Here is a 115,343-nt window from a genome sequence, read left to right as displayed (position 1 = left end):
TTTGTCCCAAGCTGCATACCGAGATAGATAAATAAGATCGACCAAGGGATGGCAGCTAATCCTGTCAAGAGGACAAATTTCAAAAAAGGCATTTTGGCAATACCTGCTGGAATGGAGATGGCGTGGCGGACAACAGGAATAAAGCGCGCTGTAAACACCACACCGGTTCCATATCGGTCAAACCAGCGCTCTGCAGTTGCGATATGGTGTTCATGGATGAATAAGTATTTTCCGTACTTTGTTAAAAAAGGTCTTCCGCCATAAAGGCCGATCCAGTATATAAAACACTGTGCGAGCGTACCTCCGATGACGCCAGCGATAACAGCTCCAACAAAACCGATTGTTCCTGTTGACACCATATATCCGCCATAAGCAAGAACAATTTCGCTCGGAATGATTTCAATCATCAGACCTAGTGCTACACCAACATAACCAAGGCTTGTCAGCCAGGTTAAAATTTCATTGAACAAGGTTCCCATTCATTTCACTCTGCCTTTAAATACGAATTTTCTTCAAGCATCCTTATAAAAGCCTATGCTTGTTTTGCTTTTCTCATGAGTCTGCTTTCCGCTTACCTCTCACGGCTAAACCGAAAGACGCCTCATGAATGCCTGGCTTTTCCACCAATTCTGTGACGATAAACTCTCGTCTAGCAAACTTTATCATACCATATTTGCTTGTACCTAGACGATCTAATTGCTGAACACTTGTTATGTGAAGAACTATCATGATGTCAGTGGTCAAATCAGTAAAGAAAATAGGAATAGGCTGCATCCGTTTTTTTCAACAGATCATGATATAATTTGTTAGATGAAACGAACGGGTGGTGCACAAACATGTATTTAACAATCGCAGAAACAGCTGAATACTTAGAAGTAGCTGAAGCGTATATTGAGAAATTAATCCAGCAAAAAAAGATCCGCTATGTATTTGACGGCGAATCCTATCTGATTTATCAAGGACAGTTTCAAACGCATATGAAGCAGCTTGAACAATACAAAGAGCTCGTCCAAGAGATTTTAAATGAACCGATTCCTGAAGATCCAGATGTAAAGGACGAAGATTAGAGTATTGTCATCTTTTCAAATGAAACAATTTTTACTGCACGATGACTTTTATGGAGAGGACGGACAGGCTTTCCAATCAGAGGGTGATGTCATCGTCACCAAAGAAGACATTTTCGAATAATTTTTTACTCATTTATTGACTGACACCGGTTTGAACAATTTTCATATGGCATTTAATTTGTACATCCGCATCAGGATAGATTTCCTGCCATTTTTCTGGTGTCATTGCTTTGTCTTTTGATCGATACCTCAAACCCAGCCCAAGCGGATCTATGTTTTGCTTTTTAAAGGACTGAACAAGGTCTTGTCCTTGCTGAGCGACACGTTTTTCAACTTTTCTTTCAACATGGTCCAATATAGAAGGTTTATCAATTTTTTTGGACTTCATAAATTCTTTTAATTCACCTTTCAGCTTGATATCAATCGTGATATGAGGCTTTTTTGTTAGGTTTTTCGTTGGTTTGATCTGGTAAGACACATGTGATTTGATATTTTCAATGACGACATGGGTCTTTGCTTGATCATCCAATTGAAACTCGTAGATGCCATTTTTATGATTTTCAATCATCGCTTTAAATGTGAACGTTTCTTCTCCAGGGATATGACCCACCATTTTTTCTTGATCAAACAGAGCGACTCCTGTGACCTTGATGGCATTGCTTGTTTTTTTGATGTAAGGGAGGTAAGCATCGACCCCTTTTGCCAGCATCTGATTCATAAAAATATGCTGATTGGTCACAGGTTCATTGCCATTTCGCATATTTTGGGTTAACAGATCAGAGAGATACACGCCAATATTCAAGTTCGTTTGATTCATTTTTGTGTATAATAACTCTTCAACTTCTCCGCCTACAATCGCAAACACTTGGCGTGAACCAATGATAGGATCACGATAAATGTAATTCATTAAATCGATCATGCCGACTTCTTTTGCTAATTTTTCACTGATTAAAATAACGAGCACCTGGCCCATGACCACTGGAAAAGGTGATTTTTCTGACACGAGAAACTGAATATTACTAATGGTGTTTGACCTCGCACTTAATATTTGATAACTTCCTTGCTCTTCACTTTTAAAGACAGGGAAGACGAAGAAGCCCTTCATTTCGCCATCTTCTACTAAATCAAATCCTGCCGCCTGAGAGATATTTAATTCATCTAAAAGGCGAGGCTGTGCACAGCTAGTTAACAAAAGACTAAACAACATGAGACCCATGAGTATATAACGTTTCATGCTCGTTTTTTCACCCACCTTTTTTTCAGCATCAGCCCAATGACCATACAGACAATCAATCCATATATAAGAATGTATCCGCTATATTCCACCCATTGATTAAAGGCTTCAAAAGAGGTTGCCCCGGCAAAAAACGAAAACATGACCAAAATGAGGATGCTGAGACAGATTAAAGTGACGCGCTGACTCGTATGAAATACTTGTTTCGCCATTCGGCTCGCTGCCCATAATGGAATGGCGATATTTGGAATGATCAGAAGCAGCCAGAGGGACACTTCAATAAATTCAAAGCGCTGGATAAAGGGAAGTTTCACAATACTTGTTAACGTTAATGTCGGCCATTTTGTTAATTTGAGCTGAGCACTAGAGTAATACGCAATGGAGACGAGAAAGACAAGTAAATTTAAGCATGTCGTGAATAATGCCCCCATGTGGGCAAATTTTTGTGACGTCTGTGCTTGTTTAATAAAGGGATAATAGACAAGCAGCGTGCCAAAACCAAACATGGATAAGGAGGCATCTTTGACGCCCATTACCAGCTGCGAAAATGTATGATCAAACATCGGAAACATGAAGCGAATGTGACTATATTTCATGACATAAAAGCAAATAAACGTCATCCAATACGTCAGTACAATGCTAAAAAATGCCCATCCAGCAATGGTTCTAAAGCCGCCGGTATGAATGTAATACACAAGCAGCAGCAGTACAGACGCAAACAATAGACCAGGAATTTCTTTAAACAGCCATACATGGATCACATCCATATAGTGGACGAGAACGGTCAACGACAAAGAAGCAAAATATAAGATATAGAGTATGTTGAATAATTGCCCAATCCATTTGCCAAATACGTATTGCGTGATATCACCAAATTCATCCGAAGGGGCCTTTCTAAACATCAAGTACATCAGAAAGATCATCACATTGACGCTGATGCCAGAAATAAGAATGGCGATCCATCCATCATTATTCATAGAACGAACAAGGTTTGTTTGAAAGTTTAAAATGCCGACACCTACTTGATTGGCATTGATGAGAAAAAACACAAAAAAAGGGGAAACTTGAAATTTTTCTTTCACAGAAGAAGAACTCATGCTTTCACTTCCTTATTCATAAAAATCATTTTTCCCCTTACGGCCTTGCTTAGGCTTTTGCCGGTGAATCGTTTCATTTTGCGGGCGTAAATTTTCCGGTCTTTTATTCAAAAAGCGGAGCTGAGGACGAATCAAGCTACCCTTTAAATCCGTCAGACGCAGTGGAAAAATAGGCTCTAGATACGGCCTTCCAATAGACGTTAATTTCATTAAATGGGTGAGTAGGAAAGATCCCATCACGGCAATGCCTAATGCACCCCAAATCTGTGCTGCAAATAGAAATGGAAATCTCAGCAGCCGAATGGCACTGCCCATTTTGTAAATAGGGGTGACAAATGAGGCAAGAGCAGAAAGGGCGACAATAATGAGTAAAATATTACTTGTTAAGCCTGCTGCCACAGCAGCCTGTCCAATGACAATCCCGCCAACAATCCCGAGCGTCTGCCCGACTTTAGCTGGGAGCCTCGAACCTGCTTCTCTTAGTAATTCAATCGAAATCTCTAAAAATAGGGCCTCAATAATCGGAGGAAATGGAACAAGATAGCGCGAGGACACAATGGTTTCTAATAAATCCTTTGGGATCAGCTCATAATGAAAGGTTAAAACGGCTACATATAAAGGTGTCGCAAAAATGGAGAATATCACTGCAAATATGCGTAACAGCCGAAAGCAAGAAGCCGCCATCCACGACATATTGTAGTCTTCCATTGTGGAAAAATACTCAAGTAAAATAGTCGGGGCAAGCAAGACATGAGGCGATCCATCGACTAAGATGGCAATTTTCCCTTCTGTTAAACCTGACGACACGCGGTCGGGTCTTTCTGTATTTAAAAACAATGGAAAGATCGTATTGGATACATCATAAAGCATTTGAGCGAGGTAATTCGCATCTAAAATCTGATCATAATCAACGTCCTCAATGCGCTGGAGAACGGTTTCGATGTTTTGCGGGTTGGCGATTTCTTCAATATATAACACCGCTACTTTTGTTTGAGATAGCGTGCCAACTGTCTTTTCTGCCACTTTCAGGTTCGGCGTCGGCAGCCGCCGCCTGACCAAATTTAAATTGGTATCCAAAACCTCCACAAATGCTTCCTGGGCACTGATAATGCCAAATTCAATCTCGGGGGGCCCAACTTGTCTGCCTTTCTTTTCTTCAATCGGTATCAGAAGTGCTTTGCCCCAGTCCGTTTCGAGCCGAATGGCCATATTGCCCAGATGAAGGGCTTCTTCCACTTTTTGAAGATCGGTCGTGATGACAGACTGTTCAATGGGGATTCGTTCTTTCAGCTCCTCAAGAGTGGGGGTGAGGTGCAACTCTTTCATGCAGGGCAAAATTTGTTCATGGAGTAGATGACCATTAATTAAAGAACGAAAAAAAGAGATTCGATAAAGAAAACCTTCACTTCGTGACAATTCGTTTGTAAAATCAGAGGAACGTGACAATGCCTCAAATACTGAATTTGGGTCCTTTTGATGTTGTTTGTTTTTCTTCAGCACTTGAATCATCTCCTTCCGCGATTTGCCTCTATTATCCAACTAATTGTCTGAAGATATGCATGAAAAAAAGCGTTCAGCTTGATGAGCTAGACGCTTTTTTTCCATATTGAACGGCTTCTAATAAAAAATCTGCGAGATGGACGGCACGCATGCTGGGCGATTGTCCTGAACGTTTGATACCCGCTGCCATTTGCAAATGACAGCCTGGATTGGACGTGACAATGGCAGCCGCCGCTGTTTGACTAGCTTCTGTCATTTTATGATCTAAAATTTGCATCGACATCTTTGGTTGCAAAATATTATAAATTCCGGCGGATCCGCAGCAGCGGTCGGCATCCTTCATTTCTTTAAATGATACCCCGTGAATCGCCTTCATCAGCACCCTTGGCGCTTGCTCTACACCCATTCCATTTCGTAAGTGACAAGAGTCTTGATAGGTGATGATCTGCTCTGGCAAGGCAAGCGATGTACGCCGGTGAAACTTAAGCTCCACGAGAATATCTGATATATCCGTGATTTTATTTGAGAAGGCTTCACCTCGCTTTTGAAAAGCCGGATCATCCTTTAGCAAATGATCGTAATCACTTAAAAAGGCACCACATCCGCCCGCATTCATAACAATGGCATCTGCCTCTATCTCCTCAAATGCTTCAATATTCCGCCTTGCTAACTGTTTCGCTTGCTCTTTTTCTCCGCTATGGCCATGAAGTGCACCGCAGCACGTCTGAACAGGAGGGACGACAACGTCACAGCCGGCCAGCTGCAAAAGCTGGATGGTCGCTTCGTTTGTGCTGGAAAAAACGGTGTCCATTAAACAGCCAGTAAAAAAGGCCACACGCTTTCTTGCCGTGCCAATGGCTTTGTATTCTAACGCACGGCTTTTTTGTTGACGCGGCACCTTTGGAAGGGCCTGCTCCATCAGCTGTAAATGCGGCGGAAGCACCTTTAGCATGCCAGACTTGCGGGCGGCCGTTTGCAGACCAGAGGTTTGATAAAATCGCAGAAGTCCAGCCGCTTGACGCATTCGGCTTTGTGAAGGAAAGAGTCCTTTAAACACAACACGTCTCACAAATTTGACAGGAAGAGATTGTTTTTTGTGCTGCTGAAGGATGTCTCTCGCATCCTCAAGTAAACGTCCATATTTGACGCCGGAAGGGCAGACCGGTTCACATGCACGGCAGCCAAGACAAAGGTTCAGTGAATGTTCGACATCTTCATCCGGCTCAATCACGCCGTCTCTCACCGCCTTCATTAAAGCAATCCGGCCGCGGGGAGAGTGAGTTTCTTGTTGACCGGATTCAATATAAGTAGGACAGGAAGGGAGGCAGAAGCCGCAGCGCATGCAGTTGAGCAGCTCCTTTTCATCCATTTGCTGCTGAAAGTTTTGCTGAATCTCTGATTGTTTAGAGGAATTCATGAGACCACCACCCGCTTTCTTGCTGCTTTTCCAAACACCTTATCAGGATTCATAATATTTGCTGGATCTAGCGCTTGTTTGATTGCTTTCATTGCTGCGATTCCTTCTTTTTTGACCTTTAGCTCTAAATAGGGGGCTTTCATCAGACCCACGCCATGTTCACCCGTAATGGTGCCGCCAAGGGAGACTGCTTTTTCAAAAATGGCCTGAAAGGCTTCTTCGACCCGCTTCATTTCTTCTTCATTTCTTGCATCGGTTGCACAAGTAGGATGTAAATTCCCGTCACCTGCATGACCAAATGTACAGATTTTTACTTCGTACTCTCTCGCAATGTCTTCGATCGCCCGCACCATGTTAGCAATTTCAGACCGGGGGACTGTAGCATCTTCTAAAATCGTTGTGGGGCTTAAACGGGCGAGGGCAGATAAAGCGGCTCGTCTCGCTGTTAAAAGGGCACTTGCCTCTTCTTCAGAATGTGCGATATTTACTCCTTTTGCACCGTGCTGCTGACAGACCTTTGCGATGTTCTTTATATCACGGGAAACGGCCTCAGGGTTGCCGTCCTGTTCGATTAATAGCACCGCTTGAACGTCAGTCGGCAGGCCGATTTTGGCAAAGTCTTCGACGACTTTCAGTGTCGGCTGATCCATAAATTCTAATGTGGCGGGGATAATACGCTCTGCAATAATCGCCGAAACTGATGCGGCTGCTTCCTCTAGGCTTTCATATAAGCAAAGCATCGTTTGTTTGGTTTCTGGAAGCGGCAAAAGCTTCAGCGTGGCTTCTGTGACAATTCCGAGCGTTCCTTCTGATCCAACAAATAAACGGGTCATATCATACCCGGCCACGTCCTTAGCGAGCTTGCCGCCCGTTTTGATGATGTCACCGTTTGGCAGCACCACTTCAAGTCCAAGTACATAATCTCTCGTCACGCCATATTTTAACCCCCGGAGACCACCTGAATTTTCATTAATATTGCCGCCTAACGTGGAGATTTTCATTGAGCTTGGATCTGGTGGGTAGAAGAGACCTCTTGCCTCTACTTGGCGAATGAGTTCCTGTGTGATCAAACCAGGCTGGACCGTTGCGGTGAGGTTTTCTTCGTCTATTTCGATTAATTGGTTCATTCTTGTAAACAACATCACAAGTCCGCCTTGTGTAGGACAGGTTCCTGCACAAAGGTTCGTTCCTGATCCTCTTGGCACGATCGGCACCTTATATGAGGCGCAGAGCCGGACGATTTGCTGGATTTCCTCAGCCGCGTGCGGGCTCACGATGACATCCGGTAGATGCTGAAAATTAGGCGTTGCATCATAAGAGTAGGCAAGCCGATCGGCTTTACTGTCTTGTACATAGGGCGCACCGACAATCTTTTTTAATTGACTTAAAAATTCAGAATTTAACATGCGCATTCACTCCTACTGATTAGACATACCGTTTCTTTCAGTATAAAAAAAGAATCGCCTCATGCCTATGGACGATTCTACAAAATATTGGGCTGTTCGCCTCGTTTATTTGGATGATGATCTAATAGCATCAAGGCTAAATAAAAGAGCATCGCATCTTGCATGCGTTTTGGATCAAGTGCCGTTAAATCTTGGATACGTTTTAGTCTGTAATGCAGTGTATTGATATGTACGTGCATCGCTTCCGCGGTATACTTCAATGAGTAATCTGATGTCATGAGTACACGCAATGTTTTCACTAGTTCAGGGTAGGGGAGAAGTGGGGCGATCGTTCGATCAAGGAACACTTCTTTTGTTTCCTGACTCACTTCTTCTATAAAAAGTTCAAGTGTTAAATCCTCATCAAACACAATCGGTGTATCCACATGTGCCAATTTTAAGGCACGAAAGGCTTGATGAAAGGATTGCTTCATCATATGTCCAGCTGCAGGTTTTCCCGCACCTATCAAAACCTTTGATGTGGAACGTGAGGTGAGGGAAGCATGGATGTGAAAAAGACGCTGCTGCAAGGTATCACGTTCATCTGCTGTGGTTTGCAGCATGAGCAAAAAGCGGGCATGTCCCCAGCGGACGATCATTTCCTGACTTGTGAGATGCAGCATTTCCTTTACTTTTTTGTATTGATCCTGCTTCATAAATGATTCATCGTGACAATCAATGAGGACGACGACACGCTGCTTGTTGACATCAAGCTGAAGCCGCGCTGCTTTTTCAGTGAGATTGATTGCTGTCTCTGGCAGATGAAGCCAGTCGAACACAAACGCTTCAAGCTGCCGTTCATCGGTTTCCGTTTCTAGAAAAAATTCATGCTCTTGAATAAGCAGTTCGGTCATTTTTCGTAATATTTCGCCAAATGGAGAGACATGGACGGGATTTCCTGTCATCCCAATCACACCAATGACCTCTTGCTTAAAATAAATAGGCAGATTGATGCCGGCTTTGACCCCTTTCATTTGCTGCTCATCATTCTTTGTGAGGATTCGTTTTTGTCCTTCAAAGGATGTCAAATACGCCCCTTCATGAAATTGACCAATGCGCGCTGGATCTGTTGCCGCAATGATGGTGCCGTTTGTTTGTGCGATGATGATTTCCTCAGTCAGCACTTTTTTGACCTCGTCTACGATTTTTTCTGCCAGTGTCATTGTGAGCAAAACGTACCCCTCCGAGATGTTTCTTTTGACACTATCATACCATCATATGCTGAGTCATATCTTTCTTTTCATGAGTTATGCTAAAATAATAAACGCACATGAATGAGAAGAAAGGAGACATAGCCATGTCATTGCAAAATCGCTTACAAGATCTTTTGAAAGAAGGACAAGCGCTGACAGACTTTGAATATGACGAAGCGGCGCGCCACAATTGGCCTTTAGAAGGTGCAAGAATAAAGGAAGAGGCACGCTTTAGCGATGTATATATAGAGCGTGTAGACAAAGAATCCGAGGACATGATTCAAACAGAAGGCGCCTCATTTCTAAACACACCGCTTACATATGTAAAACAACATCAAAAAGAATTCATTTATATCGAATCAAAGTGGTTTGATGTGGTGAGAGTCGATGGATTAGCCATTGAATGGGACGAAGTGTTTCAAACGTATACCGTGTTATTCGGTTTAAAACGTCCTAAAAAAGACACAGGTATTTTAAAAGACATGCTGGCTTCATTAAATGGTGCGCAGCTTCAATTTAATGGGCAAGACGGCTTATTCGATGTGAATTTACAGCTTCTTGAACTTGAGGACATCCATGAAGATATGCCTTTTATTGAAGTCATCTCAGCCGTGTACCGTTTTTTATTCCGCATGATCATCCAGCTTGAAATGAATGAATCAAAAAACGGCTCAAATTCCTGAGCCGTTTTTTTGTGATCCATTTATTTACGTCTTCTCATTTGATGAAGGCGTGGCAAACCGTACATCATGATCTTTTCCATATTGAAGATAATCTTCATTTGGCTGTTTATTCGTCACGACGACATCAAGATCGTGTAAATCACAAAACGTGGTCAAAGCGTAGTGATCGAACTTACTATCATCAACTAATAAAAACGTTTTGGCACTTTTTTCAACAACTGTCTTTTTAATATCCGTTTCAAGCGGGGACGAATTCGTGACTCCGTGATCAATGGATAAACCAGTTGATGCGATAAAGGCTTTATTGACATTGTAAGCTTTCAAACGCTCTACACTTTGATAGCCAACGAAAGAATTCGTTTTTCTCTCAAGCATCCCGCCGGTGGAAAAGATAGTGAGATTTTCATAAGGCATCGCCTGTGTAATAAAATCTACATTATTGGTCACAACGGTCACCTGTTTCTCAGTCAAATAGGGAAGCATTTCAAGTGTTGTCGTACCAGAATCAACAAAAATCATATCCCCATTTTCCACAAAAGCAGCAGCCGTTTGTCCGATCAATTGCTTTTTACTGAGCTGGCGGGTCTTCCGCTCTTGATATACTACTAATGTTGAATGGTTCACAGCGACTCCGCCGTACACTTTCTTTAGTACGCCGGACTCGACCAATGCTTGTACATCTCGGCGTATCGTGTTTTTTGAGACGCCAAAATGCGCCACAAGCTCATCAAGTGAGGCAGATTCCCGGTCAAACACATACTCTTTGATTTGCTGAATCCGTTTTGTTTTGATCATGCTTCATATCTCCAATCCATCCGAATCTCCTTTTTCCATTATACCAAATGGCTTCTCTTTTCCCCATCTCAATAAAAGCGTATGATAGAGAAAAGAACGTAACGGAAAGGATTTTCACTTCTATGAATCAATCAAACAACCCATTTTCAAAGCTTGCGAATTTTAGAGAAGTAGGGGGACTTCAAACAACAGGTGAGATGGTGATCAGGCAGGGAATGATTTATCGATCCGCAGATCTATCGCGTCTCACAAAACAAGATATGTTGACGTTCTCAAAGCTTAGGATTCAAACCATTTGTGATCTCCGAACAAGCTCAGAACGCAAATCACATCCGCCAAAAATCAAGGAACACAACAAAATCGTTCATATCCCGATGCAGCCAGACAGTAAGATGCCAAGTAAGTGGACCATGTTTCGTATGCTGACAACTGAAGGGAAATCTCTCTCATTTACACCGATTATGAAAGATTTATATCAAAGTATGCTCACAGAGCGTAAAGAAGAGATTCAGCAGCTGTTCTCACTGCTTTCAGATAAGAGCAATTACCCGCTGATGCTTCACTGCACGAGCGGTAAGGACCGGACAGGCTTTTTATCTGCCCTTATTCAATTAGCAGCAGGTGTACCGATGCCGGCCGTTTTAAGTGAATATATGCGTTCCAATGAAGGTGTGAAAATGCTTGTCAGAAGGCAGCAGCGATTTGTCCGCATGATGAGTTTATACCGGGTGTCAAAAGAGCAAATTCAACCGCTTCTCGGTGTGCAGCAAGATTATCTGGAAGATGTGCTAAACGAGATGATGGCGACATACGGAAGTACAGAGCGATATTTAATCGAGGCTTGCGAAATACCTGAAGCTCAGCTCAAGGAAATGAAAAACATCCTGCTGACACCATCTGCTGGCATTCGATCTCAAAAAGCGGAATAAACTGAATATGAGGTGATGCAAAAAATGCTGAAAAAAATCAGTATGACGTGTCTAACACTAATTTTGATGTTTGTATTCTTATTGATTCCTTCTAGCAGTCTAGCTCGTCCAATGCCAAAAGGGAAGCTTGAAAGCACAAGAGAGATGCGCGCGGTATGGATCGCATCGGTTTATAACTTAGATTGGCCTTCAAAGAAAGGACTGCCTGTCAAAGAGCAGAAACAAGAGTTTATTCATTTGTTAGATGAGATCAAAGCGATGAATATGAATGCCGTGATCATGCAAATTAAACCGACAGCAGATGCCTTTTATCCTTCGGCATACGGCCCGTGGTCCGAATATTTAACCGGCACGCAAGGGAAAGATCCTGGGTATGACCCGCTTGAATTCATGATCGAAGAAGCTCATAAACGCGGGCTCGAATTTCACGCTTGGTTTAACCCGTATCGAATCACAATGAATCATACCGACCTCAGCCGTTTATCAGCCGATCACCCTGCAAAAAAACATCCAGATTGGACTATTGCTTATGGTAATCAGCTTTATTACAATCCAGGCATTCCTAAAGCTCAGGAGTTCATTGTCGGCAGCATAGAAGAAGTCGTGAAAAACTACGATATTGATGCAGTGCATATGGATGATTATTTTTACCCGAATAAAATAGCCGGTGTGCCGTTTCCAGATCAAGAAACGTATGAAACATATGGAAAAAAGGCATTCACGCATATAGAAGATTGGCGAAGAGATAATGTGAACCAATTGGTCAAGCAAATCAACAACACCGTGAAGAAAGTAAAGCCGTATGTGAAGTTTGGTATTAGCCCATTTGGAGTCTGGCGCAACATAAAGGATGATCCGACTGGTTCAAACACCACAGCAGGGATGACCAACTATGATGATTTGTATGCTGATACAAGAGAGTGGATTCAGCAGCACGATATCGATTATGTCACCCCGCAAATTTACTGGAGCATCGGCTTTCAGGCAGCCGCATACGATGTGCTAACAAAATGGTGGTCAAATGAAGTGAAGGGAGAGCCTGTTCACCTGTACATTGGTCAGGCGACGTATAAAATTAATCAAAACAGTGATCCTGCTTGGTCTGATCCAGAAGAATACTTTCGGCAGATTGAGCTGAACAGACAGTCACCTCTCGTACAGGGAAGCATGCACTTTAGCCTAAAGGATATCAATCGCAACCCTTTGAATGTCAAAAATCAATTGATAGAAGATGCTTACCGTAAACCGGCTCTCATTCCAGAAATGCCTTGGCTTCATCAGAAAGCGCCAAAAAAACCAATCATTCAATCTATTAAAAAGACAGCAGAGGGTGCGGCTTTACAGATCAAAAATGATCCACAATCTACCGCATCCTATTACGCGGTCTATCGCTTGACGACGAAAGGAACATATGAATTGCTGCAAACCGTTAGAAAAGAAGCCGGCACGCTGACATCTGTCAAAAATCTTTCAGTTCATCAGAATAAGAGTGATACTTACAAAGTAACGGCTCTCAATCGACTTCATCACGAAAGCAAGCCTTCTACAATAAAAGTGAGATAACGAAAAAGCATGAATGAGGATTTTCTTCGTTCATGCTTTTTTCTATTATTTTTGTTTTAATATTCTGAATTCAGCTAAGCTTGGCATGAAGCAGCCACTTGATTAATAAATATGATAGAAAAGAGCCAAAGGGGGAAACAAGATGGATTTTGAATTAACGAAAGAACAACAAATGATTCGGCAGATGGTCAAAGAATTCGCCAAGGAAGAAATTGCACCACTCACTCAAACCATTGATGAACAGGCTGTATTCCCGGTCCAAACTTTTCAAAAAATGGGGGAACTCGGCTTGATGGGCATCCCTTTTCCAGAGAAATACGGAGGCTCAGGAGGAGATACAATCTCATATGCGCTCGCTGTAGAAGAAATCGGAAAACAGTGTGCCAGTACAGGCCTTAGCTATGCCGCAGCCGTTTCCTTAGGCGCAAGCCCGCTTTATTACTTCGGTACAGAGGAGCAAAAGATGGATCACCTTGTCCCGCTGGCATCTGGAACAGCACTCGGTTCCTTCGGATTAACAGAGCCAAATGCAGGGTCAGATGCAAAAGGGACGAAAACAAAAGCGGTCAAAGACGGACAAGAGTATGTGATTAGCGGGGAGAAGTGCTGGATCACAAATGCCAATTTTGCCAGAACCATTATCGTCACAGCTGTCACGGATCATGATAAGCACGGCCGCCCGATCATCTCCGCCTTCATTGTAGAAAAAGGTCAAAAAGGGCTGTCCATTACAAATCCATACGACAAAATGGGAGTGCGCGGTTCAGATACGGCTGAAATCATTTTAGACAGCGTACGTGTACCAGCACATCATATATTAGGAGACCCAGCCAAAGGCTTCAAGCAATTTTTATATACATTAGACGGGGGACGCATATCAATTGCTGCCTTATCTGTTGGTATCGCGCAAGCTGCACTAGATGCTTCTCTCTCCTATGCAAAGGAAAGAAAGCAATTTGGGCAGACCCTCTCGTCCTTTCAAGCCATTCAATTTAAACTGGCAGATATGGCGATGCAAATAGAACTTGCTCGTCAAATGGTGTGGAAAGCCGCTTGGCTGAAAGATCATGGCAAGCCATTTACAAAAGAAGCTGCCTATGCCAAGCTTTTCGCTTCGGAAATGGCCACAAAAGCAAGTCTTGATGCTGTCCAAATTCACGGAGGAACAGGCTACATGAAAGAGTGCGGGGTAGAACGGCTTGTGAGAGATGCCAAGCTCATGGAAATCGGAGAAGGCACCTCTGAAATTCAGCGTCTAGTCATCGCGAGACAACTGCTATCATAACCCTTTTATGAAAACGCTTACCACTGATGGAGGAGGAAAATCATGATGTCGATTCATCCACAAACGATCGGCTCCCTATTAAAAGAGAAAAAGGAGCAGCACCCAGCACATGAAGCCATTGTGTATCCAGAACGTTCATTACGTTATTCATACGAAGCGTTTTTTAGAGAGGTCAAGGAAACAGGGAAAGGTCTTATGGCATTAGGGGTTCAAAAAGGGGATCATATCGCCATCATGGCACCTAATGTCCCTGAATGGCTCATGCTGCAATTCGCCTGCGCCTCCATTGGAGCCGTTCTTGTCACCGTGAATACGAACTTTCAATCACAAGAACTCGCTTACTTACTAAAGCACTCTGATAGCAGCATGCTGTTTATCGTTGACGGGTTTAAAGAGACATCATATGTCAGGATGCTTGAAAACCTCATTCCAGAGCTTCAAACAGCTCATCAAGACGAGATCACTTCATCATCATTTCCATATTTAAAAAGTGTTGTATATATTGGCGAGCACACGCCAAAGGGCATGCGCAGCTGGGACAGTATTCAAGCTGCTGCTAAAAGAATGGAGGATGATGCATGGGAGAAACGAATGGATGAGCTGGCGCCTGATGACGTTATTAATATGCAATATACCTCTGGCACAACCGGCTACCCAAAAGGCGTCATGCTCAGCCATACAAACATCGTCTGCAATGCCAGTCAGATCGCAGATTGCATGAAGCTCACCCATGAAGACCGCATGTGTATCCCCGTGCCGTTCTTTCATTGCTTTGGATCTGTTCTTGGCGTACTTGCTTGTCTCACAAAAGGAGGCACGATCATTCCAATTGAAACTTTCCACCCAGAGCGAGTCCTTCAAACAGTGGAACAAGAGAAGTGCACTGTTCTTCATGGCGTCCCGACAATGTTCATTGCAGAGCTTGATCATCCGAATTTCCACCAATACGATCTGTCCACATTACGAACAGGCATTATGGCAGGATCTCTTTGCCCATCCCATGTGATGAAAGCAGTCATTGAACAAATGGGACTGAAGGAGCTCACGATTGCCTACGGTCAAACCGAAAGCTCACCTGTCATTACCCAAACTAGAACGGATGATTCATTTGAAAGGCGGGTTCAAACAGTCGGTCGGGCACTTCCTCACATCGAAGTGAAAATCACTGCACCAGGTACGCCGGATGAAGTACCAAGAGGAGAACAAGGTGAGCTGTGTACAAGAGGCTACCATGTGATGAAAGGCTACTATAAAAATGAAGAGGCCACAAATGAAGTCATTGATGAGGACGGGTGGCTTCATACAGGAGATTTAGCAGAGATGGATGAGGACGGCTATGTGAAAATCACAGGACGGCTGAAAGATATGATCATTAGAGGCGGAGAGAATGTTTACCCAAAAGAGATTGAAGACGTTCTTTACACGCATCCAGCCATTCTTGATGCACAGGTCGTTGGTATTCCTGACGAGACCTATGGAGAGGAAGCCGCCGCATTCATTCGGCTCAAACAAGGTCACACGGTGACGATTGAGTCATTAACCAGCTATTGTCAGTCACAAATGGCTCGCTACAAAATTCCAAAATATTTTTTCATCACAGACGAGTATCCGATGACCGCATCAGGGAAGATTCAAAAGTTTCGTCTGAAAAAACAGGCGCTTGATCTAATAAAGGAGTGAGGGCAGCGATGTTCAAAAAAGTACTCATTGCGAATCGAGGCGAAATTGCTCGTAGAATTATTCGGACTTGTAAAAGGCTCGGGATCAACACCGTGGTTGTTTATTCAGAGGCAGATCAGCATGCGCTTCATGTGCAAGAAGCAGACAGCGCCTATCTGATTGGAGGAGCGAAAGTATCTGAAAGCTATTTAAACATGGAAGTGATCATCGAGGTTGCCAAGCAGACAAATACAGATGCCATCCATCCTGGATATGGCCTTTTATCAGAAAATGCGGGCTTTGCTGAACGCTGCCGCAGCGAAGGAATTATTTTTATTGGACCATCCGCACAGGTCATTCAGCGAATGGGGAATAAAATTGAAGCGAGAAAAATGATGGACCATGCGGGGATTCCCATTGTACCAGGCGTTTCAGCCCCGCTCCATGACGCAGAAGAAGGAGTCAGTAAAGCCCAGTCACTCGGTTATCCGATCATGCTCAAGGCATCAAGCGGAGGCGGGGGAATTGGCATGCAGCTTGTGCGAAATGACGAGGAGCTGCATAAAGCTTTTGAAGGAAATCAAAAAAGAGCGCAAAGTTTTTTCAACGACGGGACGCTTTATATGGAAAAGGTCATTGAAGACGCGCGGCACATTGAAATTCAAGTCCTTTTTGATTCCTTCGGCCATGGGGTTCACTTATTTGAGCGCGACTGTTCACTCCAAAGAAGACACCAGAAAATCATCGAAGAAGCACCTGCCGCCTGTCTCGATGAATCGGTGAGACAACAGATGGGACAGATGGCCGTCAAAGCAGCCAAAGCCATTGGCTATGAAAATGCAGGGACGATTGAATGTTTAGTCGATCAAAACCAACAATTTTATTTTCTAGAGATGAACACGAGATTACAAGTAGAGCACCCTGTCACAGAAGAAATTACAGGTATTGATCTTGTCGAGGAGCAGCTGAAAATCGCTGCATCAGAGCCGCTTTCCTTCATTCAGGAGGATATTCATCAAATTGGGCATGCCATCGAGGTCAGAATCTATGCGGAGGACCCCGTTACCTTTTATCCGTCACCAGGAACAATCACTCGGCTATTTATGCCAGAAGCTCCCTATATACGCCATGAATCAAGTGTGACAAGTGGGAGCGTCATTACCCCATATTACGATCCAATGATTGCGAAGATGATCGTTTACGGTGATACACGAAAACTTGCAATAGAACGATTAAAAAAGGCGTTACAAGCATATGAAATAGAAGGGATCAAAACCAACTTACCGCTTTTAAGGGAAATGGCTGGATCTTCTGCTTTCTTACATGGCAGCATCACAACCGATTTTCTCATGAAAAAAAGGGAGGGGAACCGTTCATGAAAATGGTCACGATACAAATGGCCGGAAACTTATGGAAGCTTCTTGTGAAACAAGGCGATGAAGTGCAAAAAGGGCAGGAGGTCGCTATCTTGGAATCAATGAAAATGGAGATTCCAATTGTTGCAGAAGAGGCTGGTGTCATCAGCAAAGTGTATAAGGCAGAGGGGGAATTTGTCGATGAAGGAGAGGTCCTTCTAGAGCTGACAGAATAGGAGTGAGCGAGATGGCATTACCAAAGCGTGTACTTATTAGAGAGGTCGGCCCGCGGGACGGACTGCAAAATGAATCCACTTGGCTGGACACAAGCGAGAAGCAAAGGTGGATTGAACTGCTCACAGCAGCCCGGCTCCCTTATATTGAAGTCACCTCATTTGTTCATCCTAAATGGGTCCCAGCCTTAAAAGACGCCAAAGAGTTAGCTCAATCCTTACACAAAAATGACAACATCACCTATGCAGCACTCATTCCTAATGAAAAAGGCTTGGCTCACTTTTTTGAAGCAAATCTTGACGCAGGCGCTATGTTTATCTCTTCGAGTGAAACACATAACAAAAAAAATATGAATCAATCCATCCACGAAACACTTCCTGTCATCAAACAAATGACAGCTGATTTAAAAGCAGCAGGAAAGATCACGCGCGCATATATTTCTACCGTGTTTGGCTGCCCTTATGAACATCAAGTGCCAATGGATCAAGTTCTGCGGTTAACGGATATTCTGCTCTCTTATGGCATTGATGAAATATCACTCGGCGACACCATTGGAGAAGCCCATCCGCTTCAAGTAGAAAGGCGATTAGACATTTTACTTGAACGTTTTCCTGCTGATAAAATCGCTCTACATTTTCACGATACGAAGGGGATGGGTCTTGCCAATATTTATACGGCATTAAAAGCGGGAATCACAACATTTGACTCCTCTAGCGGCGGGCTTGGCGGCTGCCCATATGCACCTGGCTCTAGCGGAAATGTCGCGACTGAAGATGTAGTGCATATGCTTCAAAAACTAGGAATTAAAACAAATATCGATTTTCCTGCATTGATAAAAGCGGCAGAATGGATCGAAACAAAAGTAGATCGAACCCTGCCTAGTCATTGTTTACGTGCTTTTCACTCTCATACTACTTCATAAAGGATGAATGTGACATGACATCATTGGTTAATTTTATGATACAAGATGAACGGATTGGGATCATGACCTTAAACAGGCCGGAACAAGCGAATTCCCTATCCGCTGCGATGCTTGAGGAGATCAATCAAATCATTCAAGAAATCAAACACGATGAAAGCATTTCCTGTCTGCTCATTACAGGAGCTGGTTCTAACGTCTTTTGCGCAGGAGCTGATTTAAAAGAGCGACGATTGATGACAGAAGAAGAAGCAAAAGCGGCGGTTCTGTCGATTCAGCAAACCTTTACAGAAATTGACTCCCTTCCTGTGCCTGTCATTGCCGTGATGAATGGACACGCACTCGGCGGAGGCCTTGAGCTCGCACTGGCTTGTGATCTCCGCATCGCACGAGCCGGAGCAAGATTCGGCCTGCCAGAAACTGGACTAGCCATCATACCAGGAGCCGGAGGAACCCAGCGGCTTCCGCGCCTGATTGGACTCGGTAAAGCAAAAGAACTGATTTTCACAGGTGGTTCATTACAAGCTGAAGAAGCCATTCAAATCGGGTTGATTGAGCACCTCTCTTTAGCAGATTCTCTTATGGATGACGCCATTTCTCTCGCAAAACAAATCGCCAAAAACGGTCCAATTGCTTTAAAAGAAGCGAAACAAGCGATTCAAATGAGCCTTGATCATGATTTACGTACAGGTCTGATGAAGGAATACGAAGCCTATGTACGGCTCATTGATACAGAAGATCGAATGGAGGGACTTCAAGCTTTCCAAGAAAAACGAACGCCTCATTACAGAGGCAACTAGCAAGAAAGGGGAATGGGCATGATCGAAGAATATGAAGTGAAAAAACAGCGGATTGTAAAAGGAGGAGCCGAACGATACCATCAAAAAAACAAAGAAAAAGGAAAATTGTTCGTCCGTGACCGGCTCCAGTTGTTATTAGATGAGGATTCTTTCATTGAGGATGCCATGTTTGCCGAGTGTAAAGATCAACATTTACCAGCAGATGGGGTTGTCACAGGGACGGGGCGGATGAATGGGCAAACGGTTTGCGTCATGGCGAATGACTCTACCGTCAAAGCTGGATCATGGGGCGTCAAAACGGTAGAAAAAATCATTAGAATCCAAGAAACAGCGGAAAAGCTCAACTGCCCGATGCTGTATTTAGTCGATTCTGCGGGTGCAAGAATCACCGATCAAATTGCCATGTTTCCAGGCAGAAGGGGCGCGGGGCGCATTTTTTATAACCAGGTGAAGCTGTCTGGACGTATCCCGCAAATTTGTTTACTATTTGGTCCTTCTGCAGCAGGAGGTGCTTACATTCCTGCTTTTTGTGACATCGTCGTTATGGTCGAAGGGAATGCCTCGATGTATTTAGGCTCTCCGAGAATGGCCGAAATGGTGATTGGAGAAAAAGTATCACTAGAAGAAATGGGCGGGGCAAACATGCATTGCAGCATATCAGGATGTGGTGATATTTTAGCCAAAACAGAGGAAGAAGCCATTCAAATCGCTCGCGACTATTTAACCTACATGCCTGCCAACTATACAGAGAAACCAAAACGGGCAGCCGCAAAAGCACCTCAGCCATCTGAGATGACCATCCAAGACCTTATCCCTAAGGGGCAGAATACCCCTTTTGATATGTATCAGCTCATTTATTTACTCATTGATGAAGGGTCATTTTTTGAAATCAAAAAACTGTTTGCCGCGGAGCTGATTACAGGCTTTGGCCGCATGAATGGTCAGCCTGTTGGTCTTATTGCCAACCAGCCTAGGGTGAAAGGCGGGGTGTTATTCCATGACTCAGCTGACAAAGCCGCCAAGTTTATTCAGCTATGTGACGCCTTTCATATCCCGCTCCTTTTTCTTGCGGATATACCGGGATTTATGATTGGAACAAAAGTGGAACAAGCTGGCATTATTAGACACGGGGCGAAAATGATCTCTGCTATGTCAGAGGCAACCGTTCCGAAAATATCGGTCATTGTGCGTAAAGCATACGGTGCAGGTTTATATGCAATGGCAGGGCCAGCGTTTGAACCAGACTGCTGTCTTGCTCTTCCATCAGCGCAAATTGCTGTCATGGGGCCAGAAGCGGCTGTGAATGCTGTCTATGCGAATAAAATTGCCGAGCTGCCTGCCGAAGAGAGAGCTGCATTTATACAAGAGAAACGTAAGGAATATCAGGAAGATATGAATATATATGAGCTTGCCTCTGAAATGATTGTCGATGGCGTCATCCCGTTTGACCACCTGCGAGCTGAGCTTTGTCATCGATTACAAGCCTATTCCTCAAAAGAGATGACATTTACAAGACGAAAACATCCGGTCTATCCGGTCTAAAGGGGGCATCCTTATGATGAACCTGAAACCAGCATGGGTACCGGAAGAGCAGAAGGTCAAACATACACGTCTTTACAAATGGATGCACTCACTTGGTTTCTCTACTTATGATGCATTCTACAAAGCTAGTATCGAGCGGACCGATTGGTTTTGGAGAGAAGCTGAAAAGGCGGTCGGCATCAAGTGGAAGATGCCGTATGAAGCCGCATTAGGTCAAAATTCATTCATGTGGCCGAAGTGGTATAAAGGCGGTCAACTAAACATAACCGAAACCGCCGTGGACAAATGGGCAGAGAACGAAGAGACCCAGCATCAGCCAGCCGTGATTTGGAGAAATGAAGTTGGGGCAGAGAGGAAATGGACGTATCTCGACCTTCAGGAAAAGGTTAATCGCCTCGCTGCTGGTTTTTTGAAGAATGGGCTTCAAAAAGGAGATGTAGCGGTCATTTATATGCCAATGCTTCCTGAAACGGTTGCCGTCATGCTAGCCTTTGCAAAAATTGGTGTCATCTTTAGCCCCGTCTTCTCCGGCTATGGAAGCGAGCCTCTTGCCGTGCGTATTCGTGCATCAGGTGCATCCATTGTCGTCACAGGCTCCGACATGACGCGACGCGGGAAGACGATCAATATGCGGGAATGTGCGGCAGATGCGATTCACAAAACAGACACTGTCAAAACCGTCATTGTACACACTCCCTCTCATACTGAATATGAAGGAGTTATCAGGCTAAACGATTTGTTAAAAGAAGATCCGTTAAGTGAAACGACCTATCTCACAAATGAAGAGCCTCTCATGATCTTATACACTTCTGGAACAACTGGTACGCCAAAAGGAGCTGTCCATACACACGCAGGCTTCCCTGTAAAAGCTGCTTTTGACGCCGGTCTTTGTATGGACGTTGCAAAAGGAGACCGTTTGTTTTGGCTCACAGACATGGGCTGGATGATGGGGCCATTTCTCGTCTTTGGCGGCTTGATCAATGGAGCTGCAATCGTTTTATATGACGGTGCACCCGATTATCCAGATGAACAGCACCTCTGGTCATTCATCCACAAGCAAAAAGTCACCCATTTTGGACTTTCACCTACTTTTGTTCGGTCTGCGATGCAGCAAAACCTTGCAGGTACAAAGCTGCCACATGTCAAAGCCATCATTTCTACAGGTGAGCCGTGGAATGAAGCACCATGGCAATGGCTTTTTGACAAAATCGGTCAAAAGCACATTCCGATCCTAAATTATTCAGGGGGAACAGAGGTCTCTGGCGGAATTGTAGGAAGTACGCTGCTTCGCCCAATTAAGCCAGTCCTTTTTAATGCGGCGATCTTAGGAATGGCGGCAGATGTGTATAATGAAGCAGGTCAGAGCGTCATAAATGAAGTAGGAGAACTTGTTTTGAAAAAGCCATGGGTCGGCATGACCTGTGGTTTTTGGAAAGATCCGGGGCGATATGAAGACACGTATTTCAGACGATTTGATGGGGTGTGGACACATGGTGATTGGGTGATGCAATCAGCGGATGGCACATTCCATATCACGGGCAGATCGGATGATGTCATTAATTCAGCAGGAAAACGTGTCGGCCCAGCAGAAATTGAATCCATTCTTGTCGGACATCCAGCCGTACACGAGGCAGCTGTAATTGGGGTAAAGGATGAGGTGAAAGGGGAGGCACTCGTGTGCTTCATCGTGACTAGCTCACAATCTTGTGACGAAGCAAAACTGATACGAGAGCTCAAAACACATGTTGGTTCACACGCGGGAAAAGCTCTCATGCCAAAGGAAATTCATCTCATTTCAACTTTACCGAAAACAAGAAACGGAAAAATCGTCCGGCGTTTATTAAAAGGAGCCTATGAACAGCAGCCTTCACTAGATCTTTCTTCTTTAGAAAACCCTCATGTGTACAAAAGCATTTGCGAATACTTGAAACGGAAACAGAATCCATAGAAAAAGACAGGAGAGTGTCCTGTCTTTTTCTATTGCACATGAAAATTCGTGCCATCTGTTGTTTCTTTGACAATCCCTGCCCGAACGACAAAATCACCGAAATGTTCTTGGTCTTCTCGTTCTTTTGCATAGCGAGGGAGCAGAGAACCAAGCTCGTTTAAAATGTCTTCCTCACCAACATTTTCACGGTACAGCTTACTTAATCTGCTGCCATCAAACGCAGCGCCAAGATACATGTTGTATTTGCCAGGTGATTTGCCGATAAAGCCAATTTCACCTAGCGCATGGCGGGCACATCCATTTGGACATCCAGTCATTCGAATCGTGATTTCTTTATCACTTAAGCCGTTTTCTTCGACAATCTCTTCAATTTTGTCAATCAAGCGTGGAAGGTAGCGTTCTGCTTCTGCCATCGCTAAGCCGCATGTTGGAAGAGAAACACAGGCCATTGAACTGCGGCGCAGTGCAGAGTGCTGCTGGCCAGCTGATAAACCGAACTCCTGAATGAGCTGCTCGATTTGTTTCTTTTTATGAGAAGTGACATTTCCAATGATCAAATTTTGATTCGCTGTTAAGCGGAAGTCACCTGTATGAATCTTTGCAATTTCCCGAATACCTGTCATCAGCGGGTAGTCATCGTAATCCGTGATGCGGCCGCCTTCTACAAACATCGTATAATGCCATCTGCCATTGATGCCTTTTACCCAGCCATAGCGGTCTCCGTTATGATCAAAGCGATAATCTCTTGCGTCTAAAAGGGCAAATCCTAGGCGGCGTTCCAGCTCTTCTTTTACATTCTCAAGACCAAGGCGGTCCACTGTATATTTAAAGCGGGCGTTTTTTCGCACCGAACGGTTTCCATAGTCACGCTGAATGGTAATCACTTGTTTCGCAATCTCTACAACTTGTTCCGGTGTACAAAAGCCAATCACTTTTGCAAGCTGAGGATAGGTCGCTGTATCACCATGAGTCATGCCCATTCCACCGCCAATTGCGACATTAAAGCCGATCAATTGCTCATTTTCGATGATCGCAATGAAGCCTAAATCCTGCGAAAAGACATCAATATCGTTAGCAGGAGGGACCGCCACACCAATTTTGAATTTTCTTGGCAAATAAAGCGGACCATACATCGGCTCAACCTCTGTATCAGGCGTTGCCGCAACCTTTTCCTCATCAAGCCAAATTTCATGATACGCTCTAGTTTGCGGAAGCAGGTCATCACTTAATTTTTTGGCCAGCTCGTATACATCATGGTGCACTTCTGATTGATAGGGGTTTGATGTACACATCACATTCCGGTTCACGTCGCCGCAAGCAGCAATTGTATCAAGCATAGTCGAATGGATGTCTTGAATGGTCTTTTTCATGTTCCATTTTAAAATACCGTGAAGCTGAAAGGTTTCACGAGTTGTCAGCTTTAACGTACCGTTTCCGTATTTGTGAGCAAGCTCATCCATCACAAGCCACTGCTTGGATGTGGCGATCCCGCCAGGCAGGCGTACGCGCAGCATAAATTGATAGGCTGGCTCAAGCTTTTGTTTTTGCCGTTCATTTCTGAGGTCTCGATCATCCTGTAAATAGCTGCCGTGATGCTTCATCAGGCGGTTGTCATCATCAGGAATTCCCGCTGAAATCGGATCAAGCATCACTTCTTTTAACGTACCCCGTAAATAATCACTTTTTTCTTTGATTTCCTCTACGTCGCTCGGAGGTCCATCCGGCGCTGTTAATGCTGTCTTCACCATGTAAGTAAAAGCTCCTTTCTTTCAAGCATCAAATCAATCAATATACGTCACGCTGATAGCGTTTTTGCTGCTGCAAATTGGCTAAATAGCTTTCTGCTTTCTCCTTGCTCATCGCACCTTCTTCTTGGATGATCGATAGAAGGGTACCATGAACATCATGCGCCATATGCTTTTCATCTCCGCAAACATATACATAGGCACCTTGCTCCAGCCATTCGAATAATTCTTTACTTTGTTTCTTCATTTGGTGCTGGACATATACCTTTTCCTCTGAATCTCTTGAAAAAGCCACGTCCATTTTCGTTAAGACACCATCTTTTAACCACTTTTGCCATTCAGTTTGATATAAGAAATCCGTCACAAAGTGCTGATCACCGAAGAATAGCCATGACTTTCCGTTTGCACCGATTTCTTCTCGTTCCTGCATAAACGAACGGAAAGGAGCGATACCTGTGCCTGGCCCCACCATAATGATCGGTGCATCAGGGTTTTCAGGAAGCTTAAAGTTTTGGTTGTGCTGGATATAAACAGGCAGTGTATCACCTGGCTCTAAGCGCTCCGCACATAAGATGGAGCAGACACCTTGGCGTTCTCTCCCGTGTGCATCATATCTCACAACACCTATTGTCAAATGAACTTCTTCTTCATTGGCTTTCAGGCTGCTTGCAATCGAATAAAGGCGTGCAGGGATTTTTCTTAAAATAGCGGTGAAATCTGCGGCTGTTCCTTCAAAAGGACCAAAATCGCGCGCAGCATCTACTAGATCTCTTCCTGCTATATACGCTTTTAACTTTTCTTCATTCCCTTCTTCTAAAAGGGCATGGAGGGCTTCACTTTTTGTAAAGTCCGCCATCTTTTGAAGAAGGGGTTTTGTTAATACTGTAATCTCAAAGTGCGAGGTGAGTGCTTCTTTCAAAAGAAGAGTGTCGCCATTTTTATGCACGGTTACGGCTTCCTCTGCATTCCATCCGCATGTCGTGAGCAGTTCATCAACAAGCGCAGGATCATTTGTTGGATAAATACCAAGGCTGTCACCCGGCTCATAAACAAGTCCTGATCCTTCAAGAGAGAGCTCCAAATGGCGGGTTTCTTTGTTAGAGCCGCGGCCATTTAGGTTGATATTTTCAAGAACTTCCGCATAAAAAGGATTCGTTCTTGAGTATTCAGCAGCTGCTGTTTGGTTGGTTGCTCCTGCTGATTCTTGCGGGAATGCTGCGGCTTCACCTTCGCTAAGTGCCGATGTCACCCCTTGAAGCCATTCAGAAAACGGCTCATCATAATCAAGGTCACAATCCACTCGGCCTATAAGACGCGTTCCGCCAAGTTCTTTGAGGCGCTCATCAAATTCTTTTCCAGTCTGACAGAAGAATTCGTAAGAGCTGTCGCCAAGCGAAAGAACAGAAAAGCTTAAATGATCGAGCTTTGGCGCACGTCTACCATGGACATATTCATGGAAAGAAAGGGCATTATCAGGCGGATCTCCCTCGCCATGTGTGCTGACGATCATCAGTAAATTGTGTATTTTTTTCAGATTATTTGGTTTAAAATCTGACATAGAAGAGAGCGTCACTTGAAAACCTTTCTCCTCGAGATGCTGCGCTGTCTTTTTCGCTAATCCTTCAGAATTGCCTGTTTGCGAGCCATAAAGTACGGTCACATCTTTACTGACAGGCTGCGCAGGGGCTGCGGCAGAAGGAGTAGGGGCCAGAGCGGCCGTTTCTGATCCGGCTAGAGCTGCCTGTGCTGATAAATAACCGGTAAGCCAAATTTTTTGTTGATCTGTTAAAGTCGGAAGCAGCTGATTGAGTAGCTCTGCCTGCTGCTGACTAAACGGACTGTTCAATACATGAAGTTGCAACGATATCCACCTCACAAGGAATATAAACATAGATTAATTCGATAGGAATTATATATATAGGTTCAATTTGAACTTTACCGAAAGTTTGCCATTAAGTAAAATATATAATATTGATTGTCATGATTAAGATTTCTAATACCTTTACAAGGTGAATGAACTTGAAGGTAAATCAGCTTAACTTATAAAGCACCTTAAGAAAAATAGGCGTTTTGTTCTGAGAATGCTAGCATGAAGAAGCTATCGTGAAGAATTGAAAAGGGGTGTATGAAAGTTGATGCAGCTAAAGTTTAAAAACATAAAATGTTTTCGGCTTGTCATCTTGATTTTTCTCATTTTATTAGTAGCGTGCAATTCTCCAAAGGACAATATAAAGGATTCATACAATAAGAATAAAACAACAACGCCTTTTTCAAAAAAAGGCATACTGCTGAGTAAAGAGGAGACTGGTTTACTTCTTATAAACAATAAAACTCCTCTAAAAAGCGATTATTCATTGAATACTCACCTTCTTATTGATAAGTATAAACATGATCTCATCATTATGGATTTATCGAAAGTTGATACTAAAGAGCTGTCACAGGGTCAAACGATTGAGGTTTGGTTTGATGAGTTACAAGAATCGTTTCCTCCTAAAGTAACGGTTGAAAAATATAACATCATTATGGATAAGTAGGGGAGCAGTTCTTAAAATCCACAAAAAGGAGAAAAACCTTAAGGCTTTTCTCCTTTCGTAAATTATGCCGTTGGAAGTCCCATCACAGCTTTCACTTCTAAATATTCCTCGATGCCGAAGTCTCCCCATTCTCTTCCGATACCAGATTGCTTAAAGCCGCCAAATGGGGCAAAGTAATCTGTTTCGGCATTGTTAATGGTGATTTGGCCAGCACGGATATGTTCAGCTACATATTTTAAAGTTTTTTCATCTTTTCCAACAACATACCCGGCAAGGCCATAAACCGTATCATTGGCGATGTCAAGGGCATGATCTAGGTCCTGATACGTAATCACACTCATGACCGGTCCGAAGATTTCTTCTTGCGCAATGGTCATATCATTTTTCACATTGGTGAAAATGGTATGCTTGGCGAAATATCCTTTATCGATTCCGTCCGGCTTTCCAGTTCCCCCTGCAAGCAGAGTAGCACCTTCATCAATTCCTTTTTCAATATAAGATTGCACGGTATCCCACTGCTTTTTAGAAACAAGCGGGCCTGTAGCGTGATCTTCTCTCGGATCACCAACTGTAAACTTCGGCAGGGCATTCAGCAGCGCTTTTTCAAACTTGTCTTTCATTGATTCTGGAATAAGCACACGCGTAGCTGCAGAACACACTTGACCTGTATTCATCGCAATCTGATGAATGGCAGTTTCTGCTGCCTCATCCACATCTGCATCATCTAAAACAATAAGAGGGGATTTCCCGCCAAGCTCAAGAGCCACTTTCTTCACATTGTCCGCCGCGTTTTCCATAATTTTTGAGCCGACGGCACCTGATCCAGTAAATGAAACAAAGTCAATATCAGGATGTGAGCTAATACCGTCACCAATAACGTCACCAGTTCCGTTTACTAAGTTGAAGACTCCTTTCGGTACGCCTGCTTCATCAATGATTTCTGCAAGAATCATCGCAGCAAAAGGTGTAATTTCCGCTGGCTTTAAGACAACTGGTGAGCCTGCCGCAATGGCACCCGCAATTTTAAGAGATGTTTGATTCGTTGGGAAGTTCCACGGTGTAATCAATCCGCTGACGCCAATCGCTTCTTTTATAATGGTATGTCCGCCGCGGTCCTCGGTAAATGTATAAGATTTAAGTGCTTCCGCTGCTTTAGAAAAATGTTCATAGCCCATTGTGTAATGAACTTCTTCTGATACTTTCAGCGGTGCACCGAGCTCTTGTGTCATCACTTCTACAAGTTCATCCTTGCGTTTTTCGTAGCCGCGCACAATGTTTTCCAGCATCTTCACGCGGTCATTTCGAGATGTTTTTGAGAAAGAAGGGAAGGCGGCACGAGCTGCTTTCACTGCCTTATCTAAATCTTCTTTTGTTCCTAAGCTAATAGTGCCAATGACTTCTTCTGTCGCAGGGTTGATGACCTCTGTCGTTTCGTTTCCTGTTGATGCAACCCATTCTCCGTTAATAAAATGTTTCTCTTGATTTCTCATTCTGACATGTCTCCTTTTTATATGTGATTCATTTAATATTCTGTTTTCAGCTGATATAAAACTGTACCCACTGTGAAAAATCTAAAACGAAGAAACTGCAAAAGAAAAAGTTTCTGATATAATACGCAAAGTGGGACATATGTCCTTTTCAATAGGTGAGCATGTATCATTTAATGGAACTAGACTGAAAAAAGAAGGAGCATTTGAACGAATGAAAGGTGTTATTTTCGCTTTATTAGGAGGCGCTTGCATTACACTGCAAGGCGTAGCCAACGCAAGAATCAGCCAGGATATCGGCACATGGCAGGCAGCAACTATCACGCAGCTAACCGGTTTTATCATCTCACTTGTCATTTTACTCATCGTACGAGACGGACACTTCAGGGAATATCGAAAGGTGCAGCCACTTTATTTAATAGGCGGCGCATTTGCAGCCATTATTATTTTTAATGAAGTCACCGCGATTCAAATGATCGGTGTCACACTTACCATCGCAGCGTTACTTATTGCACAGCTTGCTTTTACCTTTGCAATCGATGCAAAAGGATGGTTTGGTGTACAGAAGAAAAAAATGAAATGGCCTCATTATGCAGGAATTTTACTGATGGTCGCAGGCGTGATCATTTTAAAGCTATAAAGGAGAGCGTCAGATGGAGGAGCTTTATGATGAATCTCTTTTTTCCTCTTATCTTAAGGCACATCAATTAGAAAACGTCTTTCATCAAAAGCTCATATCACACGTGAGCTTGTGGCGGTATGAGCAAGGGGAGCTCGTTTGTTCAAAAGGGGATAAGAGGGAGTACCTGTACTTGTTAGTGAAAGGAAAATTAAAGATTTTCACGACCACAAAGGAAGGGAAAACCTTTATTCTTAGCTTTAAACATCCCCTTGAAGCGATTGGAGATATTGAATACGTTCAGCAAACCGACATGGTCAATACAGTCGAAGCTGTCACAGAAGTACATATGCTAAGGGTTTCTCATCAAGCGCTCATGCGCCATGCGAAGGATGACCCACGCGTGTTAACCTTTCTGCTAAAAGGCATCACAAACAAATTTTATACAAAATCAAACGATCTGAGTTTCCACCTTTTATATCCTGTGGAGGTCAGGCTTGCAAGCTACTTATTGTCTGTTGTAACAAATGATGACAGCGCGAGCGCCCTTCGTCTCACTGATGCGGCAAGCTTAATCGGTACAAGCTATCGTCATATTAACCGGGTCATTCAGCAATTCTGTGAAAAAGGGCTGATAGAGAGGCGTAGAGGAGAGATTACGATTTGTGACCGGAAAGGGCTTCTAGAAATAGCAGAGCACAATATTTATGAATAGAAGAAATGAAGGGATTTATATATGATCATAGGAATACTATTAGCTATCACTGCTGGCGCACTCGTCAGCTTACAAACCATTTTTAACAGTAAGGTCAATGAGCATACAGGCTCTTGGTCAACTACAACCCTCGTTCTTGGAATGGGCTTTATTGCTTCACTCCTGATGGGTCTCTTACTAGAGGGAACTGGCATGTTTCAATTAAGACATATGGAAGCTTGGTACTGGATCAGCGGAGCCATTGGGGTAGGAGTGGTCATTTGTCTAGTTCAGAGTATCAAACGTCTTGGACCGACTTATGGCATCTCGATTGTCCTCACGTCACAGCTGGGCTGCGCTCTTTTGTTTGATTCGCTAGGCTGGCTTGGGTTAGAAAAAGTGGCATTTTCTTTTACAAAACTATTAGGTGTCATTGTGATTGTTGCTGGGATCTTAATGTTTAAATTGACCAAATTGGAGTCAGCCGAAAAAGATCAATCGCAAGAAAAAGGGCTGCCACAAGAGTAGCCGCCCTTTTTTAAATCAATCGCCGCCATAATACCGTTATCGCGGATAATCCATTTAAAAGGAGTCTTTTCATCAAAGGCTTTTTTTTCTGCCCATAATCGCTCGCATGATAGACTGTTCGATCCTTAGCGACAAGAATACTATAGGCGATTTTTCGTTCGATTGCCTGTGTAAGTGATAACGCAAACGGGGCACTGTCAATCACCAAAATCGACTCTGTGTTTAAAAAACTAGACCTCGCATCTAAGTTATATGTCCCAATAATACTCAAGTAATCATCAATCACCATTGATTTCCCATGAATGGAATAGGGGCCTTCATATTCATACAAATGAACGCCTGTTTTCATCAGTTCCTTTTTCGTGCTTAAATATCCAGCAAAGGCTAACGGATTTGGTGTCGCTGTAAGAGAATTCGTGACCATTGTCGTTTGAATCTCACTATCTAAGGGGGTGAGTCCGGCTTTCATTGGGCGTGTTGGGATGGCATAAGGCGTTTGTATAAGCACAGAACGCTTTGCCCGGTGCGCAAGATCGTTCAGTTTTTTCAGCACAAGCGGCCGCTTATTGAAGCGTTCCACAGGATTTGTGAAAAAGGCAATCTGTTTCACTGAAGTGGCATCTGCTGCCCAATCAAAGGAGGACATCACAAAAGGTTCTTTTGTGCGCACTGCTTCTTGATAGGATCTGAGCAGCTGTTTTCTTAGCTTTAACCCTTTTTTCGCTTTTTGCTTGGAGAACACATCTTTTGTTCTTTTCGTAAAATCATGATTCCATAGATAAACGAAATATTGCTCCATTTCATCTAATACTTTTCCCTTTTTGGCGTTATAGAGCAGCACATCACGGTCAAAAGCAAAGTCTTTCGGCGGCTGATCTGCAAAGTATTTATCACCGATATTTCTTCCGCCCATCACAGCCACTCGGCCATCTGCTAGTAGCAGCTTATCGTGAAGCCGATTATGCCACGTCCAAGGCTTGAACAAACGAAAGGGCTCATAAAAACGAATCGACATGTTCGGATGATTTGCCACCGCATAGCGCAAATGCTTCAGCGGCCCGCGCAAACTGTGACAGATGCCATCTAACAACACCTGGACTTTCACACCTCGATCAGCTGCTTCAATTAAAGCACCTAGTACCCATTCGGCTGTTTTTCCCTTTTGAATGGAATAGTAACTGAGGCGGATCATCTTCTTTGCCTCACGAATCATTTGGATTCTAACCTGACCAGATTCAAACCCGTCGTCAAGAAGCATCACTTGATTTGTCCCCTGATCGTCTCCTGAGATAGAAGAGGCTTTATAAATACAATGTTCTTTGCATGTTTTTCGTATCGGTAAATAAAACAACACAAATGCGGTCAAAAATACATAGACGACATAGAGAAGGATGAGAAAAAACAAGAGATGAAGCATAGGTATCAGCTCCTTTCACACAGACACAACTTTTCCTTAGTGTATGTCAAAAATCAAATTTCACTCATTTTGGCTTTCCATCAAAATATATGACAAAAGAATCATCTTGTTTTTATTGGGCATTTAATTATAGTATGAAATGAGTAAGGGGGAATCGAATTGAATGAACCACTATTTAACATTCCAAGCGATGTGTATCAAACGTTAAGTGAAACAGAACGTTATTTACTCCATTATATTCACCAGCATCTAGAGGAAATCTCCACCTTATCCATCGTCACATTAAGTGAAAGAGCGAATGTGTCGACAGCCACAATTGTCAGATTGATGAAAAAAATTGGTTACAACGGCTATACTTCCTTTAAATATCGATTGAAACAAGAAAAGAAAATGACCGATGCAAGTGATCAGCTAAAAAACATCGATGAAGACATCAAACTAGCGATTCGGAAAAATGAAGAAGAGGTTTTAAAGACGATTCAGCTGCAAAGTATTGGGCAAATTGAAGATGCCGTTCAAAAAATACATAATGCGGACAAAATTTATATTTTCGGCAGAGGCTTCTCAGAGATGATTGCCAAAGAAATGACCATCAAATTACAGCTCATCGGAAAAACATGCGAAGTACATGACGACCCGAATATCATTCGGCTGAAATCACGAGATATTGGTAAAAATGAACTTGCGATCTTTGTTTCATTAAATGGCGAAACAGCAGAGCTCGTTGAAGCGTGTCAAAATCTCAGCATGAAGCAAGTCACGACCATTACCGTCACGACAAGAATAGATTCTACATTAAGCAAAATATCAGATATGACTCTAGTCGGATATAAAGGCGAACAATCTTTCTTCCCAGATTATGAAGTCAGATCGCGCCTGTCTCTTCATGTCATTGCCCGCATTTTACTAGATGCCTATGTGATCCGAATGAAATAACCGCTAAAGAAGCCTTCGAGACTTTGATCTGGAAGGCTTTTTATCATGAAAACCTTTACACAATCTGAAAACATTTTCACTCCATCGTATGAGATACTTTCTTTAGAGAAAAGAAAGAAGGTGAAACCAATTGATTTATACCTGCACCTTAAACCCTGCTATTGACCTATATATTGCATTAAAAGAAATGAGAGCAAATGCAGTCAACCGCACAGAAGATGAAGATTATCAGCCGAATGGCAAAGGAGTCAATGTCTCCATTATGCTAAAGAAATATGGATTCACCAGCACTGCATTAGGATTTATTGCTGGGTTTTCAGGCTCTTATATTGAACAATCCTTAAAGGACCTTTCCATTCAAACCGATTTTATCTCGGTTGAAGGAATTACACGCATTAATGTTTTTATTAATACGACAGAAGAATACAAGCTCGTGAACCAAGGACCTGCGATTGAAGCAAAAGCGCTTCACGCCTTTCGTGAAAAAATAGCGGCCATCCCGCAGGGGGACATCCTTATCATGTCAGGCAGCCTGCCAAAGGGCGTACCCGCCAGCATTTTTTCAGAAGTAGCAGCTATTTGTCATCAGCACAACGTCAAGTTTATTTTAGACACAAGCTCCGCAGCAGTTCTTGAGACGCTTCAATACAAGCCGTATTTATTAAAACCGAATGAAGAAGAAATCGCTGCTTTTTTCGGCAAAATACATCCTATGTCAGAAAAAGAACTCATTCAATCAGGAGAAAAACTCATTGAGATGGGTGTAGAGCAAGTGCTTATTTCCCGCGGAGGAGAAGGGGCTTTGTTCATTACGAAAGACATCATCTTAAAAGGAAACGCACCGACAGGCACTGTGGTAAACACAGCTTGTTCTGGAGATGCAATGCTCGCAGCCTTTCTTAGTAAACAGCTTGAAGGTCATTCACCTGAAGAATGCTTACGTTACGGCATTGCAACGGGCGCATCTACTGCATTTTCTAAAGGCTTAAGTGATTTACATGACATTCATTCATTAATTGAGCAAGTACACATTCACAAGATATAAGGGGGAATCAGATATGAGCCGTAAAAAAATTGTCGCTGCAACTGGCTGTCCAACAGGCATTGCACACACGTTTATGGCAGCTGAGGCATTAAAAATAGCTGCTGAGCAATTAGGGGTCGACATCAAAGTCGAAACACATGGTCAAGTAGGAATTGAAAACGCTTTAACCGGTCAAGACATTCTGGAGGCTGATGGGGTCATTGTCGCAGCTGACAAAGATGTGAATACAGATCGTTTTCACGGCAAACCACTGATTGAAGTGCCTGTAGCGAAAGGCATCCGCACGCCAGAAGAACTGATCCAAGGCATTATCAATGGAGATGCACCCGTTCATCAAGTGAAAGGAAGGGCTTCTGGAACGGAGAAAACATCTGCTCCTTCATCCTCTCAACAAAAGACGACGAATAAATGGATACACACGATCTACAAACATTTAATGAACGGTGTATCACACATGCTTCCATTTGTTGTTGGAGGCGGAGTCTTAATTGCCATTTCATTTCTATTCGGTATCTACTCTGCTGATCCTCAGCATGAAACGTATCATCCGTTTGCTGCCTATTTGAAAAGCATTGGCGGACTCGGCTTTAGCTTAATGGTGCCTATTTTAGCAGCATTTATCGCTGATTCAATCGCCAGACGCCCAGGGATGGTTGTCGGGTTTATCGGCGGCCTGCTTGCAAACGACGGAGGCGCTGGATTCTTAGGTGGTATTATCGCAGGTTTTGCAGCAGGATATATCATCGTATTACTTCAATTCCTGCTTCAAAAATTACCTGCATCACTTGACGGTTTAAAATCAATCTTCATCTATCCTGTTATCGGTATTTTCTTGATTGGAGCTGTGATGACACCACTATTAGTTCCGATCACAGGCCTAAATAATTCATTAATGGATTTTCTCTCAGCTGTTCAATCCACGAACCCGCTGCTCTTAGGTTTAATTGTTGGAGCGATGTGTGGATTTGATATGGGAGGTCCTTTTAACAAAGCAGCCTATGTCACAGGAACGGCTTTACTTGCACAAGGCAACCTTTACTTCATGGCAGGTGTGTCCGCAGCATGTATCACGCCACCACTTATCATTGCGATTGCCACAACGATTTTCAGAAAACATTTCACACCGCAGGAACGAAATGCAGGGGCAATCAACTATATTCTAGGGGCGACACATATTACAGAAGGGGCCATCCCATTTGCGGCAAAAAACCCGATCGTTGTCCTGCCAATTATCATGTTTGGCTCAGCCATCTCTGCTATATTGACGTATCTATTTGGCGTACAGGTTCCAGCTCCGCATGGTGGATTCCTTGTCCTTCCAGTCGTCACAGGTGCATTTCAGTGGGTACTATCCATACTGATCGGATCACTTGTAGGTGCCATTCTATACGGACTTTACCGTAAAAAAATAGACAAACCCGCAGTTTAATAGGGAGGAAGAGAAATAATGGAACATATCTATATGAATCTTCATGAAACAGCTTCTTCACAGGCTGGCGTTTTCGCAGCCATTGCTGACATTGCCTACAAAGCAGGTATTTGTACATCAGCAGAGGATGTCAAAAAAGGCTTAGCTGAAAGGGAAGCACTGAGCACGACTGGATTTCAAGATGGATTTGCCATTCCACATACACAAACAGAAGCCATCACAAAACCAGCACTTGTGATCGTCCGCACTGAAACAGGCATTGAATGGGACGCTTTTGATGGGAAGCCATGCTTTTTCTTCTTATCCTTACTGATCCCCAAAAATGAAGCGGGCACCACTCATCTAAAGGCTCTTTCTGCCCTTTCACGAGGATTAATGGATGAAGCCAAACGACAAAAGCTGCTGGAAACAAGAACAAATGAAGACATGCTTACTGTTTTAGAAACAGATATTTTAACGAGAGAGGATGTTTGATTATGCCTTTACTTTCAACAACACCGATGCTTGAGGCTGCGAAAAAAGAAAAATACGGAATAGTTGCATTCAATGTACACTCCTTTGACAGTATTTATTGGGTGCTCGAAACGGCCGCAGAATTAAAATCACCTGTCATTTTGCAAACAACGGTTGGAACGGTTCAATCACTTGGAGCAAAAGCGATTGCAGATACAGTCAAAGCGGCGGCTGATCAATATCAAATCCCAATCGGTCTGCACCTCGATCACTGCACGGACTTTGATGTGATTCTCACCTGTATTCGAGCAGGATATACATCCGTCATGATCGATGCATCCATGCATTCATATGAAGAAAATGTACGCCGCACAAAAGAAGTTGTGGACCTCGCATTAAAAGTAGGAGTGAACGTTGAAGCAGAATTAGGCAAGGTAGGCGGTGTAGAGGATGATATCATCGTCGATGAAAAGGATGCTGAAAAAGCCATTCCATCAGAATGCCGTCAATTTGTAGAAGAAACTGGGGTACCTACTTTAGCGCCTGCGATTGGTACCGCTCACGGCATTTATAAAGGGGTACCGGATATTGACTTTGACCGTATTGAACAAATTGCAGCGCTGGTCGATGTTCCTCTTGTGCTGCACGGTGGTTCCGCTGTTCCGGATGAAGACGTCAGACGATGTGTGGCACTTGGTATGGCAAAGGTCAATGTCTCAACTGAATTGAAAAATGCGTACTCTGAAGCCATCCGTGATCATTTCTCAAACGAACCTGAAAGCTTAGATCCACGTATGTATTTACAAAAAGCAAAGCAAGCAGCAAAAGACATGGTCACATCGAAAATACGTATCGTTGGCAGTGAGGGCAAAGCCCATCCTCTATATCAGTGAAACGAAAAAAAGCAGAGCCGCTAACGCTCTGCTTTTTCACATTATTCGCTTTCTTTCATTTCATTTGATGTGCGTACTCGTGCATTTCCCATAAATAGGACCGTAATCGCTGCAAGGGCAATAGGGAATAACGCAATCAAAAATACGTACGTAATGCTTTGTGACATCGCATCGATGACTTTATTTAAAATATCAGGCGGAATTTGTGAACGGGCACCTTCTTGGAATATGGCTTGTGGATCGCCTATTTGAGAAGGGGCTCCTTTCATTCCGCTAAAGGCATCTGCTAAGCGATTCGTCAGGACATTGGTTTGAATCGTCCCAAAAATCGTGACACCAAGTGTCATCCCAAGTGATCTCATAAATGAATTGGTTGAGTTTGCACTGCCTCGGTAACGAGGGGCAAGATCATTCATTGAAGCTGACGGCAGAAGGGAGAAGCTGAAGCCGACACCAAAGCCTGATATCATCATAAAGATTGTGAGCCAAAGTCTAGCTGTATCTGGTGACATATTGGCAAGCAGCAGCATCCCAGCAAAAAATGAAATAACAGAGATCGTCATAAGACGTCTGAAAGGAACTTTCGTCTGCATCGTTCCGCCAATCATACTGCCAATCACAGATCCTATCATCATCGGTGTTAAAATAAACCCTGCACTTGTCGCAGATTCACCATACACCGCTTGCACGAAAATAGGAATAAAGACGGCAAGAATAATAAATGTCCCCCCATATAAAAACGCCAATATTTGAGATGTCGCAAATAAACGATTTTTAAACATCCAAAAAGAAATAATCGGTTCCTCCGCTTTACGCTCAACAATAAAGAAGATGGTACCAAACACAAGAAACACGGCAAAAAGTGTGAGGATTTGCACCGAATCCCACGCATAAGATTTACCGCCAAGCTCAAGTGCGAACATTAAGCTCACAACTGCCACGACAAGTGTAATAGCACCTGACCAGTCAATTTTTTGCTTGCGATGTTCTAGCGATTCATGATAGTATCTGGCGATCAAGAACACACTAACAATACCGATTGGCACGTTAATATAGAAAACCCAATGCCAGCCGATCGAATCTGTGATAATAGCTCCTAACAGTGGTCCTAGTACACTCGATAAACCAAACACTGCACCAAACATACCGGACATTTTTCCGCGCTTTTCAGGCGGGAAGATATCAAAGATGATCGTAAACGCGATCGGAAGAAGGGCACCGCCTCCAAGCCCTTGAATGGCTCGATAAATAATGAGCTGATCCATCGTTTGTGCGATACCGCACAGCGCTGATCCAATTAAAAAGAAAATAAGTCCAAACAGAAAAAAACGCTTTCGACCATACATATCAGAAAGCTTTCCGTAAATCGGCATTCCAGCCATTACTGCCACCATATAAGAAGCCGTCACCCAAGCAAATTTATCAAAACTGCCCAAATCTGCTACGATGCTTCCCATCGCTGTTGCAACAATGGTATTGTCCATCGCTGCCATAAAAATCCCTAACAGCAAACCGATGACAACAAAGCGAGTGGATGCCTTGCCTTTATCCACATGATTCATTTCATTTACCTCCTGCTTACGTTCTCTCCTTATTTTTGCTATGATCAACTTAAATATAAAGCAAGAGAACATTTATCTTGATGATCAAGATAAATTGATTTTAAAGGGAGGAGAACAAGTTGTCAATAAAGAACGACGCTGAAGACAGAGCAGACCTGATCATACATACAATGAGGCGCCTCGCCACACGAACGGTTTTATTCCATCAAGCGGCCGCGCAATCGCTCGGCCTTTTCCCAACAGATCTCAAATCAGCCGATTTATTAAACGAACTCGGCCCCCTCACAGCAGGGGAATTAAGTGAAAAAACAGGTCTTAGCTCAGGTGCGGTCACAGCTCTTATTGACCGTCTTGAAAAAGCGGGCTACGTCAAAAGAGAAAAGGACCCAAAAGACAAGCGAAGAGTCATCATCGTTCCATTAACGGCTGGGAAATCACAAGTAAAAGAACTCTTTCAATCTTTATCGGCATCAACAAAACAGCTTACAAACGAATACAAGCGAGAAGAATTAGACTTGATCATTCAATTTATTACCGAAGCAGCAGATATTATGGATCAAGAGCTGAAATTGCTTAAGTCTAAGTCTTAAGAGAGCGCACTGTTGGAGGTGTGCTTTTTTATGGAAAAATGGACTCAAAGGCTGCACGCTGTTTTTGAAGATGGTTTAGCTGAAAGTATAACTGATGATAAGAGGAGGACTGAGCTGTCAAAGATAACTATCTTGGGCTGAAAACATAGATGAGGCTCTGACTGAAGCTGATCTGAAGGCTTTGATTATTTGTCTTTAGATTTAAGGGACGAACATCTCTTTTTGAAATTCTAACTACAAAGAAAATTGAAAGCACATAGAGTTGGGAAGAGTAAAGCTCCTAATCTTAGACGGAGTAAACCACAAAGCCTATTTATCAGACATTCCTGATTACGGAAAGACTAGTATTCATTCAAAAAACGGAGTACCTATAAGGATACAATATGATTAAGGATATAAAATAACATGAGTATTGTTATAATATACCTTATCACGTTCCACCGAATCTAAAAGATCATCATGTTATTTTCTAAAGGAGAGATCAACGGTGCTTAATTTAGACGATACAATGCATTTGCATGTAGGCTATTATGAAAATGATTTAGATTATGAAGGTGTGTTTTTTAAAAGTTTAGATTCAGGGAAATGGTTATTGTTTTTTGATCAAGAAAGCTATGGTATAAAACTTAAACAAAAATATGAAAAATATGATGATTTTGGTTTGTTGGTTGGAGAGTATAATATTGATGATGAATATATTGAGGATAAAGGTGATGAATTGTTCGAACGGTTTCTAAAAGAAAATGGTTTAATTAAAGCATAGTGTTTTTGTGGGATACGTTACAATAAAACAACAGGATATAGAAGAAGACAGCTTTATCTGTTTGAAGACGTTTATGTAGACTTTAAAACTTTTGTTGAGGAATATATTTATTACGAAGGCGATGCGTTTTGGGAATAATATAAAAAAAGTGTCCATGTTTATGGGCACTTTTTCTTATTTGTATTGGCCGAGAAAAAGGGGACCTTTTTTTCTAAGTGGATCATCGTATGATAGAGGCAAGCAAAACGAACGTGAATATTTTGTCCAGGAAGAAAGAACATGCGGACACTGATGCAGTACATATGTGTGAATCAAGAATGCCAAAAGCATTGTGAAAGATCAAAAAAATTCAAAAAGATTTTTCAGTACATCCATGACCTCATTACAAACGTTTTCTATCACATAAAAGAAGACAAAGGATTCTTTTTGTAAAAGTCTCAAAGCACACTCAAGCGGGTGTGCTTTTTCTTATGGCAAAAGAGCACCCAAAAGCTGCACAGCATGTGCTGAAGACATTTGGGCTTCTTTGATGCATGTGAGTTGATTAGACTTATAACCAAAGGGAAGAAGGGAGGAATTCCAACTGTATTTAACCAAAAGGGGCACGACTTTACTATCAATGCTGATTCACACGACATCTTATTTATCAATTGAAGATTTACAGAATCGACTGAATGTCTCTACTCGAACCGTCTACTCTGAAATCAAACGCATGAATAGCTGGCTGGAAACTCAGCAGCTGAGTGGTATTCAGCGAAAAGATCAACTTGGCTACTACTTACACCCACATGAAAAAGAAGTCATTATTCAAAAAGCGAACACCATTCTCGTTGGCCATGATTATGAACCATGTGTAAAGGAAAGAAGGGCCATGCTGCTCTTATCCATTGCATGCAGTGAGAAACGCCTAAGAATTGATGATTTTATGAAGATGACCAAAGTGAGCCGGAATACATTGCTTGAAGATATGAAACAGCTAAAAGAAGCACTTTCAAAGCAGCAGCTCACGCTTCACTATCAGACAGCCTGCGGCTATTTGATTTCAGGAGAAGAAAGAGCGATTCGATTGGCGCTGAAACCTTATATTCATTCCATTCGCACAATGATAAAAAACGAAAAAGCGTTTCCATCTTTTTGGTTAAAGGGGCCCATTTCATATAAGCGGTTAAAGCATCTCCTCGAGAAGTCAGAACAAGAGCTTAAGCTCGAGTTTGCAGATGACATGCTGGATCAGCTGTCTTTGGATCTCTTTTTCTACTTCAAGCGGATGAAGCTAGGACGTGCTGTACACCTTTCAAACGAAGAAAAGCGTACATTGCAGGAAACAGATGAATGCTTGGCGGCTATTCGTTTCATGGCACAAATTCAAAGGGAAACAGGTCTTCAAGTTCATGATGATGAAATCTATTTTCTTAGCACTCTATGGCTCAGCGCCAAGAAACAAAAGCTTCCATCAAGTAAAAAACCAGAAGAGCATCTCATTCGCACCATTGCCAGACAAATGATTTTTGACTTTCAGCGGTATGCTTGTATTTCCTTTCAAGAGTACGAAGCCTTGGAGCAAAACTTGACCATGCATCTCATCCCGGCCTATTACAGACTCATCTATCACATTGATATCAACAATGAATTAACAGAATCTATTAAAAAAGCACAGCCAGAGGTGTTTGACATCACTCAAAAGGTCGTATGCCATTTAGAAAAGGCGACTTGCTCAAAGATCAGCGACCATGAAATTGCATATGTGGCGATGCATTTTGGTGGTTGGATGAGAAGAGAAGGGATTTCACCAATTGTGCGGCGTTCTGTATACATTGTCTGCGGCGAAGGAATTGGCACAAGTCACATGCTGAAAACACAGCTTATCGAATTAATCGGTTATATCGAAGTACGTGAACTATTATCAAAGCGTTCATATGAAGAAATGTCATCCATTGATGTTGACTTTGTTGTGTCAACAACACCTATTTCGTTTAAAGGAAAACCCGTTCACCTCGTTCATCCCATCCTCACTGCCTATGAGAAAAAAACCTTGCTTCAATATGGAGAAGGTGCAGAAATCAGGCTTGATGAGAAAAATGTGGACGCTTTATTCAACATCATTCAGCAGCATACCATCGTACAAAATGAAAAAGCACTGCTTCGTGATCTTAAAGAGCTACTTCATCCCGCATATGTATCCCATCAGAAAGGGTGGAAACCAGTGTTAAACGATTTATTAACAGAAAAAACCATTCATCTCCAGCAAACAGCAGATACTTGGCAAGAGGCCATCACAAAAGCAGCGCAGCCTTTACTCGATCAAAATGCCATTCAGAGAGGTTATGTGGAGGCCATGATTCAGTCTGTGCATCAAAATGGACCTTATATTGTGATTGCACCACAAGTAGCCATTCCGCACGCCAGACCAGAGGACGGCGTGAACAAATTAAGCATGTCACTCATGTCATTTGAACCGCCCGTTTTTTTCTCTAAAGATGGAAAAAAACAGGTTCGTCTCATCATTGTGCTAGCAGCCATTGACAGTATGACCCACTTGAAAGCACTCAAACAGCTGACCATGCTGTTAAGTGATGAAAAACGGAGAAAACAACTGGTTGAAGCAAAGGAATTAGCATCGGTGCAAAAACTAGTTGATCAAATTTCACAACTATAAAGGAGGAAAAAGAGAATGAAAAAAATTCTTGTTGTGTGCGGAAACGGATTAGGAAGCAGCTTTATCGTAGAAATGAATGTCAAAAAAGCATTAGAAGAGTTAGGACTTGTAGCTGAAGTGGATCATACCGATCTCAGCACAAGTAAAAATGAACAGGCCGATCTATATATCGGAGCAACAGACATTATCGATCAGCTGGATGACGGCACAAGAAAGGTCGCTGGATTAAATAACTTGTTAGACCAGGAAGCCATTAAAGACGTCCTTCGTAAACACATATAAGCCACAAAAAAGGGGGATTCACATCATGATAGAACTGATCATGAACGATATATTGGGCACACCGGCAATTCTCATCGGTTTGTTTGCACTGGCCGGTTTACTTTTGCAGAAAAAATCAGCCGCAGATACCGTGTCAGGCACCTTGAAAACAACCATGGGTTTTTTAATATTAGGAGCGGGCGCCACGGTCGTGTCTGATTCACTTGGAGTTTTTCGAAAAATGTTTGAAGCAGCCTTTCACATTCAAGGGGTAGTCCCAAATACAGATGCCATGGCGGCCATTGCCCAAAAGGAATTCGGTACACAGACGGCTCTCATTATGATTTTTGGCATGCTGGTCAATTTGTTATTGGCAAAATTCACGCCCTTTAAATACGTCTTTTTAACAGGGCACCATACCTTGTATATGGCTGCAATGCTCGCAGTCGTTCTCTCGACAGCCGGAATGCAAGGAGGATTTCTTGTGACCACCGGTTCGATTATATTAGGAACAGCTATGGTCATTGCACCCGCTATCCTTCAGCCATTCACAAGGAAAGTCACCGGAAGCGATGATCTCGCGCTCGGACACTTCAGTACCTTCGGTTATTTTACAGCGGGAATGATCGGCAAATGGATCGGTCGTCCAGAGAAATCAACGGAAACCATTCAAGTGCCTAAATCACTCGGCTTTCTAAGAGATACATCTGTTGCCATTTCGATCACGATGGCTTTGCTGTTCTTTGCGATTGCACCGTTTGCAGGGATTCCCTTTATAGAACAAATTAGCGGGGGCACGAACTTCGCTGTCTTCATTCTCATTCAGGCTATTACCTTTGCCGCTGGTGTATACATTATTTTAGCCGGGGTGAGGATGGCAATCGGTGAAATCGTGCCTGCTTTTAAAGGGATTGCCGATCGTTTTGTGAAAGGGGCAAAGCCGGCACTTGACGCACCAACCGTTTTTCCATTTGCTCCAAATGCAGTGATTATCGGATTTTTATGCAGCTTTGCAGGAGGCATCGTATCCATTTTTCTTTTACCTTTGTTTGGTTTAACTGTCATTGTCCCTGGTCTTGTCCCGCACTTTTTTTGCGGCGCTACAGCAGGAGTGTATGGTAATGCAACAGGAGGCGTAAGAGGTGCTGTCGCTGGGGCCTTTGTGAATGGATTGCTTCTTTCCTTTTTACCTGCTTGTTTATTACCTGTGTTAGGGACCCTTGGCTTTGAAGGGACAACTTTTGGAGATACAGACTTTGGTATCATCGGAATCTTAATTGGATTGATCAAGCTTTTATTTCAACTTTAAAAAAGAGGAGCCTGAGAATGAAAGCCATTTTTTCACCTTCACTAATGTGCATGGATTTAACGCACTTCCGCGAACAAATTCATATTCTCAACACGAGAGCAGATCGATATCATGTCGACGTCATGGATGGTCATTATGTGAAAAATATCACCCTATCACCCTTTTTCATTGAACAGCTTCGAAAACTAACAGATAGACCAATTGATGTTCACCTTATGGCGGAATACCCCCAAGAATTTTTAATCGATGCCAGTATTGATGCAGGCGCAAGCATGATCTGCTTACACCCAGAGGTCGTGCAAAGAGACGTTTTTAGAATCATTCGGCATATCCATCAAAGAGACTGCAAGGTCGGCTTTGTCTTAAATCCCGCCACACCAATTGCGGCGTTAGATTCCTTTATACATTTAATAGACCGAGTGACGATCATGACGATCGATCCAGGCTTTGCAGGACAGCCTTTTATTAAAGAAATGCTTCAGAAAATTAAACAAGTGAAAAATGTAAAAGAGAAGGGAGGATACACGTTTTCAATTGAAGTAGACGGCTCTTGTAATGAGAGCACTTTCCGGCTGCTTGCTGAGGCTGGAAATGAGATCTATATCATCGGCAACTCAGGTTTATTTGGACTTCACAATCAACTCGATAAAGCTTGGGAGACAATGAAGCAATTGTTTGCAAAAGAAACAGCCTCAATTGAATCACGTTAGTAAAAGAGGATGTAATCCATCCTCTTTTTTACGCAATTTTACTAAAACACCGCAATCTCACCGAAACATACCCAAATACAAAATAAAAAATTACAAATCCACAATTGAAAGCGCTTTACTTATATGTTATCCTTCAAATATCTTTAGTAAATATTTAGTCAAAAACCAAGAGGAGTTTGCCTATGACCACACTCAAAGATATTGCTCATGATGCAAAAGTGTCCGTTTCTACTGTATCCCGTGTGTTAAATGGCGATCAAACACTTGCCGTTTCACACGCAACAAGACAAAACATCCTCGACATTGCGAAGAAGCTAAACTATACCCCAGTGAGAGCAAGAAAAGCCGATCAAGCAGAAGAAAAAAGCCCATCTGAATCCCCAGTGATTGGTATCGTTGTCGCTCAATCCATTGACGAAGAATTAAATGATCCCTTTTTTTCATCGATTCGAAAAGGAATTGAAAAAGAATATGCCAAACAAGGGCTGTCTACCCTCCATACCTTTCGCCTGAGAAGCATGGACAAAGGGGCGATGCTAAAGGATATTGACGGTTTGATTGTCATTGGACGAATCAGCCCTGATACGGTTGAAAAAATGACAAATCGAATGGAGCACATTGTTTTTATTAATCATTATGCGGATGAGGATTTGTATGATTGTGTGCATGTGGATTTTGTAAGAGCGGCAGATCGAGCAATTCGCCATCTGCAATCGCTTGGCTATACACATCTAGGCTATATTGGCGGAAAGGAGCGGGAGCATTACTTCGAAGGAAATGCTGTGATTGAGGACGAAAGACAAACGACGTTTATGAGAAGAATGCAGGAGGCGGGAGGTCTTCATCTGGATGATATCCACATTGGGGAATACTCCATGCAAGAAGGCTATACGCTTATGCAGCAAGCCATTAAAAAAGGAAACCTTCCACAAGCCTTTTTTATCGGAAGTGATTCAATGGCGATCGGTGCAATGCGCGCTCTCAACGAAGCCGGTCTACGTGTTCCTTTCGATGTATCCATTGTTGGGTTTAATGACATTGAAGCTGCTTCATTTTCAAGTCCGCCGCTTACAAGCGTGAAAGTATATACAGAAGAAATGGGGGAAGTCGGCTTGAAGCTTTTGCTTGAGCGAATAAACGGAAGAAAGCTCCCTCTAAAAGTCGTCGTGCCAACAAAACTCATCGAACGGGGCAGCACATGTCTCATCCATGAAAGGGGGTGAACCAAGATCTCAGCAAACAAAAAAGAGACAAAAAAGCAGAAAGCAGCTGCTCAGCATGATGGCCAGATCATGCTAAGAACAAGGCAGCCTGCCGTTATGCTCTCTTATCTCTTTGAAAAGAATAGAATTCCAGTATAATGGACTTCTTTTGTTTCCGCAACTGCATGAATTCTACCGATTATCGTCTGAATTTTCTGTGATCAAAAGGAGGAAACCATGAATAAAAAATTCATGCTGCTGACTGCGGCCTTTGTCTTGACCATTCTTTTGTCTGCTTGCGGCAATAACGGTACGTCCGAAGCAAACGGAAAGGTCACCCTGACTCTCTTTTCGACGATGAGCAACAGCGGGGAAAGAAAAGCATTTGAAGAAGTGATTCGCGAGTTTGAAAAAGAGCATCCACATATTGGAATCGATGCCAACTTCCCAGGCAACAGCTATGAAGACATGATTCGCGTCAAAATGGGGGCAAACGATATGCCGGATCTGTTTGACACACATGGCTGGGCCAAACTGCGCTATAGCGAGTATGTGGCTGATTTAAAAGAGATGGATTGGGTCAAACAGCTTGATCCTTCACTCGATCAGATTTTAAAGGACCAAGATGGCAAAGTATACGCGTATCCGCTTAATCAAGCAAAAGACGGGCTTAGCTTTAATGCCAATCTATTAAAGGACTATGACATTGAAGTCCCTAAAACACTTGATGAATTAAAATCTGCTTTGCTGACAGTTAAAGAAAAGAGCAAAGGAGAGATTGTGCCGCTCTGGATACCAGGAGGAGATAACTCAAATATCGCCCAAGTCTTTGATGAACTAGCCACACCTTTATTAATCACCGATCAAACACATCAATACGGAAAAGAACTTGAAAACGGATCTTTTGATTGGTCTCACTATACACCGCTTGCACAGTTCATGAAGGAGCTGAAGGATCAAGATCTTTTAAACAAAGATGTCCTGACAGCGAAACTATCTCAAGCACCTGAACTGATGGCACAAAACAAAATAGCCTTCACCTTTGTCGGAGGTTCTTTAGGACCTGAAGCGTCAGAACTCAATCAATCGATCAAAGTAGGCACGATACCTGTTCCTGCCATTCATGAAGGAGATGAGCAAAGCTGGATTGGGGGAGAACGATTTACTGTCGCTGCCTGGAAGGACTCCAAGCATCTAAAAGAAGCAAAACAATTCATCGATTTTCTCGCAAAGCCTGAAAATGCGGAAAAAATCGCAGAAGGCACATCCTCTGAAGCAGCCTTAACGCATGTAAAAGCGAAAAACTATTACTCTACGTTTTACGATCAATACGAACAGGTGAAGATTGAACCTTACTTCGATCGAAAATACTTACCAAGCGGAATGTGGGCTGTCATGGCAACGACGGGTCAAGAATTATTAGCAGGCTCCATCACACCAGAACAATTATCGAAGAAGATGGAAGAGGAATATAAGCGTCTGAAAAAACAATAGCAGGCCCATGCTGAAACAGGAGTGAAGCCAATGAATGACATCACAAAAGCAAAGCAGCCAGCCGCATTTACCTCTTTACCAAAACAAAAGATGCAAAAAAGCCGGAATTCATCACTTTGGTGGATGTACATGCCAGCTGTACTCGTCGTCAGTACCTTTATCATTTATCCTTTTTTGAACGGCATTCAGCTATCTTTTACGAATTGGAACGGGTTCTCACAAACTTATGAATGGATTGGGCTTGATCAATATAAACGTCTGCTTCAAGACCCAACGACATGGCTTGTTGTCAAAAACACGCTTCTCTACGGAATTGGGAGTACAATCTTACAAAATATCATTGGACTTGGATATGCTCTCTTATTAAACCAAAGTTTAAAGATGAGAGGCATCACAAGGACGGTGATCTATCTACCTGTCATGATCAGTCCGATTGCCATGGGCTATATTTGGTATTTTGTGTTTGCTTACCAAGGCGGTGCCTTAAACGATGTGGTCACGTTTTTTGGATTTGACCAAATGAATGCGCTTGGCAATCCGCAATTAAACACATGGATCATTGTGCTTGTCAACACCTATCAATTCGTCGGAATTGCGATGATCATTTATTTAGCAGGCCTTCAAAGTATTCCTAAGGATTATTATGAGGCGGCACAATTAGACGGCGCATCAAGCCTCCAGCAATTCAGACGGATCACATTGCCGCTGCTTATGCCGTCTATCACCATTAATGTTGTGCTTAACGTCATTGGCGGGCTGAAACTTTTTGATGTCATTGTGGCACTAACAGGCGGCGGACCTGGAGATTCCTCGCAATCGATGTCGACCTTTATGTATGATCTGTATTTCAAACGTCAGGATGCAGGCTATGCAGCAACGCAAGGAGTCTTCATGGCGGTCATCATCCTTGTCATTAGTGTCGCAGCACTGATTTATTTCAAACGAAAGGAGACCGAGGTGTGATGGATAACGCCTTTAAACGCAAAAAGAGATGGTACACCTTCCTCGCACTTTTGGTGACATTGCTTCACCTCATTCCATTTTATATCTTGGTGACGACATCATTAAAGGGGATAGGAGATTTCAGTTCAAAATGGCTGTTTCCGAAAGCGCTCCATCTTGAAAACTTTCGCACGGCATGGACAGAGGCTCAGCTTGGCCAGTCCTTTTTGAATACAGTGATGATTACGTTTAGCTCCGCTGTATTACTCATCATACTTGGATCTCTTGCAGCCTATCCGCTCGCAAGAAGAAACACAAAGCTAAATAAAGCAGTTTATGTTTTATTCATCACCATTATGGTCATTCCACCGCTCACAGCCCTTGTCCCGCTCTATAAAATGGTCGTTCAAATCGGGATGATGAACACCTATCAAATCGCTATTTTAAATAATGTCGCTGCTTTTTTGCCGCTAACCATTTTCTTATACGCAGGCTTTATCCGGTCGACCATTCCAAAGGAGCTTGAAGAAGCAGCCCGTATTGATGGAGCGGGGACACTCAGAGTTTTTTTCACTGTCGTTTTTCCTCTTCTGAAGCCCATTACCGCTTCTGTTTTAATCATTGCCTGTGTGTATATTTGGAACGACTATCAATTTGCCATCTTCTTTTTGCAAGATAAAGAGATGCATACACTCACAGTCGCCTTATCCCATTTTTTTGGTCAAAATCAGCATCAGCTCCAGCTCGTTGGTGCCGCTGCGCTCATTGCGATGCTGCCAATGGTTACGATGTTTTTACTGTTGCAAAAATATTTTATCGCAGGGCTTTCACAAGGCTCTGTCAAAGGGTAGTTCAATATGGATGTAAAAAGGAGAGTCGTCAATGTCTAAAATTACATTTATCGGTGCAGGGAGTACCGTGTTTGCTAAAAATATATTAGGAGATTGTTTGTTCGTCCCTGCACTTAGCGGCTTTGAATTCGCATTATATGATATCGACCACAACCGGCTGAATGAATCAGACACGATGCTTCGGCATTTAAAAGAGAACTACGGTGCAAATGTGACCATTAAGCCCTATCACAACCGAAAAGAAGCCTTAAAGGATGCGAAATATGTCATCAATGCCATCCAGGTTGGAGGCTATCGGCCAAGCACTGTGATTGATTTTGAGATTCCGAAAAAATACGGATTAAGACAAACGATTGCGGATACGGTTGGCATCGGCGGCATCTTCCGCTTCCTTCGAACAATTCCTGTGATGCTTGATTTTGCAAAGGAGATGGAAGAGGTTTGTCCAAATGCTTTATTATTAAATTACACAAATCCAATGGCCACACTGACAGGTGCGATGCTGCGCTATACACCGATTCAAACAGTAGGTCTTTGTCATAGTGTGCAGGTGTGTACAAAGGATCTATTTGAATCACTTGAAATGGATCATGAAGGCATTGAAGAAAAAATTGCCGGCATCAACCATATGGCATGGTTATTAGAGGTGAAACGGGACGGAAAAGATTTGTACCCAGAAATCAAAAGAAGAGCGAAAGAAAAGCAGCAAGCGCGGCATCATGATATGGTACGTTTTGAGCTGATGGATAAATTCGGCTACTATGTCACAGAATCCTCAGAGCACAATGCCGAATACCATCCTTATTTTATCAAATCACGCTATCCAGAACTGATCGGTCAATTTAACATTCCGCTCGATGAATACCCGAGACGCTGCGAGGAACAAATCAACAACTGGAATACAATGAAGCATGACCTTGTGGGCAATACACAGATCACACATACTCGCTCAAAAGAATATGGTTCTCGTATCATTGAAGCGATCGAAACGAACGTTCCCTTTAAATTTGGCGGGAATGTGCTGAACACAAGAGGACTCATTCACAATCTGCCTGAAAAAGCGTGTGTCGAAGTACCATGTGTTGCAGATCGCAGCGGCATCATGCCTTGCTATGTCGGAGAGATCCCTGAACAATTGGCTGGACTCAACCGGACCAATATCAGCTCACAGCTCATGACAATCGAAGCAGCAATTAGCGGCAAAAAAGAGCACATTTATCAAGCGGCATTACTTGATCCACACACAAGCGCTGAACTATCCATTGATGACATCATCAAATTATGCGATGAACTCATTGAAGCACATGGTGAGATGCTCCCGCATTTTGCAGAACCGAATCAATATGCTGCATCAACTAAATAAAAGAAAAGAACCAGCCTCTACCTGATGCAATGCGCATCAGGTTTTTCTTATGTTGCAAAAAGAGGATTGACTGAAAGCATTTTTAATATTATGATTTTTCTACAGTTACCCAATAGTTGATCAAAAATACACCATGAATAAATCACATTCCGGAATCATTTCTCACAAACAAATCGATGGGCGGCAACCTTTCACACTTTAGAGCAAGCTATCACAACGTAAACCAAAACGACAATTACATTTGACAAAGAGTGTATACAGATGGGCGCCCTTTAGATGAGACAATGACAACCATACACATCCTATAAGCATGACATTCTTTCATAAAAAGGAGAGAGGGAACATGACCAAAACAGATGTACAAATGTTGAAAAATTATATTGGCGGACAATGGATTGAGGCAGAAACAAGTCAAACAGAGGCAGTATATAACCCAGCTACTGGCGAGATCATCGCAGAAGTGCCGCTTTCAACAAAAAAGGATGTCGAACGTGCAGTACAGGCAGCACAAGAAGCATTTACCACTTGGTCTAAAACAGCCGTTCCCCGCCGTGCACGCATTTTATTTAAATACCAGCAGTTACTCGTTGAAAAATGGGATGAGCTGGCTGAACTCGTAACGATTGAAAACGGAAAAAGCATAACAGAGGCAAAAGGAGAAGTGCAGCGAGGGATTGAATGTGTGGAATTTGCCGCTGGTGCACCGACCTTAATGATGGGAAAACAATTACCAGATATCGCATCTGGACTCGAATCTGGCATGTACCGCTATCCGATTGGTGTCATTGGCGGCATTACGCCATTTAACTTTCCGATGATGGTCCCGTGCTGGATGTTCCCGCTTGCCATTGCCTGCGGAAATACGTTTGTTTTAAAACCTTCAGAACGAACGCCCATTCTTGCCGCGCGGTTAGCCGAGCTATTTGAAGAAGCGGGTCTTCCAAAAGGTGTTCTCAACATTGTCAATGGGGCTCACGATGTTGTCAATGGTCTGCTTGAACACCAAATTGTCAAAGCCATTTCATTTGTCGGCTCTCAGCCAGTCGCAGAATACGTCTATAAAAAAGGCACAGAGCATGGCAAACGTGTCCAAGCACTTGCAGGTGCAAAGAATCACTCCATTGTCCTCAAAGATGCAGATTTAGATGCGGCAACGAAACAAATCATTGGTGCTGCCTTTGGATCAGCGGGAGAGCGCTGCATGGCCGCGGCCGTTGTCGCGGTGGAAGAAGAAGTGGCAGATGAGTTCATTCAAAAATTAGTTGATGAATCGAACGAGCTCGTCATTGGAAATGGAATAAATGAAGATGTCTTTCTTGGTCCAGTCATTCGAAAGGAACATAAAGAACGAACGCTTCAATATATCCAGTCAGGGATTGAAGAAGGAGCAAGCCTCATTCGTGATGGTAGGAATGACCTTGAAACAAATGGAAAAGGGTATTTCGTTGGACCGACGATTTTTGACCATGTCACAAATCAAATGAAAATTTGGCAGGACGAGATTTTCGCCCCTGTCTTATCAATTGTCCGTGTCTCTTCACTAACAGAAGCGATCGACCTGTCCAATCAATCAAAATTTGCGAACGGTGCCTGCCTTTACACGGACAGCGCATCAAGCATCAGAGAATTTCGCGAAAACATCGAAGCAGGTATGCTCGGCGTAAATATCGGTGTGCCCGCACCAATGGCATTTTTCCCGTTTTCCGGCTGGAAGGATTCTTTCTACGGGGACTTACATGCGAACGGAACAGACGGAGTAGAGTTTTACACAAGAAAGAAAATGGTGACCGCTCGTTATATGTAATCTACATTCATTGAATAAGAAGAAAAAATGCAGTTCCAAAGTGGAGGACTGTATTTTTTTATTGTCTCCTAGTCAAAAAGTAAGGGTTTTCATGATGATTTTAGCAGTGATTCCCCCTAGAAATCATCCTTTGTATTCATTCTTCATCAGCTCATATCAACATAATTTGAAATTGGGCGTAAACCCCAATATTAGGAAGATGAAAACAGGAGGAAAATGACACGATGAGGAAGAGGATGAAGTGCGGTGTAGGTTTTTTGATTCTTGCTTTGGTGCTGAGCTGTATACCGGTATATGATGCGAGTGCAGCAAGTACCCCCATTGCAAAACGAGTAGGAAATGCAAATCCACTCATAGACCATCACCTGGGGGCGGATCCGTTTGCGCTCACCTATAACGGAAGAGTGTACATTTATATGTCGAGTGATGACTATGAATATCACAGCAATGGAACGATTAAGGATAATTCTTTTGCGAATTTGAATAGGGTTTTTGTCATCTCTTCGGCGGATATGGTGAACTGGACAGATCACGGAGCGATTCCAGTAGCTGGCGCAAATGGGGCCAATGGCGGGAGAGGGATTGCCAAATGGGCAGGCGCTTCCTGGGCTCCATCCGCTGCGGTGAAAAAGATCAATGGGAAGGATAAATTTTTCCTTTATTTTGCTAACAGCGGCGGAGGGATTGGCGTCTTGACAGCAGACAGCCCGATTGGACCTTGGAAAGATCCTATCGGAAAAGCGCTCGTCACGCCAAATACACCAGGGATGTCCGGTGTTGTATGGCTTTTTGATCCAGCCGTATTTGTAGATGATGACGGAACCGGTTATCTATATGCCGGAGGAGGCGTTCCAGGCGGTTCAAATCCAACGCAGGGACAATGGGCCAATCCTAAAACAGCGAGAGTTCTGAAACTAGGACCTGACATGACTAGTGTGGTTGGCAGCGCATCAACCATTGATGCTCCTTTTATGTTTGAAGATTCGGGTATGCATAAGTATAACGGTACCTATTACTATTCCTATTGCATCAATTTTGGCGGCTCCCACCCAGCAGATAAACCACCTGGTGAGATCGGTTATATGACGAGCTCAAGTCCAATGGGCCCCTTTACGTATAAAGGACACTTCCTGAAAAATCCGGGTGCATTTTTCGGCGGCGGCGGTAACAACCATCATGCTGTGTTCCATTTTAAAAACGAGTGGTATGTCGTGTATCACACGCAAACGGTGAGCTCAGCCTTATATGGAGCAGGGAAAGGCTACAGATCTCCACACATTAATAAGCTTGTGCATAATGCTGACGGCTCCCTTCGAGATGTCGCAGCCAATTTTGAAGGAGTTAAACAGCTTTCCAACCTGAATCCTTATCAACGGGTAGAAGCTGAAACATTCGCTTGGAATGGACGCATTTTAACAGAGGCCTCCTCAGCACCAGGTGGACCAGTCAATAACCAGCATGTCACAAACATTCAAAACGGTGATTGGGTGGCTGTCAGTAATGTCGATTTCGGATCGAGCGGTGCCAGAACCTTTAAAGCCAATGTAGCATCCGCTTCAGGCGGACAAATAGAAGTACGTCTTGGCAGTCCAGACGGCAGAATTGCCGGAACACTCAATGTCCCTTCCACAGGCGGAAACTGGCGAGAAATAGAAACGGCAGTGAACGGAGCAGCAGGAGTGCACAACGTATTTTTTGTCTTCAAAGGAAATGGTGCCAACCTATTCCAATTTGATTCCTGGCAGTTTACTCAAAGGTAAACAAAATCAGATGCTGCGGCATCGATCACTGGTTGATGGGAGAGTGGGAAAATTTGATGTCCATAATCAAAAAACCAATTTGTACTTTATTGATCTGCTTCACTATGCTGTCTGTCATGTTCATAGGGCCTGGGGTAACTGAGGTTTCAGCAGCAAGTGATGCGAATATTAATGTCAATGCGGAAAGACAAGTGATTCGCGGCTTTGGCGGAATGAACCACCCGGCTTGGATTGGTGATTTAACCGCCCCTCAAAGGGAAACCGCCTTTGGCAATGGGCAGAATCAATTAGGATTCTCCATTCTACGAATTAATGTAGACGAGAACAGAAATAATTGGCACAGAGAAGTTGCTACCGCCAAAAGAGCAATAGAGCATGGCGCTTTAGTGATCGCTTCGCCTTGGAATCCTCCAAGCCATATGGTGGAGACTTTCAACCGTAATGGTGCGTCTGCAAAGCGGTTGAGATACAATCAATACGCCGCATATGCTCAGCATCTCAATGATTTTGTGACATACATGAAAAATAATGGTGTCAACCTCTATGCCATTTCTGTACAAAACGAGCCTGATTATGCACACGAATGGACATGGTGGACGCCTCAGGAAATCCTGCGATTCATGAGAGAAAATGCCGGCTCCATTAATGCACGCGTGATTGCACCAGAATCTTTTCAATACCTTAAAAATATATCAGATCCTATCTTAAACGATCCGCAGGCGCTTAGAAATATGGACATTCTCGGTGCCCATCTGTATGGAACCCAGATCAGCCAGCTTCCGTATCCTCTTTTTAAACAAAAAGGAGCGGGGAAAGAGCTGTGGATGACAGAGGTATATTACCCGAATAGTGATAACAATTCAGCGGACCGCTGGCCTGAGGCATTAGGGGTGTCAGAGCATATTCACCATTCGATGGTGGAAGGTGATTTTCAGGCGTATGTTTGGTGGTACATCCGCAGATCATACGGTCCTATGAAGGAAGATGGAATGATTAGCAAACGTGGCTACAACATGGCGCATTTCTCCAAGTTTGTGCGTCCAGGGTACGTCAGAATTGATGCAACGAAAAGCCCTGAACCGAATGTTTTCGTCTCAGCCTATAAAGGGGACAATAAGGTCGTCATTGTAGCGATTAATAAAAACAATACAGGCGTCAATCAACACTTTGTCATGCAAAATGGAACCGCTTCACAAGCGTCAAGATGGATTACGAGTAGTAACAGCAACCTTCAGCCTGGAACTGACTTAAATATATCAGGTAATCAATTTTGGGCTCATCTCCCGGCTCAAAGTGTGACAACATTTGTGGTCAAACGCTAAAAAAACACCAAAAGCCAATTTTCTCATTAAAAAAGAAAATTGGCTTTTTTCTGTGCAAATAGAAAGTTGATTTTTCACGATGTCTACACTTTGGGTATAATAATAACAATGACTTCAGGAGAGTGATCTAATGCCAAAGCTTCAAAGCAAAGTATTGATTATAGATGACGAAAAAGAAATTTTGGAATTAATCCATACAGTATTAACAAGAGAAGGCATTGACCGGGTGATAACAGCTTCAACTGCCCGTGATGGGCTCACGCAATTCCATCAAGAACATCCCGATCTCGTCATACTGGATATTATGCTGCCAGACGGTGAAGGCTACGATATTTGCAAACAAATCAGAGACGTCTCGCATGTTCCGATTATCTTTTTATCAGCAAAGGGAGAGGAATCAGACAAAATTGTAGGACTTGCCATTGGCGGCGATGATTACATTACAAAACCTTTCAGCCCAAAGGAAGTCGCCTACCGGGTAAAAGCCCAGCTGAGACGGTCATCATACTTACAGCCTTCTCAAGCTGATCCCGTGATCAAAAAAGGGCCATTTGAGTTAAACGAGCAGCAAGCCGAACTGACGAAAAACGGAGCGGTAATTGAGCTCACACCGAAAGAACTTATGCTGATGACCTATTTCTTGCAGCACCCGAATCGAGTGATCAGTAAAGAAACGCTTTATCAAACCGTTTGGGGAGAAGATTTCTTCGGTTCTGACAATACGGTGATGGTTCATATACGAAGACTTCGGGAGAAAATAGAGAATTCCCCATCTACACCAGAGTTTCTCGTGACGGTCAAAGGGCTGGGCTATAAATTTGTTGTAAAGGATGCGTAAGGATGAAATGGCGATTAACAGGCAGATATATGGTCTCTGTCATTATCGTGACCATTATCACGGTCTTTATTAACTTATTTGGATTCATGATCTGGCTTGTACTACAAGCAAGCAGCCAGCAAAACGAAGAAAATACGCCCGAAACCTTCACAAGAACATTTGAACAATACATAACCTTTTCCGATCAAGGCATCACTGTGAACAAAGAAGGACAGCAAGCCTTAAAACAACAAAATGCGTGGATTCAAATATTAGACGAAAATGGACAAGACGTCTATCATGCACACGCACCTAAAGGAATAAAGAGCAAATATACACCTATAGAAATCGTGAACATACATAAATATAAAGATAAGCAATTGCTATCGACCATTTATGCCGGCGGAAAAAAAGGAAAGGGTAAGGAATACAGCTACTTTATCGGGTTTAAGGACCCTTCCATCGGAAAATATTTATTTTCGTTCGACACGAAGGACTTAATATCAAGATTCAATATCGGGACGATGATTTTACTATCGATCGATGCCATCATTGCCTTATTCATTGGATACTTATTCAGCCAGCAGCTCATCAAACCGCTCGGCCGTGCCATTCATGGAATCCAGCGGCTCGCAAACGGAGATTATACGACAAAGCTGCCAACTAAGGGAATATATAAAGATGTCTTCTATAATGTCAATCACTTATCAGAGCAGCTCGCTTCAAGCCAAAAAGAAAAAGACAAATTAGAGCAAATGCGGGAAGAGTGGATCAGTCATATTTCTCATGATATTAAAACACCATTATCCTCTATTCAAGGCTATGCAGAAATCATCAAAGATCCAAATTATCCTCTTTCAGATCAAGACATCAGACATTATGCCAGCATCATAGAGAATAAATCACTGTACATCAAAGATGTCATGGAGGATCTAAATTTAACAACAAGGCTGAAAAATAACGACGTGATGCTGCATAAAGAGCTAGTGAACATTGTGCCGTTGCTGCGGGAAACGTTAATTGATATCCTAAACGATTCGAGATATGCAGAACAGACGATTGAGCTGCAAACGAATGTAGACAAGCTCATGCTAAATATTGATACGATCCTCATACGAAGAGCGGTCACCAATCTCATTTTAAATGCCCTTGTTCACAATGATTCTGATGTGAAAATCATTGTACAGCTGGAACAAAAAGAAAATACCCACATCACGATTAAAGATAACGGCAAAGGAATCGAAGAGGCAGAGCTAGAAAAAGTGTTTGACCGCTACTATAGAGGGACGAATACAGGAGGGACACATGCAGGCTCTGGTCTCGGAATGGCCATTGCAAAGGATATTATCCAAAAGCACGGCGGGGATATTACGATACGCAGTATAATAGGGGAAGGAACAACGATTGATATCCAATTACCCGCATGAATGGACATACAAAAAAACGGTTCTGATCAATCACAGAACCGTTTTTCCCATCTATTATTCTGAAAACACTTTAATGCCTTTGACAATGTTCCAAATAAAGAAGTAGATCGCCACAAGGAATGTCACAGCATACGTTGCAATTAAGAACGGACCAGCATGTCTGATATCGTTCATGCCAAGTAAACCTGAACCAAGGATGCCAATGCCAAAAATCAAATAAGGAATAAAATGTGTCCATAGCGATTTTTTCGCATGATATTTCACTTCGTCCTTCCCTAAGAAATAGACGATAATCGGAAACAAAAACGGAGCAAAAAAGATACTGAAGTAACATAATGAAGACAAAATTTTATTTTCTCTCAAACCTTTTCACCTCTATGATTGATTTAGAAGGGGGGAGAATCATTCGACTCATCCCTCACTTCCTTACAAACCCATTGTACAACCTCAACCTTAACCTGTATTAATCCGAACCTTACAGCAACCTTAAAAATGTTAAACGATCGAACGATACATGAAAGATAAAGGAAATACAAGTTATGGAACTGCTGAGTCAAGACATAGAACCTGATACTTTAAGAAGGATTGTCCATCACAAACACGAAGAAATTGAAAGGAAAATCAAACGCTTCCGTCAAATTCAAGACCTTTTATCTAACTTGTTAAAGACCTCTGATAAACAAATACAAGTCTACCTCCAAATTCAAGACCTTTTATCTAACTTGTTAAAGACCCCTGATAAACAAATACAAGTCTACCTCGAATCATTTCGTGTGATACATCAGGATGAACAATAAAACAATTGACTTAAAGGAGAGAAAACAAATGAGTGTGGAAATTGTTAATGGAGAACGTTCTGAAGAAAGTATTCAATTTGAAAAATTATTCGCTTCCCAAAGTAATAAAGAGAGTTTTTCTAGTATTGAAAACACAAAAAAATTTCTTGATCAAAAAGGAATAGAAAATACTAAGCCTTATGCCATTGAGGATGATGTGAAGTTAATTAGTGAGATAAAAGAGCAGACATTCGAAGGCATGCAAGTTTTCACTTTGAATGACCAAACGTCACAAAAACAAAAAGTCATTCTATATATACATGGCGGCGCGTGGACAAATCAGCCTTTGAATTTCCATTGGTGGTTCATGGATAAGATGGCGCAATCACTCAATGCGAAAGTGGTGGCTCCTATTTACCCAAAAGTGCCTCATTATAGCTGCCAGGATACCTATCCGAAAATCCTAAACCTATATAAAGACCTTCTGAAAACTGTTGAAAGTGCCAATCAATTGACGATCATGGGAGATTCAGCTGGCGGAAATATCTCACTTGGTCTGGCGCACCTTTTAAAGAAGGAAGGTCTGCCGCAGCCGAAGGATATTATTTTATTATCTGCATGTGTTGATATGAGCTTAAGCAATCCTCTAATGTTTGAATATGCAAAAAAGGACCCGATTCTAGGTCCTGAAGGAATGGAAGTCATTGCAAAGATTTGGACAGCTGATAAAAATGTAACTGACCCATTGATCAGTCCCATTTACGGTGACTTTAAAGGACTTGGGAAGATTACTCATTTTATTGGAACACATGATATGTTATATCCAGATGCCATAAAGCTTGATGAAAAACTAACAGAACAAGGAATTGACATAAAAACCTTTGTTTATCCTGAAATGCTTCATGTATTTGTTGTCATGCCAATCCCTGAGGCACAAGATGCTCAGGAGAAAATCATTCAGGTAATCAATCGTTAGGGGTTGAGTTCACACCACAAAAAGGTAGAATGATTTGATTAAAATAGTCGAAAGTTTAGTGAATGGGCTGTTTACTTGAAAGCAGCCTTTTTCAATTCACTACATATTAAAATTTCCTTAAATACCATTTTTTGTTTACAACATACATATTCCCTATTAATATAATATTGTTCGCTTCTTCATTGGATTTATACAAATGGCGGTTAGTAAAGGAGAGTGAATGATGAGTGTTTCCTTTCTTCAACCTATGGCTCTGATCTTATTTACATTGCCTTTATTATCTTTGATCTGGGGGATTGTCGGCTACTTCGTCTTTAAGCGGGTCTATGTCGTTCTAATGATCACATTTGCAGCTTCAACCGTTTTTATCTTTGCCTATACGGGGTTCGACATGTCGAACTTATATTGGGTAGTCGCTATGACCTTTCTATGCATGTGTACCTCTGTCATCACAAAAATCATCCGATATATGATTCATCGCTATAAAAAAGTATAATGAAGAAGCTTATGCCTATTGCGATTGGCAGTGCTTTATCGAATGGACATAAGGATTTTGAAACAATTGTCGCAGTAAGACATCCCTATTCAGATGAAGAAGATCGAAGGATAAAGGTAGTGAGTCCTTGCGGTATTTGCAGAGAGCTCATTTCAGATTTCGGACCCGCATGTTTTGTCATCATCGAGATGAATGGCGAGCTAGTCAAGGTAAAAATTGAAGAACTCATTCCACTCAAATATACTCGAAGTTGATGCAGCACTTAGATATGAAGTAGAAAGGGATGCAGCAAACATCAAGCATTGTCCTTGCTGCATTCCAGATGACTGAAAAATCGCTCAACAAAAGCAGCCCCATGTATTTTCTTCATATGCGCCGTGTTAAAAATATATTGTTCCATATGCTCAAGCTTGCGCAGACTACGCACCATTATTTTCCGATCATCGTCAGAAAGAATAGGGTCAACGTCTATCTTCTCCAAGGCATTTTTCACATGTGCAGATAACTTTTCAACATATAGATGGTTTTTAGATGTTGGCGGAATACATGCCGAAAGGTCACAGCCCGTAAAACGAACACCGTCAAGGGTGCAGTTTTCAAAATTGGCGATCAGCTTTTGTTTGCCATTTCCCTCAAACGTTATATCCACTAGCTTACCGCTAAAAGAGCAATTGATAATATTCGCCGCCTGTAAAACGCGGTCATTGAATCTACATTGATAAAAAGTACAATCGATAAACATAGCATTCTCCAATGTCATTCCTCTCATATCGCAGGAGGAGAATTCGCAATTGGTGAAAACGGCTTTGATTTTGGCAATGCCCACAGAGCGCAAGTCGGAACGAATAAAGGTACAATGATCCATCGTACTACCGTCAAAAAACCTCACACGTATCAAATACAAGATGATGTAAGTGACAGCTCCAAAATATAGGTGAACGAACATTCGAGTTGATGATCGTCGTTCTGCTTATCGTTTTGTGTTCATACCTGACAATATCAGAAAATAATTCGTTGTCTACTGATATACCAGACTCAAGTCTTCTCATCGCTATCACCCTATCATTTCTTCAGAATCTTTTACAATGATGAATACCTTTCACCAAGTTCACTCCGAATCACTTAGCGGTTGACCTTGACTAGTTACTATATCACAAAGCTATATTCATCGAATGGGGTGAAATCCGTCCGAGCAAAGAGTGGGTATCTATTTCAATACAGCTTGACATGTGAATCAATTATCGATATGGTGTGAATGAGTTCACATTTTACATAAAGGAGTCATTTATGCCAAAAAATACTTTCTTTCGATTGAATGAAGCAAGGCGTGAGGACATATGTAATCGTGCTATGCATCTTTTTGTTGATCATCTTTACGAGGATATAACGATGAAGATGGTTTTGGATCGTTTGTCCATGCATCCCGGAACTTTTTATCGGTATTTTGAAGACAAAGATGACCTTTATTGTCTGTTAATACGACATGTGACCAAGAAAAGAGCTGCGTATTTTCATAACAACAATGAAGATTCTCTTTTTCAATTTTTCCTTACTGGCTTATTTGACAACACTAATGGCATTGCGACTGAGCCATTGAATGAACTGGAAATTAAACTCGTTGAAACATTTTTACACATTCCAGAGAACACCTTACTAAAAGTATATTTGAATGTGCTAAAGGGCGAGTCATTCCCCTTAATCAAGGACATGTTACGCCGCATGAGGGTTGATGGATATCTACGACCTGATATTGATGACGACCTCATTTCTTTTATGTTTGAATCTATGCAGTTTAATTTAGTCATGTTTTTTAGGGAATTCGATATTAAGGATTCTAACCTGCAGCATAAGATGAGCAAGTACTTTGCTGACTTTATGGGTCATGGGCTGCTTAGAGATGATAAATATGCTGAAGTTGTTAGCGATCTCAAGAAAGCCAAGGAATAAGGATGATGAACTGAAGATTGGATGTAACCATTTTACAGTTTTGAAAGCACTTATATCGCCATGTGTATTTCACATTCGCACTTTCATTTATTAAGGGGGAACAAAAGGATGAAAAGGTATGACACATTCCCAGAACCAATCGGCAGCTATACCGCCGCTCGTACCCAGATGGATTTTGAGTACACAGCATCAGATGACTCAAAAAGAGAATTGACCGCGTTTGTGTATTATCCGTCCGATAGCAGCGAAGGGAAGACTCCATCAACGTACATGTTTCCTGAAGTCTACGAAATGCTTCATGAGCAGCCACTTGTCACTGAGTATCTGAAAGAGAAGAATTTTTTCTCTATCGATATCAAGACTCATTGTTACGACGACCTTGCTCTTTCTGCGAAGAAAAAGCGCTATCCAGTGTTATTTTATGTTTGCGGCGGGGGCGGTTCACCGGAATGGGGGACAGCCATCTGTACAGACCTGGCAAGCCTGGGTTATGTTGTCGTCAGTATCGGCCATCAGAATAGCACAATGTATAAACGGAAAGATGGGAAGCTGTTGAATGTATCAAAGGATTTTTCGGATGTCATTATGGCGTTTTCTGAAGATCCGGAGATGATGGAGCTGGCTGGCAAGATGAAGATGCGGCCTGACGATGAAACGGCCATTGAGATGTGCCGTAACGTCCTGGCTCTGCCAATCATTAATCAGTTAACATTATATAGTGAACGACAGGCAGAAGATGTAAGGTACGTAGCCGATCATCTTCACAAACTAAACTCTGAAGAATTGGATTCTATCTTTCATGACAGACTGATGCTTGACGTCGGCATGGGCATCGTCGGACATTCTTATGGAGGACCTACGGCGGGGGTTGTTTGCAGGGATGACGACCGGTTTGCCTGCGGGATTGGCTTGGATAGCGGGGCATTCGGCCTTCTCGACAGCGACCTCAATAAACCCTTTTTGCTACTTTTTTCTGAACCGAACTATCATATGAATGCGATCATTGGCGCTAACAACAGCATGGAAACCTATTATTTTTCCGTTGATCGTGCTGCACATTTAGATTACTGTGACATCGTGTTTACCGGTGTAGATGAGGAACTCAGAGGCACAAGGGATGCATTAGATATGCGAAATCTTATGACGGATTATACGAAGACCTTTTGTGATCATTACATTCAGCAAAAGGCTGCACGTGTGGAAAGCCTGTCATATGATGGCGTGGACTTAATCAAGAAAACGAGCAACAAGTAATAACGGAGAAGCTGCTGATCAAAGCCGTTTCAAGCGTCAGCTTAAAGTTGAATATCTCAGCTTTTCCGTTAAATACCGAATGCTGATTGTTTGGAAAAGAAGAGACCGTACTAACAGATCTGTATTCCAAACAGCTTGTAGTGAATGAAGAGAAAAAAATCTAAAGTGGATCAATCCATCATCTTGATGATTAAATTAAAAGGGAACCATTTCAATCATTGCTCATATTAGCCTACAAATACTTCTCCCTCCGGATAACGTATTGGGCTTTTGGTTCGTTTCATAAAGATAAATACAATGGTCAGAGAACCTACTCTGCCAATAAACATCAAAATCGAAAGAATCACCTTACCTAAAAACGTTAAATCAGGCGTTAATCCCATAGAAAGACCTACTGTGCCAAATGCTGAAAAGGTCTCAAAAACAATATCAATGAAAGGAGCTTTTTCAGTCATTGCCAATAAGAAAATGGTGATAAACACAAAACATAAACTGATAAAGCTGATTGCTAAAGCTTTGATGACAACATCATGCTTAATCGTACGTCTAAATATAACGGGTTCTTTATTTCCTTTCAGAAAGTGGAGAACAGAAATCACAATAATGATCATTGTTGTTAACTTAATCCCACTTCCTGTTGACGCACTACCAGCCCCAATAAACATAAGAAGCATCATAAGTGTTAAAGAACTCTCATGCATATGTCCGATATCAAGAGAATTAAAGCCCGCAGTTCTAGGTGTCACAGCTTGAAAATATGACGCCCATAATTTATCAAAAAGATTCATTGGACCTAAAGTATGCGGATTACCAAATTCCATTAAGAATATCAATAATAGTGCAACACCATTTGTGACAAAGGTTCCTATGATCATAAGCTTTGAATGGATGGATAATAATTTAAATTTACGTTTATCCCATATATCAAAAATCACGGTAAATCCAAGACCGCCGATGATAAACAGGAGGGTAATCGTCAAGTTGATCAGTGGATCATTGACATAGTTCATCAAACTATTTGAAAAAAGAGAAAATCCAGCGTTATTAAAAGCAGAAATGGCATGAAATAAACTAATATAAAATCCTTTTAAAAAGCCATATTCAGGTATCCATCGAAACGATAATATACACGTCGCCAATAACTCAAAAGTCATTGAAAAGATAAACAATACTTTTACAAGACGTACAATACCACCAATATTTGTGAGGTTAAAGGCTTCTTGAACCAACAATCTTTCACGAAGCCCTATTTTTTTGCCAAGCAAAAGGATGACCATGACGGCTAAAGTTAAAAAACCAAGACCACCAATTTGTATCATCAGCATAATGACTATTTGGCCGAATAAAGTAAAAGTTGTTCCGGTATCAACCACAGCTAAACCTGTAACAGTTGTTGCTGAAACAGCTGTAAAGAAAGCATCAATGATGGGGATAGGTTTGACTGTAGAAATAGGTAAAGACAAAAGAAAGGATCCTATTACAATAACAGTCAAAAATCCAAACAATAAAATCTGGGGAGGAGTTAATTTTACTGGTTTACTTAAAAAATGATCAAATTTAAACATTCCTTAGCCTACTTTCAACCACATGAAATTTTTAATGTTATTATATAACGAATTGGGATACGCTTGTCTATTAATCACTCATTCTTATGTCAAATGAGTGCATTGGCGCTTTGATGATCCAGCAAAAGCAGAAGGAACAGAAGAAGAGAAATGGGCATTTTCCCAAAGGGTGAGAGATGAAATTGGGGGTTGATTACAGCAGTTTGCTGTGACTGAATATAGTTTTACATGATAAGCCATATTGAATCAATGGCTTATTTTTGTTTCGATCAATTGAAGACGTTCAGGTAGCGTGACTTTAAAAGACTTGATATTTAGTAATAGCACATTTACAGCCATCTTGAATGAAACAGGAAGATGATAGCAGACAAGATAAAAACATTTGATCCAACTCAAAAAGATATATAGTGAATAAACGCCGCAAAAAACGATTTTTCATTGTTCTAATGAGCGATTGAATTGTTTTCGAAAAACTAGGCATGAGACAGCAAATACTGCGAATGCGCCTGCTGATCCAGCAGCAAACATCAGCTCAAATTGTTCTGGTTTGGATTTGAATAACAAAGGGACAGAAAGAATGAGAGCAGCACCACTAAAGCTCAATCCTAATATCAACATTGCCAATAATTTATTCATAGAAACACCTCGCAGACTCAGCATTGAAACATTAGGAACCGACTGATCTAAGAATCATGTTATGATTTGAAATCCTTTAAAATCCCTAAATCAGAGTCCAATTTATATCCTTTGGGTGTCGAATGATTGGGTTCATTACAATTAAAGCACACATTCATGAAATAAACCATTTTAAACGAACACTGTTCTTTACGAACGATGTTCGTTATAATATAAATGAGATGTGGTTTTACACTACTTCCATAAAGAAGAGGAGATGCATACGATGCAGACATTATCTAAAAAACAAAAGCAAATCGCTATCATTGGAGGAGGACCAGGAGGGCTAACACTCGCCTTAATTCTGCAAAATTACGGTATACAAACAACCATCTATGAACGGGAGATGCATGACAAGAGTCTTGAAAGAGGAGGCTCACTGGATATTCACGAAGAAACAGGTCAAAAAGCCTTAAAGGAAGCAGGAGTTTATGAGAAATTTCAAAAGAACGCTCGCTATGAAGGAGAAGATTTCCGGTTATTTGATAAAGCAGGAAGAATCTATCTAGACGAAGAAACTGAATCACATGAAAAAGGCACTCGGCCAGAAATTGATCGTGGTGTTTTGTGTAAAATGCTGTTAGATCAAATTGATGCTGAAAACATCAAATACGGATATAAACTAGATAGATGTGTTTCATTAGAAAACGGCATGACAGAACTTCATTTTGAAAACGGGGTTGTCGAGACGGTTGACCTTTTGATTGGAGCAGATGGTGCATTTTCTCGTGTACGTCCGCTGTTAACAGATATTGATATTGAATACTCCGGGCTCACGATGCTTGAACTGAATGTCCTCAACGTAGAGGTGAACCACCCTGATTTAGCTGAATTTAATAAACGTGGTAAAATGTTTGCTTTAGCTGATCACAAAGGAATTATTGGTCAGTTAAACGGAGATGGACGAATAAAAGTGTATGCAAGCCTTATGGTAGAACGCAGCTGGATCGAGACTTGTGGCATTCCATTTAATCAAGCGAATGAAGCGAAAGAACCATTATTAGAGTTATTTAGTGATTGGGATGATCAGCTGAAAAATTATATTCGTTATGCAGAAGATGTCATCATTCCAAGACGTATTTATACGCTTCCTGTCGGTTTTAAATGGAACCGTCATAAAGGAGTAACGCTTATCGGTGATGCAGCTCATCTCATGACACCATTCGCAGGTGAAGGTGTAAACATGGCGATGTTTGATGCAATGGAGCTTGCACTTGCTATTGTCCGACATCCTAATGATATTGAAAAGGCTATTGAAGAGTACGAAGAAATGATGTATGAATATTCATCGGAAAAGGCTCAGGAATCGGAGAATAGTTTAAAACTGTGTTTTTCAAAAGACGCTGCGGTCAAGCTTGCAGATATGATGAATTCTTTTCAAGTAAACGGTGATTGATGCTCAATTTACTATTTTACTTTGACATGATATAAAGAGAGTATGAACAATTCAAATCGTCGTATTATAAGTCGTCGGTCTCGGCCGGCTAAAGAGCCCTTAAGCCGTGAGCTTATTGTTAAAACTGCCTATGCGCTTCTTAAGGAGCAAGGGATAGAGGGCATGAGTATGCGTAAGGTGGCTAAAGCATTGGATACGGGACCTGCATCCTTGTATGTCTACGTGAACAATTTTCAAGAACTAAGTGCTTACGTATTGGATTATGGTCTCGGCCAAATGGTTTATCCAGATTCAGTGGATGGCACATGGAAAGAAAAGTTATGTGAAATATTGCATACTTATTTCCTGCTGCTATTTGAAAAACCTGGTCTTGCTGAAATTTCTCTTTCCACCATTCCACAAGGAACGAACTTTCTTCAGTTGACCGAACATATTCTCGCTGCATTGCATGAAGGCGGGATCAAATCTACATCCGCTGCATGGGGAGTAGACCTGTTACTGTTATACGTATCTTCCGTAGCTTACGAAAAGGTCTCTTGGAAGAAACAAGGCTCTTCGCAGATTTCAGACACAAAAAAAGCATTTCATGATGCAGACAAAACGCGTTTTCCTTTCATTCATAGTGTAAAAGAAGAAATGTTTGCAGGTGATCCCGTATCAATGGAACGGTTCCGATGGGGAATTGACGTCATTTTGTATGGAATCCAGAAAGAAAGCAATTAGAAAGGAGCACAAGCAAAAAGCAGTCAATGGCTGCTTTTTTTATATGGTTATTTTCACATTTGTGATCTTGTGAGCATCATGATATATAAATAAATCTATATATTGTTTTTATATATAAAAAATTATATAATCTAGTGGAATAAAAAAATGAGGTGCTTAGGCATGGAACATATGAAGAATTTATTAGCGAGTTATATTCCTTTAGCAAAATCTACTGCAAAAATGTTTGGACCAAATTGCGAAGTGGTTATTCATGATTTAACCAACCCTCAAGCATCTGTCATGTTTACAGTAAATAACCATGTGACAGGAAGAGAAATCGGCCAATCATTTGATCATCTAGTAAAGACTGTATTACAATCAGAAGATTTTAAAGAAGATTATCTGGCTGGTTATACATTTGTAACAGAAGATAAGCGTACGATTCGTTCTTCAACTTCATTAATACGTGATTCAAAGCAAAAAGTGATTGGTGCTTTCTGTATCAATTTTGATGTTGAAGCCCTAAATCAAATGCAACATTTTATGGATACTTTTCTTTCTACACAAGTGGAAGCTCAAGAGAAAGAAACAACATCAAATGATGATCTTGAAAATGTGGAAGAAATAGTAGATCAATTGATTCAACAAATCATTCAAAACAGTGTTCATCCAGTCATGAAACGTCATGAAAAAATTGAACTAATTAAATTTATGGATGAAAAGGGCATCTTTTTAATGAAAGGATCTGTTGAGAAGGTCGCATCTATGTTAGGCATTTCCAAAGTAACCGTCTATAGCTATTTGGATGAAATCAAAAATAAATCGAGGTAAGGAGCGTCAAAATGGAAAGCATACTCGAGGTAGGAAATCTAAAATCGAACGGACACTATGCATTCGCAACCATTCATCAAAACACGGTCTATGTTTCAGGACAATTTGCCATCAATCCCGAAACGAGAGAAAAAGAGTTCGGCCCCATTGAAGAAGAGACATTACAAGCGCTTAAGAATGTAGAGATGATTGTAGAGGCTGCTGGAAGTAAAAAAGAGAAGATCTTGCGCATGACATTATACATTTCGAATATTCATTTATGGGACAAAGTAGATGCTGTTTATACTAATTTTTTCGGTGAACATAAACCAGCACGTACTATTGTACCAACGAATGAATTACATTTTGGTTTCAAAATTGAAATTGATGCCATTGCATATATTTAAGATATTTTTTTGCCTACTCTATATAAAAAATTATATTTCATATAAAAAAATATTCGAAGGGGTAGATGATCGATGAATCAATTGATTTGTAACCATTGCGGGAGAAAGTATGAGATGACACCAACTCTATGGAAATGTGATTGTGGTGGAGTATTAAACCTGGTGAAAGATACCCCTAAAATAGATATCGCAGCTTGGGATCACTATCCTAACTCATTATGGCGTTATGTTGAAACCATGCCATTTTCAAAAGGTTCTAAGACTTGGGAAACTGTCACAATGGGGGAGGGTCAATCCCCTTTAATCGTTCTAGACCCTAATGAGCCAAATACTTATGTAAAAGTTGATTATATGATGCCGACCTTATCCTTTAAAGACCGAGGAGCCGCTGTTTTGATGACAAAAGCTAAGGAACTCGGGGTATCAAAAGTGATTGCTGATAGTAGCGGGAATGCAGGAACGGCGATTGCAGCTTATGCAGCACGTTGTGGTATTGCCTGTGACATCTATCTAAGCGATGACACTTCGCCTAAAAAGGTTGCTCAAATAAAAGCACATGGAGCAGCGATTAAAACAATTCATGGTACACGTGAGGACATTGCAGCTGCGGCACAAAAGGCAGTAGACAATGAAAACGTTTTTTATGCAAGCCATGTGTATAATCCTTATTTTTTTGAAGGAACAAAAACATATGCCTACGAAATCTATGAGCAACTAAAAGGAGCACCTGATACTTTAATCATTCCGGTTGGAAACGGTACTCTCCTCCTAGGTGCATATTATGGCTTTAAAGAGTTATTTGAAAATGGTCTCATTCATAAAATACCGAAAATCGTTGCCGTACAAGCGAAAAACTGTGCACCACTTGTGAAAGCTTATCAAAATGCGAAAGGATTAGCATCGCCTGTTACGAATAAAAGGACCTTAGCAGAAGGGATAGCAATTGCTGCCCCAGCTCGCTCCAAACAAATTTTAGAAGCTGTACAAGATACCAATGGTACGTTTATTGATATTAAAGAAGATGAGATTCTAAATGCACGCTCTAAACTAAGTGAGAAAGGATTTTATGTAGAAGTGACATCTGCAGTCAATTTTGCTGGCTACATGAAATATAAAAAGGAATCAGAAGAAACCATTGTCATACCTCTTTGTGGTGCAGGGATTAAATCAAAATAACCCTATTAGAATTGTCTCTCTTTGAAAATATGGAAATCCGCCATTGCGAAGCAGATTGGTCTTACACCGACTTCCATTTGAAAACTATCAAGATGACATCATTCCATTGCTGGATCTTTAGGATTCTGATAGTTACTTAATGCCAGATGTGTGTAAGACCGTTGCAGTTAGATTGCGTCAACTAATCCGCACTTGGCCTGATGATGATATAGATAAAAAGAACGCTCTCTATTTGGTAGGAGGAATGGAGCTAGCGCATCAAAAATGAGCCATTGGGATTTATATAAGAATAGGAATTGTCATATGACAGACCATTGAAAGAAATGTAGATCCATTTTATGCTTTATAAACAATAGTCAAATAAGGATTCTACAATAATCAATTTTTTTGATGAATAAAAAATAAAAGAAAAAAACATTAATCAATAATTTTAACGCGAACAAATTTTTGTTCAAATCCATATAATCGATTGATTATATAAGTATTCAGTTATATAATATTGGAGGAGTTGATAACATGGACCGTCACCAATATTTGAAAAGAGGGAGGGAATCATTGTGACTTCAGATGTTTCAATTGGTTTGTTACATATGTCGAATTGTTTAAAAATACTCAGTGATCAAACAAGACTCATTATGATGAAATTGTTTTTGGAGAAGGAATATTGTGTTTGTGAACTGGTAGATATGTTCGAAATGAGTCAACCAGCGATTAGTCAGCATTTACGAAAATTAAAAAAAGCTGGATTTGTCCATGAGAACAGAAAAGGGCAGTGGCGTTATTATTCAATCAATACACTGTGTCCAGAATTTGAGACGATTTGTATCATCTTAAATCTAATTGATAAAGAAGATGACCTTTTAAAAAGCATACAACATAACGCAACAAACATTTCTTGTTCGTAAGGAGGGATGGGTTTGAGTTTTGCCGTTTTATCATTACTCATATTTTTGTTAACTTTGGTATTGGTTATTTGGCAGCCAAAAAATTTATCCATAGGGTGGTCCGCATGTGGAGGGGCCATTTTAGCATTAATCGTAGGTGTTGTGAATGTTGATGATGTGATCACCGTGACAGGCATCGTATGGAATGCGACTTTAGCTTTTGTTGCCATTATCGTCATCTCACTCATACTTGATCGAATCGGCTTTTTTGAATGGGCAGCATTGCATATGGCAAAGGCTGCAAAAGGCAGTGGGCTGCGTATGTTTGTGTATGTGACCATCCTTGGTGCAATCGTCGCTGCTTTATTTGCAAACGATGGTGCAGCACTTATTTTGACACCCATTGTTTTAGCAATGGTCAGAGCATTACACTTCAATGAAAAAATTGTATTCCCTTTTATTATCGCGAGTGGGTTTATTGCAGATACAACTTCGCTTCCCCTTGTCGTTAGTAATTTGGTGAACATTGTAACAGCCGACTATTTCAACATTACGTTTATTGAATATGCATCCAGAATGGTTGTTCCAAACCTTTTTTCATTGCTAGCGAGTATCACTGTACTGTACCTTTTCTTTAGAAAGAGTATACCTAAACGCTATGATCTGACTGAGTTAAAGCATCCTAGTGAAGCAATAAAAGATCCAAAGATGTTTAGATTATCTTGGTATATATTAGCTTTTTTGTTGATTGGTTATTTTGCAAGCGAATTTTTATCTATACCTGTATCGGTCATAGCTGGTGTGATTGCCATTTTATTCTTGGTCATTGCACAAAAAAGCCCTGCTGTCCAAACAAAAAGCGTTCTAAAAGAAGCACCATGGGCGATCGTTTTCTTTTCCATAGGTATGTACGTTGTTGTCTATGGCATGCGAAATGCAGGGCTCACTGATGCTCTTTCAAGCGTGATCCAAGCTGTAGCAGATCAAGGTTTATTGGCAGGGACTCTTGGTATGGGATTTATCGCAGCAATGCTTTCATCTGTCATGAATAATATGCCGACGGTCATGATCGATGCATTAGCCATATCCGGTACCGATACACAAGGAATAATGAGAGAAGCGTTAATTTACGCAAATGTCATTGGTTCTGATTTAGGACCAAAAATTACGCCCATTGGCTCCTTAGCAACACTACTGTGGCTCCACGTCCTTTCTCAAAAAGGTGTGAAGATTTCCTGGGGTACATATTTCAAAATAGGAGTCATTTTAACTGTACCAACACTATTCATCACGCTTTTAGCTTTGTATTTCTGGCTAATGATTATACATTAAAGGAGACGATCAACATGTCAAAGAAAACAATTTACTTTTTATGTACCGGTAATTCTTGCCGCAGTCAAATGGCTGAAGGTTGGGCTAAAAAACATCTTGGAGATGAGTGGAAGGTCTATAGCGCTGGTATTGAAGCTCATGGATTAAATCCGAATGCTGTAAAAGCAATGAAAGAAATAGGGATTGATATTTCTAATCAAACGTCTGACCTGATTGATCAAAAGATATTGCATCACGCTGACTTAGTCGTAACACTATGCGGTGACGCAGCTGATAAATGCCCGTTGACTCCTCCTCATGTCGAACGTGTCCATTGGGGCTTTGATGATCCAGCAAAAGCAGAAGGAACAGAAGAAGAGAAGTGGGCATTTTTCCAAAGGGTAAGAGATGAAATTGGAGATCGATTGAAACAGTTTGCTGAGACTGGAGAATAATATCTTTTATATGTGAAAGGAGACATCAATTCAGTGGATTGCGATGATCGAGTATGCAAAAATTCTATGGGATTGGCTAATAAGTCAAGCAAAGGAAAATGAGAGTGAACAATTTCATTTAGATTCTGGTGTTCATAGGCATGATGCACATAGATTCTACCTTAAAGTTGGATTAGATATTACTTGTCACCATTTTCAAATGTCTCTTTAACAAATGGATGGTCAGCATCGATTAGGTGGAATTAAGTTATATTTAGAAGAAACAAATGCATTCATTAATGTGCCATTTTTAGCTTTTCATTATTTGGAAGATGAAGAAAAGATCAGTTTATTTGATACTATCAACACTAAAGCTAAAGCTAAAGGTATAGGGTCTTCTTTAAGCCGATATCTAAAAAAGGAGAGAAGAAGAATTATGGAGATAACGCCTGTAGTATTAATAGGAGATAGAGTAAAGATACAACCTATGGAAGATTATCACGTACAGGAATTATTTGATGCGGGAAACAATTCAGATATATGGGCACACATGCCAATGAGGGTTCAATCGATTGAAGATATGAAGTCCCTTGTGAATGGAGCACTTCAAGCGAGAGAGCAAGGAAGCGAATTTCCTTTTGTTATCTTCGATAAGAATTCGGAGAAAATTGTGGGAAGCACTCGTTTTCTTAATATATCCATACCAAATCGTAACTTGGAAATTGGTTGGACATGGCTGTCTCCAACTGTTTGGCGAACTAGAATAAATACAGAATGTAAGTATCTTCTTTTGAAACACTGCTTTGAAACACTTGGGACAATTCGTGTTCAGTTGAAAACAGATAGCAGAAATGTGCGGTCTCAGCAGGCAATTGAACGGTTGGGTTTGGTAAAAGAAGGGGTGCTTCGGAATCATATGGTTATGCCTGACGGTTATTTAAGAGACTCTGTGTATTACAGTGTAATCGACCAAGAATGGGTGCTAGTGAAGGACAAATTGGAGAGTATGCTACAATAATCTCGTATTTTCGAAGTGTTGCTTATAAAACTAAAGGGTGCTTTGACTTAACAAAGGAGGTAGCTGCGGCACCTCCTTTTCTTATTGAACAAACGGAGCAACTAACTTTACTTGAACAATTATGACCCTAAAAAATATACATATAATAATAAAGGGTAATAACACAATTCTGTGGGGAATGAACATGTTATCGAAACGTGAAGAAGAAAGACGAAACCAATTAGAAGTAGTGGCTTTAGATGAATTAGTGCCTGAAGATCATCTTGTACGGAAAATAGATCAAGCGATCGATTTTGACTTCGTTTATAATCTTGTTAAAGATCATTATAGTTTCAAAAATGGTAGACCAAGTGTGGACCCCGTTGTTCTCATTAAAATGGTTTTGATCCAATATCTATTTGGCATTCGCTCCATGCGTCAAACCATTAAAGAAATTGAAACCAATGTTGCTTATCGTTGGTTTATTGGGTATGGGTTTTCCGAGAAAATTCCGCACTTTTCTACCTTCGGTAAAAACTACGGTCTGAAAGGCGCTTTATAAAGCACCTTCTATACTTATTCCCAAGTTTTTGCATGTTTTTGAACTAGTTCAATCATGCTATTAATAGAGGGTGATAGCCATTTATTTTTGTGATATGTCAAGTAAGTCGATAGGGAATTTTGTTGGTTTGAAACTTTCTCTCCCTTAAATAGGCCATTTTTTAGTTCTTCTTTTACAGAAAAGAAGGGAACAAGAGATACTCCTAGTCCATTTTTAACACAGTGTTTTATTGCTTCAATGCTTTGAAACTCTATGCTATCTTTTATATAAAGTTCATTTGATATAATGTAATCATCGAAAACTGATTTATAACTACATCTTAAATCAGAATATAATGCAGTATTTAATGTGTCCCCTTTGCTGTGTGGACTAATGAAGACCATTCTCTCCTGTACTAATTCTTCGATATACAACTCCTCCTGTGTCCAGTTCTTGTTTTCCAAAATCAAAGCTAAATCAATGTCACCACTTTGAAGGCTCTTGGTGACATCGTAATTTTCTAATGACTTAACGTAAAGACTCACTTTCGGATATTTCTGCTTAAATTCGAGGAGAATAAGAGGAATCCGGCAAATAGTTAAGGATTCTGATATTCCTATAGTTAGATCTCCTTGAGGTTCCTTATCAATAGTTAGTGATTGTTCATATAGTTCAATTATTTGATTTGCATAAGGAAGATATTGCTCTCCGAAGTGAGTCAATATTACTCTCTTTCCTAGTCGGTCGAAAAGGGGCCTACCTAATTCTTTTTCTAATTCTTTAACATGTGTAGTTATAGAAGATTGCGCATAACCCAAATGTTCAGCCGCTTTATTAAAACCATTTTTGTTAACAATTGTCTTGAAAGTAATTAAATGTCGAAGTTCCAACTTAATATCTCCTCTTAGGATAGTTTAATAATATTGAACTACCCTATCTAATATATTCATTTTACTAAACTGTATTATTCATTTAAGCTAATAACCAAGAGGTTGTCAAACAATAATTTTAGGAGGTAAAAGAAATGAAAAAAAATATATTATTTGATACTTTTAAAATTAATAAAACGGAGTTAAGAAATAGAGTTGGACTAGCACCAATGACACGAATTAGTGCTACAAAGGATGGTTATGTTACAGACAAGATGGTTAAATACTACCGTTCTTTCGCAAAAGGGGGATTTGGGTTAATAATAACTGAAGGTACGTATATTGATGATAAAAATAGCCAGACATATCAATATCAACCAGGTATTGCATTCGACGGACAAGCAGTAGTTTGGAAAAAGATTGTAGATGCAGTTCATGAAGAAGGTAGCAAGATTTTTATGCAATTACAGCATAGTGGACCACTTTCACAAGGAAATCATTTTTCAGAGGAAACGATTGCTCCGTCGTCAGTAAAGCCACAAGGGGAACAACTAAAATTCTATTTCGGAGAAGGAGAGTATAAAATACCTCGAGAAATGACTAAAGAGGAAATGGATAATGTGAAAAAAAGCTTTGTAAAAGCTGCTCAGAGGGCAGAATCTGCTGGATTTGATGGGGTTGAAATCCATGGGGCCAATGGTTATCTCTTAGATGCTTTTCTTACAGAGTATACCAACCTACGTACAGATGAATACGGAGGAAGCACAGAAAATCGTGTAAGGTTTTTAGTTGAAATTGCATCCGAAGTAACTAAATCTGTAGGAGATGATTTCATAGTTGGCATGCGAATCTCTCAATCGCAAGTAAATGATTATACCTATAAATGGTCAGGAGAAGAGGAAGATGCAAAAATCATTTTTGGTTCTCTAGGTCAATCAGGATTAGACTATATTCACGTAACGGAGTATAAAGCCTGGCAGCATGCATTTGATGGAGGAGAAAAATCCTTAGTTTCTTTAGCAAAGAAATATAGCCAGTTACCAATAATAGCAAACGGTCAATTAGATAGTATTGAAAGAGCAACTGAAATGTTAAGTAACGGTGATGCTGATGTTGTAACAATAGGAAAAGGTGCTTTAGCTAATCACGACTGGGTAAAAAAAGTTGAAAAGGCAGAACCATTAACCGTTTTTAATCCAGACGAAGTTCTTTATCCAGTAGCTAATATAAAAGATTTTGAAATCAATTAAACCAAATAAGCTAACCCAAACGCGTTAGCTTATTGTGGTTCTATTTCAGAAGGCGGTTGATTTTCTATACCCCATTCACACATTTCTTCCAAAATCGGAATGAGTGAAGCTCCTTTAGCTGAAAGATAATATTCAACTTTTGGGGGAATCTGTGGATATTCTTTCCTAACTATTAATTCACTCATTTCTAGTTCCTTGAGTTGTGAACTAAGTGTCTTAAATGTTATGTTACCAATCATTCTATGCAACTCATTGTAGCGGATCGGATGGTTTTCTGCTAGTAAATATAGGATTACCATTTTCCATTTTCCGCCAACCAAGGACAAAGTATAACCAAAAGGAGTATCCTGTATATTCTTGATTTTACCATGATATCCATTCATTGTCATTGAGATCATCCTTTCAAATAAACATCTGTATGAACTAAAACGATTGTATAGACGTCTTATATTAGTTTACAGTGAACTGTAAGACTTGAAAAGGTACTATCTTTTTAGATAGTACCTTTCATTTTAGTGCGTACTATTAATTGATTTTAATTGGTTTATACTGAAATTAGTTGAAAAGTAAAGGAGATTAAAAATGACAAATAAAACAATTCGTCTTCTAATGCCGCAATGGCAAGGTGGAAATAATCCTAATTATTCATTTGGTGCTGAACTTCTCGCTTGGTTAGCTCCACAAAATGAACAGCCGCTTATAAAAGTTCCTGTTTATGACCCGGATGAGAGTCCCCTTGAATTGGAAAGAGGGGTTCGCGGTAGAACCCAAGTAATAAATCAGTTGAAGTCTGCTCAACAAATTATTGCTGCCCATCAGCCAGATAGCATCATTATGTTTGGTGGTGATTGTCTGGTTGAACAAGCACCTTTTGCTTATTTAAACGAACGCTATAATGGAGAACTAGGACTGATATGGATTGATTCACATCCTGATGTATCTAGTCCAAAAGATTTTGAGAACAGCCATACTATGGTATTAAGGAATTTATTAGGAGAGGGAGATGCGGAATTTGCAAATGAAGTAAAAGTTCCATTAAAGCCAAGCAATGTCTTTTTTGCTGGACTTGAAGAAACATTTTCCCATGAAACAGAATTAATACAAAGACTCGGTATGAAAACGGCAAGTACAAAAGAACTGATAAATAATCCTAATGCTATTAAAGAGTGGATTGTTGAACAAAATATTAAGCATCTAGCTATTCACCTTGATTTAGATGTTCTTGATCCTAGTGCATTCCGTTCTCTGATTTTTGCAAATCCGGATTCAAAAGAAACGATAGACTTTCCTATGGGCAAAATGCATTTTCCACAATTGACGGAGATAATCCAGGATGTATCAAAAGAAACAAATGTGGTAGGATTGGGCATCACGGAGCATTTGCCTTGGGATTCTATTAATTTAAAAAAGCTTTTAAGTACTATACCTATCTTTGTTTGAGTAACAATCCTATCTTACTAAACATGTATTAATTTAAATGGAGGTTTTATGGATAACGAAGAGAAGACATTACGATTGATCATGCCACAATGGCAGGGCGGTAACAACCTTTCGTATCACTTTGGAGCTCAGTTACTAGCATGGCTTGCTCCACCCACAGATGATGAAACAATCGAAGTACCTATTTCCACGGATCCTACTAATGATGAAAAAGAAGAGGGAATCGTAGCCAAAAAGCAAATCATTAAGCAAACTTCTTTAGCTTTAAATATTCTTCATGAACGAAATCCAGACCGGGTGGTTGTTTTAGGAGGAGACTGTAGCGTAGAACTTGCACCGTTCGCTTATCTTACAGAAAAATATAAAGAGGAATTGGCTATACTTTGGATAGATGCCCATCCGGACATTAAAACAGCAGAGCTATATCCGCATTATCATGCCATGGTACTGGCAACACTTCTTGGAGAAGGGGATCCTAATTTAGCTTCGCTTGTCCCTCGAAAAGTTAATCCAAGCAATTTACTATTTGCAGGGATTAATGATGAGAAAGAAAAAGCACCTTCAGTTTACGAAAAATATAAATTTCCTAATGTGAGTTCAGAGGAATTTGCTTCATCTAGCGAAAATGTACTGGCAGCATTGCGAGCAACAGGTGCTTCTCGGATTGCCGTTCATTTTGATCTGGATGTATTGGATTTACGCGAGTTCCGTTCGCAAGGTATTGCTAAACCAGAGCGCTATGGTGAATATGTAAGTAAAGGGTTAAAACGTTCATCCATTCAATCTGTAACTCGCCTGATTCAAGATGTTAGCAATGAATTTGATATTGTTGGGTTAGGTATTACGGAACATCTGCCTTGGGATGCACTTACACTTTCAAATATGCTTAATAACTTACCGTTGTTGAAAAAGCATTGAGTATAAATATAAAAATGAAAAAGAAGTTCTTGAGCAGCTTATAAAGTTGCTCAAGAACTTAGGTGCAGTAGCTGTCAAGGGAATATTATGAATACAACCAAAACTTAAACTTGAGCTGAGCTCTCTTAGTTTACATAATATATATTCTAGGAAGTTAAACAATGAATACATTTTCCTTGTCTCAAATCTAAGTATACTTATCTTATTGAGACAAAAAAGAAAAAAAACAAAATCCTATGTTTATTCGCCAGATTTTGATTCATCAAGATATTTAATGATTTTCGCAGGATTCCCGCAAAATGTTTTCCGACCTCGATATTGTATCCGTAATCGCACTGCAATCTTTCTTCAAAAACGACATCATTTCCGCAAGCGCCTAATAATTCCTTTAAAATGGATGTTCTTTTTTCTGGCTGATTGGTTTGCTGGTATGCAAAGTTCAATTGTCTCGCTCTTTCTCGATCTGCAATCAGGGTTTGGTCACTAGATACATAATGTTCTCCTTGGATCATTTTTTCCTTTTCACTTCTATTTATCCTGATTCATCATTTGAATGAATGCATCTGTGAATTGTGTCGTGGTTTCGCTTCCACCTAAATCCTTCGTTTTTATGTTCATTTTCATCATCTCATCCAGAGTGCGTCTTATAAGAGCAGCCGTCTTTTTCAGCCTGTCATCATGATATTTCACATAAAACCAGTCAAAAAGCATGACTGTAGAAAGAATTAACCCCATGGGATTGGCGATATTTTGCCCAGCAATATCCGGTGCTGATCCATGTGCTGCCTGTGCCATCGCTTGGTTTTCGTTACAATTTAATGAAGGGGCGATCCCTAAACTTCCGACTAGTTCCCCTGTTAAATCCGATAAAATATCCCCAAACATATTCTCTGTCACAATGACATCAAAATCACCGGCACGTCTTACTAAGAGAGCTGCCATTGCATCGATATGTAGATCTTCTACTGTCACGTGCGGATATGCTTTTGCCACCTCTTGGCATGTTCGCAGAAATAAACCAGATCCTAATTTGATTACGTTTGCCTTGTGAACAATGGTCACCTTTCGCCTGCGCTCCATTGCACTTTGAAAAGCTGCATGAGCAATACGTGTAATCGCTTTTTTGGTAAACACACCTGTGGATATAGCGACCTCTGGCGTAATCATCCACTCTCCTACCCCATGATACATGTTCCGATCTGGATAAAAACCTTCTGTGTTCTCTCGAAAAATCACGAGATCGACGTTTTGCACAAGGCCCTGTACCCCAGGTAATGATTGAGATGGACGAATGTTTGCAAATAAATCAAACGTATGACGGAGCTCTCCGCTTGGATTTCTCCTCTCTGTCAATATCTCTGGATATGAGGCAGAATCATGAGGCCCTAAAATCCACCCATGGCACTTTTTTAATTCTTCTATAGTAGATGCTGGCACAGGATCTTGGTGAGAATGGATGGCTTCAAAGCCAATTGGACATTCGACATATTCCACAAATGACTCCTGAAACTGTGATAGCGCTGCCTTTAAGATGCGCATATTTGCTTGTACAATTTCTGGCCCAATCCCGTCTCCTTTCAACACACCGATACGATATGACTTCATGCTTCCTCCCCCTTTATGTTTATTTTACCTTCTCGTCAGAAGAATTGGGAAGGCAAGATTTCTTTTGACTAGAATTGGTCATGTTCCTGCCTCAAGTTATTTACGAATCAGCCCATCTCATTTATAATCGAGTAGATTTGTTCAGTAACAGATACATCTTTAAATGTGAGGGATTAGATGGAATTAAAGTGGTATAAAGCGATTATAGTTATTTTCACGATGTCTGGTATTTCCATCTCTACATGGTTTTCACGGACACCGGAAGTTAGAGATTTATTACAAGCCAATACAGGAACGATGGGACTTATTTTACTTGGCTTATCCGTTGGTTCAATTGTCGGGCTTATTCTTTCAAATGTATTTGTTCGAAAAAAAGGCGGCCGCGTGGCGATTGTGATTAGTGCTTTTTTGATGTTCCTTGGATTCACCACTCTTGCCATTGGTTCAACACTCTCTTCTATCTTTGTCGTCACTGCCGGTCTATTTCTTTTTGGAGCAGGCTCAGGTATGTGCAATGTGGCGATGAACCTAGAAGGGACAGAAATTGAATACAGTATCAAGAAAACCATTTTGCCTATATTGCACGCTTCCTTTAGCATTGGCACTTTAATTGGAGCAGGAGCTGGCATTCTTTTTATTCATCTAGGGGTCTCTGTGCTGAATCACCTACTTGTCATTGCCCTTCTTTTCTTTCTCAGCATCTTGATTTGCACACGGTTTATTCCGCACGGTACAGGAAAGGATCAGCATGAGAAGCAGTCGGATACAATAGATGATACTCAAACGCCATGGCTGAACAAACGAACGGTCTCTCTTGCGATGATCGCCTTATGTCTTGCGTTTGTCGAAGGGTCTGCCAATGATTGGATTCCACTTGCGATGGTGGATGGCTACCAGGTTTCACATTCCATGAGTACAGTCATCTATGCTTTATTTTTATGCGGGATGATTAGCGGCAGACTAATCAGCGGACGTTTGATCGATCGTTTCGGCAGGGTGTTATTGCTAAGAATTGCGATTTTATCAGCCGCCGCCGGACTATTTCTGGTCATTTTAAAGATTTCACTTGTTGTATGTATGATATCGATCTTTTTATGGGGACTTGGCGCTTCTTTAGGCTTCCCGCTAACCATTTCTGCAGCTGGTGATGATAGCCGGTACGCCGTGAAACGCGTCAGCATTGTGACCTTATCAGGTTATACAGCCTCTCTTTCTGGGCCGCCTATATTAGGGCTGCTTGCCAATCAAGTAGGACTGCTTCATGCCTTTATTTTTGTTTTATTCGCCATATGTATTGCAGGAATCTTTACAAAAGCTGTAGCAAAACCGCGTTCATTACAAGTTCACTAAAAGTGTCTGATCCTCGATCATGGCACTTTTTTTAAATTTAAAAAATAAAATTGAAACCTTTCATGAAGTGAAACAGTCCTATAAATGTCCTGATGTTTATCGCTTTTTTAAAGAGGGAAAGTAAAAAAATAAGACTTTTCAAATAACAGAAAACGTGGTAAGATCATGAAAATAAACAGGAAGGGGTGAGAAAAATGAAAAAAAATATGCTGCTAAAATTAGCTGTCTTATTTATAGCACTCGCAAGTTTTCATTTGTTCTCAATGCCTCATTCCGTTCAGGTATACCATCATGCAAAGGTGGTTGCCGATCAAGAATCACATGAAATGAAAATCGCTCAGACAATGGGCGATGAAAAGAAACAAAAACATGTGAGCGCAGTATTTGCCGCATTTACAGTACTGCTGATGATTGGCAGTATGACAGCTGGATTTGCACGCATCACTCATACTGATCAATTTGACCGGAAAAAGAAGCATTTACTAGCAGTATTCTATCAATCTTCTTATTTCCGACTATCTCGTGTTTAACCCAACCATCTAAATCAAAACAAAAATTGGGAGGTTTTACACGATGTTATTTTTCTTAAGAGTATTTATTCTAGGTCTATTCTCTGTCACTTCACTTTCTCTTTTCGTCTACCAAGGAATTGAAGTAGTGCACGCCATTACAAGCATGTTTGGCAACCACGAGAGCTAAATGACCCGTATATAAAAGAAACCCCCTGTTTATCGCAGGGGGTTTTCGTTTGCTTATTTATTGTCATCTGGCGCAGGTTGAGGTGTGACAAGGACATGTGTTACTACTCCCTGCTCTTCCTCATCTACAATAAATGATCCATTGCTATAGCGGTCATTCGCTCTTAAAGTAGAGATATCAAGCGGAATCGTTGTACCCTTATCCGTATCAATCTCAAGTGTATCGTGCAGTGATGCAGCAATAACAGCCACAATACGGTGTGGGTTTTTCTTTAATTCTCTTAGCATCAGAACTCCGCGTTTGGCTCTAGATGTTTTATCAAATTCAGAGAGGTTCATTCGCTTCACAGCCCCTCTTTGAGTCGTCAGCACGAGGACATCGTTTTTCGGATCAATGATCTGGCCAGAGACTACTTCGTCCCCATCCTTCAAGTTGATTCCTTTGACACCAGCCGCTCTCGGACCAACAACACTTACTTCTTCTTCATCAAACCACAATCCATAGCCATTCTTCGTCGCAATAAACAATTCCTGCTGTCCTGTTGTCACATGAACATCCACGAGTTCATCGTCTCCTTTTAGGTTCAAGGCGACAAGCGGTTTCGAATAGCGCTGCGCTTTATATTGAAGAAGCTCTGTTTTCTTCACCATTCCACCTTTTGTAAAGAACAGAAGATACGACGTTTCATCAAATTCTTTAATTGGAATGGCTTTTTGAATTGATTCATCACGATCAATTGAAATGATATTCGTAATATGCTGCCCCATGTCTTTCCAGCGTATGTCTGGCAGCTGATGAACTGGACAATAAATATAGCTCCCTTTATTCGTGAACAATAGGAGGACATCCGTTGTATTCATTTCAAACTGATGAATCAGGCGGTCTGTATCCTTCATGCCAAAGTCCTTACCGTTAGATGCAGCATAGGAGCGCTGGCTTGTCCGTTTGATGTACCCATCCTTCGTCACCGTGACGTAAACATCCTCTGAGGCGATCATCACTTCAAGGTTAATCTTAATTTCTTCGATTTTTTCCTCAATGACAGATCGTCTCTCATCAGCATATGTCTTTTTGAGCTTTTTCAAACTGTTTGTAATGACCTTTAGCAGCTTTTTCTCGTTACCTAAAATGTCTTCAAGTTCTGTTATACGCACATCAAGCTCACTAGCTTCGTCTCTTAATTGCGTAATATCCGTATTCGTTAAACGATATAACTGGAGGGAAACAATCGCTTCTGATTGTGCTTCTGTAAAGTCATATTTCTCCATCAAGTTGTTTTTCGCATCTCGCTTATCATTAGAGGAGCGGATTGTGGCAATGACTTCATCTAAGATGGAAAGCGCCTTAATTAATCCGTCTACAATATGGTGGCGTTCCTTCGCTTTTCGAAGCTCATATGCTGAGCGGTTCGTCACCACTTCTTTTTGATGGGCAATATATGCATCAAGTATAGTTGTCAGCGTCATTAAGGTTGGTCTACGATTATGTATCGCCACCATATTAAAGTTATATGGAATTTGCAGATCTGAGTTTTTATATAAGAAATTCAAGACACCATTTGCATCTGCTTCTTTTTTCAGCTCTACCACGATTCGAAGCCCAGTTCGGTCAGTCTCATCTCGAACCTCTGAAATTCCTTCAACTTTTCTTTCAATTCGGAACTCGTCCATCTTTTTGACAAGATTGGCTTTATTCACTTCATAAGGAATTTCTGTGATCACGATTTGCTGGCGTCCGCCGCGGATGGTTTCAATTTCCGCTTTTCCGCGAATCATAATCTTTCCTTTTCCTGTTTCATAAGCCTTCTTAATGCCGTCGACCCCTTGAATGATACCGCCTGTTGGGAAATCTGGACCTTTGATGACTGTCATTAAATCCTCAACCGTACAATGCGGCTGTTCGATTCGTTTAATGACACCATCAATCACTTCTCCCAGATGATGCGGCGGGATATCGGTGGCATAACCTGCTGAAATCCCTGTTGATCCATTCACGAGAAGGTTTGGAAACATCGCTGGTAAAACAACTGGCTCCTTGCTTGTATCATCAAAGTTTGCGACAAATTCGACCGTTTCCTTGTCTAAGTCCTTTAATAGCTCTGAAGCAATGGCAGAAAGCCTTGCTTCCGTATAACGCATGGCAGCAGGCGGATCTCCATCGATACTCCCGTTATTCCCATGCATCTCAATGAGCACATTTCGTACTTTCCAATTCTGACTCATTCTCACCATCGCTTCATAAACAGATGAGTCACCGTGCGGATGATAGTTACCAATCACGTTACCGACTGTTTTCGCGGCTTTACGGAAGTTTTTATCTTGCGTGTTTCCTTCTGCGTACATCGCATATAAGATTCTTCGTTGTACAGGCTTTAGTCCATCTCGCGCATCTGGAAGCGCACGGTCTTGGATAATATATTTACTATAGCGACCAAACCGGTCTCCGATCACTTCTTCTAATGGTAAATCATGAAATCGTTCTTGTTGTGCCATGTTTAAACCTCCTCAGCTAGCGACAAGTTTTCATTTTCAAGAATGTTGCTTTCCTCATCAAGTCCAAAGGCGACATTCTTTTCAATCCATTTACGTCGTGGTTCTACTTTGTCACCCATCAATGTCGTGACGCGGCGTTCCACACGTGCAGCATCGTCGATTTTGACCCTGACAAGTGTTCTCGATTCTGGATTCATTGTCGTTTCCCATAGCTGGTCGGCGTTCATTTCACCTAAACCTTTATAGCGCTGAATCGTGTACCCTTTTCCAACTTTCTTCAGTACGTCATCCATTTCTTCATCAGACCATGCGTACTCAATGATTTCTTTTTTCCCTGAGCCCTTGCTGACTTTATATAAAGGCGGTAGTGCAATAAATACTTTGCCATGCTCAATCAGCGGCTTCATATAGCGGTAGAAGAACGTCAGTAGAAGCACTTGAATATGCGCTCCATCTGTATCAGCATCTGTCATGATCACGATTTTGTCATAATTGATGTCTTCTATATTAAAATCGACACCGACGCCTCCACCGATCGCATGAATAATGGTGTTGATTTCTTCATTTTTGAAAATATCAGCAAGCTTCGCTTTTTCTGTGTTGATGACCTTTCCACGAAGCGGCAGCACCGCTTGGAATTTACGGTCACGCCCTTGCTTTGCTGATCCGCCCGCTGAGTCGCCCTCTACTAGGTACAATTCGTTTCTTGCTGGGTTTCTAGATTGAGCAGGTGTTAATTTTCCGCTCAGTGTTGCTTCGGACTTTTTCCGTTTCTTGCCGCTCCTTGCTTCTTCACGTGCTCTTCTAGCAGCTTCTCTTGCCTGCTGCGCTTTAATCGCTTTTTTCACAAGAAGAGTGGCTGTTTCCCGGTTTTCTTCAAGGAAATAAGCCAGCTTTTCAGAAATAACAGCATCAACAGCCGAGCGAGCCTCACTTGTCCCAAGCTTTCCTTTTGTCTGGCCTTCAAATTGAAGCAGTTCTTCAGGAATTCTGACAGAAATAATTGCTGACAGTCCTTCGCGAATATCAGTGCCTTCTAAATTTTTGTCTTTTTCTTTTAAAAGGGCTACTTTGCGTGCATATTCATTAAAGGCTCTCGTCATCGCCGTTTTGGCACCAGACTCATGCGTACCGCCATCTTTCGTTCTGACGTTATTGACGAAAGAAAGAATATTCTCCGAGTAGCCGTCATTGAATTGAAAAGCAAAATCTACTTCGATGGATTGATGCTCTCCTTCAAATGAGACCACTTCACTCAGAACATCTTTTTCTTCATTTAAATAAGCAACGAAGGCTTCAATGCCCGTCTCATAATAAAAGGTTTCTTGTACATCATGTCGTTCATCAATCAGCTCTATTTTTAATCCTTTTAATAAAAAGGCAGATTCTCTTAAACGTTCTGATAAAGTATCGAAGTTATAGGTCGTGACACTGAACATAGTTGGATCAGGTTTAAAATGAATCAGTGTTCCTGTTTTTTTCGTTTTTCCGACTTTTTCAAGTGATGTGGCAGGCTTTCCGCCGTTTTCAAAGCGCTGATGATAAATAAAGCCGTCGCGTTCAATTGTGACAGTGAGCCATTCTGACAGCGCGTTTACTACAGATGCCCCAACTCCGTGAAGCCCACCACTTGTTTTATATCCGCCTTGACCAAATTTTCCGCCTGCGTGAAGGACCGTTAAAATGATCTCAGGTGTCGGTTTTCCAAGCTTATGCATACCAGTAGGCATCCCGCGTCCTTTATCTTGGACGGAAATGCTATTATCTTTATGTATTTTGACAATGATATGATCTCCATGGCCAGCGAGCACTTCATCGACAGAGTTGTCTACAATCTCATAGACAAGGTGATGAAGACCGCGTGAATCCGTAGACCCAATATACATCCCTGGACGTTTACGGACCGCTTCAAGTCCCTCTAGCACCTGAATAGAATCATCGTTATAATCTACTTGCTGCTTTTTAACCAAATGCTTAATCCCCTTTCACTAACAAACATAACCGGCAAACCATCAAATGATCTCTCTAGATTTTAATGATGATCATGCTGCTCATTACTGTCCACTTTAATAAGCTGCATCATCACCATGCATGTGTGAATCAACAAAACATGCTCTTTTGCACGCGGCTATGAGAATGTTCTACATTCTGCAATCAGAACTAGAAGTCCATTATAAACAAGACTGTTTGATAAGCCAAATGCAATCATATGATGGTTTTCACAAAACAGAACAAGCGTTCTACCTTTATCTTATCGCTCTTTTTCTTGATATGCAAGGTCACCGCTATGTCCCTGTCGCCTTATTTTATCGCTTTCTTCTAGAATCGCAAATATATTTCTGCAACAAAAAAGCAAAAATCCTTGAAAACCAAGGATTTTTGACGATTTAATGAGTTTTTGTCATTGCATGAGCCACCTTGATACATAAATCCATGATGGCGACCTTGCCATTTTCCTCAATCAGCCTTTTCGCTTCCTCGTGATAGATGCCTTGCTGCGCCCAAAAAACAGGTGCGTCCATTTCAAGAAATTCTTCTGCCACCTCGGGCAAAAACTCTGAACGTCTAAAGACATTGACGATATCAACAGGATCTTTGATGTCCTTTAAAGAAGCGACTGCTTTCACACCAAGTGCTTCATCAATCGTTGGGTTCACCGGAATGATCTCATATCCGGCATCTTGCATCGCTTTAGACACCATATAAGACATTCGGTGCGGCTGATCTGATAATCCAACAACAGCAATTCGTTTACTGCTCTTTAATATACGGCCAATTTCTTGTTTCGTAGGATGATTCATCCAAACACCCCTTTTCCTCTATTTTAGCGAACTTCTGCTTAAAAACAAAGCTGAATCCATCTGCTTTTGATTTTTTCAAAAAAAGATCCCCATGTTTTTCATAAGATCATGTTAAAATGTAAGACAAGAGGGAGAATATAAAGGAGTTATGCAGATGTTAATTGCTTTGATGTTTATTTTGGCTTATCTTCTCGGCAGTATTCCATCCGGTCTCATTGTCGGGAAAGCTGCAAAGGGTATTGATATCCGTGAACATGGCAGCGGAAACCTAGGTGCGACGAATGCATTTCGTACACTTGGCGTAAAAGCAGGGTCTATCGTGATTTCAGCTGATATTTTAAAGGGGACCCTTGCTTCTGCTTTACCGTTTTTCATGCAACTGGACATTCATCCCTTATTAGCAGGAGTTGCTGCTGTTATCGGTCACAGCTTTCCTGTCTTTGCAAAATTTAAAGGGGGAAAAGCAGTCGCTACATCTGGCGGCGTGTTATTATTTTATGCCCCATTCTTATTTATCACGATGATCGCTGCTTTTTTCTTATTTTTATACATTAGTAAATATGTTTCACTATCATCAATGCTGACCGGTATCTATACATTCATTTACAGCATTTTCACCAAAGACGTATTCTTAATCATTGTTGTTGCCGTTCTAGCTGGTTTTGTGATCTACAGACACATCGCCAACCTCAAACGAATCCTCAACAAAACTGAACCGAAAATCAAATGGCTCTAGCCGTTTCATAAGTTTCATTATGTGGTAAAAAGAAAGAAAAGCTGTTTTTGCATCCTGCATTTAAAAAAACAGCATGACTTCAAAAAGGGGCGATCACATTGAAATTAACGATAAAAGAAGATGCACTCAATTGGTACAAGAATGAACTAGATTTAGAAAAAGGTGATCAAGTTCGCTTTTTTGTGAGATATGGCGGGTGCAGTCATGTACAAAAAGGCTTTTCTCTCGGCGTCGCAAAAGATGAACCTCAAAATGCCGGCGCAACCGCTGAAATAGAAGGTATTACTTTCTTTGTTGAAGAAAGTGATATTTGGTATTTTGACAACCATGATCTGCATATTGATTATAACGAGTCCGTGAAAGAACCAGAGTTTCATTATGAATAAACAAAAAAGATACCTCATCCCTCGGGTATCTTTTTTGTTTTATCCTTCAATATATAGCCCATACTCATGAATGTTTCCTAAAGACCGCTCCTTTTGCAGGATTCTTTTTTGTGGTTCACCAATCAAGTCAAAGTGTGGAAACCCTGCGCGGTCATGAATCCATTCTTTTTTGAGTCCATGTTTTTCTCCCCACTCAATTAACTGCTTCATATCCTGACAGGCTGCTTTAGTGACGGTATTGGCATGCGGGAAACGGTCATCAAGCCAATAATGGGTTAAAAAGGCCAGTTCTCCTTGCTGGACAGCTGATTTCCACGCATTTAGATCGCTTCTTTTAATACCAAACGCCATGAATTAAACCTGCTTCTTCGACTGTTCGTATACTTTGTGCCAGGCAGGAAAAGCTTTTCTAAATTGAATAGGTCTAAAGGTTTCTTTGTCTACACAAATATGTGAGGTTGTCCCTGTAATCGCTGTTTGCCCATCAGGCTTTTGAATTTCGTAGCCATACACCGTTTTGAGTCCATTGTATTCTTCAATCCATGTATGAACTGTCGCTGTTTCACCGTACAGCAATGGTTTTTTATATTGCACCTGCAAATCTATAACGGGTGCAAGAGCGCCGTCTGCTTCTAGCTGCGCATAGGAAAATCCTAATTCTTTAATCAGTGCTGTTCTGCCGACTTCCATCCAGATTAAATAATTGGCATGATACACGATGCCCATTTGGTCTGTTTCTGCATAACGGACTTCTATTTCTTTTTTAGATACATACACGTTTTCATCGCTCTCCTATCAAAACCTAAGGTCTCTGCCATTTTACCACAATCGAAATGGTTCTTCTAAAAGGAGGCAATAAAATAAACCAGGAATCCCTGGTTTATTCGGTATAGCCATTTTTTCTTGCTGCTTCTTCGTCCTTGATCTCAGAACGCATGGCATCAATACTCATTTTTCGATTTTCATTTTTTTGCTTGATCATCTGTTTTTCTTCATCTGTCGAAAGGGCCATCGCTGCTTCAGATTCATCGATATTGTCAAGGGTGTTTTCGATCATATCTTGCAGCTTTTCAACATTATCAGAACGATCATCTGGATTGGATTGATATGACTTTCCATTCATCATGATACCCTCCTTATTCGCCCTTCGTCTGTATGACATCAGGCTGTTCATTTGATTTATTATGCATCTTTTTTCCTTTATTACGTTTGTATGCTACAGGTTTTGTCCCTAAATGGTCTGGTGTAAACTGCGCTTGTTTATCATGCTCTCTACCCATCATTCATCCCTCCCTCTTCTTTAGGATGAACGAAAAAGGATAATTCATAACTTATTTCTGTCTAAAACGCTCTTCCAACTTTTCTTCAAGCTGGTTTAAAAATTCCTCATTGCTTAATAATTCTTTTTTATTTTCAAGTACAAGCTCTTCAAATGTACGTCGTTTTCTTCTTCTCATTGTACTCACCTCCAGTGTTTGTATTTCATTTTCGCCAAAACATTTAGAAAATAAGCAAAAAAGCTGAATCATTATAGACCCAGCTCTTGCTCAATTTCTTTTTTTGTCAGCATTTGATGCTTTACAGACACGATGCGTCCTTTTTCATCTAATATGTATGTCGTGGGGTATGAAAGCACCTGATATCGTGCTTGAATGCCTTTTTGATCCAATAAAATAGGAAAGCTCAGCTTTAATTCATCTGCAAATGCTGCAACATGATCTACACTTTTTTCAGTGGTCGTCAAATTCACCGCAAGTACTTCGACCTGATCATGTTCGCTTCTAATTGCGTCTAGATCCGGCATTTCTGTCCTGCATGGCTTACACCATGTCGCCCAAAAATTGACGAGCACCTTTTTCCCTTGGTAATCAGATAACGAGGCCGTTTGACCATCAAGGGTTTTAAGTTCAAAATCAGGGGCTTGATCCCCTTTTTCAAGACCGATTGCGGGCTCTTTTGGTCCAAGTAAATTCCACGCAAGTAAACCAATCAACACAAGTAAAACAGCGCTTGCCATTCCTTTTTTCCACATGATTGATCCTCCACTATTTTAAAAAAGAAGAGAAAGCTGAAAAGGCGCCTTCTCTTCTTTGCTGTATGAGTATTAGTTGCTTGCCAATTTTTCACGAAGTACCATTTGAAGGATACCGCCATGACGATAGTAGTCAATTTCGACTTCACTGTCAAAGCGAACAACCACTTCAAATGTTTTCTCATTGCCATCTGTATCAATTGCTTTCACAGTAACAAGATCACGTGGACGAACTGTTTCATCAACTTCAACTTCAAATGTTTCTGTTCCTGTTAGTCCATAAGTTTCTGCACTTTCTCCGTCTTTAAACTGTAACGGAAGTACACCCATGAAGACAAGGTTACTTCTGTGGATACGCTCAAAGCTTTCAGCTAGAACGAATTTAATTCCAAGAAGGTTTGTTCCTTTTGCAGCCCAGTCACGCGAAGAACCCATTCCGTAGTCTTTACCTGCTAAGATCGCAAGACCTGTTCCATCTTCTTTATAACGCATGCATGCATCATAAATGGATGTCACTTCACCAGTTGGCCAATAAGTTGTATAACCGCCTTCAGTTCCTGGTGCAATTTGGTTCTTAATACGGATGTTTGCAAAAGTACCTCTCATCATGACATGGTGGTTACCACGGCGAGATCCGTATGAGTTAAAGTCTCTAGGCGATACGCCTCTTTCTTGCAAGTATTTACCCGCAGGTGTGTCTTTACCAATCGCTCCAGCAGGAGAAATATGGTCAGTTGTCACAGAGTCACCGAACTTGGCAACGACGCGCAAGCCTTTAAGCGGTTCAACTTTACCAGGTTCAACTGATAGGTTTTCAAAGAATGGCGGGTTATCAATGTATGTGGAATTTTCATCCCATTTGTACAATGCATCATCCGTCGTTTTAATTTCATTCCAGCGGTCATTGTTGTCAAAAACAGTTTCATACTCTGAACGGAATAACTCAGGTGTGACAGTGCTTTTGACGACGCTGTTGATTTCGTCCATTGATGGCCAAATATCATCGAAATAAACGTTCTCACCATTTTTATCCACACCGATAGGGTCTTTTGTTAAATCAATATTCACCGTACCAGCAAGTGCATACGCCACAACTAATGGTGGAGATGCAAGGTAGTTTCCTTTCACAAGCGGGTGGATACGCCCTTCAAAGTTACGGTTACCTGATAAAACAGAAGTGATCAGCAGATCATTTTCAGAGACAGCATCCTCGATTTCTTGCGCAAGCGGTCCTGAGTTTCCGATACATGTTGTACAGCCATACCCAACGATGTTAAATCCGAGGTCTCTTAAGTATGGAAGAAGTCCTGAGTTCACGAGGTATCCTGTCACAACCTTAGAACCTGGAGCTAGTGACGTTTTCACGTAGTTTGGCACCTTCATACCAAGCTCACTTGCTTTCTTCGCAACAAGACCTGCTCCGATTAAGACGTATGGGTTCGATGTATTCGTACAGCTCGTAATCGCTGCAATCGCAATCGCACCTGTCTTCATCACAGCTTTTTCACCATTTGCAAGATCAAATTCAATTTGTTTATCCAGCTCTGATTTTTCTAAGCCAAAACCTTGGTTACCAGCTGGGCTTTCAATGTGTTGATGGAACGTCTCTTTCATTTCAGAAAGTGGAATCAAATCTTGTGGACGCTTTGGACCAGATAAGTTTGATTCAATTTGAGAAAGGTCAATTTCCACAACATCCGTAAAAATTGGCTCTTCTGCATCTGGCGTATAGAATAAGCCATTTGCGCGAGAATATTCTTCAACGATATTAATTTGCTCTTCATCACGTCCAGTAAGGCGAAGGTAAGCAAGAGCTTCCTCATCTACTGGGAAGAATCCGCAAGTAGCACCGTATTCAGGCGCCATATTCGCAATCGTTGCACGATCCGCTAACGGCAGCTGTGCAACTCCAGGTCCGAAGAATTCAACGAATTTGTTCACTACGCCTTTTTCACGCAGAACTTGTGTCACTTTTAATGCAAGGTCAGTTGCAGTCGTTCCGTTTGGAAGCTCTCCAACTAATTTAGCACCAATGACTTCTGGTACTGGGAAGTATGAAGGCTGACCGAGCATACCAGCTTCCGCTTCAATACCGCCAACGCCCCATCCAAGTACGCCGATCCCGTTGATCATGGTTGTATGAGAGTCAGTACCAACCAATGTATCTGGGTAAGTGATGATCTCACCATCTTCTTCAATCGCATGAACAACACTTGCAAGGTACTCTAAGTTTACTTGGTGAACAATCCCTGTTGCAGGCGGAACAGCTTGATAGTTATTAAACGCTTTCTTTGCCCAGCTAAGGAAGTTATAACGCTCTGCGTTACGTTCGAATTCTAAATCCATGTTAATGTTTAAAGCATCTTCAGTTCCAGCTTTATCAACTTGTACTGAGTGGTCAATGACAAGGTCAACTGGAATTTCAGGGTTGATTTTATCCGGGTCCCCGCCTACATCTGCCATTGCTTTTCTTAAAGAAGCAAGGTCAACGACGGCTGGTACACCCGTGAAGTCTTGTAAAATAACACGAGAAGGTTTAAATGGAACATCAATTTCTTTGACCTCGGCAGTTCCCCATTTTGCCAAGTTTTCAACGTGTTCCTTCTTGATCACTCTACCGTCTACTTGGCGAAGCACTGATTCTAAAAGTACCTTAATGGAATAAGGCAGCTTAGAAACATTTCCGATTCCTTGTTTCTCTAGTGCTTCTAACGAATAATAGTGATACGTTTTCCCATTTGTCGAAAACGTTTTTCTAGATTGAAAAGCGTCTTGTTTAGCGACTTGCTGCTGTTTCGACATGTCCAAAATCCCCCTTTTGATGATCAAGATCAATTTCAATTCTCAGAAAAATCGTCGTATTTCACCACAATTTTCTCACAATTTCATCTTAAAACAAATTCATACATAAGTAAATAACAATGCTTTTATTAAATTCAATAAGTTTAGCTTATCATCAGGAAATGATTACTCTTCATAAACCAAGCAGGGCGGGATCATACTACAATTGAGGTGATAGAACATGACAAAACGCAAAGCAAATCATGTGATTGACGGCATGAACGCAGCCAAAAGCCAAGGGAATGGTGCAGGTTATATTGAAGATGACCAACTCGTTTTAACAGAAGAACAAAGACAAAACAATAAAAAACGTAAAAAAAACCAATAAGAAAGGAGCAATCACCATGACGAATAAAAACACAGGAAAAGACATCCGTCAAAACTCACCTAAGGAGCATCAAGGCGGACAGCCTGAGCCATTATCAGGCAGTAAAAAAGTGAAAAACCGCAACCATACAAGACAAAAGCACAATTCTCATCACGATATGTAAATATTCTCCTCTCATCCCGTGACCAAGCGGGATGTTTTAGGTCTTTCACACATTTCAGTTCTCAACATATCATTTATTATGAGATGTGATGGAGGAGTGTTTATGGAGAATGAAAAGCAATCGAATTCCTCTGATTTTCTAGAAATAGATGATTGGCTCAATGTCTTAATGGATGATCCATTTGCCTGGTATGATGAACACCTCCCAATTGATCTTTATGAAACAAGCCGCGATTATATTATTGAGATTGATGTCTCCACCCTGTCGATCACTGATGTAAAGTTGACCTTCGCTGGACATGAGCTGACTCTCTGTTACACGGTACAAAAGCCAAATGATGAAGGCGAACAGCCAATTGAAAAAAGTGTCATGCTCCCTTTTTATCTGAACGACAAAGATATTGAAACAGAATACGAAAACCGAATCATTTCGATAAGAATTAAAAAAAGTTCTGACTATCCAAGCGGGGCATTTTCCTTTCAAATCCCGCACTTCAAACATTAAGAGCCCACCTTCATTTGGTGGGCTCTCTTCCGTTCGTGTCAAGTCAATACCTTTTGCGAACCACCATGGCCAAATAGTAGAGTCGCTATATGATAATGTATTCTTTTTCTACTAGATGGTTTGGGTCTTTCTAGTAAATGGGCAGTTATGAATGAAAAAAGGCGTTCATAGAGATGAGAGACATACATTTTTGTTATTTTCTTCTATCATCACTTCATGTAAAATAAGATAGAGAGACGAGGGGTATAAGGAGTGAGAACATGTTAAGCGGCTGGTTTTTGTGGTTCATTTTATTTTGGGGTACGGTGATGATCGGATTACTCGCAATCGGTGGCTTTTTTATGTTTCGCAAATTTTTAAAACGATTGCCGAAGGAAGATGGGAAATCAGAGCTTGATTGGCAGGATGAATATATTCAAAAGAGCCTCCACCTATGGCGGGAAGAAGACAAAAAGCTTTTAAATGAACTCGTATTACCTGTTCCAGAGCTGTTTAGAGATGTCGCCAAAGAAAAAATTGCGGGAAAGATTGGCGAGCTGGCTTTAAAAGAACAAGCTGCCAGCATTAATTTAGATTTAATCATTCGCGGCTATATTATCGCTACCCCAAAGCGGGATCATAAGTTTTTACTGAAGCGCCTTCAAGAAAAAGACATCGATCACACGCCATATGAAGCATTATTAAAATAACCTCCTTATAAAAGGAGGTTTAATTCATTTGAACCTGCTGAGGATCTAATTGCTTAGATATCTTTCTAAACGACAAATACATAGCAACGCGCCAAGGCACAATCATGCCAAAGGCAAGTATCCAAAACATTCCGCTTAGAGAGCCATAATCAATAGAAGAACTCAGGATCGTCTTCATTCCGATACGAAGAACAAGAAGTCCAATGAGAATAAACACAAATGCTTTTGACCGCTTTAAGTAAATCTCATTCCCTCTAATTTCAAACTTCGATGTTTTGATTAAAAAGATGGAGAAAAACATCCCCACTGTGATTGCCTCGAGAAATTCAGCCCCAGTTACCTGAAACATTGGAACAAAAAACATCAATGCACCAGTGCTCATGAAAATAGGAGGCAATATAATTTTTTTTGCGGTTGCCGGTTTTGCAGATGACTTAATGCGAATAAACATGACGGCTACCGCCATACATACCGCAATTATAGAAGAGATTAAGACCATCATATCTAATCATTCCTTTATTTTTTAAGGTCAGCCTATGTATAATATACTCCAATTGACGAAAAAAAACCATTCGCCGCGACTGTAGAAAACGATTTCAAAAGCCTGTAAATCCGCCAAAAAAGGATGAGAACATGATGATAATCCATGTCAGAAGATCAAAGAACAGCAATAACCCTACCACAATCATAATGATTCCGCCAATTTTCATAATAAGCTGCTGATGCTTTCTGATCCACGCCATTTTCGTAATGAAGAAAGATAGAATAAAAAACGGGACGGCAAATCCAAAGACATATGCAATCATATAAGGCACCGCCGACTCTGGATTGTTACTAGCAAGTGCGATAACGGCCGATAAAATTGGTCCTGTACAAGGTGTCCATCCAGCGGCAAAGCCCATTCCGATGAGAATCGACCCAAAAAAACCAGCAGGTCGGTTTTTGAACTTCATCCTCTTTTCTCCCATGAGGAAAGAAGGCTGAAATACGCCAAGCGTCATAAATCCAAAGAAAATAATGAGAATGGCTCCTACCTGGCGAATCGCTTGATGGTAATCATCAAAAAACTTCCCAACAAACGATGTCCCAAAGCCAATCGCAATAAATATAATAGAGAATCCAACTAAAAAGAATAAGGTATGAAGCAGACTTCTTCTTCTCAGCATCACCTTCTCAGATTTCACTTCATCTATACTAACGCCCGTAATATACGATAAAAAGGCTGGATAAAGCGGCAGACAGCATGGTGAGATAAAAGAAAGAAACCCTGCTCCAAAAGCTAAAAAGTAATTCAAATCTGTCAAAAGAACACCCCCTTCTTACAATATACAATAAGAGATGACAAAATCATTTCATTTTTTTTACATCCTCTCAATAAAGATGGTCTATTCTCTTAAAACCTTATATAATTTAATTTGACATTAAGATAACGAATCCTTTAAATTTGAAAATAAACCTTAAAATGGATATAATAAAATCGATTCTTTTTATCAAGATTTGCATGAAAGGAACATGACTTTGGTAAAAACATCATTATTAACTCAAATCGAAGAAAAAAGAGAAGAGCTGATGAAAGTTGTCTTGCATAATGGGATGACATCAACAGTGACCATCGAACATAGCCAGCAGCTAGATCATCTTCTCTTACAATATCAACGACACTTACACTCAAACTCAGCCAACTAATCATATCTCATGATATCTATCATGCTGCACGATTTTTAGAACAGTTGATATGTGACCATAAACGAAACAAAAACCTCTGATGACAGGGGTTTTTTGTTTTTAACAGGAGGCTGACGCAAAAATAAAAACCACCTTCCCTGCTTCATTCATGCAAGTACAGTGGTTTTAAAGCGTCTGATGAAGGTGAATTCAATAAAGATAGGACAACGCTTGTCCATTCTTTATAACCATGTTCCATCTATGATCATAATATCGTACGTATTATTTCGCTTGGTTGTTCATGGCTTTCATCATTTGATTGATTTTCTTCTGGGACGGTTTCATGCCCATTTGCATCATCATCATTCGAAGCATTTGTTCATTAATTGGTGGATTCTTTTTCAAGTAGCTCATCATATACTTACGAGCAATAAAGAATCCGAGTGCAACTCCTGCAAGCAGTGCAACAACGCCTACAAGGATGACAACCCATAAATCCATAATTCTTCCTCCTTCATGTTGTCTCGTATAAAGTGTACTAAACAAAAGGCTATTATACAACATTTCACGTTCAATTTTATTTTTTTAAACAAAATTCCTCACTTTTACCGGATTGAGCCACCCATGCTTCTTTGAACCAAAGTCCATCGCAAGAAAGCAAGGACTAATTTTTCTCAGCACTTCAAAAAACACCGCTTCTGCCTCGTAACTGCCGGTGGCAGACATTTGGATATAACGGTCTTTTATGATAAATGCAGCCGTTCCTTTTCCATCAGGTAAGGAAGCGCTGTATATCGAGCCAATTTGTGTATAGTGAATGTTCGTTAAGTTGTTCATTAATCGCTGGTGCATATGAAAAGCAGGGATTCGTTTCGTCACGTAATCCACTTGTTTCACAAGCATCACCAATTCATCTTCCGTGCGGTTCGTCCAGTGTAACGACTCAAACAAATGAAACAAAATCGATTCTCTGCCAAAATAATGATGTGCAAATTCATCCTCAATCCAATAAATATAATAATGGCGTTCCATGTCTATCCCTTCCTTTCACATTTCGTCAATCTCGTATATTGCTTGTATTATACAAAAATGCGAAAGAAAGAATTGTCTATATATGAAGCAAGAAGAAACTAGTTTTGTCAAAAAAACAAGAAAAAAGAAAAAAGTTTGCAGAGCGGATGAAAATGCTCTGCAAACAGATGAAAAAAAGCATGATGCTTGGAGACTGGTTATTTGTTCAGCTTCGCTTTCACACGGCTGACCACATTGCTGACCGTAAATCCGTATTTCTCAATAATGGTTTCACCTGGTGCAGAAGCGCCAAATTTATCAATGGCAATCACGTCACCATCAAGACCAGTGTAACGCTCCCAGCCAAGCGAAGCCCCCATTTCAATCGCAATACGTGCCCGCACTGCTGTAGGAAGGACTGATTCTTTGTATTCATCTGACTGCTGATCGAAACGATCCCATGCAGGAAGACTGACAACAGACGCACGGATCCCTTCTTTTTCAAGTGCTTTTTGCGCTTCAATCGCTAAACCGACTTCAGATCCAGAAGCGAGTAGAAGTGCTTCGGGCTGTGCATCAGCAGCTTCAACGACGACGTATCCACCTTTTTCTACTCCCTCATACGCCTTCTCTGGTGCTTGGTCAATCGTTGGAAGGTTTTGACGAGTCAGAACTAGTGCTGTCGGTTTATCCGTTGAAGATACAGCAAGTTTCCACGCTGCAGCTGTTTCGTTTCCATCCGCTGGGCGAATAACAGAAAGATTAGGCATCGCACGTAATGAAGCAAGCTGTTCAACCGGCTCATGTGTCGGACCATCTTCACCAACAGCGATACTGTCATGAGTAAAAACATATGTGACTGGAAGTCCCATTAAGGCAGCAAGACGAATCGCTGGTCTTAAGTAATCTGAGAAAACAAAGAACGTTCCGCCGAATACACGAAGGCCGCCGTGAAGTGCCATACCGTTTAACGCGGCACCCATTGCAAATTCTCTGACACCGAACCAAATATTCTTGCCGGCATAATTATCTTTACCAAAATCGTCTGTGTTTTTAATCGTTGTTTTGTTTGAACCTGCAAGGTCAGCAGACCCGCCAATGAAGAAAGGTACTTGCTTCGCAATGCCATTTAATACTTCGCCTGAAGAAGCGCGGGAGGCAAGACTTGAACCTGCTTCATAAACAGGAACCTCTTGATCCCAATTCTCAGGAAGCTTTCCTTCAATCGCAAGCTTCAGTTGAGCTGCAAGCTCAGGGTATTCTTTTTCATATTGTTCAAATAGTTCATTCCAAGCTGCTTCTTTTTTCTGACCAGCGTCTTTTACAGCTTCTTTGAAATGATCGTACACTTCAGAAGGTACATGGAAATCTTCTTCAAACGTCCAAGAGTAAGCTTCCTTCGTCAGCTTGGCTTCATCGCTGCCAAGCGGTGCACCATGCACACCAGACGTTCCTGCACGGTTAGGAGATCCGAAACCAATCGTTGTTTTCACTTCAATCAATGTAGGTCTGTCTGTACTTTGTTTCGCCTTTTCGATAGCAGCCGTCACTTCTTCAATGTTGTTGCCGTCTTTCACATAGAGAACTTCCCAGTTCATCGCTTCAAAACGATTCTTCACATTTTCAGAGAATGAACGATCTAGGTCGCCATCTAATGAAATATCATTTGAATCATAAAGAACAATTAAACGGCCTAAGCCTAAATGACCAGCAAGTGAAGCAGCTTCAGAGGAAATTCCCTCCATTAAGTCCCCATCTCCGCAAATGCTGTATGTATAGTGATCTACAACATTAAAGTTGTCTTTGTTATACGTTTCCGCAAGATGTCTTTCTGCAAGTGCCATACCAACTGCCATGGCAATCCCCTGCCCTAAAGGACCTGTTGTAGCATCTACGCCCTCTGTATGTCCAAATTCAGGGTGTCCAGGTGTTTTGCTACCCCATTGGCGGAATTGTTTTAGATCATCGATGCTCAGGTTGTATCCGCTTAAATGAAGCATGCTATATAGAAGCATAGAACCATGCCCCGCAGATAAAACAAAACGGTCTCTGTTAAACCAATTAGGGTTTTGCGGACTTACGTTTAAGTGATTCGTCCATAAAGCGTATGCCATTGGTGCAGCACCCATTGGCATTCCAGGGTGACCGGAATTCGCTTTTTCAATTGCGTCTATGGAGAGAGTACGTATTGTTGCAATAGATTTCAATTCAATCGTTTCCATATAAATCCCCTTCCGTATCTTGTGTACACCATTATCATAAATCTACTGTCCTTTTTTCACAACTATTTCACGCTGAAAAAGAGTGATTTTGTCACATTTAGTTTATCGATCACCTAAAAAGTTATGCAAATATGAAAAAAGATGAGAATATACTTCCCATCTTTTCAAAATTTAAGAAATCACAGACTTAGTGAAGGTTTTGATCTCTTTCTCTTTTTAATTTTTCTGGTGTGACATCGTTTCCTTCAGGATCAACGATTTTCACGGTTTTAAGTGTATTTTTCATAGAAGAACGAAAAGCTTTTAAATACTCTTCTCTCAATAGCTTTTGTTCTGTTTTTTCAGCGTCTGATAAACCGGTCTCTTTCGACTTTTTTGAAAGCTCATTGATTCTTGCAAGCTGCTTTTTAGAAATCATGACAAACTCCTTTAAAACATTTTCTCTACATACTACTAAATATCAATCATTTTGACAACAAATCAAGCTTTAGGTGGTCAGACCTTTTTCATATTCTTGATACCTTCTATGGACCGTTGCTTTTGAAATGTCAAAACCTAGTGCCTGAAGAGTTGCTGCAATTTCTGCGAATGTCATGTTGTTTTTTCTTAATCGAACAATTTCTGAAATCGGCACTTCAATACGCTCACGGCCAGGCGCATGATCCTGCTGTTTTAAATTCAGTTCGGGCTGATACCCGCGCTCAACAGCTCTTCTCATTCCCCGCTTGATTTTCAGGTTATGAATTTTTCGTTGATACTCTTCAACTACTCCTACGATCTCAATAACCATTTCATCTGCTTCTGAAAGCTCAAGCTCGCCTCTATGAAACGTACTGTACACCTTTACGTTCTCTTTAAAAAGACAATGAAGAAGCGCAATTTTTGCTTGTCCTCTTCCGAGACGCGTTTCATCCTGGATAAGAACGGCATCAATTGACTCTTCTTTTAGTGTAGCTAGCATATCAAACACACCATCACGATCTAGATCATATCCGCTTGCTTTTTCTTTGATGACTTTCACCACATTCATCTTGTGCATAGCAGCTAAAGCCAGCAGTTCTTCTTCTTGTCTCTTCAGCGAGGTTTCCTGCTCTTCTTTGACAGTGCTTACTCTCGCATAGATGATTGCATTCATGACTTCAATCGACCTTTCTATTGTACTGTTGCAAGTTGATATACGACTGGATGCTCTTTTTTGACTGGTATGACAAGAATGTCACCAGGCTGGATTTCCGTTGAAGCAAGATCATTGTGTTCTGTGACCCAGTCAATAAACGCATTTTTGTCGATTGATTTGCTGTCGTTTACTTGATCAGCTAACCCCCAAAGAGTATCACCTGATTGAACCTCTATTTTAACATACTGATTTGGATCATTATGGCTTGTGACTGCAATAAGTGAGAGAAATATGCCAACGATGAATGAGAATACCCCAATAAAAATAATAGATTCTTTTAACCTCATAATGTCATCTCTCCTAACAGAATATGTGTTCGCTCTTTCTGTCACTCATTATAAATACGAACAAACGTTTCTGTCAAACGTTTTTTTCGAACCTATGTTTGTACTGTTAGGAAAAACATGCTATAATTTCTTTAAAATTGACGTTTTGAGGTGCAAAAGATGACGAAGCTATCAAAAAGACAACTCGATATCCTGACATTCATCAAAGAAGAAGTAAAAAGTAAGGGCTATCCCCCATCCGTTCGTGAAATTGGAGAAGCTGTCGGTCTAGCATCCAGTTCAACGGTTCATGGACATTTAGCTAGACTAGAAACAAAGGGCTTAATTAGAAGAGACCCGACAAAACCTAGAGCGATCGAAGTACTAGATGAAGAGGAAATGAATATTCCTAAGAGTGCTGTAATGAACGTACCAGTCATCGGAAAAGTAACAGCAGGCCTGCCTATTACGGCTGTTGAGAATGTAGAAGAATACTTCCCTCTTCCAGAGACTTTTGCAGCACCAGATGAACAAGTATTTATGCTTGAAATTATGGGAGAAAGTATGATTGATGCAGGAATTTTGGACAAGGACTATGTCATTGTGCGTCAGCAAAGCACCGCTAACAATGGAGATATTGTCGTCGCCATGACAGAGGAAGATGAAGCGACAGTGAAACGTTTCTATAAAGAAGATACACACTTTAGATTACAGCCAGAGAACCCATCTATGGAACCGATTATTTTACAGAATGTAAGTATACTAGGTAAAGTGATTGGCGTATTTAGAAATATTCACTAAAAAAAGCCGGTATTTCATCAGCTGCTGATGAGAACCGGCTTTTTCTTTTATGAACAAGAATATGCTAGAATACGCGAGCTTGGGAAGGAACCAAATGTAAAGTTTGGCCAAATAAAGCCAGTTGTTCTCCCGAAAGGCTGTGAGGATAGGACATACATTAAAAACACTTGACCGTTTCTCATGAACACAATCGTCCATCTTCTATTACATCCCGCTGCAAATTGAACAGATTGCTGGCCTCCACCTGTTTGCCCTGAAATAAGTGACTGCATGCTTTGAGGCTGTGATAATGCTTGCTGATACTGCGAAATGATATGCTGCGGCGGAGCTGGCGGAGCTGATCCGCTTGATCCGGGTCCAGTGCCTCCTCCTCCGATTGGAAACCCTGGAAATCCTCCAACTTGAGGAATAGGGAGTGATGGCCATCCTTGCATCTGCCTGTCATATGTGTACCCATTCCACATACCTTCATACGGATAATACATATTCAACACCACTTTCTTAGACATTCATCACGATAGTATATGTCATAAATGAAAAAGCGTGTTGAACGTCCAAACAAAAATTTTTGCAAAAAACGTTTTGTTCTTCTTTAGAACGGTTAAATAGTAGATATAAAGAAAAAATAAAAAAATGAAAACTTTTTGTCTCCCTCAAACGTTATATATAGAAAGAAAAGAAATAAAAAACATTTAGATTTAATACTTGTAATACCACTGTAATTGTTGTAACATTTGTAACATAAGAAGTTTTCATTGAGAAAAGGAGGCAATCGCCTTGAAAAAATTATTCGTTTTATTAACTGCTATTATGCTTATGATCTCATTACAATCTACAACATTGGCCGCTTCTAAAAAACCAGCCGCTTTGACAAATAAAGAAGCGTTACATATTGCCCTTGACGCACGAGAACACTTTTGGAGTGCGATGTCAGGCTACAAAATTAATGAACATTCCGATTACAAATTAAAATCATTTAGCTATAAAGACATGACATACAACTATCTTTCTAAAACATTTGATACAAAGAAAAAACTAAACAGCTACCTATCTCAAGTTTTCACAAAAGATGCCATCAATCAAGGTTTAAAAGACTACCAGTTCATTGTTCATAAAGGCAAAATGGCTGTTCCAGTCGGTGACGGAGACAACATGCTTAATTGGGATAAAGCCACACCTAAACTTGTCTCTAAAAAACAAACGGTCCGCACCTATGAATTCACCGTCCCAACACTTGATGGACGCAAAGTAAAACGAACTGTTACGTACGAAAAAGTACAAAAAGATTGGAAAGTCACAAAAATTGACGCTGTCATCTAAATCAAAAACCAGGCCATTCAATCGGCCTGGTTTTTATATTGGAGAAAATTCAGTCATGCGATCCAGCGCGTGAGCAAGTGATGATGCCGTGCGAAATTCATTAAAAGGAAGCCCAAGCTGCACGGCTGTTTGGGCAATTTCTGGTCTGATGCCTGAAATGGTCGTCTCTACTCCAATTAACCGAAGTGATGTGACAAGATCAAAGATTTGATGAGCCACCATTGTATCAATAATGACAACGCCCGATAAATCAATACATAAATGCTGTACACCTTTTTGCGAGCACTGTTTCAGCGTATTTTCTAAAATCATCTTTGCTCTCGCTGTATCAATGTCACCTACTAACGGCAATAACGCAATATGATTTTTTAAAACAATGACAGGTGAGCTCAGCTCGTCAATCATGTCTCTTTGTGCCACGAGCTTCCTCGTTGTATTTTTCACATATTGCTGGATAAACACATGAATTGAAATATTAAACGCCTCTGAAATTAAATCATACCAATAAAAGATGCGGTCAATATCAATTTCATCTTGACGCTGTTTAATAAATTCTTTTAAGTAATGAAGGACCACTCTTTGATTGGACATGTATTCTCTCACAACATAATCTAATGGTGTATTTAAATGCTTCGGGTCACTGGCTAAGTCTTCAGACCACTTTTTAAACTCAGTATGTAAATATGTCTTGTCTTCAATAAGAGCACGTATAAAATGCTGGTAATAATCTTGATTTTGCCGTTTCAGCTCTGCTATGATGCTGGAATCTGTTGAACGATATATTGATTCTGGATCATCATCCTCAATTGATTCATACCAAGTTTCAGTCAGTTTCTCTGCATGTTGCATGAAAAAATCGTATAATGCACGGTTCTTATCCATAAGCATATGTCCCTTCACATTTTCTTCTTGTCAGTATTTGTACCTTATAGATCCATTGTACCTCTGAATCTTTTGTCCCTGCTAACTCCAATACGCTCTGATCATCAACAAAAAAGGCACCTACTCACAGGTGCCTCTCTTCCAGTTTTATTTCACAATAAATAAAATTCTTTTCCCATCAGGATAACTGCTGATCTGGTGTCCAACCCATGAGCCTGCTCCCCTATTATCAGATGGGCTGACATATTGAACACTCGCACCTTTTCCTCCCTCAAGACAAACCGCCATCGGCCACTCATCCCGGTCAAAGCCAGGTTTAGTCGGAATTCCTTTTAATGATTCTTGCCTGCGGGCATCTGCTCCATTTCGGTCTATCGTACACACATCTGAATGCCCTTTTCGAATGGCTTCTTGAATATGGCTGCCTGTTTCAGGGTACCGTTCCTTTGGAAATTGAATGACATGATCATATCGATCCGCACCTTTTGCCGCATGTTTCTCCCCAAATCCACCTAACAACGTGCCCATCCATATCACAAAGCATAAGGCGACACCAGTGATCCAGCCTCTTCTCATTTTCAAAAGTGTGAGACCTCCTCATTTTTCTCAAGCAGAATCTTGACTTAAAGGAAATGTGTCATTTTAATGTATGAGCGGTTCACGAATGACATGTGAAAAAAATGATGAGGCTGAGAACTCAATGAATCTCTCAAGCGTAGACAGATAGAAACCAGTGATTCTATCCATATAAAAAAGCTTGTCCCCTATGAAGGAAACAAGCTTTGTGCTCTAGCTTTTATTGCGCTTTTGCATAGTTGATAAATTCAACAAAGGCAGCTGTCGCTTTTGGACCGCCATTAATCGTTCCGTTTGAATACCCTGCGTTATGAACCCCAACGATTTGCTGATTTTGATCTAGCATCGCTGAGCCTGAATTTCCGCTAAATGTATCAATCGTATAGTATGCGAGATTTGTATCTTCTCTTGTCACAGAACCTGACATCTCCCACTGCGACACCTTGCCAGTCGATCTCATTTTATCACCTGGATATCCAGAAATTTTAATCGTTGTCCCAGTTAAGTTTGTCACCTGACGGATAGAGCGGTAACCGACCGTATTGCCAATGTTCGTATCTGTTTTGATCACGGCAAAATCATATTGGCTCGCGCCTGTATTGATATATCCGCTTGGTACATAGAACTCCGTCATGTTTGCTGAGCCATTCACCGCAGTACTATCGTTCATGCCTGGATACACCGATCCTTTTGCACTATAACTTCTCGATGCTGTATTGTACACGCAGTGCCCGTTTGTCAAAATTTTGTTAGGGGCAATGAGTGTCCCCGTGCAGCTTGAGCCGCCAAATGTAATATAAGCAATTGAATTATATGGTGCCACTCTTGTGTTTGCTACTTTTGTTCTACCATCGTCTCCAATGACGACTTTTGTTTGAAAGTCTTTTAAATATTTTGATAGTGGTTTTACTTTTTCGCCAACAGTAGAAGAAAGATCATCCACTTTGTCAAAGGATGAGGGGGATTTCGTATCATTGTGGAAATCACTTGAAGAGATCACCTTCCCATCAGAAGTCACCATGTCATAAACAGACGTTAGTACTGAATCCGATGTGGCATGGGCAAAACTAGGCACACTTAAAGCACCAAAAACGAGTAGAGAAGGGAGTAACATTTTCACCTTTTTCATCATATTCCTCCTTTATGTCCTATATCAAAAATCATACGATTGTTTCATATTGGAGTAAATGAGAGAATATTCTTATTTTTTACAAAATATTTCATTTTTAAATTAGGTGTTTTGTATCTTTCCAACCTTCTTTCTATTGATCTCTCTCTGAAATAGAAAAAACCGCCTAATTGGCGGTCTTCCTAATTTTTCAGCTCCACACATCTTTTACATATCTATTGTCATTTGCAAGGGTTGTCAGCCAATTTTCAGCTGTTTCCTTCGAGCAATGTTTCTCGTTTTGATAGAGGTCGATAAGCGTAGCCTCTACGTCTGGTGCCATAACTTTTCCGTCCCCGCACACGTAAAGATACCCACCTTGGTCAAGTAACTTGATCAGCATGTCGCCGTCTTCTTTCAACAAATGCTGGACATATACTTTTTGCTCTTTGTGACGAGAATAAGCCCGGTGGATGTGAACAACTCCTTTTTGCGCTGCAAGCTGCATTTCCTCAAAATACAGATTATCTTCAAGAGGGTGACGGCAGCCAAAATACAGGTGAGCTTCGCCTAGTGGTTTTCCTTCCTTCTGCCACACTTCTCTTGCCTGAACAAACCCTCTAAATGGAGCGATTCCTGTACCCGGTCCGATCATGATCATCGGTACTTCGGATGAAGGTGGCAGCTGGAATCCTGCCTGCGCTTCGTGGAGGAAGCAGGCGACTTCTTCTCCTGCCTGCAGACCGCATAAATAGTTTGATGCGACTCCGGCATATTCTCCGCGGCCGCTCCACGCTTTACCTTTCACAACCGCCACTGTGATACTGACTCTTTTTTCTTCGACCTTTGGTGAGCTAGAAATTGAGTAATAGCGCGGCTTCAAACCTGGTAAAAGTGCTAAAAAGTGCACAAACGGCAGATCACACGCTTCATATTGATCTAATAAGTCCAGCATGGTTACTCGTTTCTTTAAAACGGCTTCTTGATATGCTTCACCAGCCATTTGCTCAAGCTCCACGCGGTGAGGCGGACAAACTGTATATGCTGCGAGCTCTCTTAGCTGCGTACGTGTTGCAGGCTCTTGAAGCTCAACATGTGACGCAAGTAATTCTCTCATTTGAATCGGCTGATCTAAAGGTAAATGACTTGCTTCTTTCTGAGAAGAAAGCTTGATGTGCTGCTTAGGATCAAGATTGAAGCGATTGATCACCCGCTGCACGAGTGCATCACTATTTTTCGGAACAATTCCGATATGATCCCCTTCTTTGTATTGTTTCCCTTCAGGCAATTGCAGTTCAATATGTCTTGTTTGCCGCTCACTTTTTTCAGATTGTAATTCCTCATTTTTCAGTACAACAGCTGAAAAAGCACCATACGTTTTCGCCACAGGACGTTCTACTAGCTCATTTGTATAAACAACTGATAGTTTTGGCTTTTCCTTACCTTTCTCTTGGAAGGTGAGCTTAAATTCTTTTGCAAGCTGCTTGAAGACCGTTTTCTGGAATGTTTCTTTATCCTCATCCATATCTCCGCCTGCATCGCCTTCTCCTAAATCAGCTACACGCTTTGCACTTTTTCTTTCAAGTGCTTCATCAATGAGACGCGGAATACGCTGGTACGTACTCGCCCAATTTCGATCTCCGCATCCAAAAACAGCAAATGTCACGTTTGATAAATCCTGCTCTTCATCCTGCGTGACCCAATCCACAAATTTTTTCGCATGGTCAGGCGGATGTCCATTGTATGAAGCGGTCACGATTAAGACTGCACCTTTATCTGGTAATTGGCGTGTATAGTCATCAAGCGGAGCAGTGGTCACGTCAAACCCTTTTGCTTTCCCGTCTTCAGCAAATTCGTTTGCGATTTGCTGCGCTGTGCCAAGATTTGATCCATATAGAACAAGCAGTGGTGTACCGTGACTGGCCACTTTTGACACATCAGATTTTGTGCTTTTTTTCGCCTCTTCTTTCGGTGGTGCCATAAAGAGTAGCTGCTTCCTTGGCAGCACTTTGATTTTAAAATCGTTTGGCTTAATCGTCAGAGATTCTTTTAAATCAAGTTCATATGATGTGTGATCAATCAATTCCAGATTGTGCAGAACCATCGCTAGCACCATAGTGGCTTCATGAAGAGCGAATTGCATGCCGATACATGCACGCTGCCCATTCCCAAAAGGCTTGTAGGCATGCTGCGGGATCTTTTCAGGGTGTAGAAACCGCTCTGGTTTAAATTCTTCCGCATCCTCTCCCCATACCGCTTGATCACGATGTAACTTAGGGAGCAGCACGGAGACACTTTGATTCTTTTCAATCGAATATTTCCCTCCGATGACGGTGTCCTCTTTCGCATAAAGAGAGAACGTAGGCGCTGTTGGCCAGAGGCGAAGTGATTCATTTAAAACCATACGAGTGTAATTTAGTTTTTGTACCTGCTTAAATGTTGGCAGTCCGCCTTGCAGCACATCATCTGCTTCTTGGACGGCTTTCTTTAATTTTTCTGGATTCTTTAATAAGAAATAAATCGCAAAGGATAGCAGCCCGCTTGTTGTTTCGTGCCCAGCTATTAAGAAGGTAATGATTTGATAGCGGATATTTTCATCTGACAGGCGCTCTCCTGTTTCAGGGTCCTTTGCATGCAGCATGAGGGACAGTAAATCATCGCCCGTTTTATCTTGTTTTTTTCGTTCTTGAATAATGTCATCTACTAATTGCTTCATAAAATCGACATTTTGGTCAAATTTTTTTCTTCTTTTGATCATTAGCTTATCTGCAACCGGCAACCGGCTCGCCTGATCCATCGCTTCGTTTAAACCATTCAGCATACTTTCGATGAATGGATGCTGATTTTCTTTATAAAAGCTGTTAAATCGAAAATCAAAACCGCAAAGTCCGATCGTATCTAAAGTAAGCTTTGTCATATCCTCTGCTACTTCAATTTCTTCATCACGGCCTGTTCTTTGCCATTTTTGTACAAGCTGTGTGGCAATATCGAGCATCATCTCATGATAGCCCTTCATGGCCTGCTGGCTAAACGCCGGCATCAAGATGTGGTGAGCCTTTCTCCAGTTCGGTTCTTCTGTCCAGCTCGTAAATAACCCATCTCCTGCAAATGCTCTTACTTTATTGAGACTTCTCCCAATGTATTTATCAAAACGGCTCTCATCACATATTTCTTGGACAAGTTCATGGCTGGAAACAAAAATACTTGTTGCTTTTGAAAATTCAAACTGAAAGATCGGTCCTAATTCATCTGCAAGACGCCAAAAGGTTTGAGAAAGCTCCCCCTTTTTGATATGGGGAATATTTTTAAAAGGTCCGTATGTTTTTGGTTTTGGAATGATTGATGTTTGTTGCATGTGCCCACTCCCTTTATATCATTAAGAAGCAACGCTAATGGCGCGCCATAAACATTGCTCAATGTCCTCTAGAAATTCAATCGTTGGCTCTATTTCTTCTGCAAGAATTTGTTTATGCAGCTGTACAAAGGCACCAAATACAATCGATAAAATGGTTCTACCTGAGAGATTTGGATGAATCCCATCCTTTTTCCCTTCTTCAAAGATAAGGAATAGCTCATGTAACAAAAGCTGCATTTTCTCTTTGCTCGTCTCGTCTAAGTAATGGGATCGTTTATCAATTTCTAAGAAATATAGCCCGCTTGGATTCTCCTTTGTAAATAAAACCAAGCAATAAAATACATGCTTAAAGTACGCCCGAATACTTGCCTTTGGATCTGGACTGTTTGTGTTCATTTTTTCGATAAATGCAGAAAGGCTGCGCTGGTACAAAATGTTGACGAGTGCCTCTTTACTGTCGAAATAACGGTAAATGGTTCCTGCTCCGACGTTTGCTCTTTTTGATATCATCGGCATCGTGGTCCCATCAAAGCCCCGTTCAATAAATAAATCTAGTGAAGCCTTCATAATCTGTTCTTGTTTATCAGTCACTGCTGGCACTTCATCCCCTCCTCATTTTAGGAATGAATGTTCATTCCGCATGCGGTATATTATATTAATATTTTAATTTCTTCTATATATACTTAAACACACTTATTTTTCTCCGTCATCACATTTTCTGAAAATAATAATAATTGAGAAATGATGCCTAGTCAGACAGCATCCAAAGGACTTAGAAATATTGGCAGATATGTGTCATGCGGGTGACCTCTGCACTACACGTTCATTCTTGATCAATCGGAGACTGAATATGGCCGTCATATGTATCAATCTGTTTGCTTTCCAAGAAGACGTGCTCCACCAAATAAAATCGCAAAAGCAAACATCGTTCGAAGAATCACTTCAATATGACCAGGCATATATGGGTCTACCTTTCAATTGCATCAAAAAAAGCCTTTTCCTTAGAAAAGACTCATGTTTAGACTATGCATTTATTTCATCATTATTCAATTGGGCAGCATCGCTTTGCTCAAATTGTGTTCGCAGCTCAATAATTGAGCTATTCCTGACATCATTGGCATCTTGCTCAAGAAGCCACGTATAAAATCTAGCTTGCTCCGCTGTTTGCAAAGCGTGCATATATTTTTGCGAGGAACGCTTCTCTGCGACGCGCTGCTTGATCGCGCGCATCTGCTTCCAGAATTGATAATAAGGGAGCTTGAGCTTGGTCATGAATCCGCGATGATCCTCTATGACAAATCCCTCTTCTTTAATCGAGTCGTCATGAGAGACTGCCTGATACCATTTATAAAAAGACGTCCAATCATGGAACACAGCCACTTCCTGCTTGCAGGACATTCCAAGCTGTTCGCTTAACCTTTTCACTTCAGTGAATGCTGCTTTTTCATAGCTTAGCTGACGCTTCACAATATCAAGCAAAATGAGTTGATCTTGATCATATGTGATAATATGTGGGTCTTTCTCTGGTAAAATGACTTCAAACACAAGAGATACTTTGTGGTCACGTACGTATGATTTGATGTAGTCGATCTGCACATCGTCAAAGGTTGCATAAAATAGCTCTTCGACCCAGGAAGCATGCGGATTTTGCTTCACATGTGATGTATACGATTTGGACGTAAACACCAATTCATCATCCATTTCGTTATACCCAACCGTTCCTAAATATCCATTTGCTTTATCATAGACGGTAACAGGGAATTGAAGATGGTTCACTAGATGATGCATTTTTGTCTCTGGACGCTCGTCAATATTAAAAAATTTGTTGTAGCTTCTTGAAACAATCTGCTTTGACACCATATTGACAAACAAACCTCTTGCCTTCACATTCACATCATCCCACTGCCGTTCACTAAAAGCTTTTTTCGTAAAATTAAAAGATGAAATATGGTGCGGAAGCTTTAATTCCTGTACATATTCATGCTGATCTAAGTGAGCTAAAAAGTCATCCAGTGAGATATCTGGTTGAATAGCAGCCGATGGGTTTTTCTCAGAAGCTCTATAGACTGGGTTGTCAATTTCATGAGTCTCAATCCCGTCAGCTGTGATTTTCAAGACCCTCAGCTGCCCCCCGAATTCAACCTGGCCTTCTAGATTATAAGACCTTTCCGATGCTTGAATAGGCAGCCTGTATAAATTGCGATGCCCGTGAATTTGAATGACATCTAATCCAGCGGTGTTTTGAACAAACAAGTGGTCAATGTCATCTGAATATTCACCTACACCGTGAATGAGCTGCTGTGTTGAGACATGCAGAAGCTCTTCTGGCAAATGAGCAAGCCCCCCGTGGGTAACAAGAAATGTCTTGCCATGGTACGTAAAATAAGTAAGCTGATGAAATGTTCTGACAAACTTCCGTACTTCTTTTAAATCAAAGTCTGCTGCTTCGATTTCAGGTGCAGTATGCCGGTTAAACATATTGCTTCTTACTTTTTCACCATGTGCAAACCGGTATAAATGCTGATCATGATTGCCCTCAATCACGATGACATTCCGGCATTCTCTATGTGCGAGCATCCATTCTAATACTTCCTTGTTTTCTATTCCTCTATCAAGTAAATCACCTGCAAAGATATAAAGTTCGTTTTCTTTAATGTCTCCTTGTAAATAGGTGGTCAGAGCGGTATGACAGCCGTGAATATCTCCAAAGACATGAATGGCCTCATATTGATCGAAGGATCGAGGCTGATAGGTCATCACTTGCGGATATTCCTCAGGCTGCAAAACAGTCACCCATGATGGGACCTTTTCTGTTTTTAACCGCTCGTTCATTTGATATAAAACAGACTCCCGCACAACTTTGTGAGGTTCCCGTGAGCGATTTTGCAGGAGAGCTGTTTCAAGCGGCACTTGCGTGAAATCGACGACATACACCCTGTAACGATACGATGTGGCTAACGATTTATATTGAGATATCGATTTGCTTGAAATATGTGTCGCATCAATCACAGTAAAATCTCCACGTTCCATTCGGGCTGTGAGTAAATCAAATAATAAAGACCACACTTTATGATCATGCTTGCTCGTAATTTCCGGTTTCCCATTGACTGATAACTGCGGAGGCTGGGTCAACAAACGGATCTGATCAGCTGATAAAGTATATGGCTCTAAGCCTTGCTCTTTGACCCATGTTGATTTACCCACGCCTGGGAGACCTCGTAAAAGGACTAAAGTTCTCATATTGGTTCTCCTTTAATGAGTGATATTTTACCTATTATAGATAAATTATGGATAAATCTCAATCTTTTATTGATTATGGTAATATATAGATAGAAAGGGAGGTTTTACGTATGTCTAATGGAGAGAATATGGCATTCAATCTTGGAGATTTTTTATTTCAAGTGTTCTCTCTTCTATTCATTGCTGTTATCGTGACTATGATTGTCACCTCTTTTCGAATGATCAGAAGAAGACGAATGGAATTGAAGAAGATTGAGGAAAGATTGAACAAAGTGATTGAAAAAAATGATTTAAAAGAGTAAAAAATCCGGGATTTAACCGGATTTTTTTGGTTTCATCACAATTCCTTGACGCTGCTGCATCAAAAAGAAAAAGACGCCTAAAAGGACAAGAAGACCGCCACACATTTGAAGCAGTGTAACCTTCTCTCCAAGCAGCCACACAGCAAGAATCGTGGCCCCAACAGGTTCGCCAAGTATACTCATTGAAATCGTTGTTGCATTGACATAAGTTAAAAGCCAATTATTAATGACATGAGACATGGTGGGAATGATGGCAAGCAATAAAAAAATCCCCCACTCTTTACCCGGATAGCCTGTAAAAGGAGTTTGCTGCATTAGGTTGAATAGAATTAAAAAAAGACCAGCAAAACCAAACACACAAAAACTATAAATCCAATGAGATATTTTCCTTACAGCCTGTTGACCTATTAATAAATAACAAACAACCGCGATCACACTTAAAAAGGATAAAATGTCTCCTAGGATGGCTTCCTGGCTATGACCTATGTCTCCCCATCCAATCATAAGTGCACCAGCAATTGCGGCACACATCGTCAAGAGTGCGGGCAGCGTGGTTCGTTCACGGAAAATGAGAAAGCCGCCTAATAAGGAGACCATTGGCTGAAGGGCGATAATAATAGTAGAGCTTGCCACAGTCGTCAGCTTCAGTGAGCCAAACCACAACACAAAATGGAGTCCTAAAAAGAAGCCTGACATACATAAGAAAAACCAGTCTCTGCGCTTTATTGAAAGAAATTCTTTTTTACGTGGCAGGATAAACGGCAGCATAAAAGCCGCGGCAAAGATCATTCGATACATGCTTAAAATAGCAGCAGGTGCATTTGACCATTTCACAATGATAGCAGAAAACGAAATGGCAATAATTGAAATCACAAGCGGTAGTGCAATTGATTTCTTTTGAGCAGTTGACTTCATTTCCATAAGCAGCTTCCTTTACATCAGCAGTAGATGAGAAGTTCATCTTGTATGTCGTCATCTTACTATGTCCAATCCGCTAGAGGCAAGATGATTTTAAAACTTGTGTGAGCTTTTTTGCATGAAAAAAAGGCTTTCATCTCGAAAGCCCTACTCATCATCTATCAATAGATAAACGGCCCGAACTGGACCATGAACACCTACCACTAAATTCATCTCAATATCCGCAGAGTTACTCGGACCTGATATGAAATGAATAGCACCTTTCGCCTGCTCCCCCTCTTCTACCGAGCGATTAAGAGCCGAAACAGCCTGAATCATCCGCGGAACCACCGTGCTTTTTTCGATACACACGATATACATCATCGGTAAAAAATGCAGCGCTCTGCCTTGGCCTTGATGGGATGAAAGGACGACTGTACCTGATTCTGCAAGGGTGTAATCACTGAATACAACCGAATATGTCGCTTGTTCTGCCAGCCTGATATTTTCTTCCCTTGATGCCTCAGCATTCCATCTGGTGACTGCGAATCCTTCGTGCTGCAAGCTGTCAAACATCGGATGAAATCCATATTGTTCAAAACGATGATCGACAGGCGTCATCACAGAACCCTCTCCATACTCTGTCATCAATAATCTTAATACAGAGGGCGCTTCCTCTGGTGTTGTTTCGACCACTCTTGTGTGAATTCGTTGACATTGCTTCTTCAGTTGCTCGACTAGTTCTTCTTTAGACAAAAGTCCGTTTGTTTCCCACTGGACTTGATGCTTCCAAGCTGGACGCTGAATAGATGCAGACGGGGAGGAATCTTTACCTAATTGCTTACGGATATGAGCTAAAAACGACTCTCGGTGAGAAATGGTTCCCTTCATCACTGCTCCTCCTTCTGTCTCTTTTTAAACCAATCCCTGAATCTTTCTTTACTTGGAGCTGGCAGGTCACGAATATCTGTCCAATTCTTTAAAGGACCTATTCCTTTTGAAATCTGTCCGTTTGAAGCCATACGATTCATCAATACAGGGGCTGCTTTTGTTCCGAATTGATACATTCCGGGAGTCGATGCGCCCATACCGAACATTTTCATCGCCATCATTTCAGTTTTAGACGCTCTCCCCTCTTTTTCAACGATGACTTGTCGATGTTTTATTAATAACTCGTGAAGCGGGATCTTTACTGGACAAGCATCTGTGCAGGCTGCGCAAAGGCTTGATGCAAAGGGGAGCTCTTGGTAGTCATCATAGCCGCCAAGAAGCGGCGAAAGAACAGCGCCAATTGGCCCCGGATAAATCGATCCGTATGAATGTCCGCCCACATGCCGGTAAACTGGGCACACATTAATACAGGCTGCGCACCGGATACATTGGAGAACAGGCTGAAAGGCAGTACCTAATATATTGGACCGCCCATTGTCTACAATGACCAAGTGAAATTCTTCTGGTCCATCCACTTCTTCTCCTCCTTTTGGCCCGACGACAGAAATATAACTTGTTAATTTCTGACCAACTGCACTTCTGCACAAAAGACCAACAAGGACATCCAGTTCCTCCATCGTTGGAACAATCCGTTCCATGCCCATAACGGCGATATGTGTCTTCGGAATAGCTGTGACAAGATCCGCATTCCCTTCATTTGTCACAAGGCAAATGGAACCTGTATTGGCGACAGCAAAATTACAGCCAGTGACACCAATGTCAGCTTCGAGGAACTTTTCACGTAATATGGCTCTCACAAAACTCGTCATATCTTCAGGTGTCTCTGACATCTCATATCC

The 115,343-nt window shown here is 41.2% G+C and carries 115 protein-coding genes and 4 pseudogenes (2 of these 119 cut by a window edge); 70 read left to right on the top strand and 49 right to left on the bottom strand.

Going from position 1 to position 115,343, the window contains the following annotated elements; all coding sequences use genetic code 11:
- A protein-coding gene (gene uptA / locus C6348_RS04790; RefSeq protein WP_095285257.1) for an undecaprenyl phosphate transporter UptA crosses the window boundary here: on the bottom strand, window positions 1-479 show its 5' portion. It extends 124 nt beyond the left edge of the window; 479 of the gene's 603 nt are visible here — the first part of the coding sequence; the start codon lies at window positions 477-479; the stop codon falls past the left edge of the window.
- A gap of 357 nt (window positions 480-836) precedes the next feature.
- Here uptA and C6348_RS04780 point away from each other — a divergent pair, with 357 nt between their 5' ends.
- Complete coding sequence (locus tag C6348_RS04780) at window positions 837-1,067, top strand: excisionase family DNA-binding protein (RefSeq protein ID WP_034660863.1); 231 nt, start codon at window positions 837-839, stop codon at window positions 1,065-1,067.
- 133 nt (window positions 1,068-1,200) lie between these two features.
- On the opposite strand, the gene C6348_RS04775 is transcribed toward C6348_RS04780, so the two are convergent.
- From C6348_RS04775 to C6348_RS04750, 6 genes are all read right to left on the bottom strand, one after another.
- Complete coding sequence (locus C6348_RS04775; RefSeq protein WP_066030803.1) at window positions 1,201-2,301, bottom strand: Ger(x)C family spore germination protein; 1,101 nt, start codon at window positions 2,299-2,301, stop codon at window positions 1,201-1,203.
- Window positions 2,298-3,398, bottom strand: a complete 1,101-nt coding sequence (locus tag C6348_RS04770; RefSeq protein WP_060596498.1) for a GerAB/ArcD/ProY family transporter — start codon at window positions 3,396-3,398, stop codon at window positions 2,298-2,300. Before C6348_RS04770 ends, C6348_RS04775 begins: the two co-directional genes overlap by 4 nt.
- A 12-nt stretch (window positions 3,399-3,410) precedes the next feature.
- Window positions 3,411-4,898 carry a spore germination protein gene (locus C6348_RS04765; protein ID WP_060596497.1) on the bottom strand — a complete coding sequence of 496 codons (1,488 nt, stop codon included), beginning with the start codon at window positions 4,896-4,898 and terminating at the stop codon, window positions 3,411-3,413.
- Between the two features lie 73 nt (window positions 4,899-4,971).
- Window positions 4,972-6,315, bottom strand: a complete 1,344-nt coding sequence (locus C6348_RS04760; protein WP_106042116.1) for a (Fe-S)-binding protein — start codon at window positions 6,313-6,315, stop codon at window positions 4,972-4,974.
- Window positions 6,312-7,721 carry a glycolate oxidase subunit GlcD gene (gene glcD / locus C6348_RS04755; RefSeq protein WP_106042114.1) on the bottom strand — a complete coding sequence of 470 codons (1,410 nt, stop codon included), beginning with the start codon at window positions 7,719-7,721 and terminating at the stop codon, window positions 6,312-6,314. Before glcD ends, C6348_RS04760 begins: the two co-directional genes overlap by 4 nt.
- A 77-nt stretch (window positions 7,722-7,798) precedes the next feature.
- Window positions 7,799-8,932, bottom strand: coding sequence for a CdaR family transcriptional regulator (locus C6348_RS04750; RefSeq protein WP_106042112.1), 1,134 nt, complete (start codon window positions 8,930-8,932; stop codon window positions 7,799-7,801).
- 125 nt (window positions 8,933-9,057) lie between these two features.
- Between C6348_RS04750 and C6348_RS04745 the strand changes: the two genes are divergently transcribed.
- Window positions 9,058-9,636 carry a branched-chain amino acid aminotransferase gene (locus C6348_RS04745; RefSeq protein ID WP_106042110.1) on the top strand — a complete coding sequence of 193 codons (579 nt, stop codon included), beginning with the start codon at window positions 9,058-9,060 and terminating at the stop codon, window positions 9,634-9,636.
- A 24-nt stretch (window positions 9,637-9,660) separates the two neighbouring features.
- Here C6348_RS04745 and C6348_RS04740 read toward each other — a convergent pair whose 3' ends face one another.
- Window positions 9,661-10,431, bottom strand: a complete 771-nt coding sequence (locus C6348_RS04740; RefSeq protein WP_095285250.1) for a DeoR/GlpR family DNA-binding transcription regulator — start codon at window positions 10,429-10,431, stop codon at window positions 9,661-9,663.
- Between the two features lie 122 nt (window positions 10,432-10,553).
- Between C6348_RS04740 and C6348_RS04735 the strand changes: the two genes are divergently transcribed.
- From C6348_RS04735 to C6348_RS04690, 10 genes are all read left to right on the top strand, one after another.
- Window positions 10,554-11,360 carry a tyrosine-protein phosphatase gene (locus C6348_RS04735; RefSeq protein ID WP_095285249.1) on the top strand — a complete coding sequence of 269 codons (807 nt, stop codon included), beginning with the start codon at window positions 10,554-10,556 and terminating at the stop codon, window positions 11,358-11,360.
- A gap of 24 nt (window positions 11,361-11,384) precedes the next feature.
- Window positions 11,385-12,923, top strand: a complete 1,539-nt coding sequence (locus tag C6348_RS04730; protein ID WP_106042108.1) for a glycoside hydrolase family 10-like protein — start codon at window positions 11,385-11,387, stop codon at window positions 12,921-12,923.
- Between the two features lie 142 nt (window positions 12,924-13,065).
- On the top strand, window positions 13,066-14,208 hold the full coding sequence (locus tag C6348_RS04725; protein ID WP_106042106.1) for an acyl-CoA dehydrogenase family protein: 1,143 nt from the start codon (window positions 13,066-13,068) through the stop codon (window positions 14,206-14,208).
- A gap of 42 nt (window positions 14,209-14,250) precedes the next feature.
- Window positions 14,251-15,888: an AMP-binding protein gene (locus tag C6348_RS04720; protein WP_106042104.1), complete on the top strand. Its 1,638-nt coding sequence runs from the start codon at window positions 14,251-14,253 to the stop codon at window positions 15,886-15,888.
- Window positions 15,889-15,896: 8 nt separating this feature from the next.
- On the top strand, window positions 15,897-17,246 hold the full coding sequence (locus C6348_RS04715; protein ID WP_106042103.1) for an acetyl-CoA carboxylase biotin carboxylase subunit: 1,350 nt from the start codon (window positions 15,897-15,899) through the stop codon (window positions 17,244-17,246).
- Window positions 17,243-17,458, top strand: a complete 216-nt coding sequence (locus tag C6348_RS04710; RefSeq protein WP_034660850.1) for an acetyl-CoA carboxylase biotin carboxyl carrier protein subunit — start codon at window positions 17,243-17,245, stop codon at window positions 17,456-17,458. The genes C6348_RS04715 and C6348_RS04710 overlap by 4 nt, the downstream gene beginning before the upstream one ends.
- Window positions 17,459-17,469: 11 nt before the next feature.
- Entirely contained in the window at window positions 17,470-18,378 is a 909-nt protein-coding gene (locus C6348_RS04705) for a hydroxymethylglutaryl-CoA lyase (protein ID WP_106042101.1), read from the top strand.
- A 14-nt stretch (window positions 18,379-18,392) separates the two neighbouring features.
- Entirely contained in the window at window positions 18,393-19,175 is a 783-nt protein-coding gene (locus C6348_RS04700) for an enoyl-CoA hydratase (RefSeq protein WP_106042099.1), read from the top strand.
- A gap of 18 nt (window positions 19,176-19,193) precedes the next feature.
- The gene (locus C6348_RS04695; RefSeq protein WP_106037285.1) at window positions 19,194-20,717 is read left to right on the top strand and encodes an acyl-CoA carboxylase subunit beta; all 1,524 of its coding nucleotides are present in this window, start codon (window positions 19,194-19,196) and stop codon (window positions 20,715-20,717) included.
- A gap of 13 nt (window positions 20,718-20,730) precedes the next feature.
- A complete protein-coding gene (locus C6348_RS04690) occupies window positions 20,731-22,665 on the top strand; it encodes an AMP-binding protein (protein WP_106042097.1) in 1,935 nt (644 codons plus the stop codon).
- Window positions 22,666-22,694: 29 nt separating this feature from the next.
- On the opposite strand, the gene cysI is transcribed toward C6348_RS04690, so the two are convergent.
- Window positions 22,695-24,413: an assimilatory sulfite reductase (NADPH) hemoprotein subunit gene (cysI, locus tag C6348_RS04685; protein WP_106042095.1), complete on the bottom strand. Its 1,719-nt coding sequence runs from the start codon at window positions 24,411-24,413 to the stop codon at window positions 22,695-22,697.
- Window positions 24,414-24,450: 37 nt separating this feature from the next.
- Entirely contained in the window at window positions 24,451-26,271 is a 1,821-nt protein-coding gene (locus tag C6348_RS04680) for an assimilatory sulfite reductase (NADPH) flavoprotein subunit (RefSeq protein WP_106042093.1), read from the bottom strand.
- 274 nt (window positions 26,272-26,545) lie between these two features.
- Here C6348_RS04680 and C6348_RS04675 point away from each other — a divergent pair, with 274 nt between their 5' ends.
- Window positions 26,546-26,944 carry a DUF3221 domain-containing protein gene (locus tag C6348_RS04675; RefSeq protein WP_223251527.1) on the top strand — a complete coding sequence of 133 codons (399 nt, stop codon included), beginning with the start codon at window positions 26,546-26,548 and terminating at the stop codon, window positions 26,942-26,944.
- Window positions 26,945-27,006: 62 nt separating this feature from the next.
- Here the strand turns inward: C6348_RS04675 and C6348_RS04670 are convergent, their stop codons facing one another.
- Complete coding sequence (locus tag C6348_RS04670; RefSeq protein ID WP_106042089.1) at window positions 27,007-28,434, bottom strand: aldehyde dehydrogenase family protein; 1,428 nt, start codon at window positions 28,432-28,434, stop codon at window positions 27,007-27,009.
- A gap of 211 nt (window positions 28,435-28,645) precedes the next feature.
- On the opposite strand from C6348_RS04670, the gene C6348_RS04665 reads away from it, so the two are divergent.
- Genes C6348_RS04665 through C6348_RS04655 form a run of 3 tightly spaced genes read left to right on the top strand, consistent with a single transcriptional unit; the run spans window position 28,646 to window position 30,272 of the window.
- On the top strand, window positions 28,646-29,071 hold the full coding sequence (locus C6348_RS04665) for a DMT family transporter (protein ID WP_034661956.1): 426 nt from the start codon (window positions 28,646-28,648) through the stop codon (window positions 29,069-29,071).
- Window positions 29,072-29,084: 13 nt separating this feature from the next.
- Window positions 29,085-29,765, top strand: a complete 681-nt coding sequence (locus tag C6348_RS04660) for a Crp/Fnr family transcriptional regulator (protein WP_034660842.1) — start codon at window positions 29,085-29,087, stop codon at window positions 29,763-29,765.
- A 21-nt stretch (window positions 29,766-29,786) separates the two neighbouring features.
- Complete coding sequence (locus C6348_RS04655; protein ID WP_106042087.1) at window positions 29,787-30,272, top strand: DMT family transporter; 486 nt, start codon at window positions 29,787-29,789, stop codon at window positions 30,270-30,272.
- Between the two features lie 10 nt (window positions 30,273-30,282).
- Here C6348_RS04655 and C6348_RS04650 read toward each other — a convergent pair whose 3' ends face one another.
- The gene (locus C6348_RS04650) at window positions 30,283-31,689 is read right to left on the bottom strand and encodes a phospholipase D-like domain-containing protein (RefSeq protein WP_106042085.1); all 1,407 of its coding nucleotides are present in this window, start codon (window positions 31,687-31,689) and stop codon (window positions 30,283-30,285) included.
- Between the two features lie 159 nt (window positions 31,690-31,848).
- On the opposite strand from C6348_RS04650, the gene C6348_RS04645 reads away from it, so the two are divergent.
- From C6348_RS04645 to C6348_RS04625, 5 genes are all read left to right on the top strand, one after another.
- Window positions 31,849-32,625: a MurR/RpiR family transcriptional regulator gene (locus C6348_RS04645; protein ID WP_106042083.1), complete on the top strand. Its 777-nt coding sequence runs from the start codon at window positions 31,849-31,851 to the stop codon at window positions 32,623-32,625.
- Window positions 32,626-32,755: 130 nt separating this feature from the next.
- Window positions 32,756-33,670: a 1-phosphofructokinase gene (gene pfkB, locus C6348_RS04640; RefSeq protein WP_106042081.1), complete on the top strand. Its 915-nt coding sequence runs from the start codon at window positions 32,756-32,758 to the stop codon at window positions 33,668-33,670.
- 13 nt (window positions 33,671-33,683) lie between these two features.
- Entirely contained in the window at window positions 33,684-35,099 is a 1,416-nt protein-coding gene (locus C6348_RS04635) for a PTS fructose transporter subunit IIC (RefSeq protein ID WP_106042079.1), read from the top strand.
- A 15-nt stretch (window positions 35,100-35,114) separates the two neighbouring features.
- Window positions 35,115-35,573 carry a PTS sugar transporter subunit IIA gene (locus C6348_RS04630; RefSeq protein ID WP_066030823.1) on the top strand — a complete coding sequence of 153 codons (459 nt, stop codon included), beginning with the start codon at window positions 35,115-35,117 and terminating at the stop codon, window positions 35,571-35,573.
- 2 nt (window positions 35,574-35,575) lie between these two features.
- On the top strand, window positions 35,576-36,445 hold the full coding sequence (locus C6348_RS04625) for a class II fructose-bisphosphate aldolase (RefSeq protein WP_106042077.1): 870 nt from the start codon (window positions 35,576-35,578) through the stop codon (window positions 36,443-36,445).
- A 43-nt stretch (window positions 36,446-36,488) separates the two neighbouring features.
- Here C6348_RS04625 and C6348_RS04620 read toward each other — a convergent pair.
- Window positions 36,489-38,007: pseudogene (locus C6348_RS04620) on the bottom strand (MDR family MFS transporter); the annotation flags it as partial.
- A 170-nt stretch (window positions 38,008-38,177) separates the two neighbouring features.
- On the opposite strand from C6348_RS04620, the gene C6348_RS04615 reads away from it, so the two are divergent.
- From C6348_RS04615 to C6348_RS04540, 16 genes are all read left to right on the top strand, one after another.
- Window positions 38,178-38,597: a MarR family winged helix-turn-helix transcriptional regulator gene (locus C6348_RS04615; RefSeq protein WP_223251526.1), complete on the top strand. Its 420-nt coding sequence runs from the start codon at window positions 38,178-38,180 to the stop codon at window positions 38,595-38,597.
- Window positions 38,598-39,084: 487 nt separating this feature from the next.
- Window positions 39,085-39,360 (top strand): DUF3986 family protein, encoded by a 276-nt coding sequence (locus C6348_RS04610; protein ID WP_106042070.1) that lies wholly within the window; start codon window positions 39,085-39,087, stop codon window positions 39,358-39,360.
- Between the two features lie 583 nt (window positions 39,361-39,943).
- Window positions 39,944-42,016, top strand: coding sequence for a BglG family transcription antiterminator (locus tag C6348_RS04605; RefSeq protein WP_223251525.1), 2,073 nt, complete (start codon window positions 39,944-39,946; stop codon window positions 42,014-42,016).
- Window positions 42,017-42,031: 15 nt separating this feature from the next.
- On the top strand, window positions 42,032-42,298 hold the full coding sequence (locus C6348_RS04600) for a PTS sugar transporter subunit IIB (RefSeq protein WP_034660831.1): 267 nt from the start codon (window positions 42,032-42,034) through the stop codon (window positions 42,296-42,298).
- A gap of 25 nt (window positions 42,299-42,323) precedes the next feature.
- Complete coding sequence (ulaA, locus tag C6348_RS04595; protein ID WP_034660830.1) at window positions 42,324-43,586, top strand: PTS ascorbate transporter subunit IIC; 1,263 nt, start codon at window positions 42,324-42,326, stop codon at window positions 43,584-43,586.
- A gap of 17 nt (window positions 43,587-43,603) precedes the next feature.
- Window positions 43,604-44,296: a D-allulose 6-phosphate 3-epimerase gene (gene alsE / locus C6348_RS04590; protein WP_106042066.1), complete on the top strand. Its 693-nt coding sequence runs from the start codon at window positions 43,604-43,606 to the stop codon at window positions 44,294-44,296.
- 182 nt (window positions 44,297-44,478) lie between these two features.
- The gene (locus C6348_RS04585) at window positions 44,479-45,519 is read left to right on the top strand and encodes a LacI family DNA-binding transcriptional regulator (RefSeq protein WP_106030965.1); all 1,041 of its coding nucleotides are present in this window, start codon (window positions 44,479-44,481) and stop codon (window positions 45,517-45,519) included.
- A gap of 216 nt (window positions 45,520-45,735) precedes the next feature.
- Window positions 45,736-46,992 carry an ABC transporter substrate-binding protein gene (locus C6348_RS04580; RefSeq protein ID WP_106042064.1) on the top strand — a complete coding sequence of 419 codons (1,257 nt, stop codon included), beginning with the start codon at window positions 45,736-45,738 and terminating at the stop codon, window positions 46,990-46,992.
- 30 nt (window positions 46,993-47,022) lie between these two features.
- Window positions 47,023-47,955, top strand: coding sequence for a carbohydrate ABC transporter permease (locus C6348_RS04575; RefSeq protein ID WP_106042062.1), 933 nt, complete (start codon window positions 47,023-47,025; stop codon window positions 47,953-47,955).
- Window positions 47,955-48,785 (top strand): carbohydrate ABC transporter permease, encoded by an 831-nt coding sequence (locus C6348_RS04570; RefSeq protein ID WP_060596463.1) that lies wholly within the window; start codon window positions 47,955-47,957, stop codon window positions 48,783-48,785. Before C6348_RS04575 ends, C6348_RS04570 begins: the two co-directional genes overlap by 1 nt.
- Before the next feature lie 31 nt (window positions 48,786-48,816).
- The gene (melA, locus tag C6348_RS04565; protein WP_106042060.1) at window positions 48,817-50,148 is read left to right on the top strand and encodes an alpha-glucosidase/alpha-galactosidase; all 1,332 of its coding nucleotides are present in this window, start codon (window positions 48,817-48,819) and stop codon (window positions 50,146-50,148) included.
- A 343-nt stretch (window positions 50,149-50,491) separates the two neighbouring features.
- On the top strand, window positions 50,492-51,952 hold the full coding sequence (locus tag C6348_RS04560) for a CoA-acylating methylmalonate-semialdehyde dehydrogenase (protein WP_106042058.1): 1,461 nt from the start codon (window positions 50,492-50,494) through the stop codon (window positions 51,950-51,952).
- Window positions 51,953-52,176: 224 nt separating this feature from the next.
- On the top strand, window positions 52,177-53,712 hold the full coding sequence (locus C6348_RS04555; protein WP_106042056.1) for a glycoside hydrolase family 43 protein: 1,536 nt from the start codon (window positions 52,177-52,179) through the stop codon (window positions 53,710-53,712).
- Between the two features lie 53 nt (window positions 53,713-53,765).
- Complete coding sequence (xynC, locus tag C6348_RS04550; RefSeq protein WP_060596459.1) at window positions 53,766-55,034, top strand: glucuronoarabinoxylan endo-1,4-beta-xylanase XynC; 1,269 nt, start codon at window positions 53,766-53,768, stop codon at window positions 55,032-55,034.
- A gap of 130 nt (window positions 55,035-55,164) precedes the next feature.
- Window positions 55,165-55,872 carry a response regulator transcription factor gene (locus tag C6348_RS04545; RefSeq protein ID WP_034660819.1) on the top strand — a complete coding sequence of 236 codons (708 nt, stop codon included), beginning with the start codon at window positions 55,165-55,167 and terminating at the stop codon, window positions 55,870-55,872.
- Between the two features lie 2 nt (window positions 55,873-55,874).
- Window positions 55,875-57,278, top strand: coding sequence for a HAMP domain-containing sensor histidine kinase (locus tag C6348_RS04540; RefSeq protein WP_106042054.1), 1,404 nt, complete (start codon window positions 55,875-55,877; stop codon window positions 57,276-57,278).
- A 54-nt stretch (window positions 57,279-57,332) separates the two neighbouring features.
- Here the strand turns inward: C6348_RS04540 and C6348_RS04535 are convergent, their stop codons facing one another.
- Window positions 57,333-57,641, bottom strand: coding sequence for a magnetosome magnetite crystal formation protein family (locus C6348_RS04535; RefSeq protein ID WP_034660817.1), 309 nt, complete (start codon window positions 57,639-57,641; stop codon window positions 57,333-57,335).
- A 176-nt stretch (window positions 57,642-57,817) separates the two neighbouring features.
- Here C6348_RS04535 and C6348_RS04530 point away from each other — a divergent pair, with 176 nt between their 5' ends.
- The 4 genes and pseudogenes from C6348_RS04530 to C6348_RS04515 all read left to right on the top strand — a co-directional run.
- On the top strand, window positions 57,818-58,075 hold the full coding sequence (locus tag C6348_RS04530) for a hypothetical protein (protein ID WP_223251513.1): 258 nt from the start codon (window positions 57,818-57,820) through the stop codon (window positions 58,073-58,075).
- A gap of 28 nt (window positions 58,076-58,103) precedes the next feature.
- A complete protein-coding gene (locus C6348_RS04525; protein ID WP_106042052.1) occupies window positions 58,104-59,030 on the top strand; it encodes an alpha/beta hydrolase fold domain-containing protein in 927 nt (308 codons plus the stop codon).
- Between the two features lie 223 nt (window positions 59,031-59,253).
- A complete protein-coding gene (locus tag C6348_RS04520) occupies window positions 59,254-59,526 on the top strand; it encodes a DUF2651 family protein (protein WP_106042051.1) in 273 nt (90 codons plus the stop codon).
- Window positions 59,527-59,543: 17 nt separating this feature from the next.
- A pseudogene (locus C6348_RS04515) lies at window positions 59,544-59,780 on the top strand (cytidine/deoxycytidylate deaminase family protein); the annotation flags it as partial.
- 41 nt (window positions 59,781-59,821) lie between these two features.
- Here the strand turns inward: C6348_RS04515 and C6348_RS04510 are convergent.
- Window positions 59,822-60,286, bottom strand: coding sequence for a pentapeptide repeat-containing protein (locus C6348_RS04510; protein WP_411266101.1), 465 nt, complete (start codon window positions 60,284-60,286; stop codon window positions 59,822-59,824).
- Window positions 60,287-60,813: 527 nt separating this feature from the next.
- Between C6348_RS04510 and C6348_RS04505 the strand changes: the two genes are divergently transcribed.
- Together C6348_RS04505 and C6348_RS04500 are read left to right on the top strand one after the other, a co-directional pair.
- Window positions 60,814-61,473: a TetR/AcrR family transcriptional regulator gene (locus C6348_RS04505; RefSeq protein ID WP_106037267.1), complete on the top strand. Its 660-nt coding sequence runs from the start codon at window positions 60,814-60,816 to the stop codon at window positions 61,471-61,473.
- 108 nt (window positions 61,474-61,581) lie between these two features.
- Entirely contained in the window at window positions 61,582-62,727 is a 1,146-nt protein-coding gene (locus C6348_RS04500) for an alpha/beta hydrolase (RefSeq protein WP_106042049.1), read from the top strand.
- A 227-nt stretch (window positions 62,728-62,954) separates the two neighbouring features.
- On the opposite strand, the gene C6348_RS04495 is transcribed toward C6348_RS04500, so the two are convergent.
- Window positions 62,955-64,292, bottom strand: coding sequence for a TrkH family potassium uptake protein (locus C6348_RS04495; RefSeq protein ID WP_106042047.1), 1,338 nt, complete (start codon window positions 64,290-64,292; stop codon window positions 62,955-62,957).
- 100 nt (window positions 64,293-64,392) lie between these two features.
- Here C6348_RS04495 and C6348_RS04490 point away from each other — a divergent pair.
- A pseudogene (locus C6348_RS04490) lies at window positions 64,393-64,485 on the top strand (arsenate reductase); the annotation flags it as partial.
- Window positions 64,486-64,727: 242 nt separating this feature from the next.
- On the opposite strand, the gene C6348_RS04485 reads toward C6348_RS04490, so the two are convergent.
- On the bottom strand, window positions 64,728-64,928 hold the full coding sequence (locus C6348_RS04485) for a hypothetical protein (protein WP_034660801.1): 201 nt from the start codon (window positions 64,926-64,928) through the stop codon (window positions 64,728-64,730).
- Window positions 64,929-65,193: 265 nt separating this feature from the next.
- Between C6348_RS04485 and C6348_RS04480 the strand changes: the two genes are divergently transcribed.
- The 10 genes and pseudogenes from C6348_RS04480 to C6348_RS04430 all read left to right on the top strand — a co-directional run.
- Entirely contained in the window at window positions 65,194-66,363 is a 1,170-nt protein-coding gene (locus C6348_RS04480; RefSeq protein ID WP_106042045.1) for an FAD-dependent oxidoreductase, read from the top strand.
- Window positions 66,364-66,405: 42 nt separating this feature from the next.
- Entirely contained in the window at window positions 66,406-67,086 is a 681-nt protein-coding gene (locus C6348_RS04475) for a TetR/AcrR family transcriptional regulator (protein ID WP_189293828.1), read from the top strand.
- A 162-nt stretch (window positions 67,087-67,248) separates the two neighbouring features.
- Window positions 67,249-67,899, top strand: coding sequence for a helix-turn-helix transcriptional regulator (locus tag C6348_RS04470; protein WP_106042043.1), 651 nt, complete (start codon window positions 67,249-67,251; stop codon window positions 67,897-67,899).
- 11 nt (window positions 67,900-67,910) lie between these two features.
- Window positions 67,911-68,285, top strand: coding sequence for a RidA family protein (locus C6348_RS04465; protein WP_106042041.1), 375 nt, complete (start codon window positions 67,911-67,913; stop codon window positions 68,283-68,285).
- Window positions 68,286-68,357: 72 nt separating this feature from the next.
- A complete protein-coding gene (locus C6348_RS04460; protein WP_106042039.1) occupies window positions 68,358-69,461 on the top strand; it encodes a threonine synthase in 1,104 nt (367 codons plus the stop codon).
- 557 nt (window positions 69,462-70,018) lie between these two features.
- Window positions 70,019-70,366, top strand: coding sequence for an ArsR/SmtB family transcription factor (locus C6348_RS04455; protein ID WP_106042037.1), 348 nt, complete (start codon window positions 70,019-70,021; stop codon window positions 70,364-70,366).
- A 12-nt stretch (window positions 70,367-70,378) separates the two neighbouring features.
- On the top strand, window positions 70,379-71,677 hold the full coding sequence (locus C6348_RS04450; protein ID WP_106042035.1) for an arsenic transporter: 1,299 nt from the start codon (window positions 70,379-70,381) through the stop codon (window positions 71,675-71,677).
- A 14-nt stretch (window positions 71,678-71,691) separates the two neighbouring features.
- Window positions 71,692-72,111: an arsenate reductase (thioredoxin) gene (gene arsC, locus C6348_RS04445; RefSeq protein WP_106042033.1), complete on the top strand. Its 420-nt coding sequence runs from the start codon at window positions 71,692-71,694 to the stop codon at window positions 72,109-72,111.
- Between the two features lie 415 nt (window positions 72,112-72,526).
- Window positions 72,527-73,108 (top strand): GNAT family N-acetyltransferase, encoded by a 582-nt coding sequence (locus tag C6348_RS04435; RefSeq protein WP_106042326.1) that lies wholly within the window; start codon window positions 72,527-72,529, stop codon window positions 73,106-73,108.
- 184 nt (window positions 73,109-73,292) lie between these two features.
- Window positions 73,293-73,628, top strand: a pseudogene (locus tag C6348_RS04430) (transposase); the annotation flags it as partial.
- A gap of 35 nt (window positions 73,629-73,663) precedes the next feature.
- On the opposite strand, the gene C6348_RS04425 reads toward C6348_RS04430, so the two are convergent.
- Window positions 73,664-74,518: a LysR family transcriptional regulator gene (locus tag C6348_RS04425; RefSeq protein ID WP_106042031.1), complete on the bottom strand. Its 855-nt coding sequence runs from the start codon at window positions 74,516-74,518 to the stop codon at window positions 73,664-73,666.
- A 134-nt stretch (window positions 74,519-74,652) separates the two neighbouring features.
- Between C6348_RS04425 and C6348_RS04420 the strand changes: the two genes are divergently transcribed.
- The gene (locus C6348_RS04420) at window positions 74,653-75,747 is read left to right on the top strand and encodes an NADH:flavin oxidoreductase (protein ID WP_106042029.1); all 1,095 of its coding nucleotides are present in this window, start codon (window positions 74,653-74,655) and stop codon (window positions 75,745-75,747) included.
- A gap of 29 nt (window positions 75,748-75,776) precedes the next feature.
- On the opposite strand, the gene C6348_RS04415 is transcribed toward C6348_RS04420, so the two are convergent.
- Window positions 75,777-76,136 carry a winged helix-turn-helix transcriptional regulator gene (locus tag C6348_RS04415; protein WP_106042027.1) on the bottom strand — a complete coding sequence of 120 codons (360 nt, stop codon included), beginning with the start codon at window positions 76,134-76,136 and terminating at the stop codon, window positions 75,777-75,779.
- Between the two features lie 193 nt (window positions 76,137-76,329).
- Between C6348_RS04415 and C6348_RS04410 the strand changes: the two genes are divergently transcribed.
- A complete protein-coding gene (locus C6348_RS04410; protein WP_106042025.1) occupies window positions 76,330-77,187 on the top strand; it encodes an arginase family protein in 858 nt (285 codons plus the stop codon).
- A gap of 48 nt (window positions 77,188-77,235) precedes the next feature.
- Window positions 77,236-78,105: an arginase family protein gene (locus tag C6348_RS04405; RefSeq protein WP_106042023.1), complete on the top strand. Its 870-nt coding sequence runs from the start codon at window positions 77,236-77,238 to the stop codon at window positions 78,103-78,105.
- Between the two features lie 197 nt (window positions 78,106-78,302).
- Here the strand turns inward: C6348_RS04405 and C6348_RS04400 are convergent, their stop codons facing one another.
- Together C6348_RS04400 and C6348_RS04395 are read right to left on the bottom strand one after the other, a co-directional pair.
- Window positions 78,303-78,617, bottom strand: a complete 315-nt coding sequence (locus C6348_RS04400) for a maltose acetyltransferase domain-containing protein (RefSeq protein WP_106042021.1) — start codon at window positions 78,615-78,617, stop codon at window positions 78,303-78,305.
- 16 nt (window positions 78,618-78,633) lie between these two features.
- A complete protein-coding gene (locus tag C6348_RS04395; RefSeq protein WP_106042019.1) occupies window positions 78,634-79,710 on the bottom strand; it encodes an isocitrate/isopropylmalate dehydrogenase family protein in 1,077 nt (358 codons plus the stop codon).
- 177 nt (window positions 79,711-79,887) lie between these two features.
- Here C6348_RS04395 and C6348_RS04390 point away from each other — a divergent pair, with 177 nt between their 5' ends.
- The 3 genes from C6348_RS04390 (at window position 79,888) to C6348_RS19150 (ending at window position 81,759) form a co-directional block, all read left to right on the top strand.
- On the top strand, window positions 79,888-81,060 hold the full coding sequence (locus C6348_RS04390) for an MFS transporter (RefSeq protein ID WP_034660790.1): 1,173 nt from the start codon (window positions 79,888-79,890) through the stop codon (window positions 81,058-81,060).
- A gap of 194 nt (window positions 81,061-81,254) precedes the next feature.
- A complete protein-coding gene (locus C6348_RS04385; protein ID WP_034660789.1) occupies window positions 81,255-81,590 on the top strand; it encodes a hypothetical protein in 336 nt (111 codons plus the stop codon).
- A 43-nt stretch (window positions 81,591-81,633) separates the two neighbouring features.
- A complete protein-coding gene (locus C6348_RS19150) occupies window positions 81,634-81,759 on the top strand; it encodes a hypothetical protein (protein ID WP_008343787.1) in 126 nt (41 codons plus the stop codon).
- Window positions 81,760-81,812: 53 nt separating this feature from the next.
- Here C6348_RS19150 and parC read toward each other — a convergent pair whose 3' ends face one another.
- The 3 genes from parC to C6348_RS04365 all read right to left on the bottom strand — a co-directional run bounded on the left by parC (window position 81,813) and on the right by C6348_RS04365 (window position 87,052).
- The gene (parC, locus tag C6348_RS04380; RefSeq protein ID WP_106042017.1) at window positions 81,813-84,251 is read right to left on the bottom strand and encodes a DNA topoisomerase IV subunit A; all 2,439 of its coding nucleotides are present in this window, start codon (window positions 84,249-84,251) and stop codon (window positions 81,813-81,815) included.
- Window positions 84,252-84,253: 2 nt separating this feature from the next.
- Window positions 84,254-86,221 carry a DNA topoisomerase IV subunit B gene (parE, locus tag C6348_RS04375; protein ID WP_106042015.1) on the bottom strand — a complete coding sequence of 656 codons (1,968 nt, stop codon included), beginning with the start codon at window positions 86,219-86,221 and terminating at the stop codon, window positions 84,254-84,256.
- A 417-nt stretch (window positions 86,222-86,638) separates the two neighbouring features.
- Window positions 86,639-87,052, bottom strand: coding sequence for a CoA-binding protein (locus C6348_RS04365; protein ID WP_106042013.1), 414 nt, complete (start codon window positions 87,050-87,052; stop codon window positions 86,639-86,641).
- 154 nt (window positions 87,053-87,206) lie between these two features.
- On the opposite strand from C6348_RS04365, the gene plsY reads away from it, so the two are divergent.
- Window positions 87,207-87,788: a glycerol-3-phosphate 1-O-acyltransferase PlsY gene (plsY, locus tag C6348_RS04360; protein ID WP_060596428.1), complete on the top strand. Its 582-nt coding sequence runs from the start codon at window positions 87,207-87,209 to the stop codon at window positions 87,786-87,788.
- Window positions 87,789-87,886: 98 nt separating this feature from the next.
- Window positions 87,887-88,174: a HesB/YadR/YfhF family protein gene (locus C6348_RS04355; protein WP_106042012.1), complete on the top strand. Its 288-nt coding sequence runs from the start codon at window positions 87,887-87,889 to the stop codon at window positions 88,172-88,174.
- A 39-nt stretch (window positions 88,175-88,213) separates the two neighbouring features.
- Here C6348_RS04355 and C6348_RS04350 read toward each other — a convergent pair whose 3' ends face one another.
- The 7 genes from C6348_RS04350 to acnA all read right to left on the bottom strand — a co-directional run bounded on the left by C6348_RS04350 (window position 88,214) and on the right by acnA (window position 93,008).
- Window positions 88,214-88,525, bottom strand: a complete 312-nt coding sequence (locus tag C6348_RS04350) for a hypothetical protein (RefSeq protein WP_034660782.1) — start codon at window positions 88,523-88,525, stop codon at window positions 88,214-88,216.
- Window positions 88,526-88,528: 3 nt separating this feature from the next.
- Window positions 88,529-88,951, bottom strand: a complete 423-nt coding sequence (locus tag C6348_RS04345) for an acyl-CoA thioesterase (protein WP_034660781.1) — start codon at window positions 88,949-88,951, stop codon at window positions 88,529-88,531.
- Window positions 88,952-89,054: 103 nt separating this feature from the next.
- The gene (gene tlp / locus C6348_RS04340) at window positions 89,055-89,297 is read right to left on the bottom strand and encodes a small acid-soluble spore protein Tlp (protein WP_095285217.1); all 243 of its coding nucleotides are present in this window, start codon (window positions 89,295-89,297) and stop codon (window positions 89,055-89,057) included.
- A 13-nt stretch (window positions 89,298-89,310) separates the two neighbouring features.
- On the bottom strand, window positions 89,311-89,454 hold the full coding sequence (locus C6348_RS04335; protein ID WP_008357830.1) for an acid-soluble spore protein N: 144 nt from the start codon (window positions 89,452-89,454) through the stop codon (window positions 89,311-89,313).
- 51 nt (window positions 89,455-89,505) lie between these two features.
- Window positions 89,506-89,631 carry an FbpB family small basic protein gene (locus C6348_RS04330; protein WP_003211002.1) on the bottom strand — a complete coding sequence of 42 codons (126 nt, stop codon included), beginning with the start codon at window positions 89,629-89,631 and terminating at the stop codon, window positions 89,506-89,508.
- 71 nt (window positions 89,632-89,702) lie between these two features.
- Window positions 89,703-90,206, bottom strand: a complete 504-nt coding sequence (locus tag C6348_RS04325; RefSeq protein WP_106042010.1) for a TlpA family protein disulfide reductase — start codon at window positions 90,204-90,206, stop codon at window positions 89,703-89,705.
- A 72-nt stretch (window positions 90,207-90,278) separates the two neighbouring features.
- Complete coding sequence (gene acnA / locus C6348_RS04320; protein WP_106042008.1) at window positions 90,279-93,008, bottom strand: aconitate hydratase AcnA; 2,730 nt, start codon at window positions 93,006-93,008, stop codon at window positions 90,279-90,281.
- A 220-nt stretch (window positions 93,009-93,228) separates the two neighbouring features.
- On the opposite strand from acnA, the gene sspO reads away from it, so the two are divergent.
- From sspO to C6348_RS04300, 4 genes are all read left to right on the top strand, one after another.
- Complete coding sequence (gene sspO, locus C6348_RS04315; RefSeq protein WP_034660777.1) at window positions 93,229-93,375, top strand: small acid-soluble spore protein SspO; 147 nt, start codon at window positions 93,229-93,231, stop codon at window positions 93,373-93,375.
- A gap of 16 nt (window positions 93,376-93,391) precedes the next feature.
- The gene (locus C6348_RS04310) at window positions 93,392-93,538 is read left to right on the top strand and encodes a small acid-soluble spore protein P (protein ID WP_003211331.1); all 147 of its coding nucleotides are present in this window, start codon (window positions 93,392-93,394) and stop codon (window positions 93,536-93,538) included.
- A 102-nt stretch (window positions 93,539-93,640) separates the two neighbouring features.
- On the top strand, window positions 93,641-94,042 hold the full coding sequence (locus tag C6348_RS04305; RefSeq protein ID WP_106042006.1) for an Hsp20/alpha crystallin family protein: 402 nt from the start codon (window positions 93,641-93,643) through the stop codon (window positions 94,040-94,042).
- 260 nt (window positions 94,043-94,302) lie between these two features.
- A complete protein-coding gene (locus C6348_RS04300; protein ID WP_106042004.1) occupies window positions 94,303-94,731 on the top strand; it encodes a DUF2621 domain-containing protein in 429 nt (142 codons plus the stop codon).
- Window positions 94,732-94,750: 19 nt separating this feature from the next.
- Here the strand turns inward: C6348_RS04300 and C6348_RS04295 are convergent, their stop codons facing one another.
- Both C6348_RS04295 and C6348_RS04290 read right to left on the bottom strand, forming a co-directional pair.
- Window positions 94,751-95,233 carry a CcdC family protein gene (locus C6348_RS04295; RefSeq protein WP_088002832.1) on the bottom strand — a complete coding sequence of 161 codons (483 nt, stop codon included), beginning with the start codon at window positions 95,231-95,233 and terminating at the stop codon, window positions 94,751-94,753.
- A 94-nt stretch (window positions 95,234-95,327) separates the two neighbouring features.
- A complete protein-coding gene (locus tag C6348_RS04290; protein ID WP_106042002.1) occupies window positions 95,328-96,035 on the bottom strand; it encodes a cytochrome c biogenesis CcdA family protein in 708 nt (235 codons plus the stop codon).
- A gap of 208 nt (window positions 96,036-96,243) precedes the next feature.
- On the opposite strand from C6348_RS04290, the gene C6348_RS04285 reads away from it, so the two are divergent.
- The gene (locus C6348_RS04285) at window positions 96,244-96,417 is read left to right on the top strand and encodes an aspartyl-phosphate phosphatase Spo0E family protein (RefSeq protein ID WP_369810454.1); all 174 of its coding nucleotides are present in this window, start codon (window positions 96,244-96,246) and stop codon (window positions 96,415-96,417) included.
- 261 nt (window positions 96,418-96,678) lie between these two features.
- Here C6348_RS04285 and C6348_RS04280 read toward each other — a convergent pair whose 3' ends face one another.
- The 6 genes from C6348_RS04280 to yneA form a co-directional block, all read right to left on the bottom strand.
- A complete protein-coding gene (locus C6348_RS04280; RefSeq protein ID WP_003212379.1) occupies window positions 96,679-96,897 on the bottom strand; it encodes a YneF family protein in 219 nt (72 codons plus the stop codon).
- Window positions 96,898-96,981: 84 nt separating this feature from the next.
- Window positions 96,982-97,428 carry a sporulation inhibitor of replication protein SirA gene (gene sirA, locus C6348_RS04275; protein ID WP_012010100.1) on the bottom strand — a complete coding sequence of 149 codons (447 nt, stop codon included), beginning with the start codon at window positions 97,426-97,428 and terminating at the stop codon, window positions 96,982-96,984.
- Window positions 97,429-97,625: 197 nt separating this feature from the next.
- Window positions 97,626-99,629 (bottom strand): transketolase, encoded by a 2,004-nt coding sequence (gene tkt / locus C6348_RS04270; protein ID WP_106042000.1) that lies wholly within the window; start codon window positions 99,627-99,629, stop codon window positions 97,626-97,628.
- A 187-nt stretch (window positions 99,630-99,816) separates the two neighbouring features.
- Window positions 99,817-100,047 (bottom strand): DUF896 domain-containing protein, encoded by a 231-nt coding sequence (locus C6348_RS04265; protein ID WP_034660771.1) that lies wholly within the window; start codon window positions 100,045-100,047, stop codon window positions 99,817-99,819.
- Window positions 100,048-100,116: 69 nt separating this feature from the next.
- Window positions 100,117-100,764 (bottom strand): YneB family resolvase-like protein, encoded by a 648-nt coding sequence (locus tag C6348_RS04260; protein WP_003211322.1) that lies wholly within the window; start codon window positions 100,762-100,764, stop codon window positions 100,117-100,119.
- A 17-nt stretch (window positions 100,765-100,781) separates the two neighbouring features.
- Window positions 100,782-101,093 carry a cell division suppressor protein YneA gene (gene yneA, locus C6348_RS04255; protein ID WP_034660770.1) on the bottom strand — a complete coding sequence of 104 codons (312 nt, stop codon included), beginning with the start codon at window positions 101,091-101,093 and terminating at the stop codon, window positions 100,782-100,784.
- 159 nt (window positions 101,094-101,252) lie between these two features.
- Between yneA and lexA the strand changes: the two genes are divergently transcribed.
- A complete protein-coding gene (gene lexA / locus C6348_RS04250; protein ID WP_003212311.1) occupies window positions 101,253-101,873 on the top strand; it encodes a transcriptional repressor LexA in 621 nt (206 codons plus the stop codon).
- Between the two features lie 47 nt (window positions 101,874-101,920).
- Here the strand turns inward: lexA and C6348_RS04245 are convergent, their stop codons facing one another.
- Window positions 101,921-102,358 (bottom strand): hypothetical protein, encoded by a 438-nt coding sequence (locus C6348_RS04245; RefSeq protein WP_106041998.1) that lies wholly within the window; start codon window positions 102,356-102,358, stop codon window positions 101,921-101,923.
- 292 nt (window positions 102,359-102,650) lie between these two features.
- Here C6348_RS04245 and C6348_RS04240 point away from each other — a divergent pair, with 292 nt between their 5' ends.
- Window positions 102,651-103,193, top strand: coding sequence for an IseA DL-endopeptidase inhibitor family protein (locus C6348_RS04240; protein WP_034660768.1), 543 nt, complete (start codon window positions 102,651-102,653; stop codon window positions 103,191-103,193).
- A 33-nt stretch (window positions 103,194-103,226) separates the two neighbouring features.
- Here C6348_RS04240 and C6348_RS04235 read toward each other — a convergent pair whose 3' ends face one another.
- From C6348_RS04235 to C6348_RS04205, 6 genes are all read right to left on the bottom strand, one after another.
- Window positions 103,227-104,075 carry an STAS domain-containing protein gene (locus tag C6348_RS04235; RefSeq protein ID WP_106041996.1) on the bottom strand — a complete coding sequence of 283 codons (849 nt, stop codon included), beginning with the start codon at window positions 104,073-104,075 and terminating at the stop codon, window positions 103,227-103,229.
- A gap of 147 nt (window positions 104,076-104,222) precedes the next feature.
- Complete coding sequence (locus tag C6348_RS04230; protein WP_060596689.1) at window positions 104,223-104,603, bottom strand: NucA/NucB deoxyribonuclease domain-containing protein; 381 nt, start codon at window positions 104,601-104,603, stop codon at window positions 104,223-104,225.
- A 268-nt stretch (window positions 104,604-104,871) separates the two neighbouring features.
- Window positions 104,872-105,780, bottom strand: coding sequence for a trypsin-like serine peptidase (locus C6348_RS04225; protein ID WP_106041994.1), 909 nt, complete (start codon window positions 105,778-105,780; stop codon window positions 104,872-104,874).
- A gap of 190 nt (window positions 105,781-105,970) precedes the next feature.
- Window positions 105,971-109,114 carry a bifunctional cytochrome P450/NADPH--P450 reductase gene (locus tag C6348_RS04220; RefSeq protein ID WP_106041992.1) on the bottom strand — a complete coding sequence of 1,048 codons (3,144 nt, stop codon included), beginning with the start codon at window positions 109,112-109,114 and terminating at the stop codon, window positions 105,971-105,973.
- Between the two features lie 21 nt (window positions 109,115-109,135).
- Window positions 109,136-109,681, bottom strand: a complete 546-nt coding sequence (locus tag C6348_RS04215) for a TetR/AcrR family transcriptional regulator (RefSeq protein ID WP_249114887.1) — start codon at window positions 109,679-109,681, stop codon at window positions 109,136-109,138.
- Between the two features lie 456 nt (window positions 109,682-110,137).
- Window positions 110,138-112,354 carry an RNA ligase gene (locus C6348_RS04205; RefSeq protein WP_106041990.1) on the bottom strand — a complete coding sequence of 739 codons (2,217 nt, stop codon included), beginning with the start codon at window positions 112,352-112,354 and terminating at the stop codon, window positions 110,138-110,140.
- 110 nt (window positions 112,355-112,464) lie between these two features.
- Here C6348_RS04205 and C6348_RS04200 point away from each other — a divergent pair, with 110 nt between their 5' ends.
- A complete protein-coding gene (locus C6348_RS04200) occupies window positions 112,465-112,656 on the top strand; it encodes a hypothetical protein (RefSeq protein ID WP_106041989.1) in 192 nt (63 codons plus the stop codon).
- 12 nt (window positions 112,657-112,668) lie between these two features.
- Here the strand turns inward: C6348_RS04200 and C6348_RS04195 are convergent, their stop codons facing one another.
- From C6348_RS04195 to C6348_RS04185, 3 genes are all read right to left on the bottom strand, one after another.
- Window positions 112,669-113,577, bottom strand: a complete 909-nt coding sequence (locus C6348_RS04195) for a DMT family transporter (RefSeq protein ID WP_106041987.1) — start codon at window positions 113,575-113,577, stop codon at window positions 112,669-112,671.
- 144 nt (window positions 113,578-113,721) lie between these two features.
- Entirely contained in the window at window positions 113,722-114,444 is a 723-nt protein-coding gene (locus C6348_RS04190) for a LutC/YkgG family protein (RefSeq protein WP_106030935.1), read from the bottom strand.
- Window positions 114,444-115,343 carry the 3' portion of a LutB/LldF family L-lactate oxidation iron-sulfur protein gene (locus C6348_RS04185; protein ID WP_106041985.1) on the bottom strand. 522 nt of this gene lie beyond the right edge of the window, so the window shows 900 of its 1,422 coding nt (coding positions 523-1,422); the start codon falls outside the window, past its right edge — the gene reads right to left on this strand; it ends in the stop codon at window positions 114,444-114,446. The genes C6348_RS04190 and C6348_RS04185 overlap by 1 nt, the downstream gene beginning before the upstream one ends.

Origin of the sequence: Bacillus sp. YBWC18 (assembly GCF_002998775.1) — a bacterium.
Classification (GTDB): Bacteria; Bacillota; Bacilli; order Bacillales; family Bacillaceae; genus Bacillus.
Note: the sequence above shows the minus strand (reverse complement) of the source record. Positions and strands in the feature narration are given on the sequence as shown.

Coding starts and splice junctions, on each gene's coding strand:
- C6348_RS04395 (WP_106042019.1), bottom strand. CDS start 79,710: ATGAAGTCATATCGTATCGGTGTGTTGAAAGGAGACGGGATTGGGCCA.
- C6348_RS04330 (WP_003211002.1), bottom strand. CDS start 89,631: ATGAGAAGAAGAAAACGACGTACATTTGAAGAGCTTGTACTTGAAAAT.
- C6348_RS04475 (WP_189293828.1), top strand. CDS start 66,406: ATGAACAATTCAAATCGTCGTATTATAAGTCGTCGGTCTCGGCCGGCT.
- C6348_RS19150 (WP_008343787.1), top strand. CDS start 81,634: ATGTTATTTTTCTTAAGAGTATTTATTCTAGGTCTATTCTCTGTCACT.
- C6348_RS04570 (WP_060596463.1), top strand. CDS start 47,955: ATGGATAACGCCTTTAAACGCAAAAAGAGATGGTACACCTTCCTCGCA.
- C6348_RS04480 (WP_106042045.1), top strand. CDS start 65,194: ATGCAGACATTATCTAAAAAACAAAAGCAAATCGCTATCATTGGAGGA.
- C6348_RS04520 (WP_106042051.1), top strand. CDS start 59,254: ATGAGTGTTTCCTTTCTTCAACCTATGGCTCTGATCTTATTTACATTG.
- C6348_RS04465 (WP_106042041.1), top strand. CDS start 67,911: ATGGAAAGCATACTCGAGGTAGGAAATCTAAAATCGAACGGACACTAT.
- C6348_RS04495 (WP_106042047.1), bottom strand. CDS start 64,292: ATGTTTAAATTTGATCATTTTTTAAGTAAACCAGTAAAATTAACTCCT.
- ulaA (WP_034660830.1), top strand. CDS start 42,324: ATGATAGAACTGATCATGAACGATATATTGGGCACACCGGCAATTCTC.
- C6348_RS04725 (WP_106042106.1), top strand. CDS start 13,066: ATGGATTTTGAATTAACGAAAGAACAACAAATGATTCGGCAGATGGTC.
- C6348_RS04410 (WP_106042025.1), top strand. CDS start 76,330: ATGACAAATAAAACAATTCGTCTTCTAATGCCGCAATGGCAAGGTGGA.
- C6348_RS04325 (WP_106042010.1), bottom strand. CDS start 90,206: ATGTGGAAAAAAGGAATGGCAAGCGCTGTTTTACTTGTGTTGATTGGT.
- C6348_RS04715 (WP_106042103.1), top strand. CDS start 15,897: ATGTTCAAAAAAGTACTCATTGCGAATCGAGGCGAAATTGCTCGTAGA.
- C6348_RS04585 (WP_106030965.1), top strand. CDS start 44,479: ATGACCACACTCAAAGATATTGCTCATGATGCAAAAGTGTCCGTTTCT.
- sspO (WP_034660777.1), top strand. CDS start 93,229: ATGACAAAACGCAAAGCAAATCATGTGATTGACGGCATGAACGCAGCC.
- C6348_RS04305 (WP_106042006.1), top strand. CDS start 93,641: ATGGAGAATGAAAAGCAATCGAATTCCTCTGATTTTCTAGAAATAGAT.
- glcD (WP_106042114.1), bottom strand. CDS start 7,721: ATGTTAAATTCTGAATTTTTAAGTCAATTAAAAAAGATTGTCGGTGCG.
- C6348_RS04540 (WP_106042054.1), top strand. CDS start 55,875: ATGAAATGGCGATTAACAGGCAGATATATGGTCTCTGTCATTATCGTG.
- arsC (WP_106042033.1), top strand. CDS start 71,692: ATGTCAAAGAAAACAATTTACTTTTTATGTACCGGTAATTCTTGCCGC.
- plsY (WP_060596428.1), top strand. CDS start 87,207: ATGTTAATTGCTTTGATGTTTATTTTGGCTTATCTTCTCGGCAGTATT.
- C6348_RS04560 (WP_106042058.1), top strand. CDS start 50,492: ATGACCAAAACAGATGTACAAATGTTGAAAAATTATATTGGCGGACAA.
- C6348_RS04415 (WP_106042027.1), bottom strand. CDS start 76,136: ATGACAATGAATGGATATCATGGTAAAATCAAGAATATACAGGATACT.
- C6348_RS04460 (WP_106042039.1), top strand. CDS start 68,358: ATGAATCAATTGATTTGTAACCATTGCGGGAGAAAGTATGAGATGACA.
- tlp (WP_095285217.1), bottom strand. CDS start 89,297: ATGAATGGAAAGTCATATCAATCCAATCCAGATGATCGTTCTGATAAT.
- C6348_RS04575 (WP_106042062.1), top strand. CDS start 47,023: ATGAATGACATCACAAAAGCAAAGCAGCCAGCCGCATTTACCTCTTTA.
- C6348_RS04295 (WP_088002832.1), bottom strand. CDS start 95,233: ATGATGGTCTTAATCTCTTCTATAATTGCGGTATGTATGGCGGTAGCC.
- C6348_RS04580 (WP_106042064.1), top strand. CDS start 45,736: ATGAATAAAAAATTCATGCTGCTGACTGCGGCCTTTGTCTTGACCATT.
- C6348_RS04215 (WP_249114887.1), bottom strand. CDS start 109,681: ATGAAGGCTTCACTAGATTTATTTATTGAACGGGGCTTTGATGGGACC.
- C6348_RS04525 (WP_106042052.1), top strand. CDS start 58,104: ATGAGTGTGGAAATTGTTAATGGAGAACGTTCTGAAGAAAGTATTCAA.
- C6348_RS04690 (WP_106042097.1), top strand. CDS start 20,731: ATGATGAACCTGAAACCAGCATGGGTACCGGAAGAGCAGAAGGTCAAA.
- C6348_RS04230 (WP_060596689.1), bottom strand. CDS start 104,603: ATGGGCACGTTGTTAGGTGGATTTGGGGAGAAACATGCGGCAAAAGGT.
- C6348_RS04770 (WP_060596498.1), bottom strand. CDS start 3,398: ATGAGTTCTTCTTCTGTGAAAGAAAAATTTCAAGTTTCCCCTTTTTTT.
- C6348_RS04780 (WP_034660863.1), top strand. CDS start 837: ATGTATTTAACAATCGCAGAAACAGCTGAATACTTAGAAGTAGCTGAA.
- C6348_RS04485 (WP_034660801.1), bottom strand. CDS start 64,928: ATGAATAAATTATTGGCAATGTTGATATTAGGATTGAGCTTTAGTGGT.
- alsE (WP_106042066.1), top strand. CDS start 43,604: ATGAAAGCCATTTTTTCACCTTCACTAATGTGCATGGATTTAACGCAC.
- C6348_RS04365 (WP_106042013.1), bottom strand. CDS start 87,052: ATGAATCATCCTACGAAACAAGAAATTGGCCGTATATTAAAGAGCAGT.
- C6348_RS04335 (WP_008357830.1), bottom strand. CDS start 89,454: ATGGGTAGAGAGCATGATAAACAAGCGCAGTTTACACCAGACCATTTA.
- yneA (WP_034660770.1), bottom strand. CDS start 101,093: ATGAGGTTAAAAGAATCTATTATTTTTATTGGGGTATTCTCATTCATC.
- C6348_RS04555 (WP_106042056.1), top strand. CDS start 52,177: ATGAGGAAGAGGATGAAGTGCGGTGTAGGTTTTTTGATTCTTGCTTTG.
- C6348_RS04190 (WP_106030935.1), bottom strand. CDS start 114,444: ATGAAGGGAACCATTTCTCACCGAGAGTCGTTTTTAGCTCATATCCGT.
- C6348_RS04710 (WP_034660850.1), top strand. CDS start 17,243: ATGAAAATGGTCACGATACAAATGGCCGGAAACTTATGGAAGCTTCTT.
- C6348_RS04500 (WP_106042049.1), top strand. CDS start 61,582: ATGAAAAGGTATGACACATTCCCAGAACCAATCGGCAGCTATACCGCC.
- parC (WP_106042017.1), bottom strand. CDS start 84,251: ATGGCACAACAAGAACGATTTCATGATTTACCATTAGAAGAAGTGATC.
- C6348_RS04385 (WP_034660789.1), top strand. CDS start 81,255: ATGAAAAAAAATATGCTGCTAAAATTAGCTGTCTTATTTATAGCACTC.
- C6348_RS04350 (WP_034660782.1), bottom strand. CDS start 88,525: ATGGCGTTTGGTATTAAAAGAAGCGATCTAAATGCGTGGAAATCAGCT.
- C6348_RS04545 (WP_034660819.1), top strand. CDS start 55,165: ATGCCAAAGCTTCAAAGCAAAGTATTGATTATAGATGACGAAAAAGAA.
- C6348_RS04470 (WP_106042043.1), top strand. CDS start 67,249: ATGGAACATATGAAGAATTTATTAGCGAGTTATATTCCTTTAGCAAAA.
- acnA (WP_106042008.1), bottom strand. CDS start 93,008: ATGTCGAAACAGCAGCAAGTCGCTAAACAAGACGCTTTTCAATCTAGA.
- C6348_RS04220 (WP_106041992.1), bottom strand. CDS start 109,114: ATGCAACAAACATCAATCATTCCAAAACCAAAAACATACGGACCTTTT.
- C6348_RS04660 (WP_034660842.1), top strand. CDS start 29,085: ATGGAGGAGCTTTATGATGAATCTCTTTTTTCCTCTTATCTTAAGGCA.
- C6348_RS04245 (WP_106041998.1), bottom strand. CDS start 102,358: ATGTATTATCCGTATGAAGGTATGTGGAATGGGTACACATATGACAGG.
- C6348_RS04260 (WP_003211322.1), bottom strand. CDS start 100,764: ATGAATGCAATCATCTATGCGAGAGTAAGCACTGTCAAAGAAGAGCAG.
- C6348_RS04235 (WP_106041996.1), bottom strand. CDS start 104,075: ATGGATAAGAACCGTGCATTATACGATTTTTTCATGCAACATGCAGAG.
- C6348_RS04420 (WP_106042029.1), top strand. CDS start 74,653: ATGAAAAAAAATATATTATTTGATACTTTTAAAATTAATAAAACGGAG.
- C6348_RS04600 (WP_034660831.1), top strand. CDS start 42,032: ATGAAAAAAATTCTTGTTGTGTGCGGAAACGGATTAGGAAGCAGCTTT.
- C6348_RS04300 (WP_106042004.1), top strand. CDS start 94,303: ATGTTAAGCGGCTGGTTTTTGTGGTTCATTTTATTTTGGGGTACGGTG.
- C6348_RS04675 (WP_223251527.1), top strand. CDS start 26,546: ATGCAGCTAAAGTTTAAAAACATAAAATGTTTTCGGCTTGTCATCTTG.
- C6348_RS04700 (WP_106042099.1), top strand. CDS start 18,393: ATGACATCATTGGTTAATTTTATGATACAAGATGAACGGATTGGGATC.
- C6348_RS04530 (WP_223251513.1), top strand. CDS start 57,818: ATGGAACTGCTGAGTCAAGACATAGAACCTGATACTTTAAGAAGGATT.
- C6348_RS04740 (WP_095285250.1), bottom strand. CDS start 10,431: ATGATCAAAACAAAACGGATTCAGCAAATCAAAGAGTATGTGTTTGAC.
- C6348_RS04400 (WP_106042021.1), bottom strand. CDS start 78,617: ATGATCCAAGGAGAACATTATGTATCTAGTGACCAAACCCTGATTGCA.
- C6348_RS04760 (WP_106042116.1), bottom strand. CDS start 6,315: ATGAATTCCTCTAAACAATCAGAGATTCAGCAAAACTTTCAGCAGCAA.
- sirA (WP_012010100.1), bottom strand. CDS start 97,428: ATGGAACGCCATTATTATATTTATTGGATTGAGGATGAATTTGCACAT.
- C6348_RS04695 (WP_106037285.1), top strand. CDS start 19,194: ATGATCGAAGAATATGAAGTGAAAAAACAGCGGATTGTAAAAGGAGGA.
- C6348_RS04435 (WP_106042326.1), top strand. CDS start 72,527: ATGGAGATAACGCCTGTAGTATTAATAGGAGATAGAGTAAAGATACAA.
- C6348_RS04285 (WP_369810454.1), top strand. CDS start 96,244: ATGACTTTGGTAAAAACATCATTATTAACTCAAATCGAAGAAAAAAGA.
- C6348_RS04625 (WP_106042077.1), top strand. CDS start 35,576: ATGCCTTTACTTTCAACAACACCGATGCTTGAGGCTGCGAAAAAAGAA.
- C6348_RS04265 (WP_034660771.1), bottom strand. CDS start 100,047: ATGATTTCTAAAAAGCAGCTTGCAAGAATCAATGAGCTTTCAAAAAAG.
- tkt (WP_106042000.1), bottom strand. CDS start 99,629: ATGGAAACGATTGAATTGAAATCTATTGCAACAATACGTACTCTCTCC.
- C6348_RS04505 (WP_106037267.1), top strand. CDS start 60,814: ATGCCAAAAAATACTTTCTTTCGATTGAATGAAGCAAGGCGTGAGGAC.
- C6348_RS04775 (WP_066030803.1), bottom strand. CDS start 2,301: ATGAAACGTTATATACTCATGGGTCTCATGTTGTTTAGTCTTTTGTTA.
- lexA (WP_003212311.1), top strand. CDS start 101,253: ATGACGAAGCTATCAAAAAGACAACTCGATATCCTGACATTCATCAAA.
- C6348_RS04665 (WP_034661956.1), top strand. CDS start 28,646: ATGAAAGGTGTTATTTTCGCTTTATTAGGAGGCGCTTGCATTACACTG.
- melA (WP_106042060.1), top strand. CDS start 48,817: ATGTCTAAAATTACATTTATCGGTGCAGGGAGTACCGTGTTTGCTAAA.
- C6348_RS04200 (WP_106041989.1), top strand. CDS start 112,465: ATGTCTAATGGAGAGAATATGGCATTCAATCTTGGAGATTTTTTATTT.
- C6348_RS04745 (WP_106042110.1), top strand. CDS start 9,058: ATGTCATTGCAAAATCGCTTACAAGATCTTTTGAAAGAAGGACAAGCG.
- C6348_RS04615 (WP_223251526.1), top strand. CDS start 38,178: ATGAGGCGCCTCGCCACACGAACGGTTTTATTCCATCAAGCGGCCGCG.
- C6348_RS04310 (WP_003211331.1), top strand. CDS start 93,392: ATGACGAATAAAAACACAGGAAAAGACATCCGTCAAAACTCACCTAAG.
- C6348_RS04735 (WP_095285249.1), top strand. CDS start 10,554: ATGAATCAATCAAACAACCCATTTTCAAAGCTTGCGAATTTTAGAGAA.
- C6348_RS04730 (WP_106042108.1), top strand. CDS start 11,385: ATGCTGAAAAAAATCAGTATGACGTGTCTAACACTAATTTTGATGTTT.
- C6348_RS04635 (WP_106042079.1), top strand. CDS start 33,684: ATGAGCCGTAAAAAAATTGTCGCTGCAACTGGCTGTCCAACAGGCATT.
- C6348_RS04205 (WP_106041990.1), bottom strand. CDS start 112,354: ATGAGAACTTTAGTCCTTTTACGAGGTCTCCCAGGCGTGGGTAAATCA.
- C6348_RS04720 (WP_106042104.1), top strand. CDS start 14,251: ATGATGTCGATTCATCCACAAACGATCGGCTCCCTATTAAAAGAGAAA.
- cysI (WP_106042095.1), bottom strand. CDS start 24,413: ATGGTGAAGACAGCATTAACAGCGCCGGATGGACCTCCGAGCGACGTA.
- C6348_RS04705 (WP_106042101.1), top strand. CDS start 17,470: ATGGCATTACCAAAGCGTGTACTTATTAGAGAGGTCGGCCCGCGGGAC.
- C6348_RS04650 (WP_106042085.1), bottom strand. CDS start 31,689: ATGCTTCATCTCTTGTTTTTTCTCATCCTTCTCTATGTCGTCTATGTA.
- C6348_RS04655 (WP_106042087.1), top strand. CDS start 29,787: ATGATCATAGGAATACTATTAGCTATCACTGCTGGCGCACTCGTCAGC.
- C6348_RS04405 (WP_106042023.1), top strand. CDS start 77,236: ATGGATAACGAAGAGAAGACATTACGATTGATCATGCCACAATGGCAG.
- C6348_RS04280 (WP_003212379.1), bottom strand. CDS start 96,897: ATGGATTTATGGGTTGTCATCCTTGTAGGCGTTGTTGCACTGCTTGCA.
- C6348_RS04195 (WP_106041987.1), bottom strand. CDS start 113,577: ATGGAAATGAAGTCAACTGCTCAAAAGAAATCAATTGCACTACCGCTT.
- C6348_RS04390 (WP_034660790.1), top strand. CDS start 79,888: ATGGAATTAAAGTGGTATAAAGCGATTATAGTTATTTTCACGATGTCT.
- C6348_RS04225 (WP_106041994.1), bottom strand. CDS start 105,780: ATGAAAAAGGTGAAAATGTTACTCCCTTCTCTACTCGTTTTTGGTGCT.
- C6348_RS04670 (WP_106042089.1), bottom strand. CDS start 28,434: ATGAGAAATCAAGAGAAACATTTTATTAACGGAGAATGGGTTGCATCA.
- C6348_RS04510 (WP_411266101.1), bottom strand. CDS start 60,286: ATGACATTGGAGAATGCTATGTTTATCGATTGTACTTTTTATCAATGT.